The following is a 108785-nucleotide window of genomic DNA, read 5'->3' as shown; positions in this document are numbered from 1 at the left end:
ATCAAGGGCCTGATCGACGCCAGCGTGGAACGCGTCGGCCAGCGGCACGCTGCTGGCCGACCAGGCCGGCGTCACCATGCAAGGCGTGGTCGAGGCGATCCGCCGCGTCTCCGACCTGGTGGGCGAGATCAGCAGCGCCACCAGCGAACAGAGCGCGGGCGTGGGCCAGGTGGGCGAAACCATCAGCCAGATGGACCGCGTGACGCAGCAGAACGCCGCGCTGGTGGAAGAAAGCGCCGCCGCCGCAGACAGCCTGAAACATCAGGCCCTGCAGCTGGTGCAAGCCGTTGCCGTCTTCAAACTCAACCGCGATCCGCGCCTGGGCATGCCGCTCGCGGCGTGACCACCGCCACGGTCTTTCGGGCGCTCAGCAGTCCTGCACCAGTTCCCGCACACGGAAGATGCGGGAGCGGACCGTGCCGATCGGGATGCTGAGCGACTTGGCCGCCTGCTCGTAGGTCAGGCCCTCTTCGATGTAGGCCTCGAACGTCGACGACAGGGCCTCGGGCATGGCGCGCATCTTCTGATCGACAAGCCGCAGCCGCTGCTGCAGGGAAACGATGTGAAGGACATCGGGGGCGCCGCGCGTGTCGGCGGGCCCGTCTTCCATGTCCACGAAGCGCGCGCGATGAGCGACGGCCTTGGCACGTGTTGTCGGCCGACATTCTGCGCGACGCCAAAGATCCAGGACTCCAGGCACGATCGCCCGCCGAAGTTCCGCAGCGATTTCAACACTTCCACATACACGTCCTGGACCAGATCGTCGACCAGTTGGGGATCGCGTTCAAACCGCCGCAGGAAGCTTCTGAGCTTGCCATCGGTGCGCAATGCCAGCGTGGCCAACTGGGCGTGCAAGTCCGAAAAGGTGCCGTCGCCTTCCTCTGCTCGATTGACTTCCACGGTCTCTCCTCTCGGGGCGTTGCTACAAACTTCGCTGCACTTTAGGACGCGACCCGACGCTCAAGGAATGGAAGGAACGGACAGGGAAGAACCACGATCAAGGCGCTTGAAGCCTCCCTCGAACCGCGAACCCGACCGCTTGGTCGAGATTTTTAACAACCGGCGTAACCAGTGGAAACAGACCCTGCGGACGGGTCACCGTTCTGGGTGATCGCGTAGACCTTGGCGTCGAGCGCCCGCTGGTCGTGAACGATGCGCTTTCTGGCCACACCCTCGAACTGCGCGCCGAGCTTCTCCGCCACCCGCTGGCTCGCGACGTTGTCCACCCGGATGACCAGCGCCAGCCGCTGCAGCCGCAGGACGCGGAAGCAAAAATCGATCAGGTAGCGCGCGGCCCACGCCGAAACACCCTTGCCGCGATAACGGGGCTCCACCCAATAGCCCAGATCGGCGCACCGACAGTCCCACAGGATGTTGGACACGGTCACACCGCCGATCACCGCGCCTTCCTCAGTGAAGATTCCGCAGGAAAAAGTGCGGCCGGATGTCCATTCCGACTCCAGTTTTTGAAGAAGCACATGGGCGTCCTCTTCGGACCGGATCGCGTCGGGCCATTCCTCCCACCGCAGAATGTCCGCCCTGGATCGATCGACAGCGGCAAACCAGCGCCCGGCGTGAGTGCGCATGAGAGGCCGGATGTCCAGGCCGGCTGTCGCGGCCTGCATCGGCCGCGTGCACGCCGCCTCGCGCAGCGTGCCCTGCGCGCTTTCCATGTCGATCATTGCTGATGGCCCCTCCAAAACTGGGCAGCGACGTTAGCGTCTGCTCAAGGCCTTGTGCGCCGCAAGCCACCAAACGACAGGGAGGCAATGTGTAGCAGCCACCATCTCATCGTGCGTCACCATCGTCACCTTGCTGGACGGCCTGACCGCCTCGGCCGGCGTCCAGCGGCATCTGCACGCCAAGAAGGCGCTCCAATGCGGACTGACCGAGCTGACGCGGGCTTGGGCTAACCGAGCGGACTTGAACCCGCTCGAAGCCGCCAGGATCCGGGCCCAATGCAATGAGTTGATCAAATCGGCGCTGGGCATGCCCGGGCTGGGCGAAGTCGCCACGCAGCTTGAGGCGGACGCTGCGAACGCGCTCCATGCCTTCATCCAATTCGTTGGCAATGTGCACCTCACTTCCGACATTCGAGGCATCGCCGAGCAGTTGAGCGAGCTGCTCCCGGACGACCCGGATGTTCTGTTGATCCGCGACGAGGCGGGCATGGATGAGTTCATGGCGCGCCTTGGCGAGCGGCCTTTGAATCAAGAAGTGATGAATCTCATTGAGGACCAGAAGGAGGATTTCGCCGAGAAGGAATTCTGGGCGCTGGAAAAAACGGGCTTTGGCCTGTTCACCAATGTGGTGAGCCTGGGCCGAAGCGTTTTCGAGTTGAAGCGCTTTTCCGACACACGCGGTTTCCTGCTGGAACGCAGGGACGCGTTCAAACGGGCCATCGAGAAACTGAAAGGCAAAGCCGGCTCGAAAGTCCTGACGCACCTTTTCGATTCGGTGCGCTACAAGATCAAGTCCAACATCGCGGCCCTGTTCGGCGCCTCCACCCGGCTGTGCAACGCCGTCGGCGGCATCGTCATCAAATCGCTCACCCTCGCCGGCATCAGCTCAGGGCCCGCGGCCGCCGTCATCGCCCCAATCGTCGTGGGCGTCTACGCCATCAAGAACTTCGTCGGGGCCTACTACGACCGTCTGGCCAGGCGCAACGAGTGTGAGGTCACCAACTCGATCAAGATCGCCAGCAACGACACCTCCAGCAACATGGAGAACTCCATCAAGCTGGAGCTCACGGCGGACCTGGAAGCCCTCGCGGGCGACATGGACGGCATCAAGGACTTTGTGGAGGCCATGGGCCATCCGGAACTGTTCGAACCCTTCCAGAAACGGTTCGAGGCGGCCATCAACAAGAAGGCGAAGTTCACCGAACTTCAGGCCCTGATCGACGCCTGAGCCAGCTCTTTGTTCCAAAGCAGCACGGTCACTTCATCGGGGTGCTGCTCGACCGTTTCAAGGCATACCTGGACCACGGACTCGTGATCGAAAGACTCAAATTCCGCCAGTTCCGCCACCTTCTTTTGCTCAATCAAGTCCTTCAGGCCATTGCCCTCATAGATGGGAAATTCTTGTTGATCGAGCTGGCTCAGAATGCCCGGCATCAAGCGCCCGAAAACGCCATTGCTGCTGAACTGAGCAAGGATGTTCGCCAAGTCAATCGGCCGATCATGTCCAAGCTGCTTAGTGAAAGGGTTCATTTCGAGGATCCAGAGTCAAGGTTGGTGACGTGTTTTCAACCCTTCGTTCGTGTCGAAGGCGAGCGTTGAGTGAGGGTGTTCCGCCTTAAGTTCGCGCCTTCCGTCGCTCAAGCGAAGGTGTGCGCCTTGCCACAACCACCGGTTCCCGAGCAATCCCCCAAATCAGTCATTTCGATCCCGCGCGCGATCGCCTCGTTCCAGACTGGCCGGAACGAAATACCTTGGCAAAGAAACCAGATGCGGGGCCTGCGCAGGGCCCGTGCGGGTACGTCGAGCGTGCCTACCGCTCCAGCAACCCGCGCAACATGCGCTGCGGATCGGCCAGAAAGTCCCGCGTGACGCGCACGTGTTCCGTGTCGTCGTAGGCCACCGGCGCCATGCCGTCGGCGCCGCACTGGTAGATGCAGGCGTCCGGGTAGGCCATGAGCAGCGGCGAGTGTGTGGCGATGACGAATTGCGAGCCTTCGTTCACCAGGTCGTGAATGCGCGCGAGCACGGCCAGTTGCCGCTGCGGCGAGAGCGCGGCCTCGGGTTCGTCGAGGATGTACAGGCCCTGGCCGTGGAAGCGCTCCATCAGCAGCGTCAGAAACGATTCGCCGTGCGACTGCTCGTGCAGCGAATGTCCGCCATAGGACTGAATGACCGGCGCACCCAGGCCGGGCTCGGCGTCGAGCTGCTCGATCTCGGTGGCGACGTTGAAGAAGCTCTCGGCCCTCAGGAAGAAGCCGGTGCGCGGCCGCTTGAATCCCTTGGCGATGCGCAGGTGCTCGTGCAGCACCGAGTGCGAGCGGCGCGTGCTGAATCGGAAGTTCTTGCTGCCGCCCTCGGCGTTGAAGCCGAGGGCGACGGCGATGGCTTCGAGCAGGGTGGATTTGCCGGAGCCGTTCTCGCCGATGAAGAAGGTGACCTTGGGGTGGAAGTCCAACCGGTCGAGCGTGCGCACGGCGGGCAGGTTGAAGGGATAGCGCTCGAAGCTGTCGACGGTGTCTCGGCGCAGGCTCATGCGCTGCAGGAACTGGGACGAGATCATGGCGGGCCGGGTTTCAGGTTGAGGCCAGCAGGCGCGGCACGGCGGCCACGAGCATGCGCACACCCGACAGGCTGAGCAAGGACAGCACGAGCTTGCGGAACGCGGCCTCGCTCAAGCCCACGTACAGGCGCGAGCCCAGCAGCACGGGCACGAGCAGCGCCACCGCGACGATGGGCAGCAGAGGCCACATGTCGCGCGTGACGGCGCCCGCGATCACGTAGCCGAGCATGGTGAAGGCCAGGGCCGCGAGGTTGAAGTTCTGGATGATGGCGCGCTGCGTGTCTTTCTCCATGCCGCGCAGCGTGCACCACAGCGTGGGCACCACGCCGGTGAAGCCGCCGATGCCGCCCATGAAGCCGCCCGCGAGGCCGGCCACGCCATCGGCCACGCGCCCGCCGCGCGAGACCTTGGGCAGGTGCGATGACATCAGCATGATGGGGCACCAGATCACGAGCACGCCGCCGAGCACCAGGCGGAACAGGTCGGGGTTGAGGTGCGGCAGCACGGCGATGCCCATGGGAATACCGAGCACGCCACCAGCGAGGAACGGGGCGAGCACCTGCAGCCGGAAGGCGCGCCGGCTGGTGACCGCGGCCACGATCTGGCCGGTGAGCGAGCCGAACACGGCCATGACGGCGGCCACGCGCGGATCGATGCCCCAGACCCAGAAGGACATGGCGACCATGCCGAAGGCAAAGCCCGAGAGGCCTTGCACGAAGCCGGCCACGGCCGCGCCCAGCACCAGCAGGGCGATTTCTGGGGTCGTCACGTTCCCATCTCCTCAAAAAAGAAGGCGGCCCACCACCGGGTGGGCCGCCTTCGATCTTGCCATGGCCGCACCGCCGGGGCGGCAGGGCCTTGGGTCTTCAGTTCTGGGTTTCGATCTTCTCGTCCTGCACGAGCTTCTGCCAGCGCGCCACTTCGGTTGCGCAGCACCTTCTGCGCTTCGGCCGGCTCGGTGCTGGTGGCGCCCAGGCCGAGCTTGCGCAGGCGCTCGATGACCTCGGGCTTGGCCATGATCCTGGTCATCTCGCGCGAGAGGCGCGCCACCACCGGCGCGGGCAGGTTCTTGGGCCCGGCCAGCGCGGTCCATCCGGTCACGTCGAAACCCGGCGAGACGGTTTCGGCCAGGGTGGGCACGTCGGGGTAGGTGGGCCAGCGCTGCGTGCCGGTGACGGCGAGCAGGCGCAGGCGGTTGCCGTTGACGAGCGGCTCCATGCTGGCGAGGTTGTCGAGCACGGCCTGGATCTCACCGCCGGCCACGGCGGTGGGCGGCGAGGTTGCCGCCCTTGTAGGCCACGTCGATGAACTTCACGTGCTCGCGGCTTTGCAGCAGCACGCTGGCCAGGTGCATGCCGGTGCCCACGCCGGCATGGCCCATCGAGAGGGTGCCGGGTTTGTCCTTGGCCTGTTTCATGAGTTCGCCCATGTTGCGGATGGGTGAGCTCGCGCCCACTGCCACGCCGAAGGGGAAGCGCGTGGTCATGGTGACCATGGTGAAGTCGTTCACCGAGTCGTAGGGCAGCGACTTGTAGAGCGCGGGCGAGATGCTGTGCCCCGAGGCCATGAGGAACAGCGTGTGGCCGTCGGGTTCGGCCTTGGCGACGGCGTTGGCCGCCAGGGTGCCGCCCGCGCCGGGCCGGTTTTCCACCACCACCGGGCTGCCCAGTGCTTCGGCCAGTTGCTGGGCCACGAGCCGGGCGGTGGCGTCCACGCCGCCACCGGGCGTGAAGCCGAGCAGCAGCTTGATCGGCTGGCGCGGCCAGTCGGCCGCCTGCGCGTGCGCGATGCCGGTGGAGAAGGTGGCGAGCAGGCCCGAGCAGAGGCCGGCGAGCAGGCCACGGCGGCCGAGGCGGGGGGATTTCATGCGGTTGTCTCCAGGGGTGGGACGCCGTTGCCTCACTCGCGGAGGCTTGCGGCGGGTGGGGTTCAGTTCTGCACTTCGATCTTTTCGTCCTTGATGACCTTGGTCCAGCGCGCCACGTCGGTGGCGCAGGAAGGCCTGCGCCTCGCGGGGCGAGGTGGCCCAGGCGTCGGAGGCCTGGAGGCGGAGGGTTTCAACGATGTTGGGGCGCGCCAGCGTGCTCTGCACCATCTCGTTGAGCTGCGCGACGATGGCCGGTGGCAGGCCCTTGGGGCCAGCCAGCGCGTACCAGGCGCTCACGTCGAAGTCGGGCAGCAGGGTCTCGGCCACGCTGGGGATGTTGGGGAACAGCGCGAAGCGGTTCTTCGAGGTGACCGCGAGCGGCTTGACCTTGCCGTTCTCGATGTGGGCCGCCATGCCCGCCAGCGAGGTGAAAAGCAACGGCACTTCGCCCGCGATCACGGCCAGCGCCGGCGCGCTGCCGCCCTTGTAGGGCACGTGGGTGAGCTTCACGTCCGCGCGCGACTGGAAGAGCACGGCCGCCAGGTGCATACCGCTGCCCTGCCCGCCGGTGCCGTAGTCGATCTTGCCGGGCTGGGCCTTGGCCTGCTGCACCAGTTCCTGCACCGTCTTGAACGAGGCGTTGGGGTTGGCGATGATGGCGAACGGGCTGCGCGCCACCATGGAGACCATGGTGAAGTCGTTCACCGGGTCGAACGGCAGCGATTTGTAGAGCCCCGGCGCGGCGGAGTGGCCCGAGGCCATGAGGAACAGCGTGTAGCCATCGGGCTCGGCCTTGGCCACGTAGTTGGCGCCGATGGTGCCCCCGGCGCCGGGCTTGCCTTCCACCACGGCCTGCTGGCCGAATTTCTCGGCGAACTGCGCGGCGATCAGGCGCGCGAGGTTGTCCACCGGCCCACCCGAGGTGAAGCCGTGGATGATGCGCACCGGCTTGGTGGGCCAGGCGGGCGCGTTGCCCTGGGCGTGCGCCGCGGCGCCGAAGAGGCCCAGCGTTGCCCAGGTGAGCAGTGCGGCGGTGAAAGTGTGGCGTTTCATAAGAAGAACCTCTCCGGTTGGGGTCCGCGCTCGACGGGCCGTGATTGGTAGTTGCCCTCCCCGAACATGCGCATGCGCGAGGCCATGAGCTCTTCGTTGAGCTTCTGCAGCTTCGCTTCGTCGAAGGTGAGCTTGCCGCCGCGCTTGGCGAACTGGCCCGCCACCAGAACGTTTTCGATGTCCGAGGTTTCCGCGTACATCACCACGATGTGCGCCGGGTTGCCACCGGGCAGCGCGGGGAAGATGTTCATGCCGCGCGCGTCGAACATGATGAGATCGGCCTGCTTGCCCGGCGTGATGGACCCGGTCTTCTTGTCCAGGCCGAAGGCCTTGGCGCCGCCCATGGTGGCCCAGTAGAGGGCGTCGCGCGTGAGCGTGGAGTGCTGCGTCTTCGCGGGCCACTTGCCTTCGTGCCACAGGCTGCGGTTGTCCAGTTCGCGCTGGTGCAGGAAGGCGTGGCGCATCACCGAGAGCATCGAGCTGTTGAAGTAGGGGTCGCAGTCGGTGCCGATCGAGGGCATGGCGCCGTGCTTGACGAGGCGCCCCAGCATGGCGGGTTGCTCGTAGTTCAGCATCTCGGTGAGGTTGGTGGCGGTGATGGTGCAGCCCGCGTCGAGCACGATCTTGAGTTCCTCGTCGTCGAAGCAGTTGCCGTGGCCGATGTTGTGGTCGGGCCCGAGCAGGCCTTCCTTCGCCAGGCGCGGGTAACCGTCCTCCACCACGCGCTTGCCCTTGCGGCCGTAGGTGTGGGCGGAGTTGATGAGGCCGTACTCGCGCGCCAGGCGGATGTCGTGCGCGGCCACGTCGTACTCGCCCCAGTCGGGCCCGAGGATGGCCATGGCCAGGGTGACCAGGCGGTCGTCGCTCGAGAGGCGCCCGGTGCGCAGGCGGTGGATCTCTTCGCGCGGGAAAGGCTTCTTGTGGTACGGCACCTCGCCCGGGCGCTCGGGCGGTTTCACCGTGCCGCGCGCGAACACGGCGCGGATGCCGGACTCTTCCAGCGCGTCGATGGCCACGTCGGTCATCTCCGCGTCACGCAGGATGTGGCACCAGTCGACGATGGTGGTGGTGCCGTTGCGCAGCTGGTTCAGCGAGCCCAGCAGGTTGCCCAGGTAGACGTCGCGCACACCGTATTTGGTGGCGAGGTTCTGGTGCATGTTGGCGTGGTAGTCGCGGCTGCCGACCCAGTCGGAGCCGATGCCGCGCAGCTGGAATTCCCAGGTGTGGATGTGCGCGTTGACCATGCCGGGCGTGACGATGCGGCCCTTGCCGTCGACGACTTCGGCGCCATCGGCCTGCAGGTTGGGGCCGACGGCCACGATCCTGTCGTTCTCGATCAGGATGTCGGCGTCGTCGAAGTCGCCCACGGCGGGGTCCATGGAAAGAATGCAGGTGTTCTTGATGAGAAGGCGGGTCATGGGGTTCGTGGGGAGTGGGAAAGGAATCAGGCCGGGGAATCCGTCGGCGGGACGGGGCGGGTGGAGTTGCGCACGACCAGCTCGGGCCGCAGCACGACGGTGGCAGGCGACATCTGCCGCCCGTCCAGCCCGTCGAACAGCAGCTGCGCGGCGCGCCAGCCAAGCTCGCGGTGCGGCAGCCGGATGGTGGTGAGCGAGGGGTTGACCATGTCGACCAGCGGCATGTCGTTGTGGCCGGTGACGGCCACGTCGGTCGGCACGCGCAGGCCGGCGGCCTGCAGCGCGTCGTAGGCGCCCAGCGCCACCAGGTCGTTCGAGCAGACCACGGCCTCGGGCGGCTTCGCGCTCTGCGCGAGCAGCTGGGTCATGGCCAGGCGGCCAGCCTCGCGGCTGTAGGACTCGCAGGCCACCACGCCCGCGCTGCGCAGGCCGCGGTCGCGCAGCGCCTGTTCGAAGCCCTGCAGCCGGCCCAGGCCGGTGGGCAGGCTCTGCGGGCCGGCCAGGTGGGCGATGCGCTCGCAACCGGTGCGCACCACGTGGTCCACCGCGAGCTTCATGGCCAGCCGGTCGTCGCTCACCACCGAGGGCAGGCGCCCGGACTCGTCGGCGCGGTTGACCATGACGGCGTGCAGGCCGGCGCCGACGATGAAGTCCACCAGCGGGTCTTCGCGCGAGGCGATGGCGAGCACGATGCCGTCGACCTGCTGGGCCAGCATGCGCTCGACCGTGGGCCGGGCCAGCGCGCTGGCGGCCACGTTCGCCACCATCACGAACCAGCCGCGCGCGGCCGCGCAGGCTTCGATGCCTTGCAGGATGGGCGGGAACACCGGGTTGGTGATGTCGGGCACCAGCACGCCGATGGTGTGGGTGCGGCCGGTGCGCAGGGCCGAGGCCGCGCGGTTGGGCCGGTAACCCAGGCGGCGCGCGGCCTGTTCGACGGCCTCGAGCACCTCGGCGCTGACGGCGGCGCGCCGGCGCGGATCGAGCGCGCGCGAGACGGTGGACAGGTGCACGCCGGCGGCCCGGGCGACGTCGCGGATGGTGACGGGGCCGGCGGGCTCCGTGGCGGAGGGGGAACGGGGGGTTTCGGTCACTTTGAAGGTTTTCATGCAAACGTTTGCCATCATTCTGGCGGGATTCTTTCAAAACCTCAACAGAGATAATTTGGTGCAAACCCTATGCCTCGCCCCACTTTGGGGAGCGACAATAAGCAAACGTTTGCAAAAAAAACCCGCCTTTCCCGCTTTCCGAGAAACCGCCGTGAACCTGATCTCCACCCCCGAGTCCGTGTTGGCCGTGGCGCTGGCCGCCATGGAGCGCACGCCCGACCCCCGCCTGCGCGAAGTGATGGCCGCGTTGACGCGCCACCTGCATGCCTTCGCGCAGGAAGTGCGCCTGACCGAAGCCGAATTCGAGCGCGCGATCGGTTTCCTGGTCGGCATCGGCCAGGCCACCGGCCCGAAGAAGAACGAGGTGGTGCTGGCGGCCGACCTGCTGGGCGTGTCCACCCTGGTGGCCCTGCTCAACAACCCGGGCAGTGCCGGCGGCGAATCGCCCGCCGCGCTGCTCGGCCCCTTCTGGCGTGAGCGCGCGCCGCTGTGCGAGCCCGGTGAATCCATCGCGCGCGCCGGCACCCCCGGCGTGCCGCTGGAGGTGCGTGGCACGGTGCGCGACCCGCAGGGCCGGCCGGTGGCCGGCGCGGTGGTGGACGTGTGGCAGGCCTCGCCCGTGGGCCTGTACGAAAACCAGGACGACAGCCAGCCCGACATGAACCTGCGCGGGCGCTTCACCACCGACGCACAGGGTGCCTACTTCCTGCGCAGCGTGGTGCCCGCGGGCTACCCGGTGCCCACCGACGGCCCCTGCGGTGAACTGCTGCGCGCCCAGCGGCGCCACCCCAACCGCCCGGCCCATCTGCACTTCATGATCAGCCAGCCGGGCTTCAAGGTGCGCGTGTCCCAGGTGTTCGCCGACACCGACGAGAACCTCGACAGCGACCCGGTGTTCGGCGTCACGCGCTCCCTGGTGGGCCGCTTCGAGCTCGATGCCGATGGCGCCCAGGCCCGGCTGCAGCAGGACTTCACGCTGGAGCCCGGCGAGACCGTGTTCCCCAAGGCCCCGATTCCCTGACCTTCCCTCCAAGTACCCATGGCTTTTGAACCCCAGACACGACTCGACGGCAAGGTGGCCGTCATTGCCGGCGGCACCGGCGCCATCGGCCTGGCCACGGCGCGCCGCCTGGCCGCGCTCGGTGCCGCCTGCGTGCTGCTGCACCGGGGCGACGGCGCGGCCGCCGCCGAGCGGGCCGCCAGCCTGCCCGGCGCGCAGGCGCATGGCGCGGTGCGCGCCGACATCGTCGACAGCGCCTCGCTCCAGGCCGCCGCCGAGCAGGTGGCGCGGCAATGGCAGCGCTGCGACATCCTCGTCAACAGCGCCGGCTTCACCAAGCCCGTGCCCGCCGCCGACCTCGACGCGCTCGACGACGGGCTGATCGACCGGCTGATGCAGGCCAACTTCCGCGGCGTGTTCGCCACCATCCGCGCCTTCGCGCCGCTGCTCAAGGCCAGCGGCGACGGCCTGATCGTCAACGTCTCGTCCATCGCGGGCTTCACCGGCGTGGGCAGCAACCTCGCCTATGTGGCGGCCAAGGCCGGCCTGGACGTGGTGGGCGACGCGCTGGCCAAGGCGCTGGCGCCCGCGGTGCGCGTGGTCTCCGTCTCGCCCGGCGCGGTGGAGTCCACCTTCGTGCCGGGCCGGGGCGCGGAGTTCAACACCAAGACCGCCGCCACCACGCCGCTGGGCCGCGTCGGCCAGCCGGACGACGTGGCCGCGACCATCGAGGCCCTCGCCACCACCCTGCGCTTCGTCACCGGCACGCGCATCGTGGTCGATGGCGGCCGCCACCTCTGAATCCCAGCCCCGCGCCCATGAGCCTCTTCAACCCGCTGTCCCAGAAGACCCTGATCACCTGCGCCGTCACGGGCAACCTGGTCAAACCCGAGCAGACGCCGCACCTGCCCGTCACGCCCGAGCAGATCGCCCGCGAATGCCTGGCCGCCGCCGAGGCCGGTGCCGGCCAGGTGCACATCCACGTGCGCGACCCCCACACCGGCAAGCCGTCGATGGAGGTGGAGCTCTACCGCGAGGTGGTGGACCGCATCCGGCGCGAGAACCGCGAACTCATCATCAACCTCACCACCGGCCCGGGCGGGCGCTTCGTGCCGAGCGAGGACGACCCCAAGGTGTTCGCGCCTGGCACCACGCTGCTGCCGCCGGACCAGCGGGTGGAGCACATCGCGCTGATCAAGCCCGACGTGTGCTCGCTCGACTTCAACACCATGAACTCGGGGCCGGACGTGGTCATCAACACGCCGCGCAACGTGCGCCGCATGGCCGCCACCATCCGCGCCGCCGGCGTCAAGCCCGAGCTGGAGATCTTCGACTCGGGCGACATCCATCTCGCGCTCGACCTGATCGCCGACGGCAGCCTGGAAGGCCCCGGCATGTGGACCTTCGTGCTCGGCGTGAAGTACGGCTTCGCGCCCTCGCCCGCCACCGTGCTCTACGCGCGCGACATGCTGCCGCCCGGCGCGGTCTGGACGGCCTTCGGCATTGGCCGCATGGAGTTCCCCATCGTCGCCCAGGCCTGGCTCGCGGGCGGGCACGTGCGCGTGGGCATGGAAGACAACATCTACCTCGACAAGGGCGTGCTCGCCGAGAGCAACGCCCAGCTCGTCGCCCGCGCGCGGGACATCATTCAAAGCATGGGCGGCAGCATTGCCAGCGCGCGCGAGGCGCGCGCGATGCTCGGCCTGCCCCCACGATAAGGAAAGGGAGAACCCTCTTGACCGCACGCATCCACGAAGACACCGGCATCGCGCCACCACGCCCATCCACCGGCACCGGCCAGGCCCTGCGCCTGCTGCAGAAGGCCGACAGCATCGACACCCTGCGCCTGATGCTGGTGGACAGTCCCCAGCGCGTGCCCGCGCCGGGCCACGCGCTGGTGCGCGTGGGCGCGGCGGCCGTCAACCCCAGCGACGCCAAGGCCAGCCTGGGCATCATGCCGCAGGCCGTGTGGCCGCGCACCCCGGGCCGCGACTTCGCGGGCACCGTGGTCGAAGGCCCCACCGAATGGATCGGCCGCCAGGTCTATGGCTCGGGCGGTGATGTCGGCATCACGCGCGACGGCTCGCACGCGCGTTACCTCGAACTGCCGCTGGCCGCGCTGCGCGCCATGCCGGCCAACCTCTCGATGGAAGAGGCGGGCGCGGTCGGCGTGCCCTTCGTCACCGCCTACGAGGGCTTTCGCCGCAGCGGCATGCCCCGCGCCGGCCAGACCGTGATGGTGATGGGCGCCAACGGCAAGGTCGGTCAGGCCGCGGTGCAGCTGCGCACGCAGGCCGGCGCGCGCGTGATCGCCGTGCAGCGTGGCCCCGGCCCGTTCGCCGGCTTCAGCTGCGCACCGGTGGACGTGATCGATGCGACGGCGGTTGACGTGGCCGCCACCGCCCGCGACCTCACCCAGGGGCGCGGCGCCGACACCGTGTTCAACACCGTGGGCAGCGCCTACTTCGACGCCGCCAACAAGGCCATGGCCAAGGGCGCGACGCAGATCTTCATCGCCACGCACGACCGTGCCGTGCCCTTCGACATCTTCGCGTTCTACCGGGGCATGCACACCTACGTGGGCATCGACTCGCTCGCCATGGACTGCGCCACCTCCACCGCCCAGCTCGACGCCATGCGCGAAGGCTTCGAACGCGGCACGCTCAAGCCCTTCCCCATCGCCCGCGCCTACGACCTGGCCGATGCGGCCGAGGCCTACCGCGCCGTGCTCGGTGGCAGCACGGACCGGGTCGTGCTGCGCCCCTGAACGCCCACCCGCGAGGAGCCGCCGCCATGCACGTCACCCGCTTCGACGAGGCGCCCACCTACGAGGCGCCCAACCACGTCGACATGCGCTGCCTGCGCCTGCAGGGCAAGGAGGCCGGCCCTTCCACCCAGATGTGGATGGGCATGAGCCAGCTGCTGCCCGACGGCCACACCACGCTGGACCCGTCGCCGATCGAAAAGCTCTACTTCGTCGTCGAGGGCGAGGTCACCCTGGTGGGCGCGGTGGACGGCGTGCCGCAGCGCGCCACGCTGCGCGCCCTCGACTCCTGCCGCTTCGCCCCGGGCGAGGCGCGCCAGCTCATCAACGAGAGCAACCGGCCGGCCATGGTGCTGCTGGTGATGGCCAACGCGCCACCGGCCTCCCCGGCATGAAACCCCTGCCGCCCTCTCAGTGGGCGGGACGCCAGAACATGTGCAGTTCGTCGTGCAACACCCCGTCGATCCGCAGAGCGGCGGGTTCACGGCCGAAGGTCTGGAAGCCCAGGGATTCGTACAAGGCGATGGCGGCCATGTTGCCGGCATTGACGCTCAGGTTCACCTGAAGCAGTTCGGGCACCGACCCGGCCAGCGCGAGCGCCTGCACGAGCAATCCACGGCCCACGCCCTTGCCCCGCGCCTCGGGCGCCACGTACAGGCCATAGATCATCCCCTTGTGCCGCAGCTTGCGCTTGTCTTCGCGCCGCAGCGTCACGATGCCGATCAGCCGGTCTCCCTCGAAGGCGCCGAACGCGCCCTGGTCGGGATGCACCGCGAGGCGGGCCGCCGTCGTTTCGGGAGGGAAAACCACCTCTTCCTCATGGCTGGAACCAAACGCGGTGGGTTCCTCGTGCAAGGCGGACAGGCGCAACGCGCGAAACGGGCTCGCGTCTTGAGGAGTGAGGCGGCGGATGTGCATGCGTGATGTGAGGTGGCATTGGGGGTGTGGGGGAGTTCAATGCGGGCCCGAACGGAAGCGGCTGGGCGAGGCCCCGGCCGACTTTCGCATGAGGCGCCGCAGGGCGGTCGCGTCTTCGTAGCCCACCTGGGCCGCCACCTGCTCGATCGTCAGGCGGCTGCGCTCGATCAGCATGCGCGCGCGGTTGAGCCGCACGCTCTGCACGAGCGCCAGCGTGCCCCGGCCGGTGGCGGCTTTGACGTGCCGCGCCAGGGTGCGCGGCGACATGGCGAAGGCCTCGGCCAGCGCCGCCACGTCAGGCGGGTGGGGCAAGGCGGATTCGATGTGTTGCGTCAGGCGGCCGATCAGCTCGTTGCCGTTGGACTGCATGGCGGGCAGCACGAAGGGCGCCTGCGCCTGGCGGCCGTCGATGAGCAGCACGCGGCTCACCGCGTCCGCCAGCGCCGGGCCGAAGCGGGTGCGCAGCAGGTGGAGCATGAGGTCGGTCTGCGCCAGCGCGGCACCGGCCGTGGTGATGGGGCCGTCGGCGCAGACCATGCGGTCCGCGTCCACGCGGCACAGGGGTGCCAGGCCTTGCAGGCGCGGCGCCAGCCACCACGAGGTGGTGGCCCGCCGGCCATCCAGCAGACCCGCCGCCTGCAGCAGGAACACAGCGGAACAGGACGCGGCCACCTCGCCGCCCCGCGCCGCGTGCCGCCGCAGGCCCTCGCTGGCGGCCCGCGCGTCGTCGAGCGCCAGGCGGTCGGCCAGCGCCGAGGCCTGGTCCACCCCCAGGCCAGGCACGATCCAGGTCGAGCTGTCGCGACCCGCTCGGGCCGGCAGGGCGTGCGTCTGCAATTGCAGGCCGTGGCCGAGCGCCACCGGGCCACCGTCGGGCGAGCACACGCGCCAGGTGGGCTGCGGCAAGGCGAGCCGGGGCGCGATGGCCGCCGCCGCGCTCAACACGTCCAGCGTGACGGCCACCCCACTCCCCCAGGCCCCGGGCAGCACGAGAACGGTGAAATCACGCATGGCAGGAATGGCTTGAAAGATGTCGAAACAGACACTGGCAGTGTAGCGCCGGCCTTGGTGCAATCAAGGCCCTTCCATCTCCAGAGAGCCAGGACATGCCTCACCCGAATCTGACCGAACACGACGCCCTCGACGATTTCGAGGCGCGCGAGATCATGCTGGATGGCGTCACCAAGCGCGTGCATGTGGCCGGCCATGGGCCGGCGGTGATCGTCATGACCGAGATGCCGGGCATCAGCCCGCACGTGGCCCGCTTCGCGCGCTGGGTGCGCGACGCGGGTTTCACGGTTTACATGCCGTCGCTGTTCGGGGTGGACGGCGCGGTGCCCGAGGCCGAAGCGGGCATGGCCGTGATGCAGCGCGCCTGTGTGAGCGCGGAGTTCCGCGCGTTCGCCAACCGCAAGGGGCCCAACCAAGCCAGCCCGGTGACGCGCTGGCTGAGGCTGCTGGCCCGGCACGCGCACGAGGCTTGCGGCGGCCCAGGCGTGGGCGCCATCGGCATGTGCTTCACCGGCAATTTCGCGCTCACGATGATGCTGGAGCCGTCGATGCTGGCGCCCGTGCTGTCGCAGCCTTCGCTGCCGCTGGACGACCCGGCCAGCCTGGAGATCGGGCCCGAGGACCTGGCCGAGGTGCGCTCGCGCCTGGAGCGCGAGGACCTCACGGTGATGGCCTACCGCTTCGCGGGCGACAAGTTCTGCAAGGCCGAGCGCTTCAAGGCCTACGAAGCCGCGCTGGGCCCGCGCTTCGTGGCGCGGGTGCTGCCCGACAGCGCCGCCAACCGGACGGCCCTGCCCCCGTTCTTCGAGCAGGTGGTGAACAGCCCGCACAGCGTGGTGACGGCGCACCTGATCGATGAGGCCGGCCAGCCCACCCTCGCGGCGCGCGACGAGATCCTGGCCTTCTTCACGCAGCGGCTCAGGAATCCCGGCAGTAGCCCTCGCCCGCTCGAACCGTCAGGCAGTTCTTCTTCTCGCTGAGCCACTTCATCCCGGTCTCGGCGCCGTCGGTGGCGCGCAAGGATTCCTTCACGCCGTCGCGCTCGAACTCGATGCGCGCATCACCCGCCGCCTTGCCCGGGAACGTGCGGGGGCCGTCGAGGTTGCGGATGGTCACCTCGTACTGGCCACCGCTGCCCGCGAGCTGGAGGTAGGTGCCTTCAGGCCCGTTCCATTGGCCCAGCCAGGCATCGGTGGCCGGAGCGGGCGCAGCAGGTGTGGGCGCAGGTGCCGGCGCGGCCGGGGCACTCGCGCCGGCCGCTGGCGCGGCTGCGGGCGTGCGGTCCTGGCAGGCGGCCAGGGCGACGGCGATCGCGGCCATGCAGGCGAGGTGTGGGAACTTCATGGTGTGCCTTTCGGTGGGGCGCCGGATCAACGTTCGGCGATGTAGTGCGACATGCGCGCGCTCTCGCCCTCGGCCAGGAAGGCGCGCACCTCGGTCTCGATCGCGCGGTCGGCCACGGTGGCGCGCGCGCGCTGGTGCAGGTAATCGGCCCAGGAGGTGACGATGAAGCGCTCCACATAACGCGAGGGTTCACCCAGGTCCTTGTAGACGCGCCAGAACGTGGCGCCGTCGCGGCGGCGCGGCGCCTTCATCTGGGCGATGGTGTCGAGAAAGGCCTCGTCCACACCGGGGCGGATGCGGTAGCCCACCTCCACCGCGATCGGTCCGGACTCGGGGCTGGGCTCGGCCTCCACGAAGAGCTCGTCCCACGGCGTGCCCTGGGTCACTTCGTGGTCCGCGCCCACGCGCAAGGGGAAGGGGCGCGCCAGCAGCAGGCCCGCGGCCATGAGCACGCCGGCCGCGGCGAGCGCGGCGGTGAGGCCCGCGATGTCGGACACCGCGCCCCAGAAGGCCGAACCGATGGCGAACGCACCGAGCGCGGAGACGATGTGCAGCGCCACCGCGCGCGAGCGCACCCAGGGCGGCGCGCTGGCCTGGGTGGCGGTGTTGAAGGTGGACATGGTCGGCGATCCAGGCCGCGCCGCCGAACGCCATGCGCACGTACACCACCGCCGGCACACGCACCCAGGCAGCCACCAGCATCACGGCGGCGAACACCACGCAGGCCACGGCCACGATGGCGTCGAGCGAGAAACGCGCGCGCAGCCGGCCGATGACCAGGCCCGAAGCCACCGCCCCGGTGCCCAGGCAGCCCATGAGCAGGCCGAAGCCTTCGGCGCCGGTGCCCAGCTGGCGCTGCGCGATCACGGGCAGCAGGGCCCAGAGCGCCGAGCCGGCCGCGCTGAACGCCATCACCCGCACCAGCTGCGCCAGGATGATGCGCGAGTGCCAGGCGAAACGCAGGCCACTGAGCGTGCCACCCCACAGGCGCTCGGCCGGCAGGCTGGACGGCGGGTGCGCGCGCGGCGGCCAGCGGCGGATCGACTCCCACATCACCACCGTGGTGAACACCGTGACCACGAACACCCAGCCCGCGCCCAGGCGCGCGAACAGCAGGCCGGCCAGCGTGGGGCCGATGGCGCGCGCGGCGTTGTAGGCGATGCCGATGGCGGTGATGGCCTGCGGCCACTCGGGGCGCGGCACCGGGTCGACCACCGAGGAATTCCAGGCCGGCGTGAGCACCGCCGTGCAGCAGCCGCAGACGAAAACCAGGAACAGCACCGAGGCGGGCCCACCCCAGCCCGCCAGCACCAGCCCGGCCAGCAGCACGCTCGCGCCCACCTGGGCGATCAGCGCGCCCGAGATCAGGCGGCGGCGGTCGGTGGTGTCGGCCAGCACCCCGGCGGGCAACGCCAGCAGGAACATGGGCAGGAACACCGCCGTCTGCACCAGCGCGGCCAAGAAGGAGGAGCCGGTGAGCTCGACCATGAGCCAGGCGGCGGCCATGGTCTGCATGCCACTGCCGATGAAGAACACCGCGCCGCAGATCCAGAGCCCCCGGAAAGCGGGTTGGCGAAGCGGGCTCCAGATGGATGTGGACATGGCCCATTATTCCGCAGCCCTGCGTCCTGGGCGCCTGTCAGGTTGAGTGCCCTGCCTTTTCGACCGTGTCCATGGCGGCCAGATTCATCGACTGGTGCTCCGCGGGCAACCATTAAGTCTGCGGCCCGTACTGGAACAACTGCCGCTCCTCGGGCGTGATCTCTTCGGTCTTGACGCCCGGCCAATGGGTAAACGGCTCCAGCTCGAAGCGCTGGGTCTTGCCCACCGGCAGTGGCAGGCGCACATCGCCCTTGACCAGCCAGGCCGTGACGCGGCTGAAGTCCTCGTTCACGTTCACTTCCACCCGAGCCATGTCCGCATCGCCCGGCAGGTAGTCGTTGTCCTCCAGCGTGCGCTTCGGGAACAGCTCGTCGAACGCCGCTCGCACTTCGCTCAGGTCGGATTCGCTCACCGCCCGCTCGCGCAGGGAGAAGCTCAACCACAAATGGTGCCGCTTGCCTTGCAGATCGTGGAACCAGAACTTGGCCGTGTCAGGAATGCCGCGCATGCGGTGGATCTGGGTGTAGGTCGCCATCTCCCACTGGCCCACCGTCTCGGCTTCGGCGTTGCCCTGGTAACTCTCCAGCTCGGTCACGCGCGACACATTGCCCGTCATCGCGTGCCGCCACGGGAACTTCACGCGGATGTGCCGCATGTACCACATGGCGTCGGGACGCCAGCCGGCGTCGATGCGCGCGATGGTCTCTGGCTTGAGCCGGTCCAGCATCAGGCGGCGGTCTTCGCTCTCGGTGAGCGTGAATGTGCCCCCTGGCAGGCTGGCGTTGTAGCTCTTGCGGGTGATGCCGTGCAGCACCACGGCACGGTACTTCGCCAACTCCACCTGACTGCCCAGGCCGGCGGCCCAGAGCATCACGTGGCCGTCGGGCGCCACGCCAATGCGCACGTCGTCATAGCGCGGCCTGACCTTACCGTAGGTTACGTTCTTGGCCACGATGGGCGACAACTGGATGAACAGATCGAAGATGCGGCGCAGCGGCAACTCGGCATCGAGCTGGTAGAAGCGGTCTTCGAGATAGTCGTAGTACTTCAATCGCAGTATCTTGGGCAGGCGTGCGCCGCTTTCGCTGATGGCGCTCATGCCCCTGCTGCCCGCGCCCCAGGCTGCGCCGAAGCCGGTGTAGAACCTGGCCACGGTCTGGCCCTCGGCATCCTTCATCCAGTTGTCACCCGTCAAGGTGGTCACATCGCTCTGGCCTCGTGGCTCGATGTCGATGCCGTAGCTACAGAACGTGACGTGCCACTTCATGGTGGCGGTCTCGGGAGTGGTGTTGCGCATGAAGAGTCCTTTGAACAGTTGCCCGTACCGGTCCCAGGGGAACTGGACCTTGATGCGCCCCAGGGCATCGGTGTGCAGGTGGGATTCGGCCGTCTGATCTTCCGGACCCACCACCAGCGCGCTCTCGGGGCCTCCCGTGCGCGGCTTGCGCTGGCTCGCCTCGGGCCTGAGCGCCTCGGTGCTGGGCTGCACCTCGAAGCCGACCTGCACGCGCCACTGCCCGCTCAGGCGCTGGGCGGGCGTCAGCGCCTGGGGGATGACCGGGCTGAACGCCCCGCGCTGCGTGTCCTCCCCCACGTTCTCGATCAGCAGGTGGGTCTGCAGGGTGAGGTATTCGGTGTTGGCGCTCTCGTGCGGGTGGCCCGTGAGGTGGAAGCTGCAGCCGGGCACGATGCCGCGCACGTGGCCCAGGCCCCGCGCCCGCTGCCCGCCCTGGCGCAGCGCCTGCTGCCTCAGCCGCGCCAGGTGGGCCCCCTGCGCCTCGGTCTGGTTCGCCTCCTTCTGCGCCCCCGCGTTGGGCTGGCTGTGGTCGCTGCCGGTGATCCCGGGTTGGCCGTGCGCGGCGGCTCGATCTCCTCGCCACAGGTACACCTCCTGGTTCGCGTGCCCGGTCTGCCTGGGCCCCTGGGCGTTGACCTCGAGCAGCGCCCCGGGGCGCGTGTAGTCGAAGTCCCGGCTGGCGTAGCGCCCGCTGGTCAGGCGCTGCACCGGGCTGAAGCCGTGGATGTACTCCCGGTCGATCTTGTGGCCCAGCGGGTAATACGGGATGCGGTGGTAGGGGCTGGCTCCGGGCTCCAGCCCGGGCTGCACCGCCTGGAACGCGCCGTTGTGGTCGCTCCAGATCAGCCGGTGCACCCCGGCGCTGTGCTCGAAGTGGTGGTTGATGCCCCATTCCTGCATCAGGCGGCTGACGAATTCGTAGTCGCTCTCGTTGTACTGCACCGTGTAGTCGCGCCGCGGGTAGCGCTCGATCAGGCGCTTGTCCGCCGCGAACGGGTACTCCCCCAGCACCGCCTCGATGATCTCCACCGGGCTCTGGTCCTGGAAGACCTTGCAGTCGGTGCTCAGCGTGGCCAGGTGCAGCCAGGGCCGAAGGGTGAACTCCACCAAGGCGTGGCGCCCGGACTCGCCGATGTACCGGGCTTCGGTGATCAGGCCCGAGATCTCCCGCACCCCTGCGCCCTGGTTGGCCCCGGCGCCCCCGGGCACCCCGGGCACGAAGCTGCCCTGGCCTTCGAGTTCGAGGCAGCAGGTCAGCTCTCGGCCGATGAAGCGGTTGAGGTCGAGATGATTCCCACCACCGCCTTCCGCGCTCTGCAGCACCAGCCGGTACTCGAACAGCGTGTTGAGGCCCTCCTCGCCTTCGAGCTTCAGGGGCTCCAGCAAGGGAACACCGTTCACCTCGGGAATCGCCGCGCTTCGGATCGTCAGCCCACGCCGGGGGGTCGATGGGGTCATGGCAGTCCTCCTGAATGTTCTCGTTGAGATGGCGACGCATGCTCGGCCACCCTCAACGATTCATCCAAGGTCGGACTTCACTGGATTGACTTTCCTCCAAGCCTTGCCACCTGGAAGACACCGCGTCCTGCTCCAAAAATCCGACCACTCAATCCACCAAAACCGCACCTCATGGCAAGCCCCTTGCACCAGCCTCCTGTGGGTCGGACGCAGCAACCCCTCATCGCGTTGCGAGGAAGCGACGGATCACCAGGCAGACAGGGGAAGGCAGCGACTCAGCGCGGCGTGTGGCCGTAGGTAATGGAGAGCACCACGCCCGAGCGCAGGCGCACCGTGGCGAACAGGTTGCCGGGGCCCCGGTCGTACAGCCATTCCTCGGTGACCTGGCAGGGCAGGATGCGGCTGGCGTAGGGTTCGGGCACCGGGTAGTAGTGGGGGTTCTGGTAGAGCGGCGCGCAGTAGGTGTCGGTCAGCACGGGTTGGCCGCACTTGGCCATCAGCGAGAGTTTCGAATCGCCTTCGGCCGCGATGCCGCCGGCGCAGCGCAACGATTCCGCGCGTGCCGGGGTCGCACCAACCAGCAAGGCCACGAGCAGCCCCAGGCCCGCCAGCCACCGCCAGCCCGGCAGGGTCGAGGGCGGTCGAGCAGCTGGGGCGAACATGGCGGGCGGGCTACACGATGCCGTTGCGGATCGCGTAGACGGTGAGTTCGGCGTTGTTCGCCAGGTGCAGCTTTTCCAGCACGCGCGCGCGGTACACGCTCACGGTCTTGGGGCTGAGCATGAGTTCTTCGGCGATGTCCGAGAGCTTCTTGCCCGAGGCGATCTTCTGCAGGGTCTGCAGTTCGCGCTCGGACAGGCTGGCGTGCAGCTCCTCGCTTTCGGGGGCGTTGAGCGTGTCCACCAGCATCTGCGCCACGTCGGGCGTCACGTACTTGCGGCCCTGCATCACGGTGCGGATGGCGGCCACCAGCTCGGCCGGCTCGCCGGCCTTGTTCAGGTAGCCGCGCGCGCCCGCGCGCAGGCAGCGGATGGCGTACTGGTCTTCCGGGTACATGGAGACCACCAGGGTCTTGACGGTGGAGCCCTCTTCCTTGAGCGTGCCCAGCACCTCCAGGCCACCGCGCCCGGGCATGTTCAGATCGAGCACGAGCACGTCGCACTCGACCTTGCGCATCAGGTCGCGCAGTTCGGGGTAGCTGCCGGCCTCGCCGACCACCTGGATGTCGGTGGCTTCCGAAATGGTGTCGCGGATGCCGCGCCGCACCATGGCGTGGTCGTCACACAAAATCACCTTGATCATGGGGTTCCTCGTCGGCCTGCGCCGCATTGTCCGGGTTGCTGGAAGTCTGCAAGGGTATCGACAGAATGACCGAGGTGCCGCGGGGCGAGGAACTCACGTCGAGCCAGCCGCCCACCTTGACGGCACGCTCGCGCAGGCCCAGCAGGCCGAAGGACTTGGCCTTGCGCAGGGCCTGGGCGTCCAGGCCCTTGCCGTTGTCGGTCACTTCGAGGGTGAGCACGCCTTCGCGGTCGCTCAGGTCGATGTCGACCGAGCTGGCCTCGGCGTGCTTCTGCACGTTGGTCATGGCCTCCTGCGCGGTGCGGTAGGCCACCAGCTGGAATTCGCGCGGCACGTCCAGCGTCTCGGACGAGCGCCGCACCACCACCCGCAGGCCGGTGCGCCGCTCGAAGCCCGAGGCCAGCCAGAGCACGGCGGCGACCAGGCCCTGGTCGAGGATGGGCGGGCGCAGGTTCATCATGATGCGCTGGCTCGCGCCCAGGGCGTGCTGCAGCATCTCCATGGCCGAGCCCAGGTGGCGCTGCACGTCGCCCTGCTCCACGTGCCGGCCGACCCAGGCCAGGTCGAGCTTGACGGCGGCGAGCGCGCCGCCGATGTCGTCGTGGATCTCGCGCGCGATGTCGGCGCGTTCCTGTTCGATGCTGGTCTGCAGGTGCTCGGCCAGTTCGGCCAGGCGGCGGCGCGATTCGGCCAGTTCGGCGTCGGCCGCGGCCTTGGCGCGGCGGGTTTCGCTGATCTCGATGGCGCGCTCGATCACGTGCGACAGGCGGTGCATGCTGTCCTTGAGCAGGTAATCGCTCACGCCCCGGTGCATCACGTCGACCGCCGCCGTTTCACCAATGGCACCGGAGAGGATGACGAACGGGATCTCCAGCTTCATCGCCCGCACCTCGTCCCAGGCGTCCATGCCGGTGAAGCCGGGCAGGTGGTAGTCGGCCAGCACGATGTCGTAGTGGGCGCTCTGCAGCTCGCGGCGGAAGTCCTCCAGCGTGTCCACCAGCACCACCTCGCTGGCGAGCTGGCTGCGCTGCAGGGCGAATTTCACGAGCGCGTGGTCCACCCGCGAATCCTCCAGGTGAAGGATGCGGACAAAGCGCTTGTCCGGGGTTGGAGACGGTCCGCTCATTCTGGTGTTCTCGGGGGATGAATGCCACTTTGCACCCAGGGCTGGGCCGGCAACGCGGAAATTGGTGCTGAATTCGGCCCGTTATCTGTCGATACAGGGTCGGACAGCTGTCGAAAATTGTAATACCCACCCCAGTAGCCGAGCGCCTCACCACCCACCATGGAACTACCGACGATGCAGCAGACCCCGCCGTCTGTCTCCCTGCCCGTGAATCTGGTGGCCGACCTCCAGGATTCGCTGCTCATGGCCATGACGGACCTGCAGCGGCTCGAAGGCCTGCTCGACCACGCCACCAGCAACCTGCTGGAGCGTTTTGGTTCGGCCAACCAGGCCCTGGGCCACCTCAGCGCCGAACGGGGCGAGGAGTTCGGCCCGATCCGCCAGAGCCTGCACCAGGCCGTGACCGAATTGCAGTTCCACGACATCGCGACCCAGCTGATCGTGCACACCGGCAAGGTGCTGCAGAGCTGCGCCTGGCGCCTGGCCGACCAGACCATGGAGCCCGAGGAAGGCGAGGTGCCGATGGACATCGACCCCATGCCCGAGCGCCCCAGCCCGGTGACCCAAAGCGAGATGGACGCCGGGTCCATCGACTTGTTCTGAGCACAGGCCGATTCAAGCCTTTGCCCCAATTGCCGATATTTGATTCCAAACGGAGTAAGCCATGCGATCGATTCTTGCCGTAGACGACTCGGCGTCCATGCGAAAAATGGTGTCCTTCACCCTCACCGGGGCGGGCTACCACGTGGTCGAGGCCGTGGACGGTCAGGACGCCTGGGAAAAAGCCCAGACGCACAGCATCGACCTGGTGCTGACCGACCAGAACATGCCCAACATGGACGGGCTGGGCCTCACGCGCAAGCTGCGTGAGCACCCCAAGTTCAAGTCCGTGCCCATCCTGATCCTGACCACCGAGTCCAGCGACCAGATGAAGCAGCTCGGCCGCGCGGCCGGTGCCACCGGGTGGTTGGTCAAGCCTTTCGATCCGGGCCGCCTGATCGAAGTGATCCAGAAAGTCATCCGCTGATTGAAACGCGCTGCCCAAGAAGCGGCCAAGGAGAACCCCGATGGGTGAAATGATGAACGAAGGCCAGAACCTCGGTAACGACATCGATCTGAGCCAGTTCTATTCGATCTTTTTCGAAGAAGCCGGCGAGAACCTCGACCAGATGGAGCAGATGCTGCTCGCGCTCGACCTGGAGAAGGCCGACGACGAGGAGCTCAACGCCATCTTCCGCTGCGCGCACTCGATCAAGGGCGGTGCCGCCACCTTCGGCTTTGCCGACGTGGCCGAACTCACGCACCAGATGGAGTCGCTGCTGGACAAGCTGCGCCGCCATGAACTGACGCCCACGGCCGCCATGGTGGACGTGCTGCTGGAATCCTCCGACGCGCTGCGCGGCCTGCTGGGCGCCCACCAGGGCCGGGGCGTCGAGCCCCCCGCCACGGCCGACTTGGTCGCGCGCATCAGCGTGCTGGCCCACGGCGAGGACGCCGAAGTCGAAGAAGAAGCCCCCGCGCCGGCCCCCGTGGTGGTCGCGGCGCCCGCTCCCGTGGCCGCCCCGGCGCCGGCCCCCGCACGCAAGGCCGCCAAGGTCGAGCGCGAGCTGGAAATCCACATCGGCCCGCTGGAGAACCCGGCCTCGGCCGACGGCATCGCCGAGCTGTTCCGCGACATTCCGGGCCTGGGCACGGTCGAGGCCCTGCCCTGCGACCTGAGCACGCGCCGCGTCTGGCGCGCCCGCACCTCGGCCAGCGACAGCGACCTGATGGACCTGTTCACCTTCCACGTGGGCAAGGACGACATCCGCATCGTCGAGCAACAGGCCCAACCGGCCGCACCGAACATCACCATCGGCGAAGACGGCGAGCCCATGGGCACCGGCCACCCGAACCCGACCACCGAAGGCCGCGACTACGGCTTCTTCGAAGGCGCTCCCGGCGTGCCGGTGCGCGCCGCCGCCACCGCCGAGGGTGCCACCCCGAAGGCCACCCCCAAGGTGGAGGCCCGCGCCGCCGCCGGTGCCGGCCTCGAATCGAGCACGCTGCGCGTCTCGGTGAGCAAGGTGGACCAGCTCATCAACCTGGTGGGCGAACTCGTCATCACCCAGGCCATGCTCGCGCAGAAGAGCCGCGAACTCGACGACAAGGACAACCAGCCCCTGCTGGCCGGCCTGGCCGACCTGGACCGCAACACCCGCGACCTGCAGGAAGCGGTGATGTCGATCCGCATGATCCCCATGTCCGTGGTGTTCAACCGCTTCCCGCGCATGCTGCGCGACCTCGCCACCAAGCTGGGCAAGAAGGTCGAGCTGGTCACGCAGGGCGAATCGACCGAACTCGACAAGGGCCTGGTGGAGAAGATCACCGACCCGCTGACCCACCTGATCCGCAACAGCTGCGACCACGGCATCGAGATGCCGGAGGAGCGCCGCGCCAAGGGCAAGAGCGAAAACGGCACGATCACGCTGTCGGCCACGCACGAAGGCGGCTCGATCCTGATCGAGGTGCGCGACGACGGCAAGGGCCTCTCGCGCGAGAAGCTGCTGCGCAAGGCGCGCGAGAAGGGCATCGACGCACCCGACACGCTGACCGACACCGAGGTCTGGAACCTGATCTTCGCGCCCGGTTTCTCCACCGCCGAGGAAGTAACCGACGTGTCCGGCCGAGGTGTGGGGATGGACGTGGTCAAGAAGAACATCGCCGCGCTCAACGGCACGGTGGAGATCGATTCGGCCGAAGGCTTCGGCATGCGCGTCTCGGTGCGCCTGCCGCTCACGCTGGCCATCATGGACGGCATGTCGGTGCGCGTGAGCGACGAGGTGTACATCCTGCCGCTGTCCAACGTGATCGAGTCTTTCCAGATCAAGCCGAGCGACATCAACACCATGGCGCAGGGCGCCCAGGTGGTGAAGGTGCGCGACGAATACATGCCCGTGGTCGAACTCGAGCGCGTGTTCCAGGTGCCGCGTTTCGAGTTCAACGGCACCAGCCCCATCATGGTGGTGGTGGAGGCCGAAGGCTCGCGCGTGGCGCTGATGGTCGACGAACTGCTGGGCCAGCAACAGGTGGTGATCAAGAACCTGGAGTCCAACTACCGCAAGGTGCCCAACGTCTCGGGCGCCACCATCCTGGGCGACGGCAAGGTCGCGCTGATCCTGGACACCTCCGGCCTGGTGCGCCGCTCACGCCACTGACCTGAGTCCTTTCGCCCCGCTGCCTGGCGCCCCCCGCTTTTCCTCAGTCAGGACCCCATGCTGCTGCAGACCACGCCCCCGAAGCGCTCCCCCTTGCCCACGGGCCGGGCGAGCGCGCCCGCACCCGAAGACGGCCCCCTGACCGAAGGCCGAGAATTCGTCTGGTCCAACGACGACTTCACGCGCATCAAGGCCCTGATCTACAAGAAGGCCGGCATCAGCCTGCACGACGGCAAACACGCCATGGTCTACAGCCGCGTCTCGCGCCGCCTGCGCGAGACCGGTCACGACAGTTTCAAGACCTACCTTGACTGGCTGGAGCAGCACGACGGCGCCGAGTGGCAGGAGTTCATCAACGCGCTGACCACCAACCTCACCGCGTTCTTTCGCGAATCGCACCACTTCGGCATCCTGAACGACCTGCTGGCCGCCAAACGCACGCAGGCCTGGCGCATCTGGTGCTCGGCCGCCTCCACCGGCGAGGAGCCCTACTCCATCGCCATGACGGCCACCGAGGCGCTGGGGGCTTCAGGCTCATTCCAGATCGTCAACAGCGACATCGACACCAAGGTGCTGGCCACCGCGCAGCGCGGCATCTACAAGGCCGACGGCGTCAAGGGCCTGAGCCCCGAGCGCCTGCAGCGCTTCTTCATGCGCGGCAAGGCGGGCAACGCCGGCCTGATGCGCGTGAAGCCCGAGCTGCAGAAGCACATGGAATTCCTGAGCGTCAACCTGATCGAGAACCTGCCGTTCCGCGAACCCTTCGACGTGGTGTTCTGCCGCAACGTGATGATCTACTTCGACGCCGCCACGCAGCGCGCCGTGCTCGAGCGCATCCACCGCGTGATGAAGCCCGGCGGCATGCTGTTCGTGGGCCACGCGGAGAACTTCAGCGACGCCCGCAACCTCTTCGCCCTGCGCGGAAAGACCGTGTATGAGCGCATTTGACGCCGTGCGCAGCGCGCCCGTCCGCGGGCACGACATCCCGGCTGGACGCCCTCAGAGGGCGCCCCACCAAGCCGGGCGAGGCCAGCTTCTTCTACCAGGACCACCACTTCAAGCACGACGCGGTGAAGGTCCTGCCGGGCGAGTACTACGTGACCGCCGACGACCTGGTGGTGATGACGGTGCTGGGCTCCTGCATCGCCGCCTGCATCTGGGACCCGCGCGTGCGCGTGGGCGGCATGAACCACTTCATGCTGCCCGACGGCGGCAACGATTCGAGCGGGCGCTACGGCTCCTACGCGATGGAACTGCTGATCAACGAGATGATCAAGCTCGGCGCCCGGCGCGAGAGCATGCAGGCCAAGGTATTCGGCGGCGGGCAGGTGATGCACACCTTCACCACCATGAACGTGGGTGAGCGCAACACCGCCTTCGTGCTCGACTACCTGCAGACCGAGCGCATCGCCGTGGTCTCCAAGGACGTGCTCGACATCTACCCGCGCAAGGTGTGTTACTTCCCGGCTACGGGCAAGGCCATGGTCAAGCGCCTGGCGCACTCGCACCCCGAAACCATCGAGACCCAGGAACGCAAGGGCAGCGCGGCCGTCGTGGCCAAGGCCACGGCCGGCGGCTCGGTGGATCTGTTCTAAGGGAGAAAACAACATGGCAAAAATCAAGGTCATCGTGGTCGACGACTCGGCCCTGGTGCGCAGCCTGCTCACCGAAATCATCAACCGCCAGCCCGACATGGCCTGCATCGGCGCGGCCAGCGACCCGCTGGTGGCGCGCGAGATGATCCGCGAACTCAACCCCGACGTGATCACGCTCGACGTGGAAATGCCGCGCATGGACGGCCTGGAGTTCCTCTCGCGGCTGATGCGCCTGCGCCCGATGCCGGTGGTGATGGTCTCCACCCTGACCGAGCAGGGAGCCGAGATCACGCTGCGCGCGCTGGAGATGGGCGCGGTCGATTTCGTTGCGCAAGCCGCGCATCGGCGTGAGCAGCGGCCTGAACGAACTGGCCGGCGACATCGTCGACAAGATCCGCGTGGCCGCCAAGGCCCATGTGAAGCGCCTGGCCGCCGCCCCGGGAACCGCCCAGGCCACGCCCACCGCTGCCGGCCACGCCGCCGAGCCGCCGCGCGCGCCGCTGCCGCGCCTGTCCACCGAAAAGATCATCTGCATCGGTTCGTCCACCGGCGGCACCGAGGCCATCCGCGAGGTGCTGGTGCCCATGCCGGCCGACGCACCGGGCATCGTGATCACCCAGCACATGCCGCCGGGTTTCACCACCAGTTTTGCCAACCGCCTCAACACGCTGTGCCGCATCCGCGTGGCCGAAGCGCGCGACGGCGAGCGCATCCTGCCCGGCCACGCCTACATCGCCCCGGGTGGCCGCCACCTGCGCATCGACCGCAGCGGCTCCAACTACGTGGCCGTGCTGGAAGACACCGAACCCGTGAACCGCCACCGCCCTTCGGTGGAGGTGCTGTTCAAGTCGGCCGCGCGCGTGCTCGGCCCCAACGCCCTGGGCATCATGCTCACCGGCATGGGGGGCGACGGCGCCGCCGCGATGCGCGAGATGAAGGACGCCGGCAGCTACAACTACGTGCAGGACGAGGCCAGCTGCGTGGTGTTCGGCATGCCGCGCATCGCCATCCAGCACGGCGCGGCGCACGAGGTGCTGCCGCTCAACCAGATCGCCAATGCGGTGTTGAACCGGCTGGCCAGCTCGCCCTCGGGCGTGCGGCACCGGATTTGATCGTTCAGACCCGCTCGCTGAGAAGCGTGCCGGCTTCCACCGGCGCGGCGCTGCCGTGGCCGTGTTCGTCGTAGGCCACCAGCTCGGCCATGGCCTCGGGGCCCACGCCATCACCGACCACGTCCAGTTCCACCGCCTCGGCGACCTCGCCGCCTTCGGGCATCACCGGCCAGGGCAGTTGCTCCATCGCCGGCCGGTCCGGGCGGTCCGCTGTCAGGGGCTTGCGCGGGATCATCGAGGCCGTCACCGCCGACAGGTCGGGCGCGGTATCGCTCTGGTTGCCGGGCAGTTCGCTGCCCTTCGCGGGCTCGATGCCCAGCGCGCGGTCCACCACGGCGGCGCTGGCCTCCCACATGCGGGAGAGCACGTTCTGCAGGTGCTCCACCGCCTTCTTGTCCTTGGCCTGGCGCTGTTCGGCCACCTGGGCGGCTTCCTGCTGGGCCTGCCGCTGGGCGGCCACGTCCTGCGGCGCCGCTGGCACACCGGAGGCGCTGCGCGAAGCCGGCAGCGCGGCGGCGTCATCGTCGGTCGCCGCGGCGCGCCCGTCCACGGCCGCGCGGGCGGCGGCAGCGGCCTGCGACGGCGTGGCGGTGCGGCCTTCGCGGCCAAAACCGGTCTGGGCCTTGCCGTCGTTGCCGCCCGCCTGCACGGGCTGCACGGCGGCGACCGGCGACACCGGCGCGACGGCGGTGGACACCGGCGTCGGCCAGGACACGGCAGTGGTGCTCGAAATGTTCAGCATGGGCTTCCCCTCACGGCGGCCACCGGGCGAGACAAGCCCGGTGTTCTTGCCGGGTTTTCGGCCGGGAACACACGAACTTGAGAACTTTCTTCGCCTCCCGGCGCGCGGGGCCGACAGACGGACGGGCCGATGGGCGGCCGCCTCAGACGCCGCCGGTCGGGTGCGTCGGGTCCACCCAGAGCACCTGCTCGGGTTTTTCCACCGGTTCGATGTCCAGGTTGACCGCCACCGCCTGCCCATCGCTGCGGCAGAGCACGCACTCCAGCGCCTCGGTGGGGCTGGCGTTGATTTCCTGGTGCGGCACGTAGGGTGGCACGTAGATGAAGTCGCCCGGGCCCGCCTCGGCGGTGAACTCCAGCTGTTCGCCCCAGCGCATGCGCGCCCGGCCGCGCACCACGTAGATCACGCTCTCCAGCGGGCCGTGGTGGTGGGCGCCGGTCTTGGCATCGGGGTGGATGGTGACGGTGCCGGCCCAGAGTTTCTGTGCGCCCACGCGCGCGAAGTTGATCGCGGCCTTGCGGTCCATGCCCGGGGTGGAGGGCACGTTGCCGTCGAGCTGGTTGCCCGGGATCACGCGCACGCCGTCGTGTTTCCAGTCCGGGTCGGCAGGGTGATCGGGGTCATGGGGCGCGTGGGGATGGTGCTCGTGGGCCATGGCGGGTGTCTCCGAATCGCGGGTCTTGAGTGTGCCAGTCTGCGCGCAAGGGCGCATGGCGGGAAAATGCGGGGTTCGACCCCACGTTGTCCGGAGAAACTGCCTTGCCCTTGCCCACCCCCGCTCCCCGCACGCCCATGCACACCCGGCGCGTCACCTACCAGGGCTTCCGGCGCGACGACGGCCTGTGGGAGGTGGAAGGCGAACTGCACGACAGCAAGCCGCACGACATCGAGATCCACGACGAAGGCCGTTGGCTGGCGGGCGAGCCCATCCACCACATGCGCCTGCGCGTCACCTTCGACGAGGGCATGGTGATCCGCGCGGTCGAGGTCGCGATGGACGCTTTTCCGCACGGTCCGTGTCCCGAGGCCATGCCCAACCTGCAGCGCATGGTGGGTGAGGTGCTGGGGCGCGGTTGGCGCCAGACCATCCAGCGCCACCTGGGCGACGTGCAGGGCTGCACGCATTTGCGGGAGTTGCTGTTCAACCTCGCCACGGCGGCCTTCCAGACCTGCGCGGGCGCGGGTGCGTTCGCGCCCAAGGGCGATGGCCGCCCACCCGCGCACCTGGGCCAGTGCGTGGGCTGGGATTTCAATGGACCGGTGGTGGAGCGGGTGTATCCGATGTTCTTTCGCTGGCAACCGCCGGTCTCGTCGTCTGTGACTTCCTAGCCGCTTCATTCGACTGCATCGCGGGCGCATGGGCCTTTGGCGCTCTGCTCCGCGGGTGTCCCCCGGCGGCTGGTGCCGCCTCCTCCTTTACCCCGCTGCGCAGAACGCCAAAGGCCCATGCGCCAGAAGGGATGCTGGATCGCCCATTCGCCGTGTGCCAATGAGGTCGTCGGTGCCCAGGGGGCGCGGCGCAGCGAAGTGAAGGAGGAGACCCGGCGAAGCCGGGTCGGGGACATTCGCGGAGCCGCTCCCCCTGGGCGCCGATGACCGGTGCAACGCTTTGGCCCCCACCGAAACAAGGCGTGTCACATGGCGCCCTGACTGCGTTACGCTGACCCCATGAAAGCCGCTCACGAACCCCGCCTCGCCCGCGTGGCCGCCATGGTGGCCGACCCGGCGCGCTCGCGCATGCTGTCCTACCTCATGAGCGGCGAGTTCGCCAGCGCGGGCGAGCTGGCCAAGGCGGCCTCGGTGACCCCCGCCACCGCCAGCGGCCACCTCGCCCAGCTGCTGGACGCGCGTTTCGTGGTCTGCGAGCCACGCGGGCGGCACCGCTACTACCGGCTGGCCGACGCCGACGTGGCGCACGCGCTCGAAGCGCTGGCCCTGGTGGCCGAACGCGACGTGCACGACCAGGCCTGGGCCCATCCCGAGCGCCAACGCCTGCGCTACGCCCGCTGCTGCTACGGCCACATGGCGGGGCGCCTGGGCATCCTGCTGCACGACGCCCTGCAGACCCGGGGCGCGCTGGCGGCCCAGGCCGGCGGCTACGCCCTCACCGAGGCCGGGCACACGTGGCTGTCCGACCACCTGGACCTGCAGCCCGCGCCACCCCGCGCCAGCCGGCGCTTTGCCTACCCCTGTCTGGATTGGTCGGAACGGCGCGACCACCTGGCCGGCCAGCTGGCCGACGACATCCTCCAGCACCTCACCACCCAAGGCTGGCTGCGGCGCGGCGGCGGTCGGGTGCTGGACCTCACGCCCAAGGGGCAGCGCGAACTGCTGCCCCGGCTGGAGCAGGCGGCCGGCCGCGCGGCCTGATGGGCCTCACACGCCCTGGAAAGCCATCGGGTCGCGGCCGCTGCGCGTGAGTTGCGAGCGGCGCGAGAGGTAGGTGACCGCGTTCAGAAAACCCGTGCAGCGCACGATGCCCACATCCAGGTCGGCCACACCCACGCTGAGCGGCAAGGCCTGAGCCCAGCCTTCGAAAGGGCCCGGGTACGGCGCCAGCGCGTAGAACTTCTCCGTGGCGGTGCGCCAGTCGAGCGGGCCCACGCGTTCGAGCAGGTAGAGCAACCAGGCTTCGGTGGGCGACAAGCGGTAGAGCGTGAAGCTCACGTTCGGCGCATGCGCGGGCGCGCAGGCATACCGCGGCGCCTCCTTGGGTTCGGTGCGTGTGCTGGGCCCATAGAACAGCGGCGGCGGGCGGGTGTCGACGACGGTGGCCGGGCCACCGGCGGCATCGGCCATGGCCAGCCAGTTGGCATAGATCTGGCGGCCGCGCGCTTCCAGCCGCGCCTGCGCGGCCGCGACCAGGCCCAGCGTGTCCGGGTGGTGGACCCAGGCCAGTTCCCCGTGCTGCGCCAGGTGTTGCTCGGCCGCGTGGCGATCGCGCAGCACCGAGGCCGGCGGCAGGCGGCAGCGAAACACCAGCTGCGCGCAGCCCGTGTCGGGGGGTGGCGGTTCGGCCTCGCCGACCGTCACGAACAGGTGCAGGTCCGCGCCGGTGTCGAGCCGCGCGCGCGCCACCGGTTCGTGCAGCGCCGCCTCGGACAGCCATTGCAGCGCGCCCATCGCCTGGGCGCCCCATTGCACGTCTTCGTGCACGTTGATCAGGGCGCGCACGATCGCCACCCGCTGCTGGTACGGCGGCAGCGAGAGCGCGCCGGCCTCGCCCCGGGCCTGCAGGTGTTCGAGCATGAAGCGGCGCAGCATGCTGGCCGCCGCCGCCGCGCATTCGGGCCGCTCCTGCGAGGCCTCGTGCGCGAAATGCCATTCGTTGGCGGCCCCCTGGCGCGCCACCAGGGCGCTGCCACACACCGGGCACCGGCAGCCGCAGTCGGCCCCGCGCTCGACTTCGCCGATGAAGCGAAGCGCGCCGGAGGCATCGGGGGCGGCAAAGAGCAGGGTCACGGGCAGGGGTGTGGAACGGGAAGTAAAGCCGAAGGGGGGATCGGTGAACGAGCGAAGAGCCGGCCTGGGCCGGCTCCTCGGTGCGGCGGTGCCGCCGGCGTCAGTCGGGTGCCGCGTCTTCGGGCACCTTCACCAGGGTCACGGGCACGGGCGAGCGCTGCACCATGTCCTGCGACACCGAGCCCAGCACGGCCGAGCGCAGGCCGCCGCCGCGCGTGCTCATGATGACGGCGTCGCAAGCATGGCCTTCCAGGATCTCGGCCAGCCGGTGGGCCGGGTCGCCGCTGGCCACGGCCGACTCGACCTGCAGGCCCGCGGCGCTGAGCAAGGCGACGGCCGGGCGCACGAGGTCGCGCCCGGCGGCCTCGCTCACCTGCTGCAGGACCGCCGGGTCGTGCGCCACCACGAGCTCGTAGAGGTTGGCCGACTCCTGCACGTTCGCCACCACGAAGCGCGCCTTCAGACCGGCGCCCACGAGCCGCAGCGCGTGGTGCACGGCCAGCAGGGCGTGCGAGGAACCATCGACGGGGATGAGGATTTTCAGCATGGTCTTTCCATTCCTTGTCTTGTGGTCAGTAGGGCCGCTCGTTGAGCACGCACCAGTACAGCTCGATGCGCTCGGCCACCTCGATGAACTTGCTGAAGCTCACCGGTTTCTCGATGTACGAGCTCACCCCCAGATCGTAGGCGGACTTGAGGTCGCTGTCCTCCCGCGACGATGTCAATATCACCACGGGGATGCTGCGAAAGCGCGGATGGGCCTTGAGCTGCTGCAACACCTCCAGGCCGTTGACGCGCGGCAGGTTGAGGTCGAGCAGGATCACGGCGGGCAGGGCCTCGCCGGCTTCCCAGCGGGGCAACCAGGCCAGCGCCTCCTCGCCGTCGCGCGCGACATGGATGGTGTTGGAGAACTTCTTCTTGTTGAAAGCCCGCAGGGTGAGGTCCATGTCCATCGGGTTGTCCTCCACCAGCAGGATGGACGGCAGCGGTTTGGCGGCGCTCATGACGGAAACTCCAGATAGAACGTGGCGCCCTGGTCCGGTGCGCTCTCGGCCCACACGCGGCCACCCATGCGCTGCACCGCCTTGGCCACCAGCGCCAGGCCCACGCCGGTGCCGGCGTAGTCCTCGGCGCGCTGCAGGCGCTGGAAGATGCCGAAGATGCGGTCGTGGTACTTCATGTCGAAGCCCACGCCGTTGTCGCGCACCCAGAGGATGCGCCGCCCCGCTTCGCTGCGCGAGCCGATCTCCACCCGGGGCGGCTGGCGCCCCTGGCTGAACTTGATGGCGTTGCCGACCAGGTTGCGCAGCACCACCGCGAGCCCCTCTCGGTCCAGCTGCAGGGTCATGGGCTCGAGCTGCAGGCGCAGCTCGGTGCGGGCGGCCGCGATGTCGGCCGCGTGGCCTTCGAGCACCAGGTCCAGCAGCGGGCGCAATTCCACCGCCTGGTGTTCCATGGTGCGGCGCTCCATGCGCGAGTAGTCCAACAGGTCCGAGATCAGCGCGCCCATCTGCTGCACGCCGCGCCGGATGCGGCCAATGAACTGCCGGCCTTCGTCGTCCAGCCGCTCGCTGTGCTCTTCCTGCAGCAACTGGCTGTAGCCGTCGATGCCACGCAGCGGCGCCTTGAGGTCGTGCGAGACGGTGTACGAGAAGGCTTCGAGTTCGCGGTTGGCCGCGCTGAGCTGCTCGGTGCGCTCGGCCACGCGCTGCTCCAGCCGGGCGTTGATGCGCTCCAGGTTCATCTGCGCCTGCTTGATCTGCGTGATGTCGAGCAGGGTGCCGCTGTAGTGGTGGCCGGCGTTTTCCGCCAGCGCGCGGCATTCGACGCCGCCCCGGAACCAGCGCTCGGGCCCGAGCGAGGGGTGGCGGCGGAACTCGGCGTGCAGGCGGCCCCGGTTGCTCGGCAGGGCGCGCATGAAACGCGCCACGCGCTCGCGGTCGTCCGGGTGCAGGCAGTCGAGGTAGTCCTTGAGGGTGGGCGGCGGGCCCTGCGCGATGTCGCGGCCGATGTTGCGGTACATCTGGCGCGACCACCAGATGTGTTTGGTGTGCGAGTCGTACAGCCAGCTGCCCAGGCCGGCCATGGCCTCGGCCTGCTCCAGCAGGCCTTTCTGGTCGCTCAGGGCCTGGCTGGTCTGCAGCCGCTCGGTGATGTCCTGCACGATGGAGAACAGGTGCTTGAGCGCGCCGTCGGGCTCGCGCACCGCGCGCACATGGATCTCGGTGTGCACGAAGCTGCCGTCCCGGCGCACGAAGCGCTTGTGCATCTGGTAGCTGTCGGTCAGGCCGGCCTTCATGCGGTCGAGCAGCGCGAGGTTGCGCTCCAGATCGGGCGCCGGGGTCATCTCGGACCAGGTCCGCTGCAGCAGCTCCTCGCGCGGATAGCCCAGGATCTGGCACAGCCGGTCGTTGACCTGCAGCCAGCTGGTGCTGTGGGGCGAGGAAATCGCCATGCCGATCAGGGGCAGCTCGTAGAACAGGCGCTGGAACTCGGCCTGCTCGCGCTGCGCGATCTGCGCTTCCTTCTGCACCGTGATGTCCAGCAGCACGCCACTGATGGCCGTGACCTGGCCTTCGGCGTTGCGGGTGAGCGCGCTGCGGTCGTCGATCCAGATCCAGCGGCCATCGGCGCAGCGCAGGCGGTATTCCTGGCGGTAGGTGTCCGGCCCGCGCTTCAGGTAGCCGTCGATCTCGGCGTTGACCTGGCCCACGTCGTCGGGGTGGATCAGGTCGTCGTAGGTCATGCGGCCCTGCAGCAGCGGCTCGGGCGCGTAGCCCCACTGGGCGATCGAGGGACTCACGTAGCGGATCGGGCAGCCGATCACGTTGTCCCACTCGATCACCACCAGCGGCGAGCGGTCCACCACGTCGTTCATGCGCTGCAGCTGCGCGTGGCTGGCCTGCAGGCGCTCGGCCATGCGGTCGGCGGCGGCGCCGATCAGCGCGAGTTCGTCGCGCCCCTGCAGCCCGGTGCGCGCCTGCAACTGGCCTTCGCCCATGGAGGTCAGGGCACGGGCCAGCTGCTCGGCGCGCCGGAACCAGACCCAGTGCAGGAGCAGCGCGAGCAGGGCCACCAGCACGAGCAGGACCAGGCTCTCGCGCAGCACCTGCGAGCGCATGCCCACGAAGCGCACGGCCATGGGCTGGCTCAGGTCGACGACGGTGAGCAACTCGTGCCCCGGCTCCAGCGCCGCCCGGCCAAACAGGAGGGATGAACCGGCCGCGCGCCCCACCTGCAGGGTGGCGCCGGCCATGGGCTCGGCCAACAGGGGTTTCACGCCCTCGAGCTCGGGGTAGAGACCCTGCAGATCGGCGAACGGCAGGCCGATGTCGGTGCGCATCAGCGACGCCAGCACCACGCCGCGCGCATCGATCAGGTAGGCGTGCTGCATGCCGCTGTACAGGCCCAGCCCGCCCACGAGCCGGCGCACCAGCAGCGTGTTGGCGTTGCCGGTCTCGGCGCTCAGCCGGCTCTGCTCCACACCCAGGCGTTCGCGCAGGCGCCGGGTCTCGCTGTCGGTCACCTGCTGATCGACCTCGCGCCACTGCATCGCCAGGTTGACGCCCGTGGTCGTGAGGGCGAAGGCGGCCAGCAGAAAAGGCGCGAGCCAGCGCGCGGGAAGGGAGAGCAGGCGGGTCACCGGCTTCATGGCAAGGGCCCCGCGGTCGGTGCGCGCAGCGCCGGTGTGGTGTCGATCAGCGCGGCCCAGTTGGGGGCCGAGCGCAGCACCCCGAGTTCCACCAGCAGGCGGGCCACGCCCTCGCCCTGCTGCGCCAGCGGGGGTGGGTTGCCGGTGAGCATGGCCAGCGACTCCTCGGGTGAATAGAAGCGCAGCCCCCGCTGCACCGCCTGGTATTGCGCGGGTGTCAGGTCGGCGCCGGGCGCCAGCGAGGTGGCCGCGCCACCCGGGTCCAGCCGCATCACGTTGAGGCCGGCGGCCCAGGCCGCCATCAGCGCGTCCACCGCCTCGGGGCGCTGGCGCAACACCTCGCCCCGCACCACCAGCACGTCGACGATCTCGCCCGGCATCTGGCGGCTGTCGAAGATGGCGCGGTAGCCCAGGGCCTGGATCGGCCCGTCGATCGGCGCGTAGCTCACCGCCGCGGCCACGCGGTCGCTCAGCAGCGCCGTCTTGTGCTGCGTGGCGTCCATGCGCAACACGGTCACGTCCTCGCGCCGCAGGTTCGCCTTGCGCAGCAGGCGTTCGAGCATCAGCGTGCCCACGGTGGCGTCTTCCACCGCGATGTGTTCACCGCGCAGTTTCTGCAGACTCGTGATGCGCGGCGCGGCCACCACCACGTCGGCACCGGCCGAGGTGTCGAGCAGCGCGACGATGCGCACGTCGAAGCCGCCGTCGACCAGGCGCAGGGCCTCGTCCATGGTGAGGCCCGCCGCGTCCAGCAAACCGTTGCGCAGATGGCGCAGGGCCTCCGCGCTGGAGATGAGCTCCACCACCTTCACCTGCTTCGCATCGGCCAGGCCCCGGTCGCGCGCGAGCACCAGCGGGTCGTAGCCGACCCAGGTGTTGAGACCGACCACCAGCGGTGGCTGGGGCGGCTCGCTGCAGGCCATCAGACCCGCCAGCGCGCCCACACAGGCCAGCCAGCCCAAGGCCGCGCGGGCGCGCAGCCACCACCCGAGGACAGCACCCTGTCCAGCGAGCCTCCCTTCGAGTCCCGAATTGCTCCGCATCCCATCTGCCATCAAAACATTCTGTCACCATCAAGGGCGGTTTCGGACCATCCCTTGGCCACGACAGGCCGCAAAACTGAACTTTTGCCCGCTTTGCCACCCCCACTGCGCATGATCGACCTCCACGGCCTATCCCTGCACGACCTCCTGGGGCCCGCGCGCATCGACGTACTGCGCCCGATGAGCCTGTCCGTTGCCTGGGCGCCCAGATGCGCCTGAGCCCGGCGCCACTGCCGCACCGCAGGGGCTGACGCCGTGGCACGCCGGCGCGCCACGTCCACCTGGGTCAAGGCCTTCAACCGCAACCTGCGCGCGATGGCGCGCGCGGCCCGACAACTGCCGCGCGCCCCCCGGGTGGCGCGGGCCAAGGCGACGCGCGGCGTTGCGCACCGGCCCGGGCGACTGGCTGCCCGGCCTGGCCCTGGGCCCCGGCGGCGCGCGGCGCTACCGGCTCTACCGCCCGCCCGACCTGCCTGCCCAAGGGAAGGTGCCGCTGCTGGTGATGCTGCACGGCTGCGGCCAGGACAGTGCGGGCTTCGCGGCCAGCACGCGCATGAACGCCCTGGCGCGCCGCGAAGGTTTTCTGGTGCTCTACCCCGAGCAGGACCGCCTGGCCCACCCCCAGCGCTGCTGGAACTGGTACGACACGCGCAGCGGCCGCGCCCAGGCCGAGGCCTCGCTCATCCTCGCGATGATCGACCAGGCCACCCTGCTCTACCCGGTGGACCCCGCGCGCATCGCGCTGGCCGGCCTCTCGGCCGGCGCTGGCATGGCGGCGCTGCTGGCCACGCGCGAGCCCGCGCGCTTCCAGGCCGTGGTGATGCACTCGGGCGTGGCGCCCGGGGTGGCCGAATCCACCGCCACCGCGCTCGCCGCCATGCGCGGGCGCCGCCTGCCAGCGCCGCCAGGCGAAGCGCCCGCCGCCCCCGCGGCCGAGCGCTGGCCACCACTGCTGGTCATCCAGGGCGGCAGCGACGCCGTGGTCTCGCCCAGCAACGGCGCGGCCGTGGCGCGGCTGTGGGCCGGGCAACTCGGCGCCACCGCCGGCGCGCCCCGCGAACTGCGGCGTGGCCAGCGCCACCCCATGACGGTGACCGATTTCAAGCAGCGCGGCCGCGCCCTGGTCAGCCTGGTGGAGGTGCCCCGGCTGGGCCATGCGTGGAGCGGCGGCACGGCCAGCCAGCCCTACAGCGACGCCCGGGGGCCCGATGCCTCGCGCATGGCCTGGGCCTTCGTCTCGCGCCAGTTCCGCCGGATGCCCGGCACGGAAACGCCCACGAAACCTGCCACACTGGACCGATGAGCAAACACACCCGCCACGCGCCCAAGGCCGTCGCCAAGGCCCCGGCCCCCGCCACCGCCCCCGTGCTGGTGGACCCGCTGTTCCTGGCCGCGCCCCAGGTCTCCACCTTCGTGGGCACCCAGCCGCTGACCAACGCCAGCGGCTTCTTCTTCGAGCGCGACGCGCGCCTGTACCTCGTCACCAGCCGCCACGTGCTGATCGACGAGGCCACCGACCACCGGCCCGACCGCATCGAGATCGGCCTGCACATGGACGCGGTCAACCTCACGGTCTCCACCGGCTTCTCGGTGCCCTTGTACGTGGACGGCCTCGCCGTCTGGCACCAGGGCGAGGACAGCGGTGGTGAGATCGACGTGGCGGTGATCGAACTCGACCGCGGCGCCTTCCCCGCCGAGGCCGTGGTGCGCGCCTTCACACCGGCCCACCTGCAGACCGCCTTCGACGCCGTGCCCGCCGACACCTCGCTGATGGTGGTGGGTTTTCCGCTCGGCTTCCACGACGTGGTGCACCACCTGCCGGTGCTGCGCCACGCGGCCATCGCCTCGCCCTTCGGCATCCGCTTCCAGGCCCAGGGCTTCTTCCTGACCGACGCGCGCACCCACCGGGGCACCAGCGGCGCGGCCGTGGTCATGCGCGACACCCAACCCACACCCGCCACCGCCGCCCTGCCCTGGAAGCTGCTGGGCGTGCACTCCTCGCGCATGGACATGGGCAACCGCGACCTCGTGCTCGACGAGTCGCTGGGCCTGAACTGCGCCTGGTACGCCGACATCCTGCTCACCCTGACCGAACCCGCCACCGCCGAATGAACCCGCTGCCTCCTGTCCGCCCCGCCGTCCTCGCCAGCCCCGACTACCCCTTCTCCCCGATCACGGCGCCCATCAAGCTCGACCAGAACGAATCCTTCGCCGACTTCCCCGACGAACTGAAAGGCCTCGCGCTCGAGCGCCTGCGCCAGCTGCCCTGGCACCGCTACACCGACCTCAACGCCGAAGCCCTGTGCGAAGCGATGGCGCGGCACGAAGGCTGGTCGCCCGAAGGCACCGTGGTCACCACCGGCAGCAACGTGCTGATCGCCCTGCTGATCCAGCTCAGCGCGCTGGGCGGCGGGCGCGTCGTCACCGTCAAACCCAACTTCGCGCTCTACGGCCTGGACGCGGAACTGCTCGGCGCCACCCTCACCGAAGTGCCGCTGCGCGACGACACCTCGATCGACATCGATGCCGTGATCGCCGCCCTGGGCACCTCACCGGGCCCCGCGCCGCAGGGCGTGATCTACCTGCCCCGCCCGCACGCGCCCACCGGCTCGCTGTGCGAACTCGACGAACTGGAGCGGCTCGCGCAGGCCAGCGGCCACGGCTGGCTGCTCGTCATCGACGAGGCCTACCACCACTTCACCGAACACGATGCGCGCGAACTCGCGCGCCGACACCCGCACGTGGTGCTGCTGCGCACGCTCTCCAAGGCCTGGGGCCTGGCCGGCCTGCGCATGGGCTACGCGCTGGCCTCCGACGGCGTGGTGCGCCAGTTGCGCAAGCTGGTGCCGCCGTTTGGCGTGTCGGTGCTGCAGACGGTGTGCGCGCAAGTGGCGCTGGAGCACCCCGGCTACGTGAAAGAGCGCGTGGCGCAAACCCTGCGCGAACGCGAGCGCCTGTTCACCGCCTTGCAAGGCCACCTGAGCTGGCGGCCCCTGCCCTCGCACGCCAACTTCCTGCTCGTGCGCACACCCGACGCGGCCCAGGCGCATGCGCAACTGCTCGCCGGCGGCGTGCTGGTGCGCCGGCAGGACCGCCTGCACGGCCTGCAGGGCTGCTTCCGCGTGACCGTGGGCACGGTGGAAGAGAACGATGCGTTCCTGCGCGCGGCTGGGTTGATGGCCTAGGAAGAGACTCACTTCCCTTGGTTGAACGTGAGAAGGCAGGCGTGTTCAATTCTTTTGCCTCTTTCTCAAATTTTCTAAACCGATGAGAAAAAAGGCCTCGTAGACCACCGGCACCGAGAGAATGCGCGCACCCCGAAAGGCCCATCCAGGGCCAAGGGATCTCTCGGAGAAGCCCATGATTCAGAGAAGCGCCATTCTGGAAGAACTGCAACGGAGCACAGCTCTGTACCGGCCCTCGTGCGCATGAGGAGGGGCATCCAGCGTGCGCCGGACATTGAGCGCTTTTCAAGTCGCTGCATTGCTCGTGTCGGCGAGCTACGGCATCGGATTCCTGTTGGGCTCAGGCGAAATGGCGATGACCTATGGCATGGGCGGCAGCATCTACGGCCTGGCCACCGCCTTCGGCATGCTCTTGCTCACTTTTTTTGCGGCCCGGTTGTGGCGATCCGGCATGTCCATCTGGGACTTCTTTGGGGCAGCCTTTGGGGAACGCTCCAGACAGGCTGTGGCCCTCTTGTCGGTGATCTGGATGGCCGGGGTGCTGGCGGCACAAATCCATGGTGGCGTTGCCATCCTCAACCTGCTGGGATTGAGCGCGATCGCAGCCTACGCGCTCGTGTTGCTATGCATCCTGGTTGCATCCCGGCTGAATTTGAGGACCGCCTCTGCCGTGCTCTCTGTCTTCTTGTTGGCAAGTGGCGTGGTTCTCGTCCTCGCATTGATCAATGGCAACGGTGGCGCCATCTACCTGAAAAGCCCACAGAGGTTCATCGCTGACGCGCCCTTGCTGGGCATTGGCGCCATGGTGTCCATCTCGGTCGCGGTTGCCGCGCTGGTGTGCACGGGCGCCGACTACCACCAGTTCCTTCTGGCGGCCAGGCGAGCCTCTGGCGCCGTGTGGGGTTGCCTCATTGCTGCGGGGTGTCTGATCGCCGTGAGCTTTCTTCCCGCGTCGGTCGTGCTCGGGTTCAAGGAAGGCGGCCATCTCACGAACCTCTCCGATGCGAAACAGATCATCCCGTTCATCTTGGCTCAAGAGGTCGGCCATCTCGGTGCGGCCATCGGCAGCACGCTGTTGTTGGGTTTGTCTGCCGCCGCACTGGGATCGGGGGCCGCCATCACGCGAGCCATGACCGAAGCGTTGGACTCGGCAACTCAAGGCATCGAGTTCGTCAGCGGCATCCGGGCGAGTCTTGTCGCACTGGGAATGGCAACAGCGCTGGCCGCACGCGGGCAAGGGATCGTCGCCACGATGGTTTCTGTGAACGTGATCTACATCGGCAGCATCGCGATCGTCTTCGTCGCTCTGCTTGCGAACTGGAAGCTGACCGCATCACAAGCCTCCCTCATCATGGGGACTGGCTTCGTGGCTTCTGCTGGTGTCTACCTGTTGGCGTGGGCGGGGGCTCGTTTCACGGACGGGGATCTCGCTTCGCTGCTGGCTGGATTGGTTGCATCCGCCTCCGTTTTTTGCATTGTCGCCATCGCGGGGAAGCTCAGAAAACTGCCATCCTGAGTGCCTCTATTTCGACGGTTCCTGCGCCAGCGTGGCGCGCGCGGCGTTGACAACAACGCGCGTCATCTCCTGAAAGACAGGCGGCTCGACTTCCCATCGATGCCAATAGAGAACGACCTTCATGACTTGACCCGGGGTCAGCTCGATCAACGTGGACATCTCGACATCACCCTTCGCCTGCTCTGCCGGCAGGAGGCCATAGCCCGCCCCTCTCAGGATCGCTTCGCGCAAAGTGTTCGGAGCCGGAAGATAGTGCTTCACATACCGTGCAACCTGAAAGCCGAACACCTTCTCCAGAAAGTCGTCGTGCAGCGAGTCCTTCCTGTTGAAGAGGACGGCGGGTGCATCCAGCACGGCCTGAAGGCCAAGCCCATTCGGAAAGTGTCGGGCCGAGAACTGCGGCGTGGCGTAACACCGGTACTCCATGTGTCCCAGCGGCTCGGCAACGAACCCGGGCATGGCATCCGACTTGGTGGAGATGCACCCGATCACCTCCCCCTTGATGAGCCGTTCCATGGTGTGATCCTGGTCATCGATCACCAACTCCAGCGCGATGCGTTTCGTCTCAAGAATCCGCCAAAGCGCTTGAGAGAACCACGTCGCCAAAGAATCGGCATTGACGGCGATCGCGACCGGGACCGCCTTCTTCTCGCAGCTCGTGGGCACCAGATCGGTCAACACGGCTTCCTCAATCAGTCGAAGCATCTTGACGTGGCGCATCAGTGTCTCACCGGACGACGTGGGAACCACGGGCTTGGCGCGCACCAGGAGCACGTTAGAAAGCGAGTCCTCCAGCGCCTTGATGCGCTGTGACACTGCACCCTTGGTCACGTTGAGCACCGCGGCAGCACGATCAAAGCTCCCATGCTCGACGACCGACGCAAACGTCTCCAATTGCTCTCTGTTCAGCATCAACCTCTCTCCTCGCCTGTACAGTCAACGGTCTCGCACCGGTGCACCCTCCGCGATGCCTCGCTACTCGACGGACTCGAACCGGTTTGCACCATGCAGGAAGCGGAAGGCCTGACGGCCATCGTGCCCAAGGAGCAGGCCCAGGCGCTGGGCATCGCCTTTCAATTCGAGTCCGTTTTGATCACCTTGTCCGTGCACTCCTCGCTGGCAGCCGTGGGCTTTCTCGCGCGAGTCTGCAGCGTGCTGGCGGCGGCATCGATCCCCTGCAACGTGGTCTCCGGCTTTTATCACGACCATCTGTTCGTGCCGTCCGACAAGTTGTCCGAAACGCTCGCCGCGCTGGGCCAGCTCTCGCGAAAAACCGCGCAGACCTAAGTGCCTGCGTCGCCCACCTGGGTTCGCTCGAACGGCGTCAGCGCGTTGAGCTGCTCCCACAGGTAGACGCAGGATGGTGCCAGGCGAAGGCCCGCCGCACGGTGATGCCGATGCGGCGGTCCACTTCGTGCAACGTCACCGGCACCCGCACCAGCGCGCCACTCGCCAGGTCTTCCTGCACCTGCAATGGCGACATCAGCGCGATGTGGTCGCTCTTCATCAGCAGCGCGCGCACCAGCGGCGGGCTGTTGGCGTGGAACGAGGCCTGGGGCAAGGGCGCGCCGGCGGCGCGGAACGCACGCTCGAACGCGGCATGGGCCGGCGTGTTTTCCAGCGGCGCGATCCAGGCCTGGTGGCGCAACTGGCGCAGGGAGCGCAGCCGCCCCGCCGAGGCCAGCGCATGGCCCTGGCGCACCACCGCGATCAGCGATTCCCGGAACAGCTCGCGCTCTTCCAGCTCGGGCGCCACGAGCTCGCCGCGCAGGGGACCAAGAATCATGTCGAGGTCACCGGTCTTGAGCTGCCGGGCCATGGCGTCGTAGGTGCCGTCGCTCACGGTCACCACCACCTTGGGCATGCGCTGCAGCAGCCCGGCCAGGGCGCGCGGCGCCAGCGAGGTGCTGGCCATGGGCAGCACGCCCAGGTGCAGGCGCCCCGTGGCCTCGCCCCGGTAGGCGGACATCTGTTCCTGGAGCACGCGCAGGATGTTGAGCACGCGCTTGAGCGGCGCCAACACCCGCTCGCCGTCGCGTGTCAGGCGCAGGCCCCGCTGGGTGCGCTGCATCAAGGCGCGGCCATAGGCCTGGTGCAGGGACCGCAGCTGCTGGCTGACCGCCGGCTGCGACAGGCCGAGCGAGCGCGCGGCCAGCGTTTCGTTGGTCAGCTCGGTGCAGGCCACGAAGCAGCGCAGCATGGGCACCGTGAGCACGCGGAACAGGCTCTCCACCTGGCGCCGCAGGGGCTCCGGCCGAGGATCCTGCGGGGTGCTTTCCGAGGCGCTCAGCACCAGCTCGGCGCGCATGGCCGCGCAGCCGCGCACCACCGCCAGCCCGGCGGTCGTGCACACCATGCCCCGGGTGCCGCGCTCGAACAGGGCCACCCGCAAGGCCTGCTCGGTCTGCTGGATGGTGCGCGAGACGGTGGAGGTGGAGCAGTGCAGGGTCTGCGCGGCCACGGCCGCGCTGCCACCTTCGTGCGTGGCTTCCACGGTGCGCAGCGCGCGCAACCGGGTCAGCGGGTCGTCGTGTGGGTCCATGCTGTCATAAGCAGATTGCAATTCGGGCCAAGCATATTGCAGTTGTGGCGCCGGCGGCCAGCCGCGACACTGGGTGGCGTTTCAACCCGTTCTCCTATAAACAGAATCTCATGACCTTTTCAGTCCCCGGATCACCCGGCGCCAACTGGTGCTGCGCCACCGCCGCCGGCCTGGCCGTCGGCCGCGCGCAGGCTCAGGCCTCCTTGCCCAAGACCATCAAGCTGGTGGTGCCCTTCCCCCCCGGCGGCTCCACCGACATCCTGGGGCGCGCGATCGGCGCGCGGCTGGCCACGCAACTGGGCATCACGGTGGTGATCGAGAACAAGGGCGGCGCGGCCGGCTCGGTGGGCGCGGGCGAGGTGGCCCGCATGGCACCGGACGGCGCCACGATCATGATGGGCCACATCGGCACGCTGGCGATCAACCCCTCGATCTACCCCAAGCTGCCCTACGACCCGGTCAAGAGCTTCGCCCCGCTGGCGCTGGTGGCCCGCGTGCCCAACGTGCTGGTGGTCAACGAGAAGTTTCCCGCCACCGACTTCAAGGCCTTCATCGCCAAGGCCAAGGCCGAGCCGGGCCGGCTCAACTACTCGTCGGGCGGCAATGGCAGCGCGGCCCACATCACTTTCGAGTACCTCAAGCAGGAAGCCGGCATCTTCATGCCGCACATCCCCTACCGGGGCGCGGCGCCGGCCGTGAGCGATGTGCTGGGCGGCCAGGTGGAGGCGATCTTCACCGGCTCGCCGGCCCTGATCGCCCACATTCGCAGCGGGCGCCTGCGGCCGCTGGCGGTCTCCAGCCCGCAGCGCATGCCGGCCCTGCCCGACGTGCCCACGGTCGCCGAGAGCGGCTACCCCGGCTTCGACGCCGACCAGTGGTACGGCATCGTGGCCCCGGCCGGCCTGCCCGCGCCGCTGATCGCGCTCTACAACAGCGAGATCAACAAGGCCCTGACCTCGCCCGAGGTGGCGCGCGCGCTGGCGATCGAAGGCGCCGTGCCCACGCCCACCACGCCGCAGGCTTTCGCGCAGCTGATCGCGCGCGAGATTCCCCGCTGGGCCAAGGTGATCCAGCGCGGCAACGTGAAGGCCGACTGACCATGACCACCTCCACCCGGCGAGATTTCCTTCTTTGGGGTGCGGCGAGTGCCACCGCGCTCGCTTTCGGCTCGGCCTGGTCGCAGGGCAGCGGCAACCTGGGCACGGCGCCCCTGCCCACCCAGGGCTGGCGGCGGTTCTCGCTCGGTTCGGCCGAGGTGCTCGCGCTCAACGACGGCGTGGTGCGCCGCCCGCTGGGCGAAGAGTTCGTGCGCAACGCGCCGCTGGAGCAGGTGAAAGCCGTGCTGGCCTCGCAGCAACTGCCCACCGAGTACATCGACGTGCCCTACAACGCCTTCCTGCTGATCGTGGGCGGCAAGCGCTGCCTCATCGACACGGGTTTCGCCGACAACGGGCCGCCCAACACCGGGCGCCTGCTGGAGAACCTGCGCGGCGCCGGCCTGGGCCCGGCGGACATCGACACGGTGTTGCTGAGCCACCTGCACGGCGACCACGTAAGCGGCCTGCGCCGCAAGGACGGCGGCCTGGTGTTCCCGAACGCCACGGTGCTGGTGCCCACGCCGGAGTTCGACTTCTGGATGGACCCGAAGCGCCTGGAAGCGGCGGCGCCGGGCGCCAAGCCGGGCTTCGTGAACGCGCGCCGCGTGCTGGACGGCTACCCGGCCGACAAGCTGCAGCGCTTCACACCCGGAGACCGGTTGCTCGGTGCGGTGGACAGCATCGCCGCCTACGGCCATTCACCGGGGCACACGCTGTTCTCGCTGCGCGGCTCGAGCGCGAACTTCACCTACCTGGCCGACGCGGCGCACTACCCCGCGCTGTTCACCCGCAACCCGGACTGGCAGGTGCAGTTCGACATGGACCCTGAACTGGCCCGCGCCTCGCGCCGCGCGGCATTGGCGCGCGCAGCGGCGGACCAGGGCATCGTGGGCGGGTACCACTTCCCCTTCCCGGCGTTCGGCCGCATCCAGGCCGAGGGCAACGGCTACGCCTTCACGTCGGCGTAGCCACCAGGGGCGGCGTCAGCCCTTGGCGACCTCGTGGTTGGCCATCAGCTCCAGCGCCTTCACCAGCGCCGAGTGATCCAGGTCGGCCAGGCCGTTCGCGGCGCAGGCGCCCATGAGCTGGGCGGCGCTGGCGGTCTGCGGCAGGCCCACGCCGAGTTCCTTCGCGCCCTGCAGCGCGAGGTTCAGGTCCTTCTGGTGCAGCTTGATGCGAAAGCCCGGGTTGAAGGTGCGCTTGATCATGCGCTCGCCGTGCACCTCGAGAATGCGGCTGGCCGCGAAACCGCCCATCAGCGCCTGGCGCACCTTGGCCGGGTCGGCACCGGCCTTGCTGGCGAACACCAGGGCCTCGCTCACCGCCGCGATGTTGAGCGCCACGATGATCTGGTTGCGCCCCTTGGTGGTCTGGCCGTCGCCGTTGCCGCCCACCAGCGTGATGTTCTTGCCCATCAGTTCCAGCAGGGGGCGCACGCGCTCGAACACGGCCTCGTCGCCACCGCACATGATGGTGAGCGAGCCGGCCTTGGCGCCGACCTCGCCGCCGGACACTGGCGCATCGACGTAGTCGCAGCCCAGCGCGTTGATCTTCTTCGCGAATTCCTTGGTGCGCATGGGCGAGATCGAGCTCATGTCGACCACCACCTTGCCCTTGCTCAGGCCTTGCGCCACGCCGTTCTCGCCGAACAGCACGGCCTCCACATCGGGCGTGTCGGGCACCATGGTGAAGATCACCTCGGCCTCTTTCGCCACGGCGGCGGCGTTCTCGCGGCGCACGCCACCGGCGGCCTGGATGGCTTCGGGCACCTGGCTGCGCGTGTGCACGTACAGCGAGTGGCCGGCGTTGACGAGGTGCAGGGCCATGGGCGTGCCCATGATGCCCAGGCCGATGAATCCGATCTTCATGAAACTTCCTTGAAAAGAGGGGTGGGGGAGGCGCTCAGTAGCCGTCGGGCGTGGCCTTGGGCTGCGAGGCGCGCAGCGTCGAGAGCACCTGCTGCGAGCCGGCGGCCATGAGGCGCGCGTCCGAACTGATGGTGACGAACTGGAAGCCCATGGCGATGCGGCGCGCGGCCGCTTCGGGCGACCCGTTGTGGATGCCGGCCACTAGGCCGTGCGCCTTGGCGCGCGCCAGGATGTGCTCCACGGCGGCGGCGGCCTTGGGGTCGAGGTCGTCGAAGGTCGGGTTGCAGCCGAGCGCGAGCGAGAGGTCGGACGGGCCGATGTAGATCGCGTCCAGCCCGGGCGTGGAAAGAATCTCTTCCAGGTTGTCCAGCGCCTGCGCGGTCTCGATCATGGCGAAGGTGACGATGGTGTCGTTCGCGTGCTTGGGGTAATCGGCACCGCCGTAGAGCAGCGCGCGCACCGGGCCGAAGCTGCGCGTGCCGCGCGGCGCGTAGTGTGTGTACGCCACCAGCTTCTCGGCGTCCGCGCGGCTGTTCACCATCGGGCAGATCACCGCGTAGGCGCCCGCATCCAGGGTCTTCATGAGGATGCCGGGCTCCAGCCAGGGCACGCGCACCACGGGCACGGTGTCGGTGGTGGAGATGGCTTGCAGCATGCCCACCATGGCCTGGTAGTCCACCACGCCGTGCTGCAGGTCGATGGTCAGCGAGTCCCAGCCCTGGTGCGCCATGGTCTCGGCGGAAAAGCTGTTGGGAATGGCGCAGCCAGCCGTTGGCCACGGCGCCGCCACGGGCCCAGATTTCACGCAGACGGTTGGGTCTCATCAGGTTCCTTCTTCTTTGCAGGTGGGTCGGGGGATGGTCAGCGGTCCAGCGCCGGGCGCTTGGGGTTGAAGGTCCAGTTCGGGATCAGGAACTGCATGGCGATCGCGTCGTCGCGCGCGCCCAGGCCATGTTCCATGTAGAGCCGGTGCGCCTTCTCCACCTCGGCCATGTCGAGTTCGACGCCCAGGCCGGGCTTCTTCGGCACCTGCACATGACCGTCCACGATCTTCAGCGGTTCCTTCGTCAGGCGCTGGCGATCCTGCCAGATCCAGTGCGTGTCGATCGCGGTGACCTTGCCGGGCGCGGCCGCGCCCACGTGGGTGAACATCGCGAGCGAGACGTCGAAATGGTTGTTGGAGTGCGAGCCCCAGGTCAGGCCCCAGTCGCGGCAGGTCTGCGCCACGCGCACGCTGCCGGCCATGGTCCAGAAGTGTGGGTCGGCCAGCGGGATGTCCACGCTCTGCAGCGCCAGCGCGTGGCTGAGCTGGCGCCAGTCGGTGGCGATCATGTTGGTGGCCGTGGGCAGGCCGGTGGCGCGGCGGAACTCGGCCATCACCTCGCGGCCCGAGAAGCCCTCTTCCGCGCCGCAGGGGTCTTCGGCGTAGGCGACCACGCCGCGCATGTCGCGCATGAGGCGGATCGCGTCCTTGAGCAGCCAGCCGCCGTTGGGGTCGAGCGTGACGCGCGCCTGCGGGAAGCGCTCGTGCAGCGCGGTGACGGCTTCCACTTCCTGCTCGCCGCGCAGCACACCGCCCTTGAGCTTGAAGTCGTTGAAGCCGTAGCGCTCGCGCGCGGCCTCGGCCAGGCGCACCACGGCCTCGGGCGTCATCGCGGTCTCGTGCCGCAGGCGGCTCCAGGGGTTGTCGGCGTCGGGCTCGCTGGCATATGGCAGGTTGGTTTTTTTCCGGTCGCCGACGAAGAACAGGTAGCCCAGCATCTCCACCGCGTCGCGCTGCTGGCCTTCGCCGAGCAGCGCGGCCACGGGCACCTCCAGGTGCTGGCCGAGCAGGTCCAGCAGGGCCGATTCCACCGCCGTCACGGCGTGAATGGTGGTGCGCAGGTCGAAGGTCTGCAGCCCGCGCCCGCCCGCGTCGCGGTCGGCGAATCGGGTCTGCAGCTGCTGCAGCACCTTCTGGTGCGCCCCCAGGGGCTGACCCACCACCAGCTCGCGCGCGTCCTCCAGCGTCTGGCGGATCTTCTCGCCACCGGGCACCTCGCCCACGCCGGTGCGCCCGGCGCTGTCGGTGAGGATGAGGATGTTGCGCGTGAAGAACGGCGCGTGCGCGCCGCTCAGGTTGAGCAGCATGCCGTCGCGGCCCGCGACGGGAACGACGCGCAGCTCGGTGACGCGGGGGGTGGAGGACACGGTGGCGAGGTTCAGCATGAGCGGGTCAATCTGCCTTGATATTGCGGGCTTCGATCAGTTTTTTCCAGCGCGCGAACTCGCTGGCCTGGAAGGCGGTGAACTGCTCGGGCGTGTTGGCCACGATCTCGAAGCCCAGCTCGAGCAGCTTGGGCTTGATGGCGGGGTCGTTGAGCGCGTCCTTGATGGCGGCCTGCAGCTTGTTCTTCAGGTCGGCCGGCATGCCTTTGGGGCCAGAGACGGCCTGCCAGGAATACACGTTGGCGTCCTTGATGCCGAGCTCCTGCAGCGTGGGCACATCGGGCAGCAGGGGCGAGCGCTGGGCGCTGGTGATGGAGAGCGCGCGCAGCTTGCCGGCCTTGATCTGCGGCATGGCGGTGTTGATGTTCATGAAGGACGAGTCCACCTGGTTGCCCAGCAGGTCGGTCATCACGGGGCCGCCGCCCTTGTAGGGCACGTGCACGCCGGTGGTGTTGGTCTGCTGCCAGTAGAGCTCGGCGGTGAGGTGGTCGCTGCTGCCGTTGCCAGAGGAGGCGAAGGTCATCTTGCCGGGGTTGGCTTTCTGGAACGCGAGCACGTCGGCCATGCTCTTGTGCGGCGAGGCGGCGGGCACGACGAGCACGTTGGGCGCCTGCACGGCGACGGTGATGTAGTCCATCTCCTTGGTGGCGTCGTAGGGGACTTTGGTGAGGTGGGGCGCGATGACGTAGGGGCCGAGGGAGGCGACGAGCAGGGTGTGGCCGTCGGGTGCGGAGCGCACGACCTGCGCGGCGCCGATGGTGCCGGTGGCGCCGGCCTTGTTGTCGACCACGAAGGTGCCGCCGAATTTTTCCTGCAGTTTGGGTTGCAGGGTGCGGGCGATGAGGTCGGTGGAGCCGCCGGGGGGGAAGGGCACGATGATGGTGACGGGTTTTTCCGGCCAGGCCATGGCCGCGGTGAGGGTCATGGACGCGCCGAGCGCGCACAGCAGTTTCTTCATGGTGTCTTGTCTCCTGTCGTTGGGAATCTTGCGGCAAGGGACTCCGATTTGGTACCGGTACCAAATGGAGGTGATGCGGATGGTACCGGTACCAAATTGGGGCGTCAAACGGTTTTTTTGGTTGAGCTTTTTGGGTGGGGATTGGTTGTGAGACACCTCGCGGGCTCAGGAGCGCCGGGCGCTCTGCTCCGCGGGTGTCCCCCGGCGGCTGGTGCCGCCTCCTCCTTTACCCCGCTGCGCAGAACGCCCGGCACTCCTGAGCCGAAGCAATGCTGGCACGCCCACGGACCGAGGACCGGAGCAGCCGGAGAAAAATCAGGTGGTATCCCGCTCGACGATGGAAAACCCCACATCCACCACCCGCTGGGCCACCTCCCGCCCCTCGGCCCGGTCGATCAGACACCGCCCCGCCATGCGCCCGATGTCCGCGCCGTTGATGTGCACCGTGCTCAGCGCCGGCACCATGTCCGCCACGAAAGGCACGTCGCCGAAACCCACGATCGCCAGACGGCCCGGGATGTCGATGCCGCGCACCCGCGCCTCCGTCACCACCCCCGAAGCCAGCAGATCCGAACTGCAGAACACCGCGTCCACCTCGGGCTCGATCTCCAGCAGGCGGGTCAATGCATCACGCCCGCTCTTGATCGTGCGCGAAGCGCCCACGTCCACCACCTCCACCTTGGCCTCGGCCAGCCCACTGCGCGCCACCTCGGCCGCAAACGCCTTGGCACGCCGGTCGGCGCGCTCGTCGTCCGCGCGAATCATCGCCAGGCGCCGCCGCCCTTTGCCGATCAGGAACTTCGCCACCTCGCGGCCGATGTCGGCGTGCGAAAAACCCACCAGCATGTCGATCGGCGCGGGCGTCAGGTCCCAGGTCTCCACCACCGGAATGCCCGAGGCCAGCAGCCGCGTGCGGCCCTTGCCCGAGTGCAACACGCCGGTGAGGAAAATGCCGTCCGGTCGGCGGCCGATGATGGCCTCCAGCAGCGACTCCTCGCGACTGGCCGAGTAGCTCGACTGGCCCAGCATCAGCTGGTAACCCGCGTCGAACAAGGTGCCGTTGAGCGACTCGATGGTCTCCATGAACACCGACATCACCGTGCTGGGCACCACCGCCGCGATCAGCCGGCTGCGCGAGGACGCCAGCCCGCCCGCCATGCGGTTGGGCACGTAACCCGTCTTCTGCACCGCGTCCAGCACCTTCTTGCGCACGTCCACCGACACCTGCTCCGGCGTGTTGAGCACACGCGAGGCGGTGATGGGCGCCACGCCCGCGAGCTTGGCCACGTCGCGCAGGGTGATGGCCCCGCTGCCACGGCGCGAACGCCGGGTGTTGTCGGTTTCTTTCATTTGCGGCTTAAAATGGTACCGGTACCAAATTGATCACATCGTAGCCTCAAACGGCCAGCGATGCGCGCTGAATCATAGGAGATGCGCATGCCCGAGACCCTGGCTTCCCCCCCGGCCCTTGTGCCGCTGACCATCCGCATGCACGCCGCCGACAACGTGGCGATCGTGGCCAACGATGGCGGCTTGCCGGCCGGCACCGCCCTGCCCGGCGGCGCCGTGGTGTTGCGCGACCGGGTGCCGCAAGGGCACAAGGTGGCCCTGGTGGACCTGGCGCGCGGCGCGGCGGTGCTGCGCTACGGCGTGCCCATCGGCCACGCGCTGGACCACATCCCGGCCGGCAGCTGGGTGCACGAGCGCCTGCTGCAGATGCCCGAGGCGCGCGGCCTGGAGAACCTGCCCATGGCCACGGTGAAGCCCGCGCCGCAGCCCCCGCTGGAGGGTTACACCTTCGAGGGCTACCGCAACCCGGACGGCTCGGTCGGTACGCGCAACATCCTGGCCATCACGCAGACGGTGCAGTGTGTCGCCGGCGTCACCGATTTCGCGGTGCAGCGCATCAAGGCCGAGCTGCTGCCCCAATACCCGAACGTGGACGATGTGGTGGCGCTGGAACACGGCTACGGCTGCGGCGTCGGCGTCGACGCGCCCGACGCCGTCATTCCCATCCGCACCCTGCGCCACATCAGCCTGAACCCGAACTTCGGCGGCGAGGTGATGGTGGTCAGCCTGGGCTGCGAGAAGCTGCAGCCCGAGCGCCTGTTTCCCTCAGACGCGATCCCCATCCAGGACGCCCGTGGAACCGGCTTCGCCGGGCCACAGGGGGGTGCCCCCCCTGCCAGGGGGGAGCCGCGCAGCGGCGCAGGGGGGTTGGACACCATTTGCCTGCAGGACGAGGCGCACGTGGGTTTCATGTCCATGGTCCAGTCCATCCTGCGCCAGGCCGAGGAACACCTGGAGCGCCTGAACGCGCGCCGGCGCGTGACCGTGCCGGCCAGCGAACTCGTGGTGGGCGTGCAGTGCGGCGGCAGCGACGCGTTTTCCGGCGTCACGGCCAACCCGGCCGTGGGCTTCTGCACCGACCTGCTGGTGCGCGCGGGCGCGAGCGTGATGTTCTCCGAAACCACCGAGGTGCGCGACGGCATCGCCCAGCTCACCGCGCGCGCCACCACGCCCGAGGTGGCCCAGGCCATGGTGCGCGAGATGGCCTGGTACGACGCTTACCTGCAACGCGGCAGCGTGGACCGCAGCGCCAACACCACACCGGGCAACAAGAAAGGCGGCCTGTCCAACATCGTGGAAAAAGCCATGGGCTCGATCGTGAAGTCGGGCAGCGCGCCGATCAGCAACGTGCTCTCACCTGGCGAGAAGCTCAAGGCCAAGGGCCTGACCTACGCCGCCACGCCCGCGAGCGACTTCATCTGCGGCACGCTGCAGCTGGCCGCGGGCATGAATCTGCACGTGTTCACCACCGGGCGTGGCACGCCTTACGGGCTGGCGCCGGTGCCGGTGATCAAGGTCGCCACGCGCAGCGACCTGGCGCGGCGCTGGCACGACCTGATGGACATCAACGCCGGCACCATCGCCGACGGCACGGCGAGCATCGAAGACGTGGGCTGGGAGCTGTTCCACCTCATGCTCGAGGTCGCCAGCGGCCGCCAGCAGACCTGGGCCGAGCGCTGGAAGTTGCACAACGCGCTGGTGCTGTTCAATCCGGCGCCGGTGACTTGAGCACCGGCTCGGGTGCGCGTCAGAGCGTCAATGCGCGGACGCAGCGGACCGGCAATGTGGTGGATTTGTCGATTCCTGTGGAAACGGCGCCGCCCATGGTGGCAAACCGATGAACCCACGCATCGAAGTTGGGGTTGCCGTTGCGCGGCGTTGAGCTCCAGTAGTTGACGGCCGTTGGCAGGGCCGCCACGTTGACGGCACCGTTGTCAATCAGGTTGGCCTGCATGCTGGCACCGCCAGGAGCGCAACCCGCCGATGCCTGGCCGCCCAATTCGCAAACTGCGGGCAGGTACCAGTCCGAGTAGCCGCTTTGGGTAGCGCGGCAGGCACCGGCAGCGTAATAAGTGTGGTTGACGCCGGTATAGAACGTCGTGATTTCATTCGTGTTGCAGGCACCGTCGGTACCGCCATTGCAACGGCCTAGTGCAGGGGTGGACAGCTCATCCACGCCCGGCACCACGTTGTAGGCCACATCCGGGGTTGTACCGCTGTTGCCGTTGGAGCTCCAGATCACGCCCGGCGCCAGGCCCACCGCGTCGTTGAGCGCGGCCACCTTGCCGCCGACATTGCCGGTGACCGGCGTGGTGTCGTCGATGCCAAACACGTAGCCACCCTGGTACACGCTGCCATGGGTCAGCACCTGCACGGTGGGCGTCAACAGGTTGGTGTTGCTGCCGCCGACGCTCAAGGTGACCGGCACGGGGGCGGTATTGCCCTGCGCGGCCGAAGGGGCGTTGCCAGGCGTCACGGTGATCGTGCAGGTGGCGCCGGGTGCCAGCGTCGAACAAGTGGACGACAGGTTGGTGCCCGATGGCAGGGCTGGACTGGTGGTGCGCAGCGGCATAGATCACCGCTTGCGCGGTCGCGGTGCCCGTGTTCGTGACCGTGAAGCGGCGTGGGGTGCCGGTGAGGCTGGGCGATGACACCGTGTGATTGACCGAGAGCACCAGCGCCGACGGGCTCACCGACAGCGTGGTGGTGGGTGTCGGCGTGGTGGGTGCACCCGCTCCTCCCCCGCTCCCGCCACAAGCCGCCAACAGCACAGCGGAACACAAGGACATCCAACGGGCGGAGGAAAGGTGATGCAACATGATGAACACTCAACAAAATGTCAATGCGTTGAACATACCATTCGTTACAACTCGCCTGCACGCCATGCCCGCCGCTGTTCACAACAAAGTCACAAAAGAGGTTCAAAGCATGTTGCACCAGCCCCACGGTTCGTGGCGAAGGGCCCAGGGCTTGACGGCGGGTCTGCTGCTCGTCTTCGGCCTGGTCGGCTGCAAAAGCCTGCCGCGGGTGGTGCCGGATCTGGACCGGCGCCCGCCCCCGGTCCGCCTCGAAGGGTCCCAGGGCCCGCTGTCGGCCGAGCGCAGCCGCGCGATTCTGGAGCGCCTGCGCGCGGGTGGCCAGGGCAGCGACGTGCTCTCGCGGCACCTCGCGCTGGAAGAGGCCATCGTCGGCAGCCCCTTGACGGCCGGCAACAAGGTGGACCTGCTGGAGGACGGCCCGGCCACCTACAAGGCCATGCTCGCGGCCATCGACACGGCCAAGGACCACATCCACCTGGAGACCTACATCCTCGACGACGACGAGGTGGGGCAGCAGTTCGCCAACGCGCTGATCGCCAAGCAGCAGCAAGGCGTGCAGGTGCACCTGATCCACGACAGCGTGGGCACCATCGGCACGCCCGACGAGTTCTTCAAGCGCCTGACCGACGCCGGCATCAAGGTCATCGAGTTCAACCCGATCAACCCCGCGCTGGCGCGCAAGGAGTGGGAGCTCAACGAGCGCGACCACCGCAAGCTGCTGATCGTGGACGGCCGCATCGCCTTCCTGGGCGGCATCAACATCAGCGGCGTGTACTCCAGCGGCTCCCTGTCGATGGGGTCGGGCAGCAGCGGCAAGACGGATGGGAAAAAGAGCGACATCGACGGCATCCCCTGGCGCGACACGCATGTGCAGCTGCAGGGCCCGGTGGTGGCGGAGTTCCAGAAGCTGTTCCTGGAGACCTGGGCGGCGCAGAAGGGCGAGGCCATCGCCGCGCGCAACTACTACCCCACGCCGGTGCGCGCCGGCTCGGACGTGGTGCGCGCCATCGGCAGTTCACCCAAGGACAGCTACAGCGCGATCTACGCCACGCTGCTCTCGGCCATCGCCAGCGCGGAAACCACCGTGCACCTCACCAACGCCTACTTCGCGCCCGACCCGCAACTGCTGACGGCGCTGGAAGACGCGGCGCGGCGCGGTGTGGACGTGAAGCTCATCCTGCCGGGCAAGACCGACTCGTGGCTGATCTTCCACGCCGGGCGCAACTACTACACGCAGTTGCTCAAGGCCGGCGTGAAGATCTATGAACGCCAGGGCGTCATCCTGCACACCAAGACGGGCTCGGTCGATGGCGTGTGGTCCACCATCGGATCCACCAACCTGGACTGGCGCAGCTTCCTGCACAACTACGAGCTGAACGCGGTCGTGCTGGGCGCGGAGTTCAACGCCCAACTGCAGAAGCTGTTCGACGCCGATCTCGCGGCGTCGAAACAGGTCACGCTCGCCGAATGGCAGCGGCGCGGCCTGAACCTGCGCTTCAAGGAGTTCTTCGCGCGGATGTGGGAGTACTGGCTCTGACCTGAAGCTCAGCGCGACAGCGGCGGGGCCGTCGGTGGCAGCGGCGCGGGCGTCGGGTTCATCGAGGGCGGTGGCGAGAGCGACGGCGGTGGGGACATGGGCGCCGGTTGCAGCGGCGGCGACAACACGGGCGCCTGGGGCGGCGGTGGTGGCGGCACCGGCAGGGTCTCCTGCGTCACCAGCTCGCGGATCGTGCCGCCGCCTTGAACGGAACCGGAGACCGAGCCTTCGCCACGCGCCATGCGCTCGCAGATCGTGCGTTGTTCGCCCGTGTGCCGCTGGCAGCGTTGCAGCGCGTTGCGCTCGAGGTCTTGCGCCGATGAGCCACCCCGGATACCGGATTTCAGTGCCTGCGCGCGGTGCGCGCCCGCATCGCGCAGGCAGCTGGTGCGGTCCTGCGTGGGGCTCAGGGCCTGGCAGGCGGCGCGGTCGCGCTGGTAGGCGGCTTCGATCGCGGCCTTGTCGGGGCCCGCGGCCCAGGCCGCAGGCAGGCAGACGGCGAGTGCCGCTGCGGCCACCCAGCCGCGTGGGTGGTGACAAATGGATGCAAACATGGTGTGAACCTCCTGAGAGCCAGGCGGTGCGGGGGGCACCGCCCCTGGATTCACCATGCTAGGAAGGGGTACCCGGAGCGTCTGTAGGCCCAGTCCGACCCGGGCCTCGGACATTCACTCCCAATGCAGTTCGATCAGCTTCCATTCGCCGCCGTCCAGCCGCCATTGCAGCTGGACGGCATAGGGTTCGGCGCGCTCGGGAATGAGCCCCTGCGCGCCCGTCACCACCACCTTGGCCTCGGTGTGGCCCACCTGCGAACTGCCACTGTCGATGCGGCTGCTGCGCGTGACGGCGATGATCTTGATGTTCGCGTAGCGCATGAACATCAGTGTCATCGTGCGCTTGGCCCACTCGCGGTCCATGCCCTCGCCCGCCTGGAAACTCGGGTGCAGCTGGTCCATCACGGCCCCTGTCTTTTTTGCCTCCAGGTTGTCCTGCAGCTTCTGCACCGCCGCTTCGAGCGCGGCCTGAGGATCGGTCTTGCCGCAACCCACCAGCAAGAAGGGCACCAGCAGCAAAGTCCAGACAAATCGGCGGGCCAGCATCGAACATCCTTTCAGCGTTGAAGAAAAACGCGCGACCATAACACCGGTCGGTGACACCCGAAAAAAAGCCCGTGCTGGACGGGCTCTCTCACGCGACGCGCGGAAGCCTTCAGGCCTTGGGCTTGTACTTGTTGATCAGGTCACGCCCGCCCTGCAGCAGCTTCTTGCCGTCGAAGCCGCGCTTGTCCATGTCGGCCACCCATTCGTCGGTGATGGGCGCGGTGAGCTTGATGAACTCCTCGGTCTCGGCCTTGCCCATCACGTGCACGGTGTTGCCCCGGTCGATCGCGCCCTTGCGCACCACCGGATCGGCGTCGGCGATCACGCGACCGAACAGGCCCGAGGCCTCCAGGCCCGAATTCCGGTCGATGATCTGCTTGAGGTCGGGCGCGAGGTTTTCGTAGCGTGCCTTGTTCATCACCATGTACTGGATGCTGTTGTTGAAGCCCGGCATGCCCTTGGCGAACTCGGTGTGGAACTTGGTCAGCTCGTCGAGCTTGGCCGAAGGCACGGTGTCCCAGGGAATGATGGCGCCATCGATCACGCCCTTGGAGAGCGAGTCCGGGATCTGCGGCAAGGGCATGCCCACCGGAATCGCGCCGACCGCGCTCAGGATCTGCGTCGCCTTGCGCGAGGGGCCGCGCACCTTCAGGCCCTTGAAGTCGGCCGCCCTGGTGATCAGCTTGTTCTTCATGTGCAGCACGTTCAGGCCATGGGTGTGGAAGGTCAGCACCTTCACTTCCTTGAGCTCGTCGGCGGAATAGGTCGTCATGTACTCCCAGGCGGCCTTGGACGCGCCTTCGCCGTCGTAGGTGAAGAACGGCAGCTCGAAGACCTCGGCGCGCGGGAAGCGGTTGGGCGTGTAGCCGGCGAGCGACCACACCATGTCCACCACGCCTTCGCGCGCCTGGTCGAACAGCTGGGCGGGCGCGCCACCCATCTGCATCGCCGCATAGTGCTCGAACTTCAGGCGCCCGTTCGATTCCTTCTCGACCTTGTTCATCCATGGCACCAGCACGCGCGAGTACACGTTGGAGGTCGCCGGCACGAAGGTCTGGAAGCGCAGGGTGATGGGCGATTGCGCTCGGGCCACGATGGCCGGGGCGGCCACCAAAGCGGCGGCGGACTGGAGCAGGGTTCTGCGTTGGATCATGGTGTCTCTCTCGGGTGGATAGGTTCGGATGCTGGTGTGGTGGTGGCCTGTGGCTCAGGCCATCTCGAATCCCTGGTAATTCCGGGCGGCGACGTCTTCGATGATCCGGCGGTACAGCGGCACGCCCGCGACAAAGGCCATGAACACCCTCGGCTTGCCCGCGATGTTGGCGCCCATGTACCAGGAGTTCGCGCGCGGGTAGAGCGTCTTGTCGGCCTCCTCCGCGCAGCGGCGCACCCAGCCGTCCTCGGCTTCCTGCGTGGCCTCGATGCGGCGCACGCCGACCGCGCGGGCCTGCTGCAGCAGCCGCGCGATCCAGTCGACGTGGGTCTCGATCGAATGCACCATGTTGCTCAGCACCGAGGGACTGCCCGGCCCGGCCACCACGAACATGTTGGGAAAACCGGCGATGCCCAGGCCCAGGTAGGAGGTGGGGCCGTGCGCCCATTTGTCGCTCAGCCGCGCGCCGCGCGCACCGCGGATGTCGATCGCCTTGAGCGCGCCGCTCATGGCGTCGAAGCCGGTGGCGAAGACGATGGCGTCCACCTCGTGCTCGCGCTCATCGGTGCGCACGCCGCGGGCCGTGGCCTCGATGATCGGGTGGGCCGCCGCATCGACGATGTCCACGTGCTCGCGGTTGAAGGTCTCGTAGTAGTGCGAGTCCACGCACAGGCGCTTGCCGCCGAACGGCAGGTCGTCCTTGGGGCACAGCAGCTCGGCCTTGACCGGGTCCTTCACCACGCCGCGGATGCGGTTGCGCGCGTAGTCGGCCACCATGCGGTTGGTGTCCAGGTTGCTCATCTGGTCGGCGAAGGTGCGCAACATGCGGAAACCGCCGCCCGCGCCCCGCCAGCGGTACTCGAGCTCGGCGCGCTGTTCCTCCTCGGTCATCTCGGCGGCGGTCTTCGTGTTGGCGTTCAGGAACTGGCCGGTGATCGCTTCACGCCCCATGGCGCGGCGGTCCGGGTAACGCGCCTTCGCCGCCGCCAGCGCGGTTTCGGTGAAAGGCACGTTGTGCGCCGGCACGCTGAAATTCGCGGTGCGCTGGAACACCGTGAGCCGCGCGGCCTGCTCCGCGATCACGGGCACCATCTGCACGCCGCTGGAGCCGGTGCCGATCAGGGCCACGCGCTGGCCGGTGAAGTCCACACCCTCCTTGGGCCACTGCGCGCTGTGGTACCAGCGGCCCTGGAAGCTCTCCAGCCCGGGCAACTGCGGGCGCTGCGGGATCGACAGGCCGCCCGTGGCGATGACGAGGTAGGTGCACTCCAGCACATCGCCGGCCTCGGTGCGCACCGTCCAGAGCAGGCGCTCGTCGTCGAACACCGCGCTGCGCCGACCCGCGCGTTGAGCTGGATGCCGTCGCGCAGGCCGAAGCGGTCCACCACGTGTTCGATGTAGCGCAGGATCTCGGCCTGCGGCGCATAGCGCTCGCTCCACACCCATTCTTCCTCGAGCTCGCGGCTGAACGAGTACGAGTAGTCCAGGCTCTCCACGTCGCAGCGCGCACCGGGGTAGCGGTTCCAGAACCAGGTGCCGCCCACGCCGTCGCCCGCCTCCAGCACGCGCACCGACAGCCCCATCTCCCGGGCCTTGTAGAGCTGGTAGATGCCCGCGAAACCCGCGCCCACCACCAACATGTCCAGCCGACCAACCGAATCCGCCATCGTTCCACTTTCCGTCTTGAATCACCGCCGCGGATCGCGGCACGGGTCGGACTATGATCGCATTAGGTTGACATGTCAACACAACAGATCCAAGGGTTTACCATAGGTTGACCCATCAACCTGATGCCAATTCAATCCCCGCATGCCTTCCTCTGACGCGCAACGCCCCTTTCCTGAATTCGCCGGCCGGCACGTGCTCATCACCGGCGGTGCGGGCGGCATCGGCCTGGCCTGCGCCCGGCACTTTCTGGCCTCGGGTGCCTCGGTGCACCTGATCGACGTGGACGCCGCGCGGCTGGACGGGGCGCGCCATGCGCTTCAAGGCCACGCGGCGGTGAGCTGCAGCACCTCCCGCCTGGCCGACCACACGGCCTGCGAGCGCGCCATCGACGAGGGCGGGCGCCCGCCCTTCGCGCTGGTGCACATGGCCGGCCTGTTCGAGACCGACCGGCTCGATCCCGCCGACCGCTCGGGCTGGGACCGGGCGATCGCCAGCAACCTCACCACCGCCTACGACATGGCCCTGGCCTTTCGCGCCGCGCGCGACCGGCGGACGCCTTCGCGCATGGTGCTCTGCACCTCGCGCGCCTTCCAGCGCGGCACGCCGGGCCGTGCGGCCTACGCCGCGGCCAAAGGCGGTATCGTCGGCCTGGTGCGCGCCTTCTCGCGCGATTTCGCGCCCGACATCCTGGTCAACGCGGTCTCGCCGGGCCTGATCCAGACGCGCATGACCGAAGACCTGATCGCCCACCACGGCGAACAGCGCCTGGCCGAGATCCCATTGCAGCGCTTCGGCACGCCGCAGGACGTCGCCGGCGTCGTCGGTTTTCTCTGCGGCGAGGCCTCGTCCTATGTGACGGGCCAGGTGATCACCGTCGATGGCGGCGTGATCAACGGTTGAACCTTTCTTTCCTGAACCCTGCACCCATGACCTTCGACGCCCCCACCCTCGATCTGCTCGAACGCGTTCGCACCGCCGGCCGCAAACCCTTCTCGGCCTGCACCGCCACGGAGGCGCGTGCCTTCCCCACCCTCATGAAAAGCCTGTTCGGCGAGGGCCTGCCGGTGGCCCGGGTGCAAGACCTCGCCCTGCCCACGCCCCAGGGCCACCCACTGCCCGCGCGCCTCTACGTGCCCGAAGCCTGCAACGGCGACCTGATCGTCTACTTCCACGGCGGCGGCTGGGTGCTGGGCTCGGTGGCCGACCACGACCCGTTCACCGCCACGCTGGCGGCCCGAACCCACGCGGCCGTGCTGTCGGTGGACTACCGCCTGGCCCCGGAGAGTCCCCACCCCGGCCCGGTGGACGACGCCATCGCCGCGTTGCTGCAAGGCGGCCAGGCCGGTGCGGGCTGGCTGGGCCAACCCCTGCGGCGCCTGATCGCCATGGGCGACAGCGCCGGCGCCACCCTGGCCACCGTTGCGCACGCGGCGCCTGCGCGAGCTGCCCGGGGCGCGGCCGGTGGACCTGCAGGTACTGGTCTACCCGGTGACCGACGCCGGCTTCGACACCGCCAGCTACCGCGACTTCGCGCAAGGCCACCTGCTGAGCGCGGACGACATGCGCTGGTTCTGGGACCACTACTGCCCCGACACGGCGGCGCGCCGCCACCCCGACGCCTCGCCGCTGCAGGCCAGCGACCTCGCCGGCCTGCCGCCCGCGCGCATCTTCACCGCCGAATGCGACCCGCTGCGCGATGAGGGCGAGGCCTATGGCGAGCGCCTGGCGGCCGCGGGCGTGGACTGCGAAACCGTGCGCTGCCCCGGCCTGCTGCACGCCTTCCTGTCCATGATCCACTATTCTCCGAATGCCGCCCGGGCCTTCGAGCGCATCGTGCAAAGCCTGGCGGCGCCGGACGACGAACACCGCCCCTGAAAGCCCATGCAACTCGATCTCGATACCTACGTTCCCGGCCTGCTGCTGTGGTTGTCCAACCGGGTGTCCAGCAGTGCGTCCAGCCTCTACAACGAGAAGTTCGGCATCGGCGTGACCGAGTGGCGCATCCTGTCGTACTTCAAGATCTACCCCTGGTCCACCGCCTCCAAGGCGTGCGAACTGATGGGACTGGACAAGGGCGCCGTGAGCCGGTCGATCGCCTTCATGGTGGAGAACGGCTGGCTCGAGCCCCGGCCGCAGGGCCTGCGCAAGATCGAATACCACGTGACCCCGCCCGGCAACAAGCTGCACAACGCGGTGTTCCGCCTGGCGATGGCGCGCGAGGAAGCCTTGCTGGAAGGCTTCAGCACCTCGGAACGCGAGCAGGTCATCGCCCTGCTCAAGCGCATGCTGGGCAACCTCGAAGGCGTGCAGCGCGTGGGCCGCTGAAGAAAACGAAAAGCGCCGTCAGCCCTGGGGGGCGGCCGTCACCGGCAGGGTCCACCAGAAGGCCGCGCCCTCGCCGGGCGAGGACCACGCGCCGACCGTGCCGCCGTGCCGCTCCACCGCGCGCTTGACCACCGTGAGCCCCAGGCCCGTGCCGCCAGCCTGGCGCTCGTCCAGCCGGGAAAACGGCTTGAAAAGCTCGCCGCTCTTGTCGGGATCGAAGCCCGGCCCGTTGTCCGCCACCGAGAAGCGCCAGAAACCGCCCTCCTCGCGGGCATCGAGCGCGATGTGCAGGTCGCGCCGCTCGGCACCGAACTTCAGCGCATTGCCCAGCAGGTTCATCAGCACGTGGCGCATCAGGCCCGCATCGGCCTGCACCACCGGCAGGGGCGCGGCCTGCACCGCCTCGGGCGCCTGCGGGAACTGCACGGCCAGCGACTGCAGGCATTCGCGCAGCAGGGCCTGCATGTCCACCGCCTCGGGGCTGGGCGGCCCCTGGTCCACCTTGGCCAGCGTGAGCAGGTCGTTCACCATGTCGGTGGCGCGCTGCGCCTCGCGGCGGATCAGCTCCAGCGAACGCTCCGCCCCGGCGGTGTTGCCCGCGCGGTAGTCCTCCAGCGCCAGATCGGCCAGGCCGGCGGTGTTGCGCAAGGGGCCGCGCAGGTCGTGCGAGACCATGCCCGCGAACGAGCGCAGGCCCTGGATGATCTCTTCCAGCTGGCGCGTGCGGCTGCGCACGATCTCTTCCAGCGAATCGGTGAGCTGCTGCAGGGCCTGCTCGGCCCGCACGCGCTCGCGCAGCTCGCGCGCGAGGATCAGCGAGTCGCGCTGCAGGATCAGGGTCATCACGAACACGTAGGCGATGCTCACCGGCAGCGGCGTGACCTGGCGGAACTGCAGCAGGCTCATGTCGGAGAGCATGGCGACCACGAACAACACGGGGTAGCCCAGGCACAACACGGCCAGCACCAGCTGCCCGCCCCAGCCGTCGCGCGTCCACAGCCAGGCCAGCCAGCAGGCGGCGGCCGTGAAGATGAGCGCGATCGCCGCCGGCCCGGCGAAGGCCCAACCGTCCATCAGGCCGCTCATCGCCACCACCAGCACCGGGGCGCCCACCAGCACGGCGGCGAACACGCGCGAGGGCGGTGTGCCACCCGGGGTGAAGCAGGCCTGCAGGCCCGCCAGCAGGGCGGCCAGGGCGCCCAGGCCCATCGCGGAGCCCACCGGGCCGGCGACCTCGCCCGAGATCCAGCCCAGCGCGTCCGCCGACACCAGCAGCCCCTGCGTGACGCCGAACACCAGCGCCGAACCCGCCAGCCATTTCACGTACGGCCATGAGCGGGCGCTGGCGTGCGCCAGAAAGGTCATGCCCAGCATCGCGATCAGGATGGCGGACAGGATGCGGATGTCGCTGAAGAAACTCAGGACCGGGTGGGTCACGACGGCCTCCTCCGTGATGAGCTTGGGCTCGGCAAGCTTGCGCCCATGTCTGCCGGGCGCCACTTGCGCAGTGTAGGGCAGCCGGCCCGGCAGCGCGAGACCCCCATTCGGATCCTCTCGGGCGGGGCCAGTCGGTGCATGATGGTCAGGTTTCGGGGTGGAAGAAGCGGGTGATCGTAGCGCCATGACCTCCCGCGTCATGGATTTCATGTCGCTCCTCCGTCACAGTGAAACCAGTCCAATCAGAAAGGAGTTTCACATGTCAGACCTCAGCCAGCTCCCCCTCGCCGTCGGCCACATGATCGGCCTGGGCGCCCTCGGTTCCTGCATCGGCATCGGCGTGATGGCCAGCAAGTACCTGGAGGCCTCGGCCCGCCAGCCCGAGATGATGGAAGCCCTGCAGCCCAAGGTCTTCCTGCTCGCCGGCCTGCTGGACGGCGCCTTCATCATCTCGGTGGCGCTGGGCGTGTGGTTCGCCCTGGCCGCGCCGTTTGCCTGATGCGGCCCGCCCCGCCCGAGCGGCACGTGGTGGTGATCGGCGCGGGCGGCGGTGCCGGCGGCGCCGCCTTGCACGCCGCGCTGGGCGACGCCCGGTACGACCAGGTCACGGTGCTGACCACGCACCGCTTTCTGCGCATGCCCCCGCGCCTGGCCGATGCCGTGGTGACCGCAAACGACTGGGCCGCCGCCCTGCCGGCGGCGGGCCACGCCGTGATCGTGTTCGACACGGTGCGGCGCGCGCGCGAGCGGGTCTACTGGCCGCCCGCGCGGGCCGACCTGGTGCCGCTGGCCACGGCGCTGCACGCCCAGGGTGTTCGCACGCTGGAGGTGGTGATCGCCGACAGCCCGGACCCGAGCCCGGCCGAACGCCAGGCGCTGGCGTCCCTGGGCTGGGACCGGCTGGACATGCACCCGGCCGTGGTGGCCGTGCCGCCGCCCGCCCCCACCGGGCCCTGGCTCGAGCGGCTGGCGCTGTGGCTGATCCGCACCCTGGTCGCCACCCTGCAGATGGCGCAGGCCGCCTACGGCCGCCGCCCGCCGCGCTGAGCGGCGCGGGGGCCCGGTCCCTTACGCCGGCACCGATTCCTTCGCGATGTGCTCGTCGATCACGCGCCGTGCCTGCACGCCGCCCGCGTCGATGTTGAGCTTGAGCAGCTTGCGCTGCGCGAAGGCGTCCAGGTTCTGCTGCTGGCGCTCCAGCACTTCGAGGTCTTCGGAGAAGATGCCGTGCTGCCCGGCGCGGATGCGGTCGGTGAGCGCGGCGTCCTGCGGCCGGAAGCGGCGCGCCATGCCCCAGAAATACCACATCGAACCATCGACCTCGGGCGTGATGAAGTCGGTCACCACGCTGTAGACCTTCTTGTCGTCGGGCGCGTCGTAGCCGCCCTGGCCGGCCAGGGCCACACCCACCTCGATCAGCACATGGCTGGGCGGCGAGAAGCGGCAGACCTGCCAGCGGTCCACCCGGGGGTTGCCCTCCACGCCGATGGCGCGCAGCGCGTCGAGCCAGAAGGGCGGCGCCTCGATGTTCTCCATGAAACGGCTGGTCACCACCGTGGTGCCCTCGCGGCGCGTGGTGCAGGGCGTCTCGTCGATCTCCTGCTGGCCGATGCTGGTCGAGTGCACGTAGGTCTCGTGCGTGAGGTCCATCAGGTTGTCGATCATCAGGCGGTAGTCGGCCTTGATGTGGAACAGGCCGCCGCCGTAGGCCCAGGTCGGGTTGTCGTGCCATTCGAGCACCGGAATCGTCGAGGGATCGGCCTGGTCGGCCTCGCCCGCCCAGACCCAGATGAAGCCGTAGCGCTCCTCGACCGCGAAGCGCTGGATGCGCGGGAACGCCGCCACGCGCTGGCCGGGCATCGAGCGGGTCACGCCGTCGCCGCCCATCACCAGGCCGTGGTAGCCGCACACCAGCTCACCCTTGCACACGCGGCCCAGCGACAGCGCCGCGCCCCGGTGCGGGCAGAAATCCTCCACCGCCTGCACACGGCCTTGCGCGTCGCGGAAGAAGGCCATGCGGGCCCCCAACAGGCGCCGGCCCAAGGGGGCATCGCCGACTTCCACCGAGGTGGCACCCACATACCAGGCATTGCGCATCCAGCTCATGTCGTCTCCTTCATTCAGTACACTGAATCAAATGGTAGCCCAAGCCGGGGCCGGTCGTCAACCGGGTTCAGACGGGGGGTTTGCCGAGCAGCTTGTGCATCAGGCCCATGAGCACCTCGCGCTCGCCGGCGTCGAGCATGGTGAGGATGCGGTCGGCCAGCACCGCCTCGGACCGCAGCATCTCGTTGATCACCCGCTGCCCTTCGGCGGTGAGCTCCAGCCGGCGCTGGCGGCGCGCGCCCAGCTCGCGCACGATCCAGCCATCGCGCTCCAGGCGCACCGCGATCTCGGCCGTGGTGGAGGTGTCCAGCGCGATGGCCGCGGCCAGCGTGACCTGGTCGATGCCCGGGTGCTCCTGCAGCACCCGCAGCGCGGCGTACTGCAGCGGCGTGACGGCCCGCCCGAACACCGCGTTGAAGCACGACACCGAGTGCTGGTGGGCGCGCCGGAACAGGTGGCCGGGTTCGTGCAGGCCCAGCGTGGCTTCCGGGCGGCGATCGGCGGAGGCAGAGGCCAGGGTGCGGGGGGTACGGGACGGAGCGGGCATGGTGAAGCGGTGTTGGAACGCCCGGTCGGGTGGACGCACCGCCGATTGTCACCCCGGCCGCGACCGCTCATGCCGCCACCGCCACGCTTCGTGCCACCCGCGGCGCACTTGAAGCATGTGGCGATCGGCATACCCCCCATGGTACGAAGATGGCGCCATCCCACACCGGAGTGAGCCCCATGCAGCAGACCGTGGCCCTGCACCGATCCGACATGCGCACCCTGCTGGCCGAATTCTCGGCCCACGACGCGCCCCTGCTGGTGAACGAATACCTCCGCAAGGTCTGGCTGTTCGTCAGTGCGAACACCGAGTCGCGCACCAAGGACCTGCCCATCGAACGCCAGCTGGCGCTGCGCCTGCTCATGCGCCAGGCGCAGATCGGCAGCCGCTTCGCGGCGCTGTTCCTCAACGAACTGCAAGGCCCGCTCTCATCGCCCGTGCGCTCCAACAACGTGCACCGTCTGTCCAAGCGCATCTGCGCCAACACCCACGACGAGGCGGCGGCCCTGGAGCGCATCCTTCAGCAGGAAGACGCCGGTTTCCATCTGTCGCTCAGCGCATTCGATGCGGTGCGCTACGCCCACTGCCTGGAAGGCGGGCTGCAGGATGCCATCGCCCTCGCCCCGCTGGAGAAGGACATCGTCTTTCGCGCCTGGTCGGGCCTGTTCGCCGAAACCGTGCGCGAGTCCTACATCCAGTACATCCAGGTCCTGCTCAGCGGGAGCGCGCTGGCGCCCAAGGTGCAGCAGGACTTCGTGGACACCATCCCCTTCTCCATCGAGACCCGCACGGGCCCGCCGCCCACCCGCTGCGCCGGCGGAGTCAGCCCAGGGTGAAGGACTCGTTGATCGCGCTCTTCACGCCACCGCCCATCTGAGGCCCGCCACCGGCCACGATGATTTCGTCGCCGATCACCACCGCGCCCATGCCGTGGCGCGGTGTGAGCATGGGCGAGTGCGACACCCAGCGATCAGCCACCGGGTCCCAGGCCTCGTTCTGGCCGAACACGCGGTTCGTGCCCTCGCCGCCCATCACGAACACCTGGTCGCGGTACAGCACACAACCGTGGCCGCTGCGCGGCGTGGGCATGGGCGTGCGCGCGACCCAGCGGTCCGCCTGCGCGTCGTAGCTGTGGTGCAGGCTGCTGTTGGTGTGGAAGGAATCCACGCGGCCGCCGATCACGTGAATGGACGGCCCCACCACCACGATGCCGATGTGGTCCCGCGCCACCGGCAGGGGCTGGCGCTTCTCATAGCGGTCGCTCGCGGGGTCGTAGACGATGTGCCAGTCGATCGAGCGCCGCCAGTCGCTGCCGATGGCGCCGCCGATCAGGTGGATGCGCGAACCCAGCGCGATGCAGGCCATGGCCCCGCAGGCCTCCGGCAGGCGGCGCACGCGTTCCCAGCGCGCGCCGTCGAAGCGGAAGGCCTCGTCGTGCGGCGTGCGGTTCTGCTCGATGAAACCGCCGAACGCATAGAGCCGGTCGCCCAGCGTCGCCACACCCACGTGGTTCGCGCCGCGCGGCAGCTGGGGCAGTTCCTCCCAGCGATCGGTCCTGGGGTCGTAGGCGTGGTGGTACGGCTTGTCCACGCGCTGCTCGGCGTAACCGCCGACCAGGTGCACGCGGCTGCGGTACGCGGCGGCCCAGGCCATCTCGGTGCGCGGAATCGGCAGCGGCGCGCGCGCCCGCCAGGCACCGGCCTTGGCCGCGCGCGGCGCGGGGCTGTCGCTGACGGCCTGCTGCGCGTGGATCTCGGGCAGGTCGATGCGCCCGGGCTGGTTCAGGCGCTCGAACTGGCCGCTGTGGTGGCCGTGGTGCTGGGCGCGAAGCAGTGTGGGCGCGGCCAGCGCGGCGGCGGCGGTGACGAGGACGTGACGACGGAGGGCCATGCGCGTGATCTCCTGGTGACCGGGGGGTGAGACAGCGTACCTCAGCCCAGGAAGAAATCCAGTGGAATCAGCTCGACGCCCCACCCGCCCGCCTCCCCCAGCGTGGCGGCGGGGTGCATGGCCGCCAGGCGCAGGGCCTCGTCGCGGTTGTCCGCCTCGATGATGAACATCCCGCCCACCATTTCCTTGGCCTCGGTGTAGGGGCCATCGGTGATCTGCGGCTTGCCGCCGCGTGGGCGCAGCGTGACCCAGTCTTTCGGCTCGGCGAGCGACGCGGACACCAGCATCTTCCCGGTGGCGCGCATCTTCTCGTCCAGCGGCGGGCATTGGCTCACCAGGGCCTGCACCTCGGCGGGCGCCATGGCGGCGAACTTTTCGGGGTTGTAGTACGCAAGACCGAGGTACTTCATGAACGACTCCTTCGGGTTGGTGATGCCTTCACGACGAAGCAGGGGGCCCGCGATCGACAGGCCCGGCAAATGCCAGCAGTTTCATGAAGCCCGGCGGGAAGGCCCCATGGCGCTGCGTCTCCTCCGCCAGGATTCGTCTTTGTACCGTTGACATACTGACCCAACAACATGAATTCCTGCCAGTTTCGAAAAGCACTGAGCGGCTACAGGAACACGAAGTGGTTGCACGCGGCCACGAAGGCCGGTGAGGCGTCGGGCCGGCCAAAGCCGTAGACCGCGATGTCGGCTTCGCGCAGGCGCCCGGCGATGCCGGTGAAGTCGCTGTCGCACGAGGCGATGCAGATGCCATCCAAGCGAGGGCGGCGGGACCGCAGCTCCATGGCGTCCATGATGAGCGCGGCGTCCGAGGCGTTCTTCTGGTGGGCGTAGTGGAATTGCTGGATGGGGCGGATGGCTAGGGTGTGCAGCATCCGGCGCCAGGCGAGTTGTCGGGGGTTGGTCCAGTCCGCGTAAGCGCGGCGGACGATGGCCTCGCCACGGTCGGAGACGTGGGCCATGAGCCGCAGGGCCTTGCGGGCGCTCATGTTTTCGGCGTCGATGAGCAGGGCCAGGCGGGGTCGCCGTGCTGCGACGAAGGGAGCTTGTTGCATGTGCCTTCCTGTTGCTTTGCGGGTGATGTCACCGCCACCCTTGTGAGGTGGCGGTGGCCCAAGCAGGTTGGCGTACCGTGCACTGCGGACAGTTTCGGCGAGACTCGCGTCTCCCCACTCGGGCCACCATGAAAGAGGCACGAATGTGAGAAAGCCGCAGGGCTCAAATCGAGTTGCGGCTTTCAAGCCGCAGTGCACGGGACGCCAATCCCGGTCGCATTTTTGTACGAAAGAAGCAGTATATCCACAGCACTAAGCGCCGCGCACCCGATCGATCAAGGCCAGGACATCGGCCGGCAATTCATCCCCGCGCCAGGCCACATGCTGGTCCGGCCGCGACAGCACCCACCGGTGGCGGTACAGGCCCGTGGCTTCGGCCGGGCTCAGGTCCACCACGCGCAGCGGCAGGCCGCGCTGCTTCGCGGCGTCGAGCAAGGGGCTCGCATCGGCCTGCGGGTCCAGCCGCAGCAGCGCGAAGCCGTCGCCCATCGCGTCGTAGAGCGAGCGCCCGCCGTCCAGCCACACGTGCGGCGTGCGGCAGCCCGGCACGGTGGACGGCGTGAAGGTGTCCATGGTGTAGCCGGGCGGGCTTTCGCCGTCGGGGACGATCAGGGGCGAGGCGTCGTAGAAGTAGCCGAAGTTCAGGCCCGCGCAGCAGTACTGCTTCACGTTGAGGTCGTACAGGGTCTTGCCGGCGGCGGCGCGCAAGGCTTCACCGGCCGGGCCTTCGGCCTCCAGCTCGGGCGGCACACTCTCGCGTTCCTTCTGCAGCGCGATGGAATGGTTCATCGCGAAGCGCGACACCTGCTCGGTGATGGGCAGGCGCTCGGCTTCGTAGGCATCGAGCGCGCGCGGCCCGGCCCAGCCCTGCAGGTGGCCCGCGAGCAGCCACGAGAGGTTCATGGCATCGGCGATGCCCGCGTTCATGCCGTAGCCGGCCATGGGCACCCAGAGGTGCGCGGCGTCGCCGCAGATGAAGATCCGCCGCTCGCGCAGCTTGTCGGCCACGAGGCGGCGGCCGATCCAGTCTTCCTTGGAGATCACCTCGTACTCGAAGTCGGCCCCCACGCCGAGGATGGTGCGGATCGAGGCGTCGCGGTCCACCGACTCGAAGTCGGTCTCGCCGGGGCGCAGGTAGTTGTGCAGCACGAATTTCTCGATGCCGTCGATGGCGTACACGTTGCCGCTGCGGCGCGGGTTGTACGAGAAGGTGGCCCAGGCCGGCGGGTGCTGAGCGCGCCGCAGCAGGTCGGGCGCGCGCAGGAAGGTGGACTGCACGCGCTGCACCACCTCCACGCCGTGCAGCGCGGCACCGATCTTCTTGCGGACCAGGGAGCGCCCGCCGTCGCAGCCGATGAGGTGGTCGGCGCGCAGCGTCACCGTGGCGCCGCTGCCGAGGTCCACGGCCTGGGCGCTCACGCCCATGTCGTCCTGCGCGAGGTCCTCGATGCGGGTGTGCGTGAGGATGCGCAGGCCGGGCGTGGCCAGCGCGTGCTCGAACAGCACCGGCTCCAGGTAGATCTGGTTGATGCGGTGCGGCGGCTCGGGCGTGGGCCAGCCGGTGTCCGGGCCTTGCGTGGCGGTGTAGCGGTCGCGCCGCGAGGGGATGGGGATGCGCGAGAGTTCGTCGCCGGTGAAGGTGGTGCGGTAGGCCACGTCGGCGGGGTGGTCCGCCGGCAGGCCGGTGTCGCGCAGGGTCTTGGCGCACGCCGAGGCGGCGGAAGATCTCCATGGAGCGCGCCGAGACGTGGTTGCACTTGGCCTCGGGCCGTTCGCCGCGCGGGCGCTGCTCCACCAGCAGCACGTCGATGCCGCGTTGCGCGAGGTCGATGGCGAGCGTGAGGCCGACCGGGCCGCCGCCCACGATGAGGACTTGAGCTGAATGGGTGTTCGTCATGGGGCTCGAAGGTGGGAAGGCCGCAGTTCGTCGATGCGGGTGCAGCCGAGCAGGGCCAGGCTGGTCTGGATCTCGCTCTGCAGGATGCCGATCGCCTGCTCGACCCCGGCCTGCCCGCCGACGGTGGCGGCGTAGAGCATGGGCCGGCCCACGAAGACCAGGCGCGCCCCGAGCGCGAGGGCCTTGAGCGCGTCGGTGCCGCGCCGGATGCCACCGTCCAGGCACACCGGCAGCTCGCCCGCCGCGTCCAGCACCTCGGGCAGCACGTCCAGCGGCGCGGCCGCGCCGTCGAGCTGGCGCCCGCCGTGGTTGGAGACGATGAGGCCGTCCACACCGGCCTCGCGGGCCAGGCGCGCGTCGTCGGCGCTGAGCACGCCCTTGATGAGCAGCGCCCCGCCCCACTGGCGGCGGATGAAGGCCACGTGCGCCCAGGTGAAGCGGTCGCGGTCCGAGCGCGCGGCGGCCGTGGGGGTGGCGATGATGGGTCGGCCTGTGGCCTCGCCACCGAAGTTGGGCAGGCGGGGAATGCCGTCGGCCAGCAGGGTGCGCGCGAAAGTGCCGCACAGCCAGCGCGGGTGCAGCACGCCGTCCACGGCGAGCGAGAGGCGCGGCTTGAGCGGGATGGTGAAGCCCAGGCGCCGGTCGCGGTCGCGGTTGGAGGCGATGGGCACGTCCACGGTGACCACGAGCACGCCCACCTGGGCGCTGCGCAACCGCGCGAGCAAGGCGGTGATGCGCGCTTCGTCGCCGGGAATGTAGCCCTGGTACCAGCTGCCCGGCGCGGCTTGCATCACCTGTTCCAGCGGCACGCTGGAGGCGGCGCTGAGCACGAAGGGGATGCCGCCGGCGCGCGCGCCCTGCGCGAGCGCGAGGTCCGCGCGGTGCGCGAACAGCGCGCAGCCGCCCATGGGCGCGATGCCGAAGGGCGAGGCGTAGGGGGTGCCGAACAGCGTGGTGTCCTGCCTCACCGAGGCCACGTCCACCAGCGTGCGCGGCACGAAGGACCAGCGTTCGAACGAACGCGCGTTGGCCAGCACCGAGGCGCCGCGCTCCGAGCCGTTGGCCGCGAAGCCGTAGAGCGCGCGCGGCAGGCGCGAGCGCGCGGCGGCGTCGAAGTCGTCGAGGTTGAGGACCACGGGGTCAGGCCCGCAGCGCCTGCACGGCGCCGGGGATCAGGTCGAAGCCCAGGCCCGGCGCTTCCGACATGCTGATGCGGCCACCCACGGGCTCGGGGAAGCCCTGGTAGAGGCGCTTCATCATCGCCACCACCGGCAGGTGCCACTCGACCTTGGTGCCGTTGCCCACGCCGGCCTGCAGGTGCATGTTGTGCAGCGGGTAGGCGCCGCCGCTGGTGATGGACACGTTGAAGGCGTTGGCCAGCGCGGCGATGCGCACGCACTGCGTGAAGCCGCCGGTGATGACCACGTTGGGCTGCACGAAGTCCACGCTGCGCGCCATCAGCCAGTCGCGGAAGCGGTAGGCCAGGCCTTCGTTCTGGCCGCAGGTCAGCGGCATGCCGGTGCGCGCGCGCAGGTCGGCCATGGCCAGCACGTCGTTCTGCGTGATCGGTTCTTCGAAGAAGCCGAGGTTGCAGTCGGCGGTCAGGCGGATCAGGCGCTCGGCGTGGTACGCGTCCAGGCCGCAGTTGGCGTCGATGTAGAGCGAGACCTCGTCGCCCGCGGCCTCGCGCACCGCGTGCACGCGCTTGGCGTCTTCCTTGATGACCGACATGAGGCTGCGGCTCTCGCGGCGCGGCAACGCGCGAAAGCCCACCACCATCTTCAGATGCTCCACGCCTTCGGTTGCGCAGGGACTTGACCGCGCCGCGCAGGCCGTCGATGTCGAGGAACTCGAAACCGAAGGTGGCGTAGATGTCGAGCTCCTTGCGCGCCGCGCCGAGCAGGCGCCAGATCGGCTGCTTGAGCGCCTTGCCCTTGATGTCCCACAGCGCCACGTCGATGGCGGCGATGGCGTGCTGCGCGTAGCCGGTCTGGCCGCGCGAGGCGGTGAGCCAGTACATCTGCTCCCAGCGCGCCTCGTGCGCCAGCGGGTCGGTGCCGATGAGGGCCGGCGCGAGCACGTGGGTGATGATGGACTCGGCCACCTTCTCCTGCGTGATCGCGGTCAGGCCGTGGCCGATCAGGCCTTCGTCGGTCTCGACCTCGACGACGCAGCAGCCGAGCGCCTCCTGGTGCCGGCCGCCGCCGGGCACGTCGAGCGTGAAGGGGATGTGGAGCGCGGTGGCGGTGATGCGGATGATTTTCATGGGCGAAGGGTGGAATTCAGGCCAGGGTGAACAGGCGGCCGCCGGCGGTGCGGCTGCGTGGGTCTTCGCCCGCCGCGCGCACCACGTCCCGGAAACCGCTGGGCGAGCTGCCGATGGCGGGAAGGCCGAGCTGCTCTTCCAGCGTGGCGATGGCGTCGAGCGTGAGCAGGCCGCCGCAGGACATGAAGATGCCTTGCGCGCCAGGCGCCTGGGCGTGCACCTTTCGGCTCAGCGCGACCAGGCGTTCGGTGGAGACCTCGGCCGCGCCGCCGACCGGCTCGATGCCCAGGCCTTCGATGGCGGTGACCTCGAAGCCCAGGGCGCCGAGGTAAACAACCAGGCGCTGATTGAGCTCGTCGATGTACGAGGTCGCCACCGCCACGCGCTGCACACCCAGGGCCCGCAGCGCCGAGACGACGGCGTGGCTCATGGTGGTGCAGGGCACGCCCGTGGCCTGCTGCATGGCGTCGCGCAGCTGGTCGGTGAAGGCCGGGCCCTGGTAGAAGCTGAGCGAGGTGCCCATGAGCGAGATCGCCTGCGCGCCGTCCGCTCGCAGGGCGCGGGCGTGGTCGACGATCTGGTTCACCACGGGCGCGAAGCCCCGGGGCGACACGCCGTCGATGCCCAGGCCGCGCGCGATGAAGTCGAAGCGCTCGCCGTACAGCAGGGGCGCATCGGGCGGCACGCGCCCGTGGGCCGGCGGCACGATCAGGCCGATGCGGGGGCGCGGCGCGCTCATTCGGCCGAGATGCCCTGGGCCTTGATGACCCGGCCCCACTCCGCGTACTCGCGCTTCACGTCGGCCGCCAGCGGGCCCGGCGCCAGGTAGGCGGTGGTGACGCCTTGCGCGGCGGCGGCGCTGGCCGCTTCGGGCGTGGCGCAGCAGCTCACCCACGGCCGCGCTCAGGCGGTCGATGACGGCCTGCGGCGTGCCGGCCGGCGCCAGCAGCATCTGGCGGGGCGCGACGTGAAACCCCGGCACCACCTCGGCCAGGGTGCCGATGTCGTCCGCGCCGGCCAGGCGGGTCGAGCTGAACATGGCGATGGCCTTCACGCGCCCGCTGCGAACCTGCGGCACGCCGGCCGCGGCGCTCACCACGCCGAACTGCAACTGGCCATTGATCACGTCGGTGACGAGCTGCGACGCGCCGCGGTAGGGGATGTGCAGCAGGTGCGTCTTGGTGCGCGACTTGAACAGCTCCACGCCCAGGTGGTGCACGGTGCCGATGCCCGAGGTGCCGTAGGTGAAACGGCCCGGGTTGGCCTTGACCAGCGCGAGGAACTCGGCCGGGTTGCTGGCCTTCACCTCGTTGTTCGCCACCAGCAGCAGGCGCGACTGGAACAGGCCGGCCACGGGCACGAGCGATTTGATCGGGTCCAGCGAGGAGGTCTGGTTCTGCAGCTGCGGTGCGATGAGCAGCGCGCTTTCGCCGTGCAGCAGCGTGTAGCCATCGGCCGGCGCCTTGGCCACGGTGTCGGCGGCCAGCAGGCCGGCCGAGCCGGCGCGGTTCTCCACGATGACGGACTGGCCCAGCGCGGTGGTGAGTCGCTGCGCGACGATGCGCGCCATGGTGTCCACCGCGCCACCGGCGGCGTAGCCGACGAAGATGCGGATCGGCCGGTTGGGGTAGGGGCCGGCCTGGGCGAAGGCCAGGGGCGCGGCGCCGGCGGCGAGGGCCGCGCCCACGAAGCTTCGTCGGCGGAGGTTGGGGTTCATCGTCTTGTCTCCTGGTGGTGGTTGTTCAGGCGACCCGCACTTCCACGAGCGAGGGGCCTCTCGAGGCGAGGGACGCTTTCAAGGCCGCGTGCAACTGGCCGGCGTCTTCCACGCGCTCGCCGGGCACACCATGCCCTTGCGCCAGCGCGACGAAGTCGATGCCCGGCAGGTCGGTGCCCGGCAGCACGGCGCCGGCCGGGAAACCGAGCACGCCGCCGAAGCGCTTCATCGCGCCGTAGCGGCGGTTGTTGACCACGACGAAGCTGATGTTCAGGCCGAGCTGCGCGGCGGTCCACAGCGTCTGGATCGAGTACATGCTGGAGCCGTCGCCGATGATGGCGATCACGCGGCGCTCGCGCCAGGCCAGGGCGATGCCGGCGGCGGCCGGCATGCTGTGGCCCAGGCCACCGCTGGCCATGGTGAAGAAGGAGCGCGGCTTCAGGATGGGCAGGTGCTGGTGCATCACCACGCGGGCGGTGGGCGCCTCTTCCACGATCACGTCGTCGGGCGAGCGCAGTTCCGCGATGGTCTGCAGCAGGTAGGCCACCTGGGTCGGCGCGCCCGGTTCGGCGCGGGCTTCGCGCACCCAGGCCGGCGGCGGGGTGCGCGCGCGCTGCGGTTGCGCGCCCTGCAGGGCCTGCAGCGCCAGCGCCACGTCGCCCACCACCGAGGTGCCCACCGGCGAGCGCGCGGCGGCATCGGGGTCTTCGGTGAGCTGCCACAGCGTGGCGCCGTCGGGCAGGTGCGGGCCGTCGCCTTCCACGTGGTAGGTGAACACCGGCGCGCCGATCACCACGACGAGGTCGTGGCCGGCCAGTTTCTGCACGATCTGCGCCTTGACCGCGGGCAGGAAACCGTGGAACAGCGCATGGTCCTCGGGGAAGCCCGCGCGCGCCGACATGGGCGCGTTGAACACCTTGGCGCCGTGGCGCTCGGCCAGGGCGACGATGCCGTCCCAGGCCCCGGTGCGGTCCACTTCCGCGCCGGCCACGAACACCGGCCGCTCGCAGGCCGCGAGCGCCTGCGCCAGCGCGGCGATGGCCTGCGGTTCGGGCGCCGTGCGCCGGCTCATGGCACGCTGCACCACCGGCTCGGCGGGCTGGTCCCAGTCGTCCGAGGGCACGGAGACCAGCACCGGGCCGCAAGGCGCCTGCAGCGCGCGGCGGCAGGCGGTGGCGATGGCCTGGGGCACGTCCTGCGCGCGCGCCGGTTCGATGCTCCATTTCACGTACGGCTGCGGCAGCTCGGTGGCGCGCTCCGAGGCCAGGTAGGCGTCCAGCGGCTGGATCGAGCGCGACTGCTGGCCCGCGATGACCACCAGCGGCGTGCGGTTCTTGAACGCCGTGTAGAGGTTGCCCATGCCGTGGCCCACGCCGGCGGCCGAGTGCAGGTTGACGAAGCCGACCTTGCCGGTGGCCTGGGCATACCCGTCGGCCATGCCCACGCACACGGCTTCCTGCAGGCCCAGCACGTACTGGATGTCGCTGGGGAAGTCGCGGAACATGGGCAGCTCGGTGGAGCCCGGGTTGCCGAAGATGGTGTCCACGCCGAACTGGCGCAGCACGTCGTACACGCCGTCGCGCACGGTGAAAGGGGTCGGGGAAACGGGGCTCATGCGGAATAGCTGCGGTTGACGAACTTGGTGTGGAGGTAACTGTCGAGGCCCTCTTCGCCGCTCTCGTAGCCGTAGCCGCTGTCGCGCACGCCGCCGAACGGCGCCTCGGCGACGGTGACGACGGTGCTGTTGATGGCGACGCTGCCCACCTCCAGGTCGGCGATCATCTGGCGTTGCAGGCGCGCGGAGTCGGTGAACACGTAGGAGCCCAGGCCGTAGCGCGTGGCGTTGGCCAGCTCGATGGCCTGCGCGGGCGTGTCGAAGGCGCGGATCAGCGCGACCGGGCCGAAGGGCTCCTCGCGCATGGCCTTGGCATCGGGGTTCACGTCGGCGAACACGGTGGGCTGGTGGAAGTAGCCCTGCTCGCCCACGCGCTCGCCGCCGGCCACCAGCGTGCCTTCGGTGCGTGTCGCATCGACGAGCTCGCGGATCGCGCCCAGGCGCCGGCCGTTGGCCAGCGGCCCCATGTCGGTGCCCTCGGCCAGGCCGTCGCCCACGCGCAGTTGCGAAGCGGCGGCCGCGAAGGTGTCGACGAAGCGCGCGTAGGCGCCGCGCTGCACGAAGAAGCGCGTGGGCGCGTGGCAGAGCTGGCCGGCGTTGCGGAACTTGGCCGCGACCAGCTGGCGCGCCACGGCGTCCACGTCGGCGTCATCGAACACGATCACCGGCGAGTGGCCGCCGAGTTCCAGCGTGAGGCGCTTGAGGCCGGGCGCGGCCAGGCGGGCCAGGCCCTGCCCCACCGCCACCGAGCCGGTGAAGGACACCTTGCGGATCACGTCCGACGCGATGAGGTGCGAGGACACGAAGGCCGGCACGCCGAAGACGAGGTTGATGACGCCATCGGGCGCGCCGGCTTCGATGAAACACTCGACCATCTTCGCGACCGAGGCCGGGGTTTCCTCGGGCGGCTTGAGGATGCAGGAGCAGCCCGCCGCGAGCGCGCCGCCGAGCTTGCGCGCGGCGAGGATCACGGGCACGTTCCAGGGCGACATCAGCAGGCAGGGGCCCACCGGCTCTTTGCGCACCTCGTAGTCGGCGCCCGGCTGCGGCGCTGGCAGGATGCGGCCGTAGACGCGCTTGGCCTGCTCGGCGTACCACTGCACCATGTCGGCCGCCACATCGACTTCCATGCGCGCCTGGGCCAGGGGCTTGCCCTGCTCCAGCGTGAGCAGGCGCGCGATGGCCTCGCGCTGCGCGCGCAGGTTCTGCACGCCCTGCAGCAGCACGCGCTGGCGCGCCGCCGCGGGCGTGGCGCGCCAGACCTTGAAGCCCTGGGCCACCGCCGCGAGCGCGTCGTCGAGGTCGCGCGCCGAGGCGTGCGTCAGCTCGTCGAGCACGGCTTCGGTGGCGGGGTTGATCACCGGGCTGCGGGTCTCGGCGCTGCCCGCGCGCCACTGCCCGCCGATGAACAGGCGCGGCGCGCGGTAGGTGATCTCGCTCATGCTCACTGATCGGCCTTGATGTTGTTCTTGCGCGCGACCTCGGTCCAGGTGGGGATCTCCTGCGCGATCTGGCGGGTGAAGGCTTCCGAGGTGCTGGAGGCCGGCGTCAGGCCCAGCTGGGCCATGCTCTTGAGCGTCTCCGGGTGCTGCACCGCCTTGGCACTTCACGCTCCAGCAGCTTCACGATGGGCGCGGGCGTGCCGGCGGGCGCGAACAGGCCGATCCAGAACTGGATGCTCAGGTCGATGCCCTGCTCCTTGAGCGTGGGGATGTCGGGGAAGGACGGGTTGCGCACGTCGGAGGACACGGCCAGGCCCCGCACCAGCTTGCCGTTGATGGCGCCGGCCGCCGGGCCGGGGTCGAGCATGCTGAAGGTGGTCTCGCCGCCGGCCACGGACTTCATCGAGTCGCCGCTGCCCTTGTAGGGCACGTGCTGCGACTGGATGCCGGTGCGCTCCTTCAGCAGCTCGGTGGCGAGCTGGAAGGTGGAGGCGCTGGAGGCGTAGTTGGAGAGCTGCGGGTTCTCCTTGGTGTACTTCACCAGGTCGGGCATGGACTTGAACGGCGAGTCCGCCTTGACCGAGACGATCAGCGGGAAGGTCGCGATCGTGGAGATCGGGATGAAGTCCTTCTGCGGCGAGTACGGCAGGTTGGCATAGGTGGCGGCGTTGATCACCAGCGGGCCGCTGGCGCCGATCATCAGCGTGTAGCCGTCGGGTGCGGCCTGCTTGGTCACCACCGCGCCCACGATGGCGCCGGTGCTGGGGCGGTTCTCCACCACCACCGGCTGGCCCAGGCTGTCGCCCAGGCGCTTGGCGACGATGCGCGCGAGGATGTCGTTGGAGCCGCCGGGCGAGTAGCCCACGACGAACTTGATGGGCTTGGACGGGTAGGTGTCCTGGGCCTGCACCGCCATGGCAATGGCGGACAGCGCGACGCAGGCCAGAAGGCTTCGGCGAATCATGGTCTTGTCTCCTGTTCTTGAAGGTGTCGAGTATTGGCCCGATGCCATGCCTCGTAAAATGGTGAATTGCTCTCATCCATAACTTTTTGAACATAGCAGGACGGCCCATGGACTGGACGAATCGACTGCGCCTGCGGCACCTGCAGATCCTGGTCAGCCTGGCGGAGACGCAGAACATCAGCCACTCCGCCGAGCGGCTGCACATGACGCAGCCCGCGCTCTCGAAATGGCTCAAGGAGCTGGAGGCCGACATTGGGCTGACGCTGTTCGAACGCCACGCGCGCGGGCTTCGCCCCACCGCCCACGGCCAGATCCTGCGCGAGTTCGCGGTGCACATCGGCAACGAGCTCGACCGCGCGCGGGAAGAGATGGCCGCGCTGCGCGACGGCGGCAGCGGCCGCGCGGTGATCGGCGCCTCGGGCGCCACCATCGCGGGCGTGGTGCCGCAGGCGGTGCTGTCGCTGCTGGCCCGCATGCCCAACGCGAGCGTGGAGCTGGTCGAGGCGCCGATGGACCGGCTGTTCCAGCAGCTCACGCAGCGCGAGATCGACATCGCGGTGGGCCGGCCGGCGGCCAAGTACCACGACCCGGGCATCGCCTCGGAGGTGCTCTACGAGGAGCGGCTGCATTTCGCGGTGCGGCCGGACCACCCGCTGGCGCAGCGCAAGTCCCTGCAGTGGTCGCACCTGCTGGCCCAGCGCTGGGTGGTCTGGACGCGCGACATCCCCGCGCGCGACCTGCTCGAATCCGCGCTCTCGGCCGCCGGCCGCACGATCCCGGGCGCGAGCGTGCAGTCGAACTCCCTGCTCGCCACCATCGCGCTGGTGGCGGAAAGCGACATGGTGGCCGTGGTCTCCGAGCGCGCCATCGAGCTGCCCGAGCGCTGGAAGATGCTCAAGCGCCTGCCGCTGTTGCTGGAGACGCCCAGCGCCATGACCATGTACTGGCGCAAGGACGCGCTCGGCTTCGCGGCGGTGGACGGCCTGCTGGACGCGCTGCGCGAGGTGGCGCGGCAACCGGCGCGCACCGTGCGCCCTCGCAAAGCCTAACCGGGCAGGCGCGAGGCCGCCTTCTTCACGGCAGACGCGAAGGCCGTGGCCGCCAGCTTGGGCTGCGTGCCGCGCAGCGACACCACGTGCAGCTCGATGTGCACCGTGGGGTTGCTGAGCATGGACACCTTGAGCCCCTGGCGCAGGCAGTCCTCCAGCGCGAAGGACGGCACGATGGCGTGGCCTCGGCCGGCGCGCACCATCGCGATCAGCGTGCCGATCAGGTTCATGCGCGGCCGCTCCTCGTGCGCGCGCCCGATGCGCGCGAGGTGTTTTTCGATCACGGCCTGGATCGGGTTGTCGACCGGCAGGCTGATGAGCGGCAGCTCCGCCAGGCTGCTCCAGGTCTGGCTGGGCCCCAGGCCGCCCGCGCCCTTGCCCGGCGGGCTGATGCGCATCAGCCGGAACTTGCACAGCGGCTGGCGCTGCAGGCCCACGGCGGGCTTGATGAAGAAGCCCAGGCCGATGTCGGCCTCACCCTCCAGGATGCGCTGGCGCACCACGCTCACGTCCACGTCCGCCAGGTGGATCTGCACCTGGGGGTGGCTCTGGTTGAAGGCGCTGATCACCTCCGGCAACAGGCTGGCCGAGACCATGGGCGTGGCCGCCACATCGATGCGCGAGCGCACGGCCGCCTCGGTGCCGCCGATCACGTCGTCGATGGCGCGCAGCTCGGCCACGATGCGCTCGGCCACCGGCTGCAGGCGGCGCCCTGCGTCGGTGAGCGTGACGGAGCGCGTGGTGCGGTCGAACAGGCGCGCGCCCACCTGGTCTTCGAGCTCCTTGACCAGCATGCTCATGCCCGAGGGCGACAGGTGCACCTGTTCGGCCGCCTTGGCGAAGCTGCGCAGGCGCGCCACCTCCAGAAAGGCCTGGAGCTGCCGGCTGCCCACATTGATCAATTTTCTTGAAGAGTTGTTCAAAATCTTCCGTTTGATGAATGTCAAAGGTGTTGCTGTAATTCTCCCTCATCAATGGAGACCGCACCATGAAAACCCCTCCCGCCTTCCTTCCCCCCTCCCCGCTGCGCCGAAGCCTCGTGCTCGGTGGCCTGGCCACGGTGGCCGCGCCTTTCGTGCGGGCCCAGGGCCCGGCCAACGGACCGGTGCGCCTGGTGGTGCCGTTCACCCCCGGCACCGGCATCGACCTGATCGCGCGCCAGATCGCGCCCCAGCTGGCCGAGCGCCTGAAACGGCCCTTCTTCGTCGAGAACAAGGCCGGCGCCTCCGGCAACATCGGCACCCAGGAAGTCGTGCGCGCCACGCCGGACGGCAGCACGCTGCTGGTGAGCGTCAACACGCTGGTGATGAACGCCGCGCTGTACCCGAACGCGGGCTTCAACCCGGTCAAGGACCTCGCGGCCGTCTCGCTCACGAGCTGGGGCCAGCTGCTGCTGGTGACCCACCCCAACACCAAGATCGATTCGCTCAAAGGCCTGCTGGAGCGCGCCCGCGCGCGCCCCGGCGCCCTCAACTACGGCTCGCCCGGCGCCGGCACGCCGCACCACCTGGCGATGGAGCTGCTGAAGAACCGCGCCAAGATTTCCATCACGCACATCGGCTACCGGGGCACGGCGCCGGCCGTGACGGACCTGCTGGGCGGACAGATCGAACTGATGTTCCTGCCGATCCACGTGGCGCTGCAGCACATCAAGGCGGGCAAGCTCAAGGCGCTGGCCATCAGCTCGAGCCAGGCGAACCCGCTGCTGCCCGACGTGCCGCCGCTCAGCAGCCTGAACCTGGGCAACCTGAACGTGGACATGTGGTACGGCGTGCTGGCGCCCGCGGCCACGCCGCGCGCGCTGATCGACCAGCTGAACAAGGAGCTGCGCGACATCCTGGCGCAGCCCGCGATCGCGACCGCGTTCGAGACCCAGGGCATGACGCCCGCCCACTCCACCCCGGAGGCGTTCCAGCAGCTGATGACCACCGACGCCCAGCGCTGGGCCAGCCTGATCAAGGCCCAGGGCATCACCGCCGAGTAAGAGAGAACAGAGAGAAGAGCCACACATGAGCAAACACAGCAACAAGGCCGACAGCACGTTCGACACCGAGGTGGTCATCGTCGGTGGCGGCCCGGTGGGCACGGGCCTGGCGATCGAGCTGGGCCAGCGCGGCGTGCGCTGCGTGGTGGTGGAGCGCTACCCGCAGCCGCAGCCGATCCCCAAGGGCCAGAACCTGACCCAGCGCACCATGGAGCACTTCCACGCCTGGGGCGCGGAGCCGGCGCTGCGCGCCGCGCGCACCATTCCGCCGGAGTACGGCATCGGCGGCCTGACGGCCTACGGCACCCTGCTGGGGCCGCACTACGACTGGCTGCAGCGCGACCTGGTCAAGCCCTATTACTTCACCGGCAACGAGCGGCTGCCGCAGTACGCCACCGAGGCCGTGCTGCGCCGCCGCGTGGCCGAGCTGCCCAGCGTGCACACCCTGTACGGCTGGGAGGCCGAGGACGTGCAGCAGGACGCCGACGGCGTGACGGTGAGCGTGGTAGAGCGCGGCGGCTCGGGCCGCCGGCAGCTGCGCGCGGCCTATGCCGTGGGCTGCGACGGCGCGCGCTCGGTGATCCGCGACAAGGCCGGCATGACCCAGACCCGCACCGACCACGACCGCATGATGGTGCTGCTGGTGTTCAAGTCCGAAGGGCTGCACGAGTTGCTCAAGCGCTACCCCGGCAAGTCCTACTACAACGTGCTGCAGCCGGGCCTCAAGGGCTACTGGAAATTCTTCGGCCGGGTGGACCTGGGCAGCACCTGGTTCTTCCACGCGCCGGTGCCGCCGGGCACCACCAAGGACAACTTCGACTTCGCGGCCTACCTGCACGAAGCCGTGGGCGCGCCGTTCGAGGTCGAGTTCGAGCACATCGGTTTCTGGGACCTGCGCTTCATGCTGGCCGACAGCTACCGCCAGGGCCGCGTCTTCATCGCGGGCGACGCCGCCCACAGCCACCCGCCTTACGGGGGTTATGGCGTGAACTCCGGCCTGGAGGACGCGCGCAACCTGGGCTGGAAGCTGGCGTCCACGCTGCAGGGCTGGGGCGGCGGGGAGCTGCTCGACTCCTACGATGCGGAACGCCGCCCGGTGTTCGGCTCCACGATCCGCGACTTCATCGCCAAGTCGATCGACACCGACCGCGAGTTCCTGGAGACGCACGACCCAGCCGTCGACCAGGCGCGGTTCGACGCCGCCTGGCAGGCGCGCGCGAAAGGCGCGGTGGGCGAGGTGCACGCCTTCGAGCCGAACTACGAAGGCTCGCCCGTGGTGCAGCCCAACGGCAGCGGACAAGGCCCGAGCTCGGTGGGCTCGCACCAGTTCGTCGCGCGGGCCGGCCACCACATCGCGCCGGCGGTCCTGTCCTCCGGGCGCAACGTGTACGAGGCCTTCGGGCCGGGCTACACCCTGATCGCGCTGGGCGCCAGCGCCGCGGAGGCGCAGGCGTTCCGCGAGGCCGCGGCCGCCCTGACGCTGCCGCTGAACGTGGTGGAAGACACCCGGACCGGCGAGGCCGCGCGCTACGAAGCCCGCCTGGTGCTGGTGCGGCCCGACAGCTTCGTCGCCTGGACCTCGGACACGCCGGGGGTGGTGGATGCGGCGCAGGCGCGCGCGGTGCTGGCGATGGCGCGCGGCGGCTGAATCAGGGGCTGCTGGCCGCCCGTTGCGGCAGCAGCAGCCGCGACGGGTGCAGCCGGTCGTGGTGGTAGGTGTCGGTGCCGACCTTCTGCCCATACCAGTGCGTCATCGGCTGGTCGATCATCGTGGAGTCGTTGTTCGTGATCTCCAGCCGCAGGCGCTCGCCGGGCTGCACGACGAAGCCCATGGGCATGAGTTCGATGCGCAGCTCCACCACCTGACCCGGCGCCACGGGCTCGACCTGGTCGTGGGTGTGGAAGGGGCGCAGCTCCTGCGTCAGCGCCGGGTCCTCGCGCCGGTGCGAGGCGCGCAGCCAACCCTGGCTCATCTTGCGCGCGGGCCCGGGGCGGCCCGGCGCGGGCAGCAGGCTCAGTTTGACGAAGACGTCGAAGTCGGTCTGATCGGACGAGGCGTGCAGCACCAGGGTGCCCTGGCCGGTGAACTCGTTTTCCTTCTCAAACGGCGCCGTGGTGAAGGTGTTGATGCGGGCCACGTGGTCGGGCACGCCGTTGACGAAGGTGGTCACCCCGGCCACCCACTGTTCGTCGGGGTAGGTCCATGCGGTGGTGGCGGTGGCCTCGGCCGGCACGGCATCCGTCAGCGAGCCGTCGTTGAGCGAGTTCACCACGCCGCTGCGCGCGCCGCTGAGGTAGAAAGCGCGCGGCGCCGCGTCGGCCGGGGGCCAGGCGTCGGTGCTCGCATAGCGCCCGCGCCCGTTGACGAAGTAACGCACCGCCGCCTGGTCCATGACGCCGTTGTCCACGCCTTTGAGGTGGTGGTCGTACCAGGGCAGCAGCTCCTCGCGGTGCAGGGCCTCTTCGGCGAAATAGTGCTGTGCCTTGTGGAAGGTGTCGGGCTCGGTGATGAGCAGGCGGCGCGGGCCGCGCACACCGGCAAAGCCGTTGACGTTGCCGCGCAGGTGCAGCGAGGCCTTGCCCCAGACGCCGATGGAGAACACCGGGATGTCGATGTTCCCGAGTTCCCAGAAGGCGGCGCGGCGGCGGTGCCACCCGTCGTCCAGCGTGTGCGACAACACGTCGGGCAGCACCTCGTGGCGCGCGCCGCCGCGCACGTCGTGCCCTTCGGCGGTGTGCTGCAGCAGCACCGAACCGATCAGCCAGGAACCCAGGAAGCCCTGGATGGGCACACCCCCGTGGTACAGGAAGTCGCGGTAGGGGTCGCACGAACCGTCGTACGGCACGATGGTGGTGAGGTGCGGCGGGCGCGTGCGCGCGGCGTTCCACTGGCTCATGGCGTAGTAGGACTGGCCGATCATGCCGATGCGCCCGCTGGACCAGGGCTGGGTGGCGATGTGTTCGATCGCGTCGTGCGTGGCCTCGCCTTCGGCCTTGGACCACGGGTCCCAGATGCCTTCGGACACGCCCGAGCCCGGCAGGTCCAGGATGACGTAGGCGTAGCCGTGGTCCAGGTACAGCTGGATGGGGCCGTATTCGATGAAGGGGAACACGCCCATGGCGGGCAGGCGGCGCAGGGACTTCTGGTACGGCGAAGCGGCCAGCAGCGTGGGGAAGGCGCCCCGCCCGCCGGGCGGCAGGTAGACGTCGGCGCGCAGCAGCAGGCCGTCGCGGGTGCGGAACTGGATCTCGAACGGGGTGACGTTCACGGTGGTCATGCGCGGGTTTCCTCAGAGGGGGTCATGTCGAAGCGGTCGCCGAAATCGAAGTAGTCGTCGTGCACGAAGCCATTCTCGTAGTACTGGATCTCCCACCAGTTGTGGTCGAGGTCTTCGAAGTAGAACGAGTACACGCCGTGCATGTCCTGGATGGGGAGCACCTGGCGGATGCCGTAGGTGTCCTTGAACCGCAGCGCCAGCGCGTGCGCGTGGTCCACCTCGTCGCGCGAGGCGACGTCCAGCCCCCAGTGGTTGAGCACGTTGCAGGGGTGGATCTGGTCGCCCACCTCCACGCACACCACATGGAAGCGCATGCCCAGGCGGATCGACATCGCGGGCTTGGCGTGGCGCGCGCATTCGAGCCCCAGGAACTCTTCGTAGAAGCGGCGCGAGGCCGTGAGGTTGAAGCACTCCAGCGTGCCGTGGCTCAGGCACAAAGGCTTGAGCACGGAGTGGCGCGCCGGCGGTTCGACGCGGCAGTTGTCGGGGACGAATCCAGCGATCATGGCGATGGGTCTCTCTCTCGGTTGAAGGTCAGTGCGGGGCCGGGCGGCGGTCGGCCTCGGAGATGAAGGCATCGGCGAAGAACTGGTTGGCCGGCAGGCCGGCCTCGCCGAAGTCGCGGCGGGCCGCGTCCACCATGGGCGGTGCGCCGCAGGCATACACCTGGTGCCGCGACAGGTCGGGGTGGTCCTGCAGCACGGCGCGGTGCACGAAGCCGGTGCGACCGGCCCAGGCGGGGTCGTCGCCCGCTTCGCTGAGCACCGGCACGTAGCGGATGTGGGGGTGTTCGGCGGCCCATTGGCGCGCCTGCGCATCGAGGTAGAGGTCGATCCGCCGGCGGCCGCCCCAGTACACGTCGATGGGCCGGCGCAGGCCCTGGGCCAGGCTGTCTTCCACCATGGCCTGGATGGGCGCGAAGCCGGTGCCCGAGGCGAGCATGACCACGGGTTTGTCGCTCTGCGCGTCGAGGAAGAAGCTGCCCTGGGGCGCCTCCACGCGCAGCAGGTCGCGTTCGCGCAACTGCCCGAACACGTGGTCGGTGAAGCGGCCGCCGGGCATGTGGCGGATGTGCAGCTCGATCTGCCGCCGGCCACCGGCGCGCGGTGCGCTGGCCATGGAGTAGCAGCGCCGCAGTCCGTCGCCGAGCACGATCTCGAGGTACTGGCCAGCGCGCCAGTTCAACGGCTCGTTCGGTGGCGTGCCCAGCAGCAGGCGCATCACGTCGGGCGCGAGCCGCTCCATGCGCAGCACCCGCACCGGCAGCGTGCGCGCCGGCACCAGGTGGGGGTCGAAGGGTTCGATCTCGAAGCTGCAGTCCGTCAGCGGGCGCGCGCAGCACAGGTGCACATGGCCCTGCGCCTTTTCTTCGTCGGACAGGTAGTGCGGGTGCACGTCGCCGAAGTCCACCTGGCCCGACACCAGGCGGCCCCGGCAGGTGCGGCACACGCCCGAGCGGCAGCTGTAGCGCATCGCCACGCCGCTGGCCAGGCCGGCGCGCAGGATGTCGGTGCCGGGACCACAGGCAAAGGATTGGTCGGCCGGATGCAGCGTGATGGTGAAGCTCATGCGCGAGACTTTGGCAGCGCGCCGCGAGGCCGTCCAACAAATAGTCGTGATGGGCGCCATGTCGCCGCGAAATGGCCGCCGTGGCCTTCGTGGCTTTCCCCAATGGACGCGCTCGCCAGCCTGCCTACACTGCCCCCACCCATGAACATCAACACCGTCGACCTGAACCTGTTCCTTGTCTTTCAGGCCATCTACGTCACCGGCAGCGTGACCGTCGCCGGTGAAAAGGTCTGCATGACGCAGTCGGCCGTGAGCAACGCGCTCAAGCGCCTGCGCGAGCGCTTCGACGACCCGCTGTTCGTGCGCACGCCCAAGGGCATGGTGCCCACGCCCATCGCCAAGCAGCTCATCGGCCTGGTCGAAGAAGGCCTGGCCAAGTTCAACCAGGCGCTGGACCAGGTGCGGCGTTTCGATCCCGCCACCAGCGACCGCCTGTTCCGCATCGCCATGAACGACGTCGGGCAGCTGGTGGTGCTGCCGCGCCTGATGTCGGCGGCGCGCGCGCAGGCGCCGCATGTGCAGTTCGAGATCATCGGCACCTCGCCGGAAGAAACACGCCACCTGATGGCGGACGGCGGCGTCGACCTGGCGATCGGCAGCTGGGCGCCCATGGGCGCGGGCTTCCATGCGCAGCACCTGTTCGACGAGACCTTCTTCGCGCTCATGCACGTGGACCACCACATCCGCTCCGAGCGCATGAGCTTCGACGAGTACTTCGGCGCCGAACACCTGGCCTACCGGCCCAGCGGCGCCAGCGATGCGGCCCTGCAGTCCACGCTGATGGCGGCCGACCTGCTGGCGCGGCGCAAGGTGGTTCTGACGGCCGCGCACTCCCTGGGCCTGTCGGCCTTGTTGAGCGAATCGCGCCTGGTGCTCACCGTGCCGTGCCGGCTCGGCCAGGCCATGATGGCCTCGCGCGACCAGCTGCGCTCGGCGCAACTGCCGTTCGAGGTGCCGCCGTTTTCGGTGCGCCAGCAATGGCACGACCGCGCGCACGCCGATGGCGGCAACATCTGGCTGCGCGAACTCACGCTGGCGCACGCTGCACGACGGGGAGACGGCGGCATCGCCGGGCGAACCCGGCTGAAGCGCCTTCGTCAGCGCGCCGCCACCAGGGTGTTGCGCAGCGTGCCGATGCCGGAGATGGCGACCTCGATCACGTCGCCCGCCTTCATGAACACCGGGGGCTTGCGCCCGGCCCCCACGCCGGCCGGTGTGCCCGTCAGCAGCACATCGCCGGCGTTGAAGCAGTACCAGCGCGAGAAGTGCGCGATGGTCTCGGGCAGGCTGAAGATCAGGTCGCTCACGGGCGAGGACTGCATGAGCGCGCTGTTGAGGTGGGTGGTGATGTGCAGGCGCCCCACGTCGGGCACTTCGTCTGCCGTGAGCAGCACCGGCCCCAGCGGCGTGAAGCCCTCGAACTGCTTGCCCATGATGTTGACCTCCCAGGTCTGGCGCGCCTCCCAGGGCTGCGTCGCGCCCCAGACGTCGCGCACCCAGTCGCGCGCGGAGATGTCGTTGGCCACGGTGTAGCCGGCGACGCAGGCCATCGCCTGGTCCGCGCTCACGCGGTGGCAGCGCCGGCCGAAGACCACCGCGAGCTCGCCCTCGTAGTCCACGTGCGCGGGCGCGTCGGCGGGCAGCGCCACCGCGTGTTCCGGCCCGACGATGGAGGCCGCCACCTTGAGGAAACCGGTGGGCTGCCGGGGCGCGGGCGTGCCGGCCATTTCGGCCAGGTGCGACTTGTAGGCCAGGCCCGCGGCCACCACCAGGCCGGGGTTGGGCACGGGCGCGAGCAGGCGGGTGCCCGGTGGCATCAGCGCCCCACGCTGGCGCAGGCGGTCCTGCAGGCCGGGGTCGGCCTGCACACGGTCCACGAGGCCGCGCACCAGGGCCAGCGCGGCGGACCCGCCGGCCAGCAGCTCGCGCAGGCTCTCGGGCAGCCAGGCCTCCAGGCTGTCGGCCTGGGCCGCGCGCCGCAGCGCCAGCACCTCGCCCGAAGGCAACAGGGCACCGGGCTCGCCGCCGCGCACGGAATCGATGGTCACGAGTTTCATGGGGATCTCAGAAGTGGTGGCGCATGCCGAGGGCGTAACCGGTGCCGGTACGCAGGCCGGTGGCCCGGTCGTTCATCACCACGGCGTACACATCGGTGCGCTTGGACAGGCTGTGCAGGTAACCCGCGGCCAGCGTGGTGCGATCGCGCTCGGTGGTGCCGGCCTGCGTACGTTCGGTGCGCACCCACGAGGCGATGAAGCGCCCGGCGCCGAAGGGCACGGCCGCGTGCACACCGACGGTGTCCAGGTCGATCTCGGCCTGGCCGCGCGGGCGCAGCGTGGCCTTGGCCCACTGGCCGAACAGCTTGACCACCTGGAAGTCGTAGGACACGCTGCCGAGCGTGCTCGACTCGGCTTCGATCACGTAGGGCGCGCCCGCCGGGTCGGTGCGCGAACGCGGCACGTTGTACGCCGCCGCGCGGATCCTGCTGACGCTCAGCGCCGCCGCGAAAGGACCCGAGCGGTAGTTCGCCGTGCCATCGAAACGGCGCCCTTCGGGCGCGGCTTCGCCCGGTGCGACCTGCAGCGAGCCGGAGAAGTTGCCCAGCGTGGGCGTGTTGTAGACCAGCGAGTTGTTCCAGCTGCCGTCGCTGATGCCGTGCGAGGCCAGCATGGGCTGCGAGCCGACGAAGGTGTGCAGCATGAACGGGCCCAGCGTGGTGGAGTCGCCAAAGGGCGTGAAGCTCAGCGTGTTGACGAAACTGCCGGTGGGAATGCGGCCCGCGCGGAACTGCCCGAAGGCGCCGCGCACACCGACGAAGCTGTAGCGCGAGAAGAAGCGGCCGGCGGCGTTGTCGCCCGGGTGGCGGCCGACCTCGCCGGTGTCCAGGCGGAAGTTGCGCACCGAGGTCGAACAGCGCGGTGAGCCCACCGCCCAGGTCTTCGGAGCCGCGGATGCCCCAGCGCGAGGTGGTCATCATGCCGCCGTCCACGCGCGAGACGCGTGATTCGCCCGCGAGCTGTCTGGCGTAGAAGCCGCCGTCGACGGTGCCGTACAGCGTGGGGCCGGTGTTGCTCTGTGCCGTGGCGGGCAGGCCCGTGAGGGCCAGCGCCGCCGCGACGGCGATGCCGCTTTTCGTGGTGTTCAAAAGGTGTCTCCTGGTTGTTGAATACGGGCAGCGGGATGCTAGGTATTCGACTTCCGGAAAACCAATGAAAGCTCGTGATGCGGCGCATGCGTTTGCGAAATGTCGGCGGGACATTTTCAAAACGGATGGGGCGCATCACCAATCTTCGTTTGAAGCGCGCGAGCAGCCGGCCTAGCATGCGGACAGCCCAACACAAACACAGGAGACAGACCCATGCGCCTGAGCAGAAGAAGCCTTGTCGCGGCGATGGCCGCGACCTCACTCACCACCACCGCCGGCCTGGCGTTCGCGCAGGACGCGGGCCGCCCCATCCGGCTGCTGGTGCCGCTGCCGCCGGGCTCGGGTGGCGACAACATCGCGCGCATCCTCGCCACGCCCTTGCGCGATCTGCTGGGCCACCCCATCGTGGTGGAGAACCGGCCGGGCGGCGACATGATGATCGGTGCCAGCCAGGCGGCCAAGGCGCCGGCCGACGGCAACACCTTGTTGATGGCGCACATGTCGACCATGGTGATGAACCCCTTCGCCTACAGCAACATCAGCTACGACCCGGTGAAAGACTTCAGCCCCATCGGCAAGATCAGCGAGAGCACCGCCGTGGTGGTGGTGCACCCCGCCGTGCCCGCCAAGACCCTGGGCGAGTTCGTGGCCTACGTGAAGGAGCGGCCGGGCCAGGTGTCCTACGGCACGGCCATCCTCATGGTGCAGATCGCCGGCGAACAGCTGGTGCACACGCGCCAGCTCCAGATGACGCGCGTGCCGTACAAGGGCGGCGCCCAGGTGATGCAGGACACGCTGGCGCGCCACATCGACATGTCGATCGCCGACACCTCGTCCTACCTGGCGCTGATCAGGGCCGGCAAGCTGCGCCCGTTGGTCACCACCGGCGCGGAGCGCAACCCCTTGCTGCCCGACGTGCCCACCGCGCGCGAGGCGGGCTTTCCGGAAATGGAGATGCGCGGCTGGTGGGGCCTGTTCGCGCCGGCACAGACCTCCAAAGAGGTGGTGAACAGGACGGCGGCGGCGCTGCAGAAGGTGCTGGCCCTGCCGGACGTGGTGCAGCAGCTGCGCGCCATCGGCGCCGAGCCCCGGCCGCTCCCACCCGAGGCCTTCGCGCTGGAGATGAAGCAGCAGCAGGACCATTGGGGCCAGGTCATCAAGACACTGAAGATCAAGGCCAGCGAATGACGATGAAAACGTTCAGTACAGGAACACCTCGCCGCCCCGGCTGGCGAAGAGCTTTCTCGCGAGGTCCCTCGCCCTGTGTCTTTCCTGGCTGGCGATCGCGCGCACGTAGTCCAGCTTCTCGGCGCTGAGGCCGGGGAAGCGCGTGGCGATGTCGGTGTCGCCGCGCGCCGCGCAGCGCACCGCCTCGCCGTACGACCAGCGCAGGTCGTTGCACAGCTCGAGCACCTGCTTGGCCGCCACCGCGCGGGGCAGGCGCAGGCCGTGGAACTCCAGGTAACGCGCCAGCTGGGCCTCGTCCTCGGCCTCGATGAGCAGCGTGCCGTTGTCCTCATGGGACCGCGCGCGGTGGTAGAAGTCCAGCTGGGTCAGGGCCTCCACCTCGTCGGGCCGCAGGCGCACGGGTGGGTCCGGGGGAAGTTCGGTCGGCGCGCTGTGCCGGGGGTTGCTCAACGGAAACGGGATGACGGGCATGGACAGCAGAGAAGTTCAACTGCCTTCATTCTGCAGACCCTGGCTCCGGCACGGGGCGCGCGCTGGCCGGGAAGCACAGAAAGCCCTGGAAAGCGTGAATTCCGCACCGCGATGCGTGCGGCGCGGACACCACCGCGCGCCACCCTCAAGCGAGCGCCAGGACGACGACCACGCCCGCGACGGAGAGCAGGCCCAGCCACAGCACCGGCCCCACGGCCCCACCGGCGCCCAGCAGGCACACGGCCAGCGCCGCCCCCAGGCCGAGCAGGCCCACCGCCCGCCCCAGCCAGCGTGCGGCGCGCGAGGCGGGGCGCTTGCACAGCCGCTGGTGGTGGCGGTCCATGGCCAGCGCCAGGCCGGCGAAGCCGACGCAGGCCAGCGCCAACGCGAGCAGCGGCATCACGCGCCTACCCCCGTTCGCCGCGCCCGCCGGTGCAGGCGCCAGGCGATCCACGCGAAGGCGCTCCCCAGCGCCAGCGCGGTGAGATCGAATCCCGCCATCGCCCAGTCGCCCCGCGCCCAGGACGCACCGAGGTGCTGCCCGCCGGTGAGCGCGTTCAACACCGGCAACAGGCCCAGCGCCCCGGCGGCGAGCGCGCCTTGCTCCACCCAGGCGCGCGGTGGTGGCCGCAGGCAGGCGTGCAGCAGCGTGGCGCCCCAGGCGATGAAGAGGGCGTGCGCCTCCCAGCCGGCGCGGTCGGCCAGGTCGATCGGCAGCAGGCGGTTGGCCCAGAAGTAGGCGCCGATGGCCACGGGCAGGCCGAACACGGTTGCGCACGTTCAGCCGCTCCACCAGGCGCAGCCCACGGTGCGGCCGGCCCTGGTCGCGCTCCAGTTTCTGGCGCCGCTTCACCGTCCACAACACCAGCCCCGTGGCCACCATGGCGGTGCCGAGCAGGCCCGACAGCGCGTAGAGCCAGCGCAGCACGGGCCCGGCGAACAGGCCCTCGTGCAGGCCCAGCAGGCCTTCGGCCACGGTCAGCGTGCCACGACGGCTGGGCGCCCGGGTCTCCAGCAGGGCGCCGCTGGCGCCATCGAACACCATCACCTCCACGTTGCGCAGCGGGCCGGTGAGCACCGGTGCGATCTGCACGCGCGCGCTGGCATCGCCGGGGTGCAGCACCTCCACGGCCTGCACGCTGCCCAGGCCCCAGCGCTGTTCGGCCTGCGCCAGCATGGGCGCCACCGGGGCCAGGGGCGCGGGTGTGCCGGAGGGCGCGGCCGGGGCCTGCCAGGCGGTGAACTCGGCGAGGAACTGGCCCTGCCCCGCCGGGCCGGCGCCGTAGTGGGCCGACACCACCCAGGGCATCAAGGTCACGGCGAAGAAGATCAGCCCCGAGTAGGTGATCATGAATTGGAAGGGCAAGGTCATCACGCCCAGCACGTTGTGGGCATCGAGCCAGGAGCGCTGCCCCTTGCCCGCGCGGAAGGTGAAGAAGTCGGCGAAGAAGCGCTTGTGCGCGACCACGCCCGAGACGAGGGACACCAGCAGGAACACCGTGGCCGCGCCCACCAGCCACAGCGCCGCGCCCGCGGGCAGGTAGTGCAGCCGCCAGTGCATGCGGTAGAGCAGCTGCCCGCCGCCCGTCTCGCGCGGCGTCGCCAGGGGCTCGCCGCTGTCGGCATCCAGCGCCTGCTCTTCCATGTGGCCGTCGTGCGGCCACGAGGCCACCAGGTGCGGCGTGTCGCGGTGGCCGGGCAGCTGGATGGCCCAGCGCTCGGCACCGGCCTCGTGCGCGTTCAGGTAGCGCAGCGCCGCGTCGGCGGCCCGCGCGCTGTCGACCGGGGCGGGTGGCGGTGGCAGCTCCGGGCGCATCCAGCGGTCGATCTCGCTGTCGAAATAGCCGGCCGTGCCGGTGAGGAAGATGAAGTACAGCAGCGAGCCGAGCAGCAGGCCCGCCCAGGTGTGCACCCAGGACGTGCTCTGGCGGAAGCCACCCGTCATGGCCAGCGCCCCAGCGCCAGCAGCAGCGCACCGCAAGGCAGGCCCACCAGCGCGAGGCCGGCGCAGGCGCGCCAGGCGCTGCGCGCGGCGAAGCACCAGAGGATGGCCGCCACGTACACCGCGAAGCTCATCAGCAGGGCCAGCGCCACGGTGTCCACGCGGTCCAGGGGCAGCGCCTCCATCAGCGCCAGGGGGAGCCACTGGGCCAGCACGTAGCCACCCGCCACGCCGGCGAGCGCGCGCGCCGGGATCTGGTTCATCAGAACTTCACGCGCAGGTTCACACCGACGCTGCGGCGCGGTCCCATCTGCGCGTAGATGGGGGTGGCATCGCGGTCGATGAAGGTGTTGTAGCGCTCGTCGAACAGGTTCTCGGCGAACAGGCTGAGTTCCCAGTTGTCGTGCCGGTAACCGACGTGCGCGTTGGCGATGAAGCGCGAGTCGATGGGGTCCTGGGGCGCGATGCCGAAGCGGCCCACGTAACCCGCCATGTACTTGGCGTCGCCGCCGACGAAGAAGCCGTTGCGCAGCTGGTAGCGCCCGCCGAAGCCCAGGGTCCATTTGGGGGCTTCGGGGAAGGGCTGGCCCGACAGGTCGCCGTAGCTGGCGTGGTTGAATTCCTTGAACCGGGTGTGCAGGTAGCCCAGCGAGGCGGACACCGAGAAGCGCCGGTTGACCTGGAAGGCCGGTTCGATCTCGAAGCCCCAGGCCCGCGAGGAAGCGGCGTTCGAGGTCTCGCGGTAGGACTGGTTGTTCGGGTCGGGCCGGATCTCGATCTGCTGGTCCTTGTAGGTGGTGAAGAACAGGTTGGCGTTGAGCGTGAGCCGCTCGTCGAGGAAGCGGCCCTTGTAATAGAGCTCGTGGTTCTGCGCGGTCTCAGGCCCGTAGTACGCGGCCCGGCCGGTGTTGTAGTTGACGTAGAAGCCGCCGGTGCGAAAGCCCTCGGAGTACGTGGCGCCCAGCAGGTGCCCCGGCGCGAGCTGTTTTGGCCAGGCCGAGCTTGGGCACGAAGTTGGTCTCGCTGAAGTCGGCCCGGTTCTCGTACTGGTTGGGCACCGCGCCAAAGGGGTAGGACTCCGCGTTGCGTTGCACGGTCTTCTCGCGCAGGTAGTCCCAGCGGCCGCCCACGGTCACGCTCCAGGTGGGCACGAACTCGTGCGTGGCTTCGCCGAAGAGGGCCAGGTTGGTGGTCTTGCGGTTGAAGGTCTCGCCGAGTTGCAGGAAGGGCACGGCGATCGCGCCGAAGCGGGAGTCGTAGTTCTGGTGGCTGGCGAACACGCCGCCCACCCATTTCCAGCGGTCCCGCTCGTAATTCAGCCGCACTTCCTGCGTGAGCAGGGTGTCGTTGACCTTGCCGTCGATGCCGTCGAGCAGGCCCGGTGTGCCCTGGTCCACCGAGCGGCGGCGGGTGATGCCCTTGTGCAGGCCGGTCTGCGAGGTCAGCCGCAGCTCGGGCGACAGTTCATGCGTGATCTCCATGCCACCGTTGTGCACCTTGGTCTGGCGGAACTCGGCGTAGGTGGGGATGGCGTACCAGTCGCCGCGCTCGTCGTCGAGGTCGAAACCCGGGCCGACGCCGATCAGGCGCTCGTTCGGGCGGTCGTTGGAGTACGCGTAGCTGAGCATGGCGCGCGTGCTGCCCGAGGGCTGCAGCAGCAGTTTGGCGCGCAGGTTCTGGCTGATCTCGGTGCGCAGATCGTCGTAACCCGCGAACGCCTGGTAGCCGGGATAGGCCACCGTCGTGCGCCCGCGCTCGAAGGCGCCCGACAGGCGCAGCGCCGCGGTGTTGTCCACCAGCGGCGTGTTGAGCACGAAGGCCGTGCCGGTCTGGCGGTGGTTGCCCAGCGTGGCCGAGAGCTCGGCCTCCTTGTCGAAGACCGGGTCCTTGGTCTTGATGTAGACGGCACCGGCCGTGGCCGCGCGTCCGCTGAGCGTGGACTGCGGGCCGCGGTAGACCTCGACCTGCTGCGCATCCCAGAGGTTGCGGGCCCCGAAGCGCGAGCTGTAGCGGGCCTGCAGCACGCCATCGATGTAGATCGAGCCCATGGGCGCGCCGGAGGGCACGAAGCCTTCGGTGCTCATGCCCCGGATGACGAAGCCGGAGTTGAGGAAGGCGGCGTCCTCGACGTTGCCCAGGCGCCGCAGGGAGTCCTGGAGGTTGCGGATCTGGCCTTCCTCGATGTCCTCGGCGGTGACGATGCCGACGGACGCGCTGGAGGTGTCCAGGGTCTGGGTTTCGCGCGCGCCGTAGAGCTTGGCGGTCACGGTCACCTGGGGCAGTTCGGTCGCTTCGGTGGGTGCCTGGGCGTCCGGCGCCTGGGGTGCCGCGGCGGGTGCGGGCGCGCGGCGCAGGGAAAAACCGCCAGCCGCCTCGACCAGCTCGAACCCGCTGCCCGCCAGCAAGCGCGAGAAGCCCTCACGCGGGGTGTACTGGCCCTGCAGTCCCGGGCTGTTCAGGCCGGCGAGCTGGCGCGGGTCGAAGGACAGCGGCACGCCGGCCGTGGCCGCGAACTGGGCCAGCACATCGCTGAGCTTGCCGGGCGCGAGGGCGTAGCGCTGCCCCGCCACCGCTTCGGCGGCCCGCGCCGGGGCGGGCACCAGGGCCGCCATGCCGGCCAACCCCATCAGCGCGCAGCCGATGGCCAGGCTCAGCGCCCTGAACTCGAAGACCGGGGATGCGCCCCCATGGGGGCGGCGGGTGGGAGGGAAGACCATGCGGTGAACCTTTCATCGGGTGTGCGGACGCGGAGGGGAGCGCGTGAGCGACGCGCCTTTCAACCGGTACACCGGACGAGCCCGAAAAAGGTATCAGCGGGCCTGCACCGTGATCCAGTACGGCGTGGCGCGGGCGATGCGCAAGGGCAGGGTCTGCTCCAGCAAGGCCAGGCTGGCCGGCACGTCGCCGAGCGCGAAGGCGCCGGAGACGGGCAAGGCGGCAACGGCCGGGTCGCAGCGCAGCACACCTCGGTGGTGGCGCGCGAGCTCGGCGACCAACTCGCCCAGCGGCATGTCGCGCGCCAGCAGCATGCCTTTCTCCCACAGCGTGGCCGTCGCCTCCACGGCTTGCACCGGCTGCATGGCGTGGGCCGTGAACCGCATCTGCTCGCCCGCGCGCAGCAGGACCGCCTGGTCGGACTCGGCGGGGCGCACCTCGACCGCGCCGTCGAACACGGCCACGCGGGTGGCGTCGCCCAGGTGGCGCACCATGAAGCGGGTGCCCAGCGCGCGCACGCTGCCCTGGGCGGTGCGCACGGTGAAGGGCCGCGGCGTGGGCGAGGGGTCGCGGCCGGTGGTGATCAGGATCTCGCCGGCCAGCAGCGTCAGGCGGCGGCTCTCGGCGCCGAAGGCCAGGTTCACGGCACTGGCGGTGTTGAGCACCAGGCGGGTGCCGTCGGCCAGGTCGATCGAGCGCCGCTCGCCGACGCCGGTGCGCAGATCGGCGGTCCATTCCTGCCAGGGCGCCTCGCGCCAGCTCAACCAGGCCACGGGCGCGGCCAGGGCCAGCAGGCCCAGCAGGTGCCGGCGGCCCGGGCGGCCCAGGCGCGACAGGGTGTCGCGGCCCAGCCGGGGCGGCACCCGGCGAAAGGTCTCGAGCATGCTTTCGGCGCGCCGCCAGGCGGCTTCGTGCGCGGGGCTGCGCTCGCGCCAGCGCCCCAGCTCGGCCAGTTCGCGTTCGCCGGCCTCGCCGGCCTGCAGCAGCACCATCCAGCCGGCGGCCTCGTTCAGGATCGCCGGATCGATGTCGGTCGCGGACACGGCCATGGCGGGTCAGGCCAGCGCGAGGCAGCCCGCGAAGGCCACACGCATGTGCCGTTTGACGGTGATCAGCGAGGTGCCGAGCTGCGCCGCGATCTGGCCATAGGTCAGGCCATCGAGCTGGGCGAGCAGGAAGATATCGCGCGTGCGCGGCGGCAGGCTGCGCAGCATGGCGTCGATGCGGCACAGCGCTTCCAGGATCAGCAGCCGCGTCTCGGGCGAAGGGGTTTCGGGCTCGGGCAGGTGGGTCAGGGCCTGCAGGTAGGCGCGCTCCACGTCCTGGCGGCGCCAGTGGTCCACCACCAGGCCCTTGGCGATGTGGGTCAGCAGCGCGCGAGGCTGCTCGCCGAGCTTGCCCGGCCGCCAGCTCGACACCATGAGGCGCACGAAGGTGTCGTGCGCCAGGTCGGCGGCCACGAAGGAGTCGCCCAGCTTGCCGCGCAGCCAACCCTGGAGCCAGCCGTGGTGGTCCACATACAGGGTGGTGAGCTGTTGCTGCTCAAGCGCGATCTCGGGGGTTGCGCACGGTGCTTTCCTGCCGCTGGCAAGCAGGCGGCCCAATTGTCGGAATGAGAATTATTCCTAATATAGCAGCAAGAAACGTCGGTCGAGCGGCTCGGCGCGACGGGCGCGAATGGGCCCAGGCTAAGGCCCGGTCTCCCGCGCCAGCGCGCCCTGCAGTTGGGCCGCCAGCGCGGTGAGCGAGCCCGACAGCTCGCGCACCACGCGCGCCAGCGGCTCCTCGGTGGAGACGCTGAGGTTGAGCACGTGCACGCCCTCCACCGTGTTCAGCGGCATGGCCATCGCCACCACCTCGGGTTGCCAGGACGCCGCGCAGAAGCCCTGCTCGTGCACCTGCCGGATGGCCGCCAGGATGTCGGCCTGCACCTCGGGCCAGTGGCTGCCGCAGCGCCGCTGGAACACGCCGAACAAGGCCTTGCGCCGGCCGGCCGACACCGTGGACAGGTAGGCCCGGCCGAGCGAGGTGAGTTCCATCGGCACCCGCTGCCCCGAGACCACGTTGCGCAGCGCCACGCGGCGGTTGTAGCGGATGGATTCGAGGTACACCATCTCGTCGTGGTCGGGCGCTGCCAGGCCCACGTTGACGCGCTGGCTTTCGGCCAGCGCGCGCATGCGCGGCGCGGCCACCGCGAGCACCTGGGAACCGGCCCGCATGGCGTGCGCGAAGCTCAGCACCGGCGGCGCGAGCCGGTAGGCGCGGCGCCGGCGGTCGTGCTGCAGCAGGCCCGCGCCCACCAGGGTCTGCGTGAGGCGGCTGATGGTGGAGGGCGACAGGCCCGTGCGCTCCGCGAGGTCGCCGTTGCCCAGCCAGCTCGAGCCAGGGCGGAACGCCCGCAGGATCAGGATGCCGCGCTCCAGCGAACGGTTGGTGGGCGAGCTGCCGAAGCTGTCCTCGGACGGGGTCGGAACGGGGGTGGTCTTCATGTTCGTGATTCCACTGCTTGGAATTGGAGGGGTGCGGCCGGGAAGCATCGAACGTAGCATGCTTCCCTGAGAAAAACACCGTTTTCCCCATGGCCCTACCGGAGACAACCATGCCCCTTTCCCGTCGAACCGCCGTCGCGCGGATCAGCCTCTTCTTCGTGTCGGCGGCGCTCGCCACCACCGCCGCGCTGGCCCAGTTCCCCGACAAACCGATCCGCCTCGTCGTGCCCTTCGCGCCCGGCGGCGGCACCGACCTGATCGCGCGCACCCTGGGCCTGGGCATGTCCAAGGAGCTGGGCCAGACGGTGGTGATCGAGAACAAGCCCGGCGCGGGCACCATCATCGGCACCGACCTCGTGCGCCAAGAGCCCGGCCGACGGCTACACGCTGGTGATCTCCACCTTCGCCCACGCGGTCAACCCCAGCCTGATGCCCAAGCTGCCCTACGACAACGACAAGGCCTTCGCGCCGGTGATCCTGATCGGCAAGGGCCCCAACGTGCTGGTGGTGCGCGCCGAGAGCCCGTACAAGTCCGTCAAGGACGTGCTGGACGCGGCCCGCGCCAACCCGGGCAAGCTCAACTACGCCTCGCAGGGCAACGGCACCTCGGCCCACCTGGCCGGCGAGATGTTCGACAACCTCGCCAAGGTGCAGATGAAGCACATCCCCTACCGCGGCGCGGGCCCGGCGCTCACCGACCTGATGGGCGGCCAGGTGGACATGATCTTCGGCACCGCCACCGCCGTGTCCTCGGGCCTGGAGAGCGGCAAGCTGCGCGCGCTGGGCGTGACCGGCGCCGAGCGCTCGGCGGTGCTCAAGAACGTGCCGGCCATCGCGGAGACCATTCCCGGCTACGTGATGGAGAGCTGGTACGGCCTGTACGCGCCCGCCGGCACGCCGCCCGACGTGATCGCCAAGCTCAACGCCGCCGCGAAGAAGGCCGTGCGCACCGACGAGTTCCGCAAGAAGGTCGAGCAGGAAGGCCTGGTGATCAGCGCCGGGGCGCCGGCCGAGCTGGAGACCTATGTGCGCGCCGAAGAAGCGCGCTGGCGCAAGATCGTCAAAGAAAACAACATCACCTCGAACTGACCTCCCCTCTCTCTGGAACCCACCATGTCCACGCCTCCCCTGATCGATCTGCAGGTTGACACCGGCATCGCCACGCTCACGCTGAACCGGCCCGACAAACGCAACGCCATGAGCGACGCCATGCGCGCGGAGTTCATCCACGCGCTGGAGCAGGTCGCGGCCGACAAGGCCATCCGCGCGCTGGTGCTCACCGGCGCCGGCAAGGGCTTCTGCGCGGGCGGCGACGTGGCCGGCATGGAAAAGCGCATGAACGCCCCGGCTGGCGAGGTGGGTTTCAACGGCTGGCACCGGCAGCAGCGCGTGCACCACACGCAGATGCTGCTGCACACCATGCCCAAGCCGGTGATCGCGGCCGTGAACGGCGCGGCCTCCGGTCTGGGCGCCGACACCGCCCTCGCCTGCGATTTCGTCATCGCCAGCGAATGGGCCAGCTTCACTTGGTCGTACATCCACCGCGGCATCGTGCCCGACGGCGGCGGCATGTACTTCCTGCCGCGCCGCGTGGGCCTGTCCACCGCGAAGCAGCTGATCTTCACCGGCCGCAAGGTGGACGCCGACGAGGCGCTCTCGCTCGGCATCGTGGACCGCAAGACCTCGGCGGAGCGGCTGCTGGCCGACGCCCAGGCCTGGGCGCGCGAACTCAGCCAGGGTTCGGCCACCGCGCTCGCGCTGAGCAAGACCATCCTGAACCAGACCTTCGAGTTGCCGGCGCAGCAGGTCTTCGCCCAGGGCAGCCAGGCCCAGGGCATCTGCTACACCAGCACCGAGCACCGCGACTCGGTGATGGCCTTCCTGAACAAAGCCGCGCCCCAGGCATGAACCCCGTGACCCCCATCTCCCGGCTGCTGCAGCCGCGCAGCGTCGCCGTCATCGGCGCCTCGGCCGACGCGGGCAAAACCGCCGGCCGCCCGGTGGCCTACCTGCGCAAGCACGGCTTCACCGGCGACATCTACCCGATCAACCCGCGCGCCGAGCACATCGACGGCCTGCGCTGCTACCCCGACGTGGCCTCGCTGCCGGCCGTGCCCGACGTGGGCATCGTGCTGCTCGGCGCCGAGCGCGCGCACAAGGCCGTGTCGGACCTGTCCGCGCGCGGCACGGCCGCCGCCATCGTGCTGGCCAGCGGCTACACCGAGACCGGCGAAGAAGGCGCGCGCCGCCAGGCGCAGCTGCGCGAGGCCGCGGGCAGCATGCGCCTGCTCGGCCCGAACACCATCGGCCTGGTCAACCTCACCGACAACATCGTGCTCTCGGCCAGCGGCGCGCTGGAGATGGACCACTTCCCGGCGGGCCCGGTGGGCGTGGTCTCGCAAAGCGGCGGCATCCTGGGCGCGCTGCTCTCGCGCGCGGCGGCGCGCGGCATCGGCCTGTCCAAGCTGATCTCCACCAGCAACGAGGTGGACCTGGACCTCGCCGATTTCGTGGACCACCTGGCCGACGACGAGGCCACGCGGGTCATCGCGCTGTACGTGGAAAGCGTGCGCCACCCCGAACGCTTCCGCCAGGCCGCGCTGAAGGCCGCGCGCGCGGGCAAGCCGGTGGTGGCGTTCAAGATCGGCCGCTCCGAGGCCGGCGCCCAGGCAGCCGTCTCGCACACCGGCGCGCTCGCCGGCGCCGACCGCATGTACGACGCGCTGTTCAAGGAAGTGGGTGTGATCCGCGCGCAGACCTTCAGCGACCTGCTGGACATTCCGGTGGCGCTGTCCACCGGCCGCGTGCTGCGCGGCCCGCGCGCTGGCGGTCCTCACCTCCACCGGCGGCGCCGGCACGCTGGTGTCGGACAGCTACGGCGTCTCCGGTCTCGAGACCCCACCGCCCGACGAGGCCACCGCCGCGAAACTGCGCGCGCTGCAGACCGGCGAGCAGGCCGCGCTGGACCGCAACCCGATCGACGTGACGCTGGCCGGCCTGCAGCCCGAGCTGCTGCGCGGCGCCATCCGCGCCCTGCTGGAGAGCCCGAGCTACGACGCGCTGACCATCATCGTGGGCTCGTCCAGCCTGGCCATGCCCGAGCTGATGGCCAATGCGATCCAGGACTGCCTGCCGCTGAGCGACAAACCCGTGATCGCCTACGTGAGCCCGCACGCGCCGCAGGTGGCCGCCTTGCTGACGCAGCGCGGCGTGCCGGCCTTCGCCGACGCCGAGAGCTGCAGCGTGGCCCTCAACAGCATGCTGCAGACCCGCCGCTGGAGCGAACACGCCGCCGCGCCGCTGGGCGCGCCGGTGGCGGTGCACGACATCGGCAGCGGCTCGCTGAACGAGGCCGAGTGCAAGCAGCTGTTCACGCGCTTCGGCATTCCCTGCACCACCGAGACCGTGGTGGGCAGCCCCGCCGAAGCCGAGCGGGCCGCGCGCGCGCTGGGCGAGCGCGTGGTGCTGAAGATCCTCACGGGCGAGATCACGCACAAGAGCGACGTGGGCGGCGTGGCCGTCAACGTCACGCCCGAACAGATCGGCGCGCGCCTGACCCGCATGGCCGACGAGGTGCGGGCCAAGGCCGGGGTGGCGCCCACGCGGTTCCTGGTGCAGGAGATGGTGTCGGGCGGCACCGAGCTCATCCTCGGCATGCACCGCGATGCGCTGGGCACGGCCATCCTGCTGGGCATGGGCGGCATCACCGCCGAGCTGTTCAAGGACACCACGCTGCGCATGCTGCCCCCACAAGGCGGCCTGAGCCGCGAGGTGGCGCACGGGATGCTGCGCGAGCTCCAGACCTGGCCCCTGCTCGACGGTTACCGGGGTCGGCCCAAGGCCGACGTCGAGGCCCTGGTCTCGGCCATCGTCGCGTTCTCGCAGATGACCGCGCAGCTCGGCGAGCGGCTGATCGAGGCCGAGATCAACCCGGTGTTCGTGCTGCCCGAAGGCCAGGGCGTGAAGGCCGCCGACGGCGTGGTGGTGCTCGCGCATGCGGACTGACCCGGCGCTGATCGACAGCTTGTCGGCGCGGGCCCGCACTGAGCGCGTGGCCTGGGCCGGCGGCCAGGTCTGCTGGCGCGGCTTCGGCAGCGGCAGCCCGGTGGTGCTGGTGCACGGCGGCCACGGCAGCTGGCTGCACTGGGTGCGCAACATCGAGGCTCTTGCCGCCGAGCACACCGTGTGGGCGGTGAACCTGCCCGGCTTCGGCGATTCGGATCCGCCCGAGGGCGAAGGCCTGGCCGCGCTGCTGGCCCCCACGCTGTCCACGCTGGACGCCCTGATCGGCCCCGGCACGCCGGTGCAGCTGGTGGGTTTTTCGTTCGGCGGCCTGGTCGCCGCGCACCTGGCCGCGCAGCGGCCCCAGGTGCGGCGCCTGGCCTTGCTGGGCACGGGCGGCCACCAGGGGCCGCGCCGCCCCAAGGGCGAGCTGGTCAACTGGAAACCGGCCTGGCGCGCGGGCGACGCGGCGGCGGTGGAACACGCCATGCGCCACAACCTCGCCATGCACATGCTCAGCGGGCCGGCCGACGGCATCGACCCGCTCGCGCTGCGCGTGCACACCGAGGCCTGCGTGCGCACACGGTTCCGCAGCAAGGAGATATCGCGCGCCGGCGGCCTCGCCGGCGTGTTGGCGGCCTATGCCGGGCCGACCCTGCTGGCCTGGGGCGAACACGATGTGACGGCCGAGCCGGCCACCGTCGCGTCCCTGTTGGCCGCCCCGTTGCCCGAGGCCCGCACCCGCATCGTGGACGGGGCCGGGCACTGGGTGCAGTACGAGCGGGCCGACGCGATCAACCCGCTGCTGCTGGGCTGGCTGCGGGACTGACCCCGTCGGTCAGGCGGCCTTGCGCATAGGCCAGGATGTTGTCGAAGGCGATGCCGAAGTAGCGCTCGTAGTTGTCCTTCTCCACGTAGCCGATGTGTGGCGTGCACAGCACGTTCGGCAGGCGCAGCAGGGGGTGGTTCGCGCCCAGCACCGGCTCTTCTTCGTAGACGTCGACCGCGGCGAAACCCGGCCGGCCTTGCGCCAGGGCATGCGCCAGCGCGCCGCGCGCGATCAGCTCGGCGCGGCTGGTGTTGACCAGCAGCGCCGTGGGCTTCATGCGCGCGAGGTCCTCGGCCGTCACGATGCCCACGGTGTCGGCGTAGAGCCGCACGTGCAGGCTGATCACATCGCTCTGCGCGAAGAAGGCTTCGCGCGAGGGCGCCACCTCGAAGCCGTCGGCGCGCGCGGCGGCGGTCGAGGTTTCGCGGCCCCACACCCAGACCTGCATGCCGAAGGCGCGGCCGTAGCCCGCCACCTGCCGGCCGATGCGGCCGTAGCTCCAGACGCCCAGGCGCTGGCCGCTGAGCTGCTGGCCCAGATGCCCTTGCCATTGCCCATCGCGCAACCGGTTGGCTTCGCTCACCAAGTGGCGCCGGCTGGCCAGCGCCAGGGTCCAGGCGATCTCGGCCGTGGCCGAGCCCGCGCCGCTGCCCTCGGCCACCCGCACGCCGCGCGCGGTGCACGCGGCCAGGTCCACATGGCCCGCGAGCTTGCCGGTCTGGCTGATCAGGCGCAGCCTGGGCAGGCGGTCGAGCAGGGCGGCGTCGATGCGCGTGCGCTCGCGCGTGAGCACGATGGCCTCGGCGTCGGCGAAGCGCGCCGCCAGGGCGTCCGTGCCCTTCACCGAGTCGTTGAAGATGCGCACCTCGTGGCCGGCGAGCTTGGCGAAACAGTCCAGGTGCCGCACGCAGTCCTGGTAGTCGTCGGGAATCGCAATGATCATGGACTTACTGCAGGGTGATCTGAAGCTGGTCGACGGTGCGCTTCCACATGGCAAGGTCCTTGCGCACGATCTCGGTGTAGTCCTCGGGCGGCATGCCGCCGGCCTCGATGCCGTAGTTCTGGAACAGCTCGCGGATCTCGGTCGATGCCAGCGCCTTCTTCACCTCGGTGTAGAGCGCCTGCACGATGGGCGCGGGCGTGCCGCTGCGCGCGAACAGGCCGTACCAGCCGTGCACGTTGAAGCCGGGGTAGCCCTGCTCGGCCACGGTGGGCACGTCGGGCAGGCCGGCGAAGCGGTTGGCCGGGGCCACGGCCAGCGCGCGCAGCTTGCCGGTCTTGATCTGCGCCAGCGCCGAACTCATGTCGAGGAACATGAACTGGATCTGGCCGCCCAGCAGGTCCTGCACCGCCGGGGCCGCGCCGCGGTAGGGCACGTGCGTGACCTTGATGTCGGCGCGCTGCGCGAACAGCGCGGCGCCGAGGTGGGCCGAGGTGCCGTTGCCCGAGGAGCCGTAGTTGACGCTGCCCGGCGCGGCCTTGGCGATCGCCCACCAGGGCCTGCAGGTCCTTGGCCGGGAAATCGGGCCGCACCACCAGCGCGTGCGGGATGTAGCCCACCACCGTCAGCGGCGCGAAGTCGCGCAGCGTGTCGAACGGGTAGTTGGGCATGAGCGCGGGGTTGGTCACCGCGAGGATGGACGGAAACACCAGCGTGTAGCCGTCGGCCGGGCCGCGCGCCACCTCGCCCATGGCGATCACGCCACCGCCACCGGGCTTGTTCTCGACGATCACCGGCTGCCCCAGCGAGGTCGAGAGGTTCTTGCCGACGGCGCGCGCCATCAGGTCGGTCGGGCCGCCGGCCGCGAACGGCACCAGGATGCGGATCGGCTTGTTCGGGAAAGCCTGTGACTGCGCCAGCGCGGGTGCCGCGAACGGCAGGACCAGGCTGGCGCCGAGCGCGGCGTTGAAGCGGCGGCGCGACAAGGGGGGTTGGGTGGTCATCGGTCGGTGTCTCCAGGTCTAGGTATGGGAAGGCGGCACGGCGTGGCCGTGGCACCTCCGCGCAGCTTAGGTCGCCTGATCGCACCGCGCACCACCCCAATTCCAAGGAGTGGAATTCAGGGGTATGCCGCGATGCGGAACACCTGCCGCAGGTAGGCGAGGAAGGTCTCGTCGTCGCAGAGGGTCTTGCCCGGCGAGTCCGAGAGCTTGGCAACGGGCTGCCCGTTGCAGCTCACCAGCTTCATCACGATGTTCAGGGTCGGCAGGCCCATGTCGTTGGTGAGGTTGGTGCCGATGCCGAAGCCGGTCTGGATGCGGTCGGCGAAGTGCTCGTAGAGGCCGATCGCGGTCGGCAGGTCCAGGCCGTCGGAGAACACCAGCCGCTTGGTGTGCGCATTGATCTTCAGGCGCTCGTAATGCGCCAGCGCCTTCTCGCCCCAGGCCACCGGATCGCCCGAGTCGTGGCGCAGGCCGTCGAAGAGCTTGGCGAAGTAGAGGTCGAAGTCGGCGAGGAAGGCGTCCATGCCCACCACATCGGTCAGGGCCACGCCAAGGTCGCCGCGGTACTCCTGCACCCAGGCCTCCAGCGCCGCCTTCTGAAAGCCCTTGAGCTGCACGCCCACGGCCTGGAAGGTCTGCAGGTACTCGTGCGCCATGGTGCCGATCGGCACCAGGCCGTACTTCTTCGCCAGGTACACGTTGGAGGTGCCCTTGAAGAACTCGGGCACCTCTTTCGCGAACGTGGCCACCACCTCTTCCTGCCAGGCGGCCGAGAAGCGGCGGCGCACGCCGAAGTCGAAGAACTCGAACGGGTTCTGGCGCCGGGCGCCGACGGTGCGCAGCAGGGCGATCTTCTCGCGCAGGCGCCGGCGGCCTTCGCTCAGCACCTCGGGCGTGCGCCAGGCGCCGGAAGTAGATCTCGTTGACGATGCCAGCACGAAGATCTCGAAGAACATCACGTGGATCTGAGGCCCCTGGGCCACGATGACCAGGTGATCGCTCTCGGCGGCCACGGTCACGTAGCGGTGCTGGAGCTGGAAGATGCGCAGGAAGTCGATGAAGTCGGACTTCATGTAGCGCAGGCCGCCCAGGTACTGCAGCTCCTCTTCGGTGAAGCGCAGGGTGCACAGGTGCGCCAGCTGGCGCTCGACCTCCTCCCGGATCTCACTCAAGGGGTAGCCGGGTTCGTTGCGGCACACGAAGCGGTACTCCGCCTGGTTGGCCGGCATCGAGTGCAGCATGGGCTGCAGCATCGTGAACTTGTAAAGGTCGGTGCCCAGCAGCGAGGTCACGACGGGCGAGAAGTTCATGGTGCTTTCCTTGTCTTGGTCTGAAGTCAGCAAATCCGCGCGGCGAACTCGTCCACGCCCAGCACCAGGCTGCCGGCGGCCCGCGCGCGCTCGAAAAGGCCGTCCGCCAGTGTCTCGAAGCCGGGCACCGGGCTCATGCAGTCGCGCAGCAACACCACCTGGGGCGCGAAAGCCGGCGCGCTGGCGAGGAAGCGCATGAACTGGTCGTAGCTGGCGGCCACGCAGTGGCTCGACGCCTGCCCCGCGAACGCGACGAAGTCGGCCCCACTGGCCACCGAGGCGGCCAGCG

General features: G+C 69.4%; 104 protein-coding genes and 11 pseudogenes (1 of these 115 only partly in view). 42 read left to right on the top strand and 73 right to left on the bottom strand.

The window, feature by feature from the left end; all coding sequences use genetic code 11:
• Positions 1-76: 76 nt before the first annotated feature.
• Positions 77-343 (top strand): hypothetical protein, encoded by a 267-nt coding sequence (locus tag ACFJI0_RS01720; RefSeq protein ID WP_382325879.1) that lies wholly within the window; start codon positions 77-79, stop codon positions 341-343.
• Between the two features lie 24 nt (positions 344-367).
• Here the strand turns inward: ACFJI0_RS01720 and ACFJI0_RS01715 are convergent, their stop codons facing one another.
• Both ACFJI0_RS01715 and ACFJI0_RS01710 read right to left on the bottom strand, forming a co-directional pair.
• Entirely contained in the window at positions 368-511 is a 144-nt protein-coding gene (locus ACFJI0_RS01715; protein WP_382323233.1) for a sigma factor-like helix-turn-helix DNA-binding protein, read from the bottom strand.
• Complete coding sequence (locus ACFJI0_RS01710) at positions 460-759, bottom strand: hypothetical protein (protein ID WP_382325877.1); 300 nt, start codon at positions 757-759, stop codon at positions 460-462. Before ACFJI0_RS01710 ends, ACFJI0_RS01715 begins: the two co-directional genes overlap by 52 nt.
• On the opposite strand from ACFJI0_RS01710, the gene ACFJI0_RS01705 reads away from it, so the two are divergent.
• Entirely contained in the window at positions 649-945 is a 297-nt protein-coding gene (locus tag ACFJI0_RS01705; RefSeq protein WP_382325919.1) for a hypothetical protein, read from the top strand. The two genes, ACFJI0_RS01710 and ACFJI0_RS01705, sit on opposite strands and share 111 nt — an antisense overlap.
• 107 nt (positions 946-1052) lie before the next feature.
• On the opposite strand, the gene ACFJI0_RS01700 is transcribed toward ACFJI0_RS01705, so the two are convergent.
• Complete coding sequence (locus tag ACFJI0_RS01700) at positions 1053-1682, bottom strand: GNAT family N-acetyltransferase (protein ID WP_382323232.1); 630 nt, start codon at positions 1680-1682, stop codon at positions 1053-1055.
• Between the two features lie 130 nt (positions 1683-1812).
• On the opposite strand from ACFJI0_RS01700, the gene ACFJI0_RS01695 reads away from it, so the two are divergent.
• On the top strand, positions 1813-2910 hold the full coding sequence (locus ACFJI0_RS01695; protein ID WP_382323231.1) for a hypothetical protein: 1098 nt from the start codon (positions 1813-1815) through the stop codon (positions 2908-2910).
• On the opposite strand, the gene ACFJI0_RS01690 is transcribed toward ACFJI0_RS01695, so the two are convergent.
• The 7 genes from ACFJI0_RS01690 to ACFJI0_RS01660 all read right to left on the bottom strand — a co-directional run bounded on the left by ACFJI0_RS01690 (position 2889) and on the right by ACFJI0_RS01660 (position 9689).
• Positions 2889-3212 carry a hypothetical protein gene (locus tag ACFJI0_RS01690; protein WP_382323230.1) on the bottom strand — a complete coding sequence of 108 codons (324 nt, stop codon included), beginning with the start codon at positions 3210-3212 and terminating at the stop codon, positions 2889-2891. The genes ACFJI0_RS01695 and ACFJI0_RS01690 overlap by 22 nt on opposite strands.
• Positions 3213-3492: 280 nt before the next feature.
• On the bottom strand, positions 3493-4242 hold the full coding sequence (locus tag ACFJI0_RS01685) for an AAA family ATPase (RefSeq protein ID WP_382323229.1): 750 nt from the start codon (positions 4240-4242) through the stop codon (positions 3493-3495).
• Positions 4243-4255: 13 nt separating this feature from the next.
• Positions 4256-5011 (bottom strand): sulfite exporter TauE/SafE family protein, encoded by a 756-nt coding sequence (locus tag ACFJI0_RS01680; protein ID WP_382323228.1) that lies wholly within the window; start codon positions 5009-5011, stop codon positions 4256-4258.
• Entirely contained in the window at positions 5008-5505 is a 498-nt protein-coding gene (locus ACFJI0_RS01675) for a tripartite tricarboxylate transporter substrate-binding protein (RefSeq protein WP_382323227.1), read from the bottom strand. Before ACFJI0_RS01675 ends, ACFJI0_RS01680 begins: the two co-directional genes overlap by 4 nt.
• Complete coding sequence (locus tag ACFJI0_RS01670; protein ID WP_382323226.1) at positions 5492-7162, bottom strand: tripartite tricarboxylate transporter substrate-binding protein; 1671 nt, start codon at positions 7160-7162, stop codon at positions 5492-5494. Before ACFJI0_RS01670 ends, ACFJI0_RS01675 begins: the two co-directional genes overlap by 14 nt.
• Entirely contained in the window at positions 7159-8580 is a 1422-nt protein-coding gene (locus tag ACFJI0_RS01665; protein WP_382161843.1) for an amidohydrolase family protein, read from the bottom strand. Before ACFJI0_RS01665 ends, ACFJI0_RS01670 begins: the two co-directional genes overlap by 4 nt.
• 26 nt (positions 8581-8606) lie before the next feature.
• Positions 8607-9689 (bottom strand): LacI family DNA-binding transcriptional regulator, encoded by a 1083-nt coding sequence (locus ACFJI0_RS01660; RefSeq protein WP_382323225.1) that lies wholly within the window; start codon positions 9687-9689, stop codon positions 8607-8609.
• Positions 9690-9891: 202 nt separating this feature from the next.
• Here ACFJI0_RS01660 and ACFJI0_RS01655 point away from each other — a divergent pair, with 202 nt between their 5' ends.
• From ACFJI0_RS01655 to ACFJI0_RS01635, 5 genes are all read left to right on the top strand, one after another.
• A complete protein-coding gene (locus ACFJI0_RS01655) occupies positions 9892-10710 on the top strand; it encodes a dioxygenase (RefSeq protein WP_382325875.1) in 819 nt (272 codons plus the stop codon).
• Between the two features lie 18 nt (positions 10711-10728).
• A complete protein-coding gene (locus ACFJI0_RS01650; protein WP_382323224.1) occupies positions 10729-11490 on the top strand; it encodes an SDR family NAD(P)-dependent oxidoreductase in 762 nt (253 codons plus the stop codon).
• Between the two features lie 17 nt (positions 11491-11507).
• Entirely contained in the window at positions 11508-12407 is a 900-nt protein-coding gene (locus ACFJI0_RS01645) for a 3-keto-5-aminohexanoate cleavage protein (protein WP_382323223.1), read from the top strand.
• 131 nt (positions 12408-12538) lie between these two features.
• On the top strand, positions 12539-13456 hold the full coding sequence (locus ACFJI0_RS01640; protein ID WP_382325874.1) for a zinc-binding alcohol dehydrogenase family protein: 918 nt from the start codon (positions 12539-12541) through the stop codon (positions 13454-13456).
• Positions 13457-13482: 26 nt separating this feature from the next.
• Complete coding sequence (locus ACFJI0_RS01635) at positions 13483-13848, top strand: cupin domain-containing protein (RefSeq protein ID WP_382161853.1); 366 nt, start codon at positions 13483-13485, stop codon at positions 13846-13848.
• Positions 13849-13864: 16 nt separating this feature from the next.
• On the opposite strand, the gene ACFJI0_RS01630 is transcribed toward ACFJI0_RS01635, so the two are convergent.
• The gene (locus ACFJI0_RS01630) at positions 13865-14371 is read right to left on the bottom strand and encodes a GNAT family N-acetyltransferase (RefSeq protein ID WP_382323222.1); all 507 of its coding nucleotides are present in this window, start codon (positions 14369-14371) and stop codon (positions 13865-13867) included.
• Between the two features lie 36 nt (positions 14372-14407).
• Positions 14408-15382: a GlxA family transcriptional regulator gene (locus tag ACFJI0_RS01625; protein ID WP_382323221.1), complete on the bottom strand. Its 975-nt coding sequence runs from the start codon at positions 15380-15382 to the stop codon at positions 14408-14410.
• A 95-nt stretch (positions 15383-15477) separates the two neighbouring features.
• Here ACFJI0_RS01625 and ACFJI0_RS01620 point away from each other — a divergent pair, with 95 nt between their 5' ends.
• Positions 15478-16362, top strand: coding sequence for a dienelactone hydrolase family protein (locus ACFJI0_RS01620; RefSeq protein WP_382323220.1), 885 nt, complete (start codon positions 15478-15480; stop codon positions 16360-16362).
• Here ACFJI0_RS01620 and ACFJI0_RS01615 read toward each other — a convergent pair.
• From ACFJI0_RS01615 to ACFJI0_RS01585, 7 genes and pseudogenes are all read right to left on the bottom strand, one after another.
• Positions 16301-16726: a hypothetical protein gene (locus ACFJI0_RS01615; protein WP_382323219.1), complete on the bottom strand. Its 426-nt coding sequence runs from the start codon at positions 16724-16726 to the stop codon at positions 16301-16303. The two genes, ACFJI0_RS01620 and ACFJI0_RS01615, sit on opposite strands and share 62 nt — an antisense overlap.
• Positions 16727-16752: 26 nt before the next feature.
• Complete coding sequence (locus tag ACFJI0_RS01610; RefSeq protein WP_382323218.1) at positions 16753-17346, bottom strand: MFS transporter; 594 nt, start codon at positions 17344-17346, stop codon at positions 16753-16755.
• A 22-nt stretch (positions 17347-17368) separates the two neighbouring features.
• A pseudogene (locus ACFJI0_RS01605) lies at positions 17369-18328 on the bottom strand (MFS transporter); the annotation flags it as partial.
• 112 nt (positions 18329-18440) lie between these two features.
• Positions 18441-21083: a type VI secretion system tip protein TssI/VgrG gene (tssI, locus tag ACFJI0_RS01600; RefSeq protein ID WP_382323217.1), complete on the bottom strand. Its 2643-nt coding sequence runs from the start codon at positions 21081-21083 to the stop codon at positions 18441-18443.
• A 275-nt stretch (positions 21084-21358) separates the two neighbouring features.
• Entirely contained in the window at positions 21359-21745 is a 387-nt protein-coding gene (locus ACFJI0_RS01595; RefSeq protein WP_382323216.1) for a DUF2845 domain-containing protein, read from the bottom strand.
• 10 nt (positions 21746-21755) lie between these two features.
• On the bottom strand, positions 21756-22385 hold the full coding sequence (locus tag ACFJI0_RS01590) for a response regulator (RefSeq protein ID WP_382161880.1): 630 nt from the start codon (positions 22383-22385) through the stop codon (positions 21756-21758).
• On the bottom strand, positions 22363-23511 hold the full coding sequence (locus ACFJI0_RS01585; protein ID WP_382161883.1) for a response regulator: 1149 nt from the start codon (positions 23509-23511) through the stop codon (positions 22363-22365). Before ACFJI0_RS01585 ends, ACFJI0_RS01590 begins: the two co-directional genes overlap by 23 nt.
• A gap of 159 nt (positions 23512-23670) precedes the next feature.
• Here ACFJI0_RS01585 and ACFJI0_RS01580 point away from each other — a divergent pair, with 159 nt between their 5' ends.
• The 6 genes and pseudogenes from ACFJI0_RS01580 (at position 23671) to ACFJI0_RS01555 (ending at position 29415) form a co-directional block, all read left to right on the top strand.
• Positions 23671-24114 (top strand): hypothetical protein, encoded by a 444-nt coding sequence (locus tag ACFJI0_RS01580; RefSeq protein ID WP_382323215.1) that lies wholly within the window; start codon positions 23671-23673, stop codon positions 24112-24114.
• Positions 24115-24175: 61 nt separating this feature from the next.
• Complete coding sequence (locus ACFJI0_RS01575) at positions 24176-24538, top strand: response regulator (RefSeq protein ID WP_291113599.1); 363 nt, start codon at positions 24176-24178, stop codon at positions 24536-24538.
• Between the two features lie 40 nt (positions 24539-24578).
• Complete coding sequence (locus ACFJI0_RS01570) at positions 24579-26708, top strand: chemotaxis protein CheA (RefSeq protein ID WP_382323214.1); 2130 nt, start codon at positions 24579-24581, stop codon at positions 26706-26708.
• A 57-nt stretch (positions 26709-26765) separates the two neighbouring features.
• Entirely contained in the window at positions 26766-27656 is an 891-nt protein-coding gene (locus ACFJI0_RS01565; protein ID WP_382323213.1) for a CheR family methyltransferase, read from the top strand.
• 41 nt (positions 27657-27697) lie between these two features.
• Positions 27698-28303 carry a chemoreceptor glutamine deamidase CheD gene (gene cheD / locus ACFJI0_RS01560; RefSeq protein WP_382325873.1) on the top strand — a complete coding sequence of 202 codons (606 nt, stop codon included), beginning with the start codon at positions 27698-27700 and terminating at the stop codon, positions 28301-28303.
• A 13-nt stretch (positions 28304-28316) separates the two neighbouring features.
• A pseudogene (locus ACFJI0_RS01555) lies at positions 28317-29415 on the top strand (chemotaxis response regulator protein-glutamate methylesterase).
• Between the two features lie 4 nt (positions 29416-29419).
• On the opposite strand, the gene ACFJI0_RS01550 reads toward ACFJI0_RS01555, so the two are convergent.
• Both ACFJI0_RS01550 and ACFJI0_RS01545 read right to left on the bottom strand, forming a co-directional pair.
• A complete protein-coding gene (locus tag ACFJI0_RS01550; RefSeq protein WP_382323212.1) occupies positions 29420-30157 on the bottom strand; it encodes a hypothetical protein in 738 nt (245 codons plus the stop codon).
• A 142-nt stretch (positions 30158-30299) separates the two neighbouring features.
• Positions 30300-30812, bottom strand: a complete 513-nt coding sequence (locus ACFJI0_RS01545) for a cupin domain-containing protein (protein ID WP_382323211.1) — start codon at positions 30810-30812, stop codon at positions 30300-30302.
• Between the two features lie 104 nt (positions 30813-30916).
• Here ACFJI0_RS01545 and ACFJI0_RS01540 point away from each other — a divergent pair, with 104 nt between their 5' ends.
• Both ACFJI0_RS01540 and ACFJI0_RS01535 read left to right on the top strand, forming a co-directional pair.
• The gene (locus tag ACFJI0_RS01540) at positions 30917-31486 is read left to right on the top strand and encodes a DUF2889 domain-containing protein (protein WP_382323210.1); all 570 of its coding nucleotides are present in this window, start codon (positions 30917-30919) and stop codon (positions 31484-31486) included.
• Between the two features lie 339 nt (positions 31487-31825).
• Positions 31826-32527 carry an ArsR/SmtB family transcription factor gene (locus ACFJI0_RS01535; RefSeq protein WP_382323209.1) on the top strand — a complete coding sequence of 234 codons (702 nt, stop codon included), beginning with the start codon at positions 31826-31828 and terminating at the stop codon, positions 32525-32527.
• Positions 32528-32533: 6 nt separating this feature from the next.
• Here ACFJI0_RS01535 and ACFJI0_RS01530 read toward each other — a convergent pair whose 3' ends face one another.
• The 5 genes from ACFJI0_RS01530 to ACFJI0_RS01510 all read right to left on the bottom strand — a co-directional run bounded on the left by ACFJI0_RS01530 (position 32534) and on the right by ACFJI0_RS01510 (position 38233).
• On the bottom strand, positions 32534-33619 hold the full coding sequence (locus ACFJI0_RS01530) for a hypothetical protein (RefSeq protein ID WP_382323208.1): 1086 nt from the start codon (positions 33617-33619) through the stop codon (positions 32534-32536).
• Between the two features lie 100 nt (positions 33620-33719).
• Positions 33720-34166, bottom strand: a complete 447-nt coding sequence (locus tag ACFJI0_RS01525; RefSeq protein ID WP_291118152.1) for a universal stress protein — start codon at positions 34164-34166, stop codon at positions 33720-33722.
• A 25-nt stretch (positions 34167-34191) separates the two neighbouring features.
• The gene (locus tag ACFJI0_RS01520; protein ID WP_382161916.1) at positions 34192-34623 is read right to left on the bottom strand and encodes a response regulator; all 432 of its coding nucleotides are present in this window, start codon (positions 34621-34623) and stop codon (positions 34192-34194) included.
• Positions 34620-37271 carry a PAS domain S-box protein gene (locus ACFJI0_RS01515; RefSeq protein ID WP_382323207.1) on the bottom strand — a complete coding sequence of 884 codons (2652 nt, stop codon included), beginning with the start codon at positions 37269-37271 and terminating at the stop codon, positions 34620-34622. The genes ACFJI0_RS01520 and ACFJI0_RS01515 overlap by 4 nt, the downstream gene beginning before the upstream one ends.
• A complete protein-coding gene (locus tag ACFJI0_RS01510; RefSeq protein ID WP_382323206.1) occupies positions 37268-38233 on the bottom strand; it encodes an ABC transporter substrate-binding protein in 966 nt (321 codons plus the stop codon). Before ACFJI0_RS01510 ends, ACFJI0_RS01515 begins: the two co-directional genes overlap by 4 nt.
• A 463-nt stretch (positions 38234-38696) precedes the next feature.
• Between ACFJI0_RS01510 and ACFJI0_RS01505 the strand changes: the two genes are divergently transcribed.
• The 4 genes from ACFJI0_RS01505 (at position 38697) to ACFJI0_RS01490 (ending at position 43015) form a co-directional block, all read left to right on the top strand.
• A complete protein-coding gene (locus ACFJI0_RS01505) occupies positions 38697-39617 on the top strand; it encodes an alpha/beta hydrolase family esterase (RefSeq protein WP_382323205.1) in 921 nt (306 codons plus the stop codon).
• A complete protein-coding gene (locus ACFJI0_RS01500; RefSeq protein WP_382161927.1) occupies positions 39614-40426 on the top strand; it encodes a trypsin-like peptidase domain-containing protein in 813 nt (270 codons plus the stop codon). The genes ACFJI0_RS01505 and ACFJI0_RS01500 overlap by 4 nt, the downstream gene beginning before the upstream one ends.
• Positions 40423-41499: a pyridoxal phosphate-dependent aminotransferase gene (locus ACFJI0_RS01495; RefSeq protein WP_382323204.1), complete on the top strand. Its 1077-nt coding sequence runs from the start codon at positions 40423-40425 to the stop codon at positions 41497-41499. Before ACFJI0_RS01500 ends, ACFJI0_RS01495 begins: the two co-directional genes overlap by 4 nt.
• A 262-nt stretch (positions 41500-41761) precedes the next feature.
• Positions 41762-43015, top strand: a complete 1254-nt coding sequence (locus ACFJI0_RS01490; RefSeq protein WP_382323203.1) for a hypothetical protein — start codon at positions 41762-41764, stop codon at positions 43013-43015.
• Positions 43016-43021: 6 nt separating this feature from the next.
• On the opposite strand, the gene argP is transcribed toward ACFJI0_RS01490, so the two are convergent.
• Complete coding sequence (argP, locus tag ACFJI0_RS01485; protein WP_382323202.1) at positions 43022-43927, bottom strand: HTH-type transcriptional regulator ArgP; 906 nt, start codon at positions 43925-43927, stop codon at positions 43022-43024.
• Between argP and ACFJI0_RS01480 the strand changes: the two genes are divergently transcribed.
• A complete protein-coding gene (locus ACFJI0_RS01480; RefSeq protein WP_382323200.1) occupies positions 43880-44302 on the top strand; it encodes an ACT domain-containing protein in 423 nt (140 codons plus the stop codon). The genes argP and ACFJI0_RS01480 overlap by 48 nt on opposite strands.
• Positions 44303-44339: 37 nt before the next feature.
• Here the strand turns inward: ACFJI0_RS01480 and ACFJI0_RS01475 are convergent, their stop codons facing one another.
• Positions 44340-45557, bottom strand: a complete 1218-nt coding sequence (locus tag ACFJI0_RS01475; protein ID WP_382323199.1) for a LysR substrate-binding domain-containing protein — start codon at positions 45555-45557, stop codon at positions 44340-44342.
• Between the two features lie 110 nt (positions 45558-45667).
• Between ACFJI0_RS01475 and ACFJI0_RS01470 the strand changes: the two genes are divergently transcribed.
• Complete coding sequence (locus ACFJI0_RS01470; protein ID WP_382323198.1) at positions 45668-46654, top strand: Bug family tripartite tricarboxylate transporter substrate binding protein; 987 nt, start codon at positions 45668-45670, stop codon at positions 46652-46654.
• Between the two features lie 2 nt (positions 46655-46656).
• Positions 46657-47622, top strand: coding sequence for an MBL fold metallo-hydrolase (locus ACFJI0_RS01465; RefSeq protein WP_382323197.1), 966 nt, complete (start codon positions 46657-46659; stop codon positions 47620-47622).
• A gap of 15 nt (positions 47623-47637) precedes the next feature.
• Here the strand turns inward: ACFJI0_RS01465 and glxR are convergent, their stop codons facing one another.
• From glxR to ACFJI0_RS01440, 5 genes and pseudogenes are all read right to left on the bottom strand, one after another.
• Positions 47638-48522, bottom strand: a complete 885-nt coding sequence (glxR, locus tag ACFJI0_RS01460) for a 2-hydroxy-3-oxopropionate reductase (protein WP_382323196.1) — start codon at positions 48520-48522, stop codon at positions 47638-47640.
• Positions 48523-48556: 34 nt separating this feature from the next.
• Positions 48557-49346, bottom strand: a pseudogene (locus tag ACFJI0_RS01455) (HpcH/HpaI aldolase/citrate lyase family protein).
• 37 nt (positions 49347-49383) lie between these two features.
• Positions 49384-50730 (bottom strand): glucarate dehydratase, encoded by a 1347-nt coding sequence (gudD, locus tag ACFJI0_RS01450; protein ID WP_382323195.1) that lies wholly within the window; start codon positions 50728-50730, stop codon positions 49384-49386.
• Between the two features lie 7 nt (positions 50731-50737).
• A complete protein-coding gene (locus tag ACFJI0_RS01445) occupies positions 50738-51688 on the bottom strand; it encodes a Bug family tripartite tricarboxylate transporter substrate binding protein (RefSeq protein WP_382323194.1) in 951 nt (316 codons plus the stop codon).
• A 315-nt stretch (positions 51689-52003) separates the two neighbouring features.
• Positions 52004-53038, bottom strand: a complete 1035-nt coding sequence (locus ACFJI0_RS01440; protein ID WP_382323193.1) for a LacI family DNA-binding transcriptional regulator — start codon at positions 53036-53038, stop codon at positions 52004-52006.
• An 87-nt stretch (positions 53039-53125) separates the two neighbouring features.
• Here ACFJI0_RS01440 and garD point away from each other — a divergent pair, with 87 nt between their 5' ends.
• Positions 53126-54766 carry a galactarate dehydratase gene (gene garD / locus ACFJI0_RS01435; protein WP_382323192.1) on the top strand — a complete coding sequence of 547 codons (1641 nt, stop codon included), beginning with the start codon at positions 53126-53128 and terminating at the stop codon, positions 54764-54766.
• Between the two features lie 19 nt (positions 54767-54785).
• Here garD and ACFJI0_RS01430 read toward each other — a convergent pair whose 3' ends face one another.
• Entirely contained in the window at positions 54786-55610 is an 825-nt protein-coding gene (locus tag ACFJI0_RS01430; protein WP_382323191.1) for a DUF1566 domain-containing protein, read from the bottom strand.
• 356 nt (positions 55611-55966) lie between these two features.
• On the opposite strand from ACFJI0_RS01430, the gene cls reads away from it, so the two are divergent.
• On the top strand, positions 55967-57394 hold the full coding sequence (gene cls, locus ACFJI0_RS01425) for a cardiolipin synthase (RefSeq protein WP_382323190.1): 1428 nt from the start codon (positions 55967-55969) through the stop codon (positions 57392-57394).
• 8 nt (positions 57395-57402) lie between these two features.
• On the opposite strand, the gene ACFJI0_RS01420 is transcribed toward cls, so the two are convergent.
• The 4 genes from ACFJI0_RS01420 to ACFJI0_RS01405 all read right to left on the bottom strand — a co-directional run bounded on the left by ACFJI0_RS01420 (position 57403) and on the right by ACFJI0_RS01405 (position 60973).
• Positions 57403-57948 (bottom strand): hypothetical protein, encoded by a 546-nt coding sequence (locus tag ACFJI0_RS01420; protein ID WP_382323189.1) that lies wholly within the window; start codon positions 57946-57948, stop codon positions 57403-57405.
• A gap of 114 nt (positions 57949-58062) precedes the next feature.
• Complete coding sequence (locus ACFJI0_RS01415; protein ID WP_382323188.1) at positions 58063-58494, bottom strand: hypothetical protein; 432 nt, start codon at positions 58492-58494, stop codon at positions 58063-58065.
• A gap of 109 nt (positions 58495-58603) precedes the next feature.
• Positions 58604-59647, bottom strand: coding sequence for a TRAP transporter substrate-binding protein (locus ACFJI0_RS01410; RefSeq protein ID WP_382323187.1), 1044 nt, complete (start codon positions 59645-59647; stop codon positions 58604-58606).
• Positions 59648-59701: 54 nt separating this feature from the next.
• Positions 59702-60973: a flavin-containing monooxygenase gene (locus ACFJI0_RS01405; RefSeq protein WP_382323186.1), complete on the bottom strand. Its 1272-nt coding sequence runs from the start codon at positions 60971-60973 to the stop codon at positions 59702-59704.
• A 483-nt stretch (positions 60974-61456) separates the two neighbouring features.
• On the opposite strand from ACFJI0_RS01405, the gene ACFJI0_RS01400 reads away from it, so the two are divergent.
• From ACFJI0_RS01400 to ACFJI0_RS01385, 4 genes and pseudogenes are all read left to right on the top strand, one after another.
• Entirely contained in the window at positions 61457-62215 is a 759-nt protein-coding gene (locus ACFJI0_RS01400; protein ID WP_382323185.1) for an SDR family NAD(P)-dependent oxidoreductase, read from the top strand.
• Between the two features lie 26 nt (positions 62216-62241).
• Positions 62242-62682: pseudogene (locus ACFJI0_RS01395) on the top strand (alpha/beta hydrolase fold domain-containing protein); the annotation flags it as partial.
• Between the two features lie 52 nt (positions 62683-62734).
• Positions 62735-63190 carry an alpha/beta hydrolase fold domain-containing protein gene (locus ACFJI0_RS01390; RefSeq protein WP_382323184.1) on the top strand — a complete coding sequence of 152 codons (456 nt, stop codon included), beginning with the start codon at positions 62735-62737 and terminating at the stop codon, positions 63188-63190.
• Between the two features lie 6 nt (positions 63191-63196).
• The gene (locus ACFJI0_RS01385; RefSeq protein ID WP_382161992.1) at positions 63197-63640 is read left to right on the top strand and encodes a MarR family winged helix-turn-helix transcriptional regulator; all 444 of its coding nucleotides are present in this window, start codon (positions 63197-63199) and stop codon (positions 63638-63640) included.
• A gap of 18 nt (positions 63641-63658) precedes the next feature.
• On the opposite strand, the gene ACFJI0_RS01380 is transcribed toward ACFJI0_RS01385, so the two are convergent.
• Positions 63659-65077, bottom strand: coding sequence for an ATP-binding protein (locus ACFJI0_RS01380; RefSeq protein ID WP_382161995.1), 1419 nt, complete (start codon positions 65075-65077; stop codon positions 63659-63661).
• Between the two features lie 259 nt (positions 65078-65336).
• Between ACFJI0_RS01380 and atpE the strand changes: the two genes are divergently transcribed.
• Both atpE and ACFJI0_RS01370 read left to right on the top strand, forming a co-directional pair.
• Complete coding sequence (gene atpE / locus ACFJI0_RS01375; protein WP_291119650.1) at positions 65337-65576, top strand: F0F1 ATP synthase subunit C; 240 nt, start codon at positions 65337-65339, stop codon at positions 65574-65576.
• A complete protein-coding gene (locus ACFJI0_RS01370; protein ID WP_382323183.1) occupies positions 65576-66124 on the top strand; it encodes a hypothetical protein in 549 nt (182 codons plus the stop codon). The genes atpE and ACFJI0_RS01370 overlap by 1 nt, the downstream gene beginning before the upstream one ends.
• Positions 66125-66145: 21 nt before the next feature.
• On the opposite strand, the gene ACFJI0_RS01365 is transcribed toward ACFJI0_RS01370, so the two are convergent.
• Both ACFJI0_RS01365 and ACFJI0_RS01360 read right to left on the bottom strand, forming a co-directional pair.
• The gene (locus ACFJI0_RS01365; RefSeq protein ID WP_382323182.1) at positions 66146-67183 is read right to left on the bottom strand and encodes a Rieske 2Fe-2S domain-containing protein; all 1038 of its coding nucleotides are present in this window, start codon (positions 67181-67183) and stop codon (positions 66146-66148) included.
• Positions 67184-67250: 67 nt separating this feature from the next.
• Positions 67251-67730, bottom strand: coding sequence for a MarR family winged helix-turn-helix transcriptional regulator (locus ACFJI0_RS01360; protein WP_382323181.1), 480 nt, complete (start codon positions 67728-67730; stop codon positions 67251-67253).
• Between the two features lie 179 nt (positions 67731-67909).
• Between ACFJI0_RS01360 and ACFJI0_RS01355 the strand changes: the two genes are divergently transcribed.
• On the top strand, positions 67910-68566 hold the full coding sequence (locus tag ACFJI0_RS01355) for a hypothetical protein (RefSeq protein WP_382323180.1): 657 nt from the start codon (positions 67910-67912) through the stop codon (positions 68564-68566).
• Here ACFJI0_RS01355 and ACFJI0_RS01350 read toward each other — a convergent pair.
• The 12 genes and pseudogenes from ACFJI0_RS01350 to ACFJI0_RS01295 all read right to left on the bottom strand — a co-directional run bounded on the left by ACFJI0_RS01350 (position 68553) and on the right by ACFJI0_RS01295 (position 80581).
• On the bottom strand, positions 68553-69620 hold the full coding sequence (locus ACFJI0_RS01350; RefSeq protein ID WP_382323179.1) for a Kelch repeat-containing protein: 1068 nt from the start codon (positions 69618-69620) through the stop codon (positions 68553-68555). The genes ACFJI0_RS01355 and ACFJI0_RS01350 overlap by 14 nt on opposite strands.
• Positions 69621-69661: 41 nt before the next feature.
• Positions 69662-70030 carry a YciI family protein gene (locus ACFJI0_RS01345; RefSeq protein ID WP_382323178.1) on the bottom strand — a complete coding sequence of 123 codons (369 nt, stop codon included), beginning with the start codon at positions 70028-70030 and terminating at the stop codon, positions 69662-69664.
• Between the two features lie 203 nt (positions 70031-70233).
• On the bottom strand, positions 70234-70680 hold the full coding sequence (locus tag ACFJI0_RS01340; RefSeq protein ID WP_382323177.1) for an NYN domain-containing protein: 447 nt from the start codon (positions 70678-70680) through the stop codon (positions 70234-70236).
• A gap of 252 nt (positions 70681-70932) precedes the next feature.
• Positions 70933-72577 (bottom strand): annotated as a pseudogene (locus ACFJI0_RS01335) (FAD-dependent oxidoreductase).
• Entirely contained in the window at positions 72574-73713 is a 1140-nt protein-coding gene (locus ACFJI0_RS01330) for an alpha-hydroxy acid oxidase (protein ID WP_382323176.1), read from the bottom strand. Before ACFJI0_RS01330 ends, ACFJI0_RS01335 begins: the two are co-directional and overlap by 4 nt.
• Positions 73714-73717: 4 nt before the next feature.
• The gene (locus tag ACFJI0_RS01325) at positions 73718-74356 is read right to left on the bottom strand and encodes an enolase C-terminal domain-like protein (RefSeq protein WP_382323175.1); all 639 of its coding nucleotides are present in this window, start codon (positions 74354-74356) and stop codon (positions 73718-73720) included.
• A 175-nt stretch (positions 74357-74531) separates the two neighbouring features.
• Positions 74532-74843: pseudogene (locus tag ACFJI0_RS01320) on the bottom strand (mandelate racemase/muconate lactonizing enzyme family protein); the annotation flags it as partial.
• Between the two features lie 16 nt (positions 74844-74859).
• Entirely contained in the window at positions 74860-76560 is a 1701-nt protein-coding gene (locus tag ACFJI0_RS01315; protein ID WP_382323173.1) for a tripartite tricarboxylate transporter substrate-binding protein, read from the bottom strand.
• 25 nt (positions 76561-76585) lie between these two features.
• The gene (mdlC, locus tag ACFJI0_RS01310) at positions 76586-78175 is read right to left on the bottom strand and encodes a benzoylformate decarboxylase (RefSeq protein WP_382323172.1); all 1590 of its coding nucleotides are present in this window, start codon (positions 78173-78175) and stop codon (positions 76586-76588) included.
• The gene (locus ACFJI0_RS01305) at positions 78172-79617 is read right to left on the bottom strand and encodes an NAD-dependent succinate-semialdehyde dehydrogenase (RefSeq protein ID WP_382323171.1); all 1446 of its coding nucleotides are present in this window, start codon (positions 79615-79617) and stop codon (positions 78172-78174) included. Before ACFJI0_RS01305 ends, mdlC begins: the two co-directional genes overlap by 4 nt.
• Before the next feature lie 2 nt (positions 79618-79619).
• A complete protein-coding gene (locus ACFJI0_RS01300; protein ID WP_382323170.1) occupies positions 79620-79742 on the bottom strand; it encodes a hypothetical protein in 123 nt (40 codons plus the stop codon).
• Entirely contained in the window at positions 79724-80581 is an 858-nt protein-coding gene (locus ACFJI0_RS01295; protein ID WP_382323169.1) for a Bug family tripartite tricarboxylate transporter substrate binding protein, read from the bottom strand. Before ACFJI0_RS01295 ends, ACFJI0_RS01300 begins: the two co-directional genes overlap by 19 nt.
• Before the next feature lie 107 nt (positions 80582-80688).
• Here ACFJI0_RS01295 and ACFJI0_RS01290 point away from each other — a divergent pair, with 107 nt between their 5' ends.
• Positions 80689-81630 (top strand): LysR family transcriptional regulator, encoded by a 942-nt coding sequence (locus ACFJI0_RS01290; protein ID WP_382323168.1) that lies wholly within the window; start codon positions 80689-80691, stop codon positions 81628-81630.
• On the opposite strand, the gene ACFJI0_RS01285 is transcribed toward ACFJI0_RS01290, so the two are convergent.
• The gene (locus ACFJI0_RS01285) at positions 81627-82523 is read right to left on the bottom strand and encodes a LysR family transcriptional regulator (RefSeq protein ID WP_382325871.1); all 897 of its coding nucleotides are present in this window, start codon (positions 82521-82523) and stop codon (positions 81627-81629) included. The genes ACFJI0_RS01290 and ACFJI0_RS01285 overlap by 4 nt on opposite strands.
• A 95-nt stretch (positions 82524-82618) precedes the next feature.
• Between ACFJI0_RS01285 and ACFJI0_RS01280 the strand changes: the two genes are divergently transcribed.
• Both ACFJI0_RS01280 and ACFJI0_RS01275 read left to right on the top strand, forming a co-directional pair.
• Positions 82619-83614 (top strand): tripartite tricarboxylate transporter substrate binding protein, encoded by a 996-nt coding sequence (locus tag ACFJI0_RS01280; RefSeq protein WP_382323167.1) that lies wholly within the window; start codon positions 82619-82621, stop codon positions 83612-83614.
• A 25-nt stretch (positions 83615-83639) separates the two neighbouring features.
• Positions 83640-85262: an FAD-dependent monooxygenase gene (locus ACFJI0_RS01275; protein WP_382323166.1), complete on the top strand. Its 1623-nt coding sequence runs from the start codon at positions 83640-83642 to the stop codon at positions 85260-85262.
• Between the two features lies 1 nt (position 85263).
• Here ACFJI0_RS01275 and ACFJI0_RS01270 read toward each other — a convergent pair whose 3' ends face one another.
• Genes ACFJI0_RS01270 through ACFJI0_RS01260 form a run of 3 tightly spaced genes read right to left on the bottom strand, consistent with a single transcriptional unit; the run spans position 85264 to position 88461 of the window.
• Positions 85264-86892 (bottom strand): CocE/NonD family hydrolase, encoded by a 1629-nt coding sequence (locus ACFJI0_RS01270; protein ID WP_382323165.1) that lies wholly within the window; start codon positions 86890-86892, stop codon positions 85264-85266.
• Entirely contained in the window at positions 86889-87398 is a 510-nt protein-coding gene (locus tag ACFJI0_RS01265) for a VOC family protein (protein WP_291119714.1), read from the bottom strand. Before ACFJI0_RS01265 ends, ACFJI0_RS01270 begins: the two co-directional genes overlap by 4 nt.
• A gap of 28 nt (positions 87399-87426) precedes the next feature.
• Complete coding sequence (locus tag ACFJI0_RS01260; protein WP_382323164.1) at positions 87427-88461, bottom strand: CDP-6-deoxy-delta-3,4-glucoseen reductase; 1035 nt, start codon at positions 88459-88461, stop codon at positions 87427-87429.
• Here ACFJI0_RS01260 and ACFJI0_RS01255 point away from each other — a divergent pair.
• A pseudogene (locus tag ACFJI0_RS01255) lies at positions 88438-89457 on the top strand (LysR family transcriptional regulator); the annotation flags it as partial. The gene ACFJI0_RS01260 and the pseudogene ACFJI0_RS01255 overlap by 24 nt on opposite strands.
• Positions 89458-89558: 101 nt before the next feature.
• Here ACFJI0_RS01255 and ACFJI0_RS01250 read toward each other — a convergent pair.
• From ACFJI0_RS01250 to ACFJI0_RS01240, 3 genes and pseudogenes are all read right to left on the bottom strand, one after another.
• Positions 89559-90518, bottom strand: coding sequence for a fumarylacetoacetate hydrolase family protein (locus ACFJI0_RS01250; RefSeq protein WP_382323163.1), 960 nt, complete (start codon positions 90516-90518; stop codon positions 89559-89561).
• Positions 90519-90525: 7 nt separating this feature from the next.
• The gene (locus ACFJI0_RS01245; RefSeq protein ID WP_382323162.1) at positions 90526-91389 is read right to left on the bottom strand and encodes a porin; all 864 of its coding nucleotides are present in this window, start codon (positions 91387-91389) and stop codon (positions 90526-90528) included.
• 46 nt (positions 91390-91435) lie between these two features.
• Positions 91436-91720, bottom strand: a pseudogene (locus ACFJI0_RS01240) (hypothetical protein); the annotation flags it as partial.
• 99 nt (positions 91721-91819) lie between these two features.
• Between ACFJI0_RS01240 and ACFJI0_RS01235 the strand changes: the two are divergent.
• The gene (locus ACFJI0_RS01235) at positions 91820-92794 is read left to right on the top strand and encodes a Bug family tripartite tricarboxylate transporter substrate binding protein (protein WP_382323161.1); all 975 of its coding nucleotides are present in this window, start codon (positions 91820-91822) and stop codon (positions 92792-92794) included.
• A 12-nt stretch (positions 92795-92806) separates the two neighbouring features.
• Here ACFJI0_RS01235 and ACFJI0_RS01230 read toward each other — a convergent pair whose 3' ends face one another.
• The 8 genes from ACFJI0_RS01230 to ACFJI0_RS01195 all read right to left on the bottom strand — a co-directional run bounded on the left by ACFJI0_RS01230 (position 92807) and on the right by ACFJI0_RS01195 (position 100411).
• Positions 92807-93265, bottom strand: a complete 459-nt coding sequence (locus tag ACFJI0_RS01230) for a hypothetical protein (RefSeq protein ID WP_382323160.1) — start codon at positions 93263-93265, stop codon at positions 92807-92809.
• A 145-nt stretch (positions 93266-93410) separates the two neighbouring features.
• A complete protein-coding gene (locus ACFJI0_RS01225; RefSeq protein ID WP_382323159.1) occupies positions 93411-95210 on the bottom strand; it encodes a DUF3325 family protein in 1800 nt (599 codons plus the stop codon).
• Positions 95207-95470 carry a DUF3649 domain-containing protein gene (locus ACFJI0_RS01220; RefSeq protein ID WP_382162083.1) on the bottom strand — a complete coding sequence of 88 codons (264 nt, stop codon included), beginning with the start codon at positions 95468-95470 and terminating at the stop codon, positions 95207-95209. The genes ACFJI0_RS01225 and ACFJI0_RS01220 overlap by 4 nt, the downstream gene beginning before the upstream one ends.
• Positions 95470-96171, bottom strand: a complete 702-nt coding sequence (locus tag ACFJI0_RS01215; protein WP_382325869.1) for a TonB-dependent receptor domain-containing protein — start codon at positions 96169-96171, stop codon at positions 95470-95472. Before ACFJI0_RS01215 ends, ACFJI0_RS01220 begins: the two co-directional genes overlap by 1 nt.
• The gene (locus ACFJI0_RS01210; RefSeq protein ID WP_382323158.1) at positions 96086-97924 is read right to left on the bottom strand and encodes a TonB-dependent receptor domain-containing protein; all 1839 of its coding nucleotides are present in this window, start codon (positions 97922-97924) and stop codon (positions 96086-96088) included. Before ACFJI0_RS01210 ends, ACFJI0_RS01215 begins: the two co-directional genes overlap by 86 nt.
• A 93-nt stretch (positions 97925-98017) precedes the next feature.
• Positions 98018-98971 carry a FecR domain-containing protein gene (locus tag ACFJI0_RS01205; protein WP_382323157.1) on the bottom strand — a complete coding sequence of 318 codons (954 nt, stop codon included), beginning with the start codon at positions 98969-98971 and terminating at the stop codon, positions 98018-98020.
• Between the two features lie 6 nt (positions 98972-98977).
• Positions 98978-99517 carry a sigma-70 family RNA polymerase sigma factor gene (locus tag ACFJI0_RS01200; RefSeq protein WP_382325867.1) on the bottom strand — a complete coding sequence of 180 codons (540 nt, stop codon included), beginning with the start codon at positions 99515-99517 and terminating at the stop codon, positions 98978-98980.
• A 93-nt stretch (positions 99518-99610) separates the two neighbouring features.
• Positions 99611-100411, bottom strand: coding sequence for an IclR family transcriptional regulator (locus ACFJI0_RS01195; RefSeq protein ID WP_382323156.1), 801 nt, complete (start codon positions 100409-100411; stop codon positions 99611-99613).
• Positions 100412-100521: 110 nt separating this feature from the next.
• On the opposite strand from ACFJI0_RS01195, the pseudogene ACFJI0_RS01190 reads away from it, so the two are divergent.
• The 4 genes and pseudogenes from ACFJI0_RS01190 (at position 100522) to ACFJI0_RS01175 (ending at position 105242) form a co-directional block, all read left to right on the top strand.
• Positions 100522-101500 (top strand): annotated as a pseudogene (locus ACFJI0_RS01190) (tripartite tricarboxylate transporter substrate binding protein).
• Positions 101501-101524: 24 nt separating this feature from the next.
• Positions 101525-102319 (top strand): enoyl-CoA hydratase/isomerase family protein, encoded by a 795-nt coding sequence (locus ACFJI0_RS01185; RefSeq protein ID WP_382323155.1) that lies wholly within the window; start codon positions 101525-101527, stop codon positions 102317-102319.
• Positions 102316-104416 (top strand): annotated as a pseudogene (locus ACFJI0_RS01180) (acetate--CoA ligase family protein). Before ACFJI0_RS01185 ends, ACFJI0_RS01180 begins: the two are co-directional and overlap by 4 nt.
• Positions 104406-105242 (top strand): alpha/beta fold hydrolase, encoded by an 837-nt coding sequence (locus ACFJI0_RS01175; RefSeq protein WP_382323154.1) that lies wholly within the window; start codon positions 104406-104408, stop codon positions 105240-105242. Before ACFJI0_RS01180 ends, ACFJI0_RS01175 begins: the two are co-directional and overlap by 11 nt.
• Here ACFJI0_RS01175 and ACFJI0_RS01170 read toward each other — a convergent pair.
• The 5 genes and pseudogenes from ACFJI0_RS01170 to ACFJI0_RS01150 form a co-directional block, all read right to left on the bottom strand.
• Complete coding sequence (locus tag ACFJI0_RS01170) at positions 105208-106185, bottom strand: D-2-hydroxyacid dehydrogenase family protein (protein ID WP_382323153.1); 978 nt, start codon at positions 106183-106185, stop codon at positions 105208-105210. The two genes, ACFJI0_RS01175 and ACFJI0_RS01170, sit on opposite strands and share 35 nt — an antisense overlap.
• Before the next feature lie 4 nt (positions 106186-106189).
• Positions 106190-106729, bottom strand: coding sequence for a tripartite tricarboxylate transporter substrate binding protein (locus ACFJI0_RS01165; RefSeq protein WP_382325865.1), 540 nt, complete (start codon positions 106727-106729; stop codon positions 106190-106192).
• Between the two features lie 70 nt (positions 106730-106799).
• Positions 106800-107024: pseudogene (locus ACFJI0_RS01160) on the bottom strand (tripartite tricarboxylate transporter substrate-binding protein); the annotation flags it as partial.
• Positions 107025-107302: 278 nt separating this feature from the next.
• On the bottom strand, positions 107303-108496 hold the full coding sequence (pncB, locus tag ACFJI0_RS01155) for a nicotinate phosphoribosyltransferase (protein ID WP_382323152.1): 1194 nt from the start codon (positions 108494-108496) through the stop codon (positions 107303-107305).
• 26 nt (positions 108497-108522) lie between these two features.
• Positions 108523-108785, bottom strand: partial view of a cysteine hydrolase gene (locus ACFJI0_RS01150; RefSeq protein ID WP_382323151.1) — the 3' portion only. Its footprint extends 553 nt past the window's final position; only the last 263 of its 816 coding nucleotides appear in the window; the start codon falls outside the window, past its right edge — the gene reads right to left on this strand; it ends in the stop codon at positions 108523-108525.

This window comes from Hydrogenophaga sp. UC242_53 (assembly GCF_042696965.1).
Classification (GTDB): Bacteria; Pseudomonadota; Gammaproteobacteria; order Burkholderiales; family Burkholderiaceae_C; genus Hydrogenophaga.
This window is presented reverse-complemented; position numbering and strand designations above follow the sequence as displayed.

Coding starts and splice junctions, on each gene's coding strand:
- ACFJI0_RS01650 (WP_382323224.1), top strand. CDS start 10,729: ATGGCTTTTGAACCCCAGACACGACTCGACGGCAAGGTGGCCGTCATT.
- ACFJI0_RS01475 (WP_382323199.1), bottom strand. CDS start 45,557: ATGGACCCACACGACGACCCGCTGACCCGGTTGCGCGCGCTGCGCACC.
- ACFJI0_RS01205 (WP_382323157.1), bottom strand. CDS start 98,971: ATGGCCGTGTCCGCGACCGACATCGATCCGGCGATCCTGAACGAGGCC.
- ACFJI0_RS01690 (WP_382323230.1), bottom strand. CDS start 3,212: ATGAACCCTTTCACTAAGCAGCTTGGACATGATCGGCCGATTGACTTG.
- ACFJI0_RS01400 (WP_382323185.1), top strand. CDS start 61,457: ATGCCTTCCTCTGACGCGCAACGCCCCTTTCCTGAATTCGCCGGCCGG.
- ACFJI0_RS01385 (WP_382161992.1), top strand. CDS start 63,197: ATGCAACTCGATCTCGATACCTACGTTCCCGGCCTGCTGCTGTGGTTG.
- ACFJI0_RS01175 (WP_382323154.1), top strand. CDS start 104,406: ATGCGGACTGACCCGGCGCTGATCGACAGCTTGTCGGCGCGGGCCCGC.
- ACFJI0_RS01520 (WP_382161916.1), bottom strand. CDS start 34,623: ATGAGCGCCGCCAAACCGCTGCCGTCCATCCTGCTGGTGGAGGACAAC.
- ACFJI0_RS01590 (WP_382161880.1), bottom strand. CDS start 22,385: ATGATCAAGGTGATTTTGTGTGACGACCACGCCATGGTGCGGCGCGGC.
- ACFJI0_RS01640 (WP_382325874.1), top strand. CDS start 12,539: ATGCTGGTGGACAGTCCCCAGCGCGTGCCCGCGCCGGGCCACGCGCTG.
- ACFJI0_RS01365 (WP_382323182.1), bottom strand. CDS start 67,183: ATGAGCTGGATGCGCAATGCCTGGTATGTGGGTGCCACCTCGGTGGAA.
- ACFJI0_RS01415 (WP_382323188.1), bottom strand. CDS start 58,494: ATGCTGGCCCGCCGATTTGTCTGGACTTTGCTGCTGGTGCCCTTCTTG.
- ACFJI0_RS01620 (WP_382323220.1), top strand. CDS start 15,478: ATGCCTCACCCGAATCTGACCGAACACGACGCCCTCGACGATTTCGAG.
- ACFJI0_RS01170 (WP_382323153.1), bottom strand. CDS start 106,185: ATGATCATTGCGATTCCCGACGACTACCAGGACTGCGTGCGGCACCTG.
- ACFJI0_RS01210 (WP_382323158.1), bottom strand. CDS start 97,924: ATGGTCTTCCCTCCCACCCGCCGCCCCCATGGGGGCGCATCCCCGGTC.
- ACFJI0_RS01625 (WP_382323221.1), bottom strand. CDS start 15,382: ATGCGTGATTTCACCGTTCTCGTGCTGCCCGGGGCCTGGGGGAGTGGG.
- ACFJI0_RS01235 (WP_382323161.1), top strand. CDS start 91,820: ATGCGCCTGAGCAGAAGAAGCCTTGTCGCGGCGATGGCCGCGACCTCA.
- ACFJI0_RS01315 (WP_382323173.1), bottom strand. CDS start 76,560: ATGAACCCCAACCTCCGCCGACGAAGCTTCGTGGGCGCGGCCCTCGCC.
- mdlC (WP_382323172.1), bottom strand. CDS start 78,175: ATGAGCCCCGTTTCCCCGACCCCTTTCACCGTGCGCGACGGCGTGTAC.
- ACFJI0_RS01345 (WP_382323178.1), bottom strand. CDS start 70,030: ATGAAGTACCTCGGTCTTGCGTACTACAACCCCGAAAAGTTCGCCGCC.
- ACFJI0_RS01355 (WP_382323180.1), top strand. CDS start 67,910: ATGCAGCAGACCGTGGCCCTGCACCGATCCGACATGCGCACCCTGCTG.
- ACFJI0_RS01670 (WP_382323226.1), bottom strand. CDS start 7,162: ATGAAACGCCACACTTTCACCGCCGCACTGCTCACCTGGGCAACGCTG.
- cls (WP_382323190.1), top strand. CDS start 55,967: ATGTTGCACCAGCCCCACGGTTCGTGGCGAAGGGCCCAGGGCTTGACG.
- ACFJI0_RS01225 (WP_382323159.1), bottom strand. CDS start 95,210: ATGACGGGTGGCTTCCGCCAGAGCACGTCCTGGGTGCACACCTGGGCG.
- ACFJI0_RS01645 (WP_382323223.1), top strand. CDS start 11,508: ATGAGCCTCTTCAACCCGCTGTCCCAGAAGACCCTGATCACCTGCGCC.
- ACFJI0_RS01655 (WP_382325875.1), top strand. CDS start 9,892: ATGGAGCGCACGCCCGACCCCCGCCTGCGCGAAGTGATGGCCGCGTTG.
- ACFJI0_RS01665 (WP_382161843.1), bottom strand. CDS start 8,580: ATGACCCGCCTTCTCATCAAGAACACCTGCATTCTTTCCATGGACCCC.
- garD (WP_382323192.1), top strand. CDS start 53,126: ATGCCCGAGACCCTGGCTTCCCCCCCGGCCCTTGTGCCGCTGACCATC.
- ACFJI0_RS01500 (WP_382161927.1), top strand. CDS start 39,614: ATGAGCAAACACACCCGCCACGCGCCCAAGGCCGTCGCCAAGGCCCCG.
- ACFJI0_RS01550 (WP_382323212.1), bottom strand. CDS start 30,157: ATGCTGAACATTTCGAGCACCACTGCCGTGTCCTGGCCGACGCCGGTG.
- ACFJI0_RS01720 (WP_382325879.1), top strand. CDS start 77: ATGCAAGGCGTGGTCGAGGCGATCCGCCGCGTCTCCGACCTGGTGGGC.
- atpE (WP_291119650.1), top strand. CDS start 65,337: ATGTCAGACCTCAGCCAGCTCCCCCTCGCCGTCGGCCACATGATCGGC.
- ACFJI0_RS01575 (WP_291113599.1), top strand. CDS start 24,176: ATGCGATCGATTCTTGCCGTAGACGACTCGGCGTCCATGCGAAAAATG.
- ACFJI0_RS01220 (WP_382162083.1), bottom strand. CDS start 95,470: ATGAACCAGATCCCGGCGCGCGCGCTCGCCGGCGTGGCGGGTGGCTAC.
- ACFJI0_RS01260 (WP_382323164.1), bottom strand. CDS start 88,461: ATGAGCTTCACCATCACGCTGCATCCGGCCGACCAATCCTTTGCCTGT.
- ACFJI0_RS01295 (WP_382323169.1), bottom strand. CDS start 80,581: ATGATTCGCCGAAGCCTTCTGGCCTGCGTCGCGCTGTCCGCCATTGCC.
- ACFJI0_RS01230 (WP_382323160.1), bottom strand. CDS start 93,265: ATGCCCGTCATCCCGTTTCCGTTGAGCAACCCCCGGCACAGCGCGCCG.
- ACFJI0_RS01595 (WP_382323216.1), bottom strand. CDS start 21,745: ATGTTCGCCCCAGCTGCTCGACCGCCCTCGACCCTGCCGGGCTGGCGG.
- ACFJI0_RS01570 (WP_382323214.1), top strand. CDS start 24,579: ATGGGTGAAATGATGAACGAAGGCCAGAACCTCGGTAACGACATCGAT.
- ACFJI0_RS01615 (WP_382323219.1), bottom strand. CDS start 16,726: ATGAAGTTCCCACACCTCGCCTGCATGGCCGCGATCGCCGTCGCCCTG.
- ACFJI0_RS01325 (WP_382323175.1), bottom strand. CDS start 74,356: ATGGTGGTGGGCTTTCGCGCGTTGCCGCGCCGCGAGAGCCGCAGCCTC.
- ACFJI0_RS01305 (WP_382323171.1), bottom strand. CDS start 79,617: ATGAGCGAGATCACCTACCGCGCGCCGCGCCTGTTCATCGGCGGGCAG.
- ACFJI0_RS01350 (WP_382323179.1), bottom strand. CDS start 69,620: ATGGCCCTCCGTCGTCACGTCCTCGTCACCGCCGCCGCCGCGCTGGCC.
- glxR (WP_382323196.1), bottom strand. CDS start 48,522: ATGAAGATCGGATTCATCGGCCTGGGCATCATGGGCACGCCCATGGCC.
- ACFJI0_RS01340 (WP_382323177.1), bottom strand. CDS start 70,680: ATGCAACAAGCTCCCTTCGTCGCAGCACGGCGACCCCGCCTGGCCCTG.
- ACFJI0_RS01265 (WP_291119714.1), bottom strand. CDS start 87,398: ATGATCGCTGGATTCGTCCCCGACAACTGCCGCGTCGAACCGCCGGCG.
- ACFJI0_RS01445 (WP_382323194.1), bottom strand. CDS start 51,688: ATGAAGAAACTGCTGTGCGCGCTCGGCGCGTCCATGACCCTCACCGCG.
- ACFJI0_RS01635 (WP_382161853.1), top strand. CDS start 13,483: ATGCACGTCACCCGCTTCGACGAGGCGCCCACCTACGAGGCGCCCAAC.
- ACFJI0_RS01630 (WP_382323222.1), bottom strand. CDS start 14,371: ATGCACATCCGCCGCCTCACTCCTCAAGACGCGAGCCCGTTTCGCGCG.
- ACFJI0_RS01660 (WP_382323225.1), bottom strand. CDS start 9,689: ATGAAAACCTTCAAAGTGACCGAAACCCCCCGTTCCCCCTCCGCCACG.
- tssI (WP_382323217.1), bottom strand. CDS start 21,083: ATGACCCCATCGACCCCCCGGCGTGGGCTGACGATCCGAAGCGCGGCG.
- ACFJI0_RS01480 (WP_382323200.1), top strand. CDS start 43,880: ATGCTCGACGACCGACGCAAACGTCTCCAATTGCTCTCTGTTCAGCAT.
- argP (WP_382323202.1), bottom strand. CDS start 43,927: ATGCTGAACAGAGAGCAATTGGAGACGTTTGCGTCGGTCGTCGAGCAT.
- ACFJI0_RS01545 (WP_382323211.1), bottom strand. CDS start 30,812: ATGGCCCACGAGCACCATCCCCACGCGCCCCATGACCCCGATCACCCT.
- ACFJI0_RS01565 (WP_382323213.1), top strand. CDS start 26,766: ATGCTGCTGCAGACCACGCCCCCGAAGCGCTCCCCCTTGCCCACGGGC.
- ACFJI0_RS01585 (WP_382161883.1), bottom strand. CDS start 23,511: ATGAGCGGACCGTCTCCAACCCCGGACAAGCGCTTTGTCCGCATCCTT.
- pncB (WP_382323152.1), bottom strand. CDS start 108,496: ATGAACTTCTCGCCCGTCGTGACCTCGCTGCTGGGCACCGACCTTTAC.
- ACFJI0_RS01280 (WP_382323167.1), top strand. CDS start 82,619: ATGAAAACCCCTCCCGCCTTCCTTCCCCCCTCCCCGCTGCGCCGAAGC.
- ACFJI0_RS01430 (WP_382323191.1), bottom strand. CDS start 55,610: ATGCCGCTGCGCACCACCAGTCCAGCCCTGCCATCGGGCACCAACCTG.
- ACFJI0_RS01275 (WP_382323166.1), top strand. CDS start 83,640: ATGAGCAAACACAGCAACAAGGCCGACAGCACGTTCGACACCGAGGTG.
- ACFJI0_RS01470 (WP_382323198.1), top strand. CDS start 45,668: ATGACCTTTTCAGTCCCCGGATCACCCGGCGCCAACTGGTGCTGCGCC.
- ACFJI0_RS01685 (WP_382323229.1), bottom strand. CDS start 4,242: ATGATCTCGTCCCAGTTCCTGCAGCGCATGAGCCTGCGCCGAGACACC.
- ACFJI0_RS01715 (WP_382323233.1), bottom strand. CDS start 511: ATGCCCGAGGCCCTGTCGTCGACGTTCGAGGCCTACATCGAAGAGGGC.
- ACFJI0_RS01700 (WP_382323232.1), bottom strand. CDS start 1,682: ATGATCGACATGGAAAGCGCGCAGGGCACGCTGCGCGAGGCGGCGTGC.
- ACFJI0_RS01270 (WP_382323165.1), bottom strand. CDS start 86,892: ATGACCACCGTGAACGTCACCCCGTTCGAGATCCAGTTCCGCACCCGC.
- ACFJI0_RS01580 (WP_382323215.1), top strand. CDS start 23,671: ATGGAACTACCGACGATGCAGCAGACCCCGCCGTCTGTCTCCCTGCCC.
- ACFJI0_RS01535 (WP_382323209.1), top strand. CDS start 31,826: ATGAAAGCCGCTCACGAACCCCGCCTCGCCCGCGTGGCCGCCATGGTG.
- ACFJI0_RS01440 (WP_382323193.1), bottom strand. CDS start 53,038: ATGAAAGAAACCGACAACACCCGGCGTTCGCGCCGTGGCAGCGGGGCC.
- ACFJI0_RS01290 (WP_382323168.1), top strand. CDS start 80,689: ATGGACTGGACGAATCGACTGCGCCTGCGGCACCTGCAGATCCTGGTC.
- ACFJI0_RS01610 (WP_382323218.1), bottom strand. CDS start 17,346: ATGTCCACCTTCAACACCGCCACCCAGGCCAGCGCGCCGCCCTGGGTG.
- ACFJI0_RS01525 (WP_291118152.1), bottom strand. CDS start 34,166: ATGCTGAAAATCCTCATCCCCGTCGATGGTTCCTCGCACGCCCTGCTG.
- ACFJI0_RS01360 (WP_382323181.1), bottom strand. CDS start 67,730: ATGCCCGCTCCGTCCCGTACCCCCCGCACCCTGGCCTCTGCCTCCGCC.
- ACFJI0_RS01370 (WP_382323183.1), top strand. CDS start 65,576: ATGCGGCCCGCCCCGCCCGAGCGGCACGTGGTGGTGATCGGCGCGGGC.
- ACFJI0_RS01250 (WP_382323163.1), bottom strand. CDS start 90,518: ATGAAACTCGTGACCATCGATTCCGTGCGCGGCGGCGAGCCCGGTGCC.
- ACFJI0_RS01300 (WP_382323170.1), bottom strand. CDS start 79,742: ATGGCCCAGCTGGGCCTGACGCCGGCCTCCAGCACCTCGGAAGCCTTC.
- ACFJI0_RS01420 (WP_382323189.1), bottom strand. CDS start 57,948: ATGTTTGCATCCATTTGTCACCACCCACGCGGCTGGGTGGCCGCAGCG.
- ACFJI0_RS01465 (WP_382323197.1), top strand. CDS start 46,657: ATGACCACCTCCACCCGGCGAGATTTCCTTCTTTGGGGTGCGGCGAGT.
- ACFJI0_RS01195 (WP_382323156.1), bottom strand. CDS start 100,411: ATGAAGACCACCCCCGTTCCGACCCCGTCCGAGGACAGCTTCGGCAGC.
- gudD (WP_382323195.1), bottom strand. CDS start 50,730: ATGCTGAACCTCGCCACCGTGTCCTCCACCCCCCGCGTCACCGAGCTG.
- ACFJI0_RS01410 (WP_382323187.1), bottom strand. CDS start 59,647: ATGATCCAACGCAGAACCCTGCTCCAGTCCGCCGCCGCTTTGGTGGCC.
- ACFJI0_RS01515 (WP_382323207.1), bottom strand. CDS start 37,271: ATGAAGCCGGTGACCCGCCTGCTCTCCCTTCCCGCGCGCTGGCTCGCG.
- ACFJI0_RS01185 (WP_382323155.1), top strand. CDS start 101,525: ATGTCCACGCCTCCCCTGATCGATCTGCAGGTTGACACCGGCATCGCC.
- ACFJI0_RS01495 (WP_382323204.1), top strand. CDS start 40,423: ATGAACCCGCTGCCTCCTGTCCGCCCCGCCGTCCTCGCCAGCCCCGAC.